The sequence below is a fragment of the Bradyrhizobium semiaridum genome (assembly GCF_020329505.1).
Lineage (GTDB): Bacteria > Pseudomonadota > Alphaproteobacteria > Rhizobiales > Xanthobacteraceae > Bradyrhizobium > Bradyrhizobium semiaridum.
This window is the reverse complement of sequence record NZ_JAGKJJ010000020.1, coordinates 1-111,762: the sequence shown is the minus strand read 5'-3', so window position 1 is coordinate 111,762 and position 111,762 is coordinate 1. Positions and strand designations below refer to the sequence as shown.

Sequence of the window (111,762 nt, the reverse complement as noted above, 5' to 3'; positions counted from 1 at the left end):
ACATGGGATCAGAACCGTAAGATCGTGAAGCTGTTCGCCGAGTATGTCGGCGAGACGGCGCACGTGTCGGTGATCACGCGGAAGGCTGTCAGGAATTGGAAGCACGAACTGTCCCGCTGGCCGATCAAGGCGGCGGATTCTCCGTCCTTCAAGGGCATGTCCTTCCGCAAGGTCATCGAGGCCAACGCGACGATTGGCAAGCCGACGATCGCCGACAAAACAAAGAACAAGTATCTGGCGGCGGTCGGCAGCTTTTCCGCTTGGCTGTTGGCGAACGAATTCATCGAGAGCGACGTCATGGCCGGGCAGTATCTGGTGCTCGACAAGCGTCAGAAAAAGCGCTTCCCGTTCACGGCGGATCAGCTCAAAACGATCTTCACCTCTCCCCTGTTCTCGACGTGCATGGGTGACGATCGCGAGCATGAGCCCGGCAACGTCGCGATCCGTGACTGGCGCTATTGGATTGCGTGGATTGGCCTCTACACGGGCGCGAGGTTGGGCGAGATCGCCCAGATGGCGACGGCCGACCTTCGTCAGGTTCACGGTGTCTGGATTTTCCATATCACCGAGGATGGCGAGGTTGACGAGGATGGTTCGACGATCAAGAGCACCAAGACGCGAGGGTCGCAGCGCGTCGTCCCGGTGCATAGCGAACTGATCAGGCTAGGCTTGCTGGAGTATCACGCGGCCATCGTTGCCAAGGGCGTGACGCAACTGTTTCCGGAGATCGAGCAGGACGCGCGTGGTTTCTTCTCTGGGGTGCCATCCGCGTTCTTCAATGACTACTTCCGGGCGATTGGCGTGAAGGTCGATCGGAAGGTCAACTTCCACAGCTTCCGGCATGGTATCGCCGATGCCTTCCGTGCGGCCGGCTACATGGATGAGCAGTTCAACGTGCTCCTGGGTCACACCAAAGCGACCACGACCGGCAAGTATGGCATCCTACCCCAGGGCATCTTGAGCCAGCGGGTCGAGATGATTGAAGCGGTTTCATTTCGGGAGCTGAGTTAATGAGTGCAGTGATTCATAATTCCGAATTTACCTGAGCGAGAACTTTTATCAAATCCGCCGTAGGAATAACGACCACTCGTTTTTCAACCAAAAAGGCAAGGTGGTGAGATAGAAACATGATCACCTTGGCATTTTCGAATGTTTCGCTTTTGGTTGTTATCTGCATAACATTCTTGCTCACGTCTCGGACGTAGTAGCCATACGTCGCGCCGAAGATACCGAGAGCGAACACCGTTGAAGAAGCGACGTTCAAAATCGAAAGCCAATTGAGTTGCTTCAGTTGCTCCGCCTCTCTGAACAACAAGTAGAGCAACGAGACCACGCCTATTGTGGATAGCATTCTAAACACGTGATAGGCGGCATATCCGTTGCCTGTTTTCACGTCGTTGTGGATCGAATAGACACCGGCGCCGATCACCAAGGCTATGCCGACGAACAATCCCCATTTATAAACCTTCATTTGATGCTTGAGCCACGCCAGCAAATCCCAAGCGTAGTTTAAGGCTGTAGCAATCGCTGACGACAAAAGCGCCGTCCCAATCAAGAAAAGCTTCGCAATGTCTGTGTATTCTACTAGCCATATCAAATTCCAATCGAAGACGGCGAGATAGGCCGCCAGAAATAACATGGCGACCGCGGATGCACCGCCAATCACAAGCGTCGAAAGGACGATAAAGTGCTTAGTGAGAAACTCCAGCATTTCACTCACAAAATGAAAAGTTGCGCTATCACGTGCACGACTTTGACTCGAAAACGGTCCGAACGTCATCTTTGCTTCTAAATTCGGTTTGGTGCATTCCGAAATTGTAGAGCAAGTATCCGGATGAGTTTGTCCGAAGGATTCTCCTGTCGATGCACAAACCATTCGCCAAAATCAGCGACTGCTGATCACGCGGTTCTGAAATCTCACTTGCTGCCCAAAACCTTCCTGAAGAATAAGAGAAATTCGCTGCGGTGATCGTGGTCCAGATGAGCACACTCTTCAAGCGAGTGGACCCCTCCTGAAATGCCGTCCAAAGAGCGAGCAGAAACACCCCTTGGACAATAGCCACCGGTGCCAGTGCCAGCGTAAAACTGTGTTCCTCGAGCATTGCGCCGAATACCACGGTGCCAACAAACGTAACAATGAAAAACAAAATCTGATAGCGAAGCTTCCAATGATCGATCTCATTCCATTTTTCGACAACCCAACGTTTGAGATCACCAGCGGCATCTCCGGGCAAGATTGCCAAGTAGATTGAAAAGATCGAGTAGAAGCCAAAAACGGCAACTAGATACTGCAGAATGGCGATATTTGACCCGATCAGGTCAGTAAATGAAAAGAGTTGTAGAAATTGTCCCTTTAGCCGCGTGAAGTAGCCCGCGTTGAACGAAGCAATGCACAATACATACAACGCGGATAGCGCGCCGACGGCCTCCCCGAATCCGACGTTGAGCGTCGTTGTGTGATCACTATAGCTTTCGTATGCCCTGGGCATGGTGGCTATGAGCGTTGGTGCAATTATTTCAACTACGACGAATCGGATTCAACCTCACCGAGCGTCCGGTTTCAATAAAAAAGGCGCGGTTTCCCGCGCCTCTTTGGTCCAACGGACCGATATCGAGCCTACCCGATCAGCCTCGCTTTTTTGCCGTGCCCAGTTTGATTGCGTTCGCTAGCTCGCCAAGCATCCATTGCGCGGTTCGCTCGGGACCTCCGGGAAGCAAGGTCGCCGGTGCGGTCACATACTGGTCATGCTCAAGATAGACCAAGGTGCCATCGAAATACCAATCAGCTGTCAGCCCATATTTTGGACCAACCGTTCCCTCACGATCGCTCACGCGGCCTCCACAACGATTTCGTCATGCGCCAGAACACCAGCTTCACGGCACCACTCGTTGACCGCTTCAATGTCACCCCATGTCGTAAGGGTGTTATTGTTGCAGATCGCGTAGTGTGCCAGCCCGGCGCCAAGGAACTGGCTCTCGCGTTGGGTTAGCGTGATGATTTTCTCTCCCTCTTTGCGCTCATACCGGCGACGTGCTGCCGAGAACGTGATCGTGCGCGGCAGCCTGGCTTGCCGCGCCATTTCGAGAACGAGAGGGTTGATGGTGGCACGCGGGACCGCAGAAACGGCATCGTTAGACATTGGGCGTCTCCTTATGTGTTGACTGGACCTCCCTGTGAAAAACAGCTGACCGGGAGTGACACCGGCCAGCCAATCAACACAGAGGAGCGCAGCGGCGCGACCCGCTACGGATTGCAAATAGACAGCGAGCAGAAGGTTTGATCGCACAAATATTGGGCAGTGCGTTTTGCCTTATCCTCCAAGCTCGGCGAGCAACACATGCGGCCGGATGGTGCTTGGCCAGACGTTGCCGTGCTCTCCCAGCGCCATCTTGATCTCGTTGTTGGTGATCGCGCCGGCGACCGGGCATGGATCAAGATTGGCGAGCCGTTCGGCCAACCCTGGGCGCCCGGCGAGTAGCGATCCCATGGCGAGGTGGATCAGGTCGACGTCGCCTTGGCCTGCGACAGCGACAAGGCGGTCGACGTGGCAGTCATAGAGAGCGCGCGGAAGAAAGGTCTCAGTAGTCATTCCAGCCCCATTGGTGGTGATGCAATGACTCACGCATGCCACACGTGGAATCTGATCCGCAAGGGCGGCTGCTGCTGTCTAATTTCTAGTGATTTAGAAGTTAGATGTATTTCAAGCCGCGAGAACAATGCGTTGGCTGGCTGAAGATTTATTTTCAGAAAGATCAGTCAAGGTTCGCGCCGCGCGCTATACTAGTCACTTGATGAAGTCCTGCTTCCCCTCCGGGATGCAGCATAGCGGCTCCGAAGCGACGGTAAGGCGGTCTGAACGCCTGCTATGAGCCAGCCGCAGGCGAACGGGTATCGGCCCAAGCGCTCCCCTGCGGAGAACGTAGGACGCCTTGGTAAGGTTGGACCGGACGATCGCAAGATCGTCGAACGCGCCAAAAAGATGAAGGCAATGCCTCGCGGCACCCTTCACCAGCCGCGCTGTTGATGGATATCTGGCAGACGGTTGGGCGTCCGGCTTCGGTCGGATAACCGCATGATTGCTTGCAATCGAGAAACGGAGTTTAGGGCGAGGGTTCGGGATGCCACCTCGCCGCGTTTGTTCATCGCGAACGCTACGCTCCAGATTAACCTTCGGTGGAATGAACCCCTCGAACTTCTCTCCCTTCGGGATAGGCGCTTAGGGCTCTGCTCTAGGTGTCTATCTCTGGAGGGAGAAAGTTTCCCTTGGAATGGTGACTGTGAAGGAAGTTGATTGATTGGTTGATGACTCAGACGATCAAGCACAAGCCGGCGCGGAGCGCTGCCAAGCCGGAGGCGAGGATCACGGTGCCTGCTAGTTACACCAGTGCAAACAGTTTGAAGAAAGAGCGTCAAACCTTCGCGCGGACGCTATATTGGAACCAGACGCTGTCTCAGCCGCATGCGTCTTCATCAGGGAAAGCCTCCGGGACTTTGTCTCCCCCGGGGGCTTTTCTCTACTGGAGTGTCAGGTTTCCAATAGGTTTTCCCAGAACTCCGGCGGCTCCCCACCGTTATGCCAACCGGCATCGCCCAAGCTACGGGCCATCTTCAGAATTCTCAGCAAATGTTCGGCATGCTCATGCTTAGCCTCGACGAACTTCTCAAGTAGCGATTTCAGATCGCTCCAATTGACCACAACTTCATAGTTGCGAGGATTCTGGCCTGCGCCGAACCGATCGAAACGCACGACGACCTGTGAATCGTCATTGCTCCGGCGCATGTTATCCGGATGCGGCCCGAATTTGAATGACTGCTCCGTGTGTGTATTGGGCTCCTTGTCCTCTTGGTCGAATCCCTGTTGGTGAACGTGTGTGAGATACATCCGCCGGCCTCCTTTTGAAGCTTAACAGATAGGCACCTAGCTCGTTACGGGCAACTTCGATCAACGTTTCAGGATGCCTCCCGGCTTGATCTGCTTCATGATCGCTTCGCCAATCATCCGCTGGACTCGGGTTTCGAGCGACTTGGCGATCGTCGCTCCCATGCGTTCATGGTCGGCACTGGATTGGCCGGCCCCGCCTTGCACGGTGACCTCGATCGACGGCGCGACGGTGATCTGGTTGCTGCTGATCATCGGGCCACCCGACGCGCCGCCACCGGTGGCGCCGGAGATGTCGCGTGCCATCTGGGCGCTAACGTGGTTCGGAAACACCTTCGATCCGCGCGGCAGGTTGACCAGTTCCGGACCGCGCTCGCCGACCAGCGCCAAGCCGCCCGGTGCAAAGTCGGTGCCGTCCGCGAAACCGGGGATGATCGAGCCGGAGCCGCCAAGTCCGAACGACCGCAATAGCGGCGCGACGACTGCGGCCTTGATCACGGCTTCCTCGATCGAGCGCGCGATTGACTTTGCCATGCTGGCGAAGCCGTCCGAAACGCTCTTGGTGCCGTCGAGGATGTCAGCGAGCCCGCTGGTCAATGTGCTCGACATGGTGTTGCCGATCGACTTTAAGGCCTCGTTGGTCCGCATAGCTGCGGCCTCGGTGCTCGCCAGCGCCGTGGCCACGTCCGGATACAGTCCCTTCAATTGCTCGGCGATCTGCACGTCCTGGGGGTCGAGTAGCGCCGTCTGCCGCCCGCGCCGGATCGACTGGGCGACCGTGTTGCGCTCCAACGCCTCGGTGGCCTTCTCATAGGCGCTGGTGACTTCCTCGATCCGCTTCCGCTGGGCGTCCGTGACGACGCCTTCCCCAAGGCCAGCGGCCTTGTTCGCCTGCATGGCGACTTCCTGTAGCTGCGCCGCGATCTTGTTGCGCTCGCGTGCTGCGGTCGAGAGATCGAGGCCTTCTGCCTCCGCCTTGAGCGCGGCCGTCCGCTTGTCGATCGCGTCGGCGGCACCGTCAAACCGGTCATGGTCGCTGCCGGTCTGGATTTTCTTCGGCGCAGCACCGGTGCCGCGATCGACAGAGGGCGCCGGCGGGCCGTATTGGTCGCCCTGGGCGAGCGCCGCGATCTCCTTCTGGAGCCGGTCACGGTGAGCTTCAAGGGTCTCCCGGCTGGCGAGAATGCCGTATGTTTCGGTCCATCCCGACGTGCCATTCAGGCGACGGTTTACCGTGTCCAACGCCGACCGCTTGGCGTCGATGTCGGTGTTGCTGGTGAAGCCCGGAATCTTGATCTGGTTCGACAGTTCGACCCCGCGCGCGATCAGGTCGACCACGCTCGCCCAGGTGCTCTTGATCTCGGTGATCACGCTGGCAAGGTCGTCCCACGCTGGTTTCAGGGCGGTCCGGAGCCGCTGGTCGGCGACCTTAAGCTGGTCGTCCACTTCCTTCGCCCGGTTCACCAGCACGTTGCTGAAAATACCGTCGCTGTTGGCGCTGGCATCTTTGATGGTTGCGAGCATGCTCTCGGCGCTGGTCTTACCCTGCCGGATACGATCGACAAAGGCGCTGCCGAACATCTTTTCGCCGAGATCGAGGCTAGCGGCATGCTGCCCGATCTGGTCCAGCTGGATCATGGCCGCGAGCACAGCTTTAATCTTCTGGTCCTGGTCGGTGGCATTCCGGAACTCGACTAGACCTTCGAGGCGCTGCCCAGCCGCTTTCGCCAACGTCTCATTGTAGACGCGCAGGGCCTTCTCAACGTCGGTGATCTTTTCTTCGCCGACCGTCCATTCGTTCACGTCGATCGGTGACTTCTCTTTGGTCGCGTCGAAGGCGTGCGCCAGTGCGCCCTCAAGGTCATCGACGCCGATCTTGAGCTTTTTGGCCTCATTGGTGAAGCCCTGCAGGAATGCCGGGCTTACGCCAAGGTTTTGCGCCTTGTCGGCGATGGCGACCATTTGCTGCATCTGTTCCCGCGCGCCACTGATCGCGGCCGAGATCAGCTTGATCGAGCCGACGATAACAGCGACCTGGGCGGTCCATGGCGCTGCGAATCTCGCCGCCGACATAGCGGTATCCTTAATGATGTCGGCGTTCGCCGTGGCAAACTCTTTGGCGACCTTGCGCGCGGCGGCCCTGCCCAAGGTGCTGGTGTTCTCCATCGCGGCCTTGAACTGGTCGAGGTTCGCGTCAATGGGGATTCGGAGAGAGGGAGCCATTAAGCGCTCACCTCCGCATTGATCGCTGCCTCGGCGTCGCCGACATAGATCAGGGCATTGAGCACGGCATGGGCCAGGATGGCGTTAGAGGCGATCGGTTGGCTGCGCACGTGCTGGTCCAGCAAATCCTCAACGTCCTTTTCGGAGGCGCCGCCGCCGAGCAGACCCAACTCAATCACCCGCTCAATGTCGGTATCGTTGAACTGGGCAGCCTCGAAACGCTGCAAACATGCCGCTGGCGTGTCCATCGGGTTGCGGATACCGCGATAATCGAGGACTCGGCGCACCCAGCGGTCACCGAGATCAAACGTATGGATGCCGCCGGCCCAGGTGATTTCGCGGCTTGTCTTACTGGTCATCGATCACTTCCTGAATTGCCTCTTGGATTGCTTGCTCTATGTCGTCCCGGCGCGCCCGGTAGGTCGGATAGAAGAAAGGCCGCGCTGGCTGATGGCTGTTGCCGAACTCGAAACCGAGCGCGTAGTCGTAGGGCACGCCGGAGCCGCCTCTAACTTCGCCGGTCGTCACGTCGCCACCCGCGACCACCAGCCACTCGGTTGGGCTGCCGTCGCTCTTGATGAGGGTGCATGACTCTTCAAGGTGGCCCGTTTCGTCGGGGGATTGTTCCAGCGATCGCAGCGCGCGCCGCTGGGCCTGCGAAAGCTGTTCCGCTTGTTCACGGATCACTTCCGACAAGTGCGCTTCCAACTTGTCCGGGAGCGACTGCAGCCATGCGTCAAGGTCGTCCTGATCGCTCACGATACAAAGTCCCCAGGCGTGAGGGTCGGATCATCCCAGAGCGACGGGCCGGTATCGCAGGCGATGGCACGTGAGATAACCATCCAGCTAGCCACGGCCCCGTCGATTCTTCCGGTTGACTTGTCCTTCCGGAACGCTCTGTTCGAATTGCCCCAGTGGTGAACCGCGATGTTGGCGAAGCACATGCGCAGGACAGGATGTCCAGCGTGAATAAAGTGACCTTCTAGAATGACTTTCTCCAGCGCGTTGAGCGCTGGTGTTTGCACCTGCCATTTTTGTTCAATCTCGACGACAGGAAGTCCGTCATCCATCAGGGGCCCCATGACCGGCCGAGCCAGCGCTCTGTCAAAGCCGATCTCCCGAACGTCGAAACGCTCGCACAAACCACGGATGCACGCCTCAACAGCGCGGTAGTCAATGACATTTCCCGGAGTCGCGATGAGGTGCCCTTGTTCTGCCCAAGCGACATAGGGCGCGTTGTCCCGATCACCACGGCTTTGCAGATTGTCGGCCGGTAGAAAGAAGTAAGGCAGGATCAAGTAGTCGTCGCCATGGGGGACGCACGCCACAACTGCGGTCAAATCCGTTGTGGCGCTCATATCGACAGCAATGAAGGCCGGAAGGCCGTCGATACCTTCCGGGATCGGTCGATTGCCCTTATCGTAGGTCGCCATGTCGACAAACGGCGATGTCGTCTTGGCCTGCCAGAGGTTCAGATTGAATTGCAGGAAGCTTTGACGCTCCGAAGGGCTATCGATCGCCTTCTTTGCCTTGTCGCGATATCCGGCAAGATTGGGGTAGCCGTAGCGCATGCCCGGGTTGAGGGCCTTCCATACAGCCTCGCTTTTCCAGTCATCGCCTTCCTCCAGCATGAAGATAGCAGGCAGGGTTGCCGGGTCGTCGATCTCGCCCTTCTGAACCTTGATCGCGTGCTGAACGATCTCGAATGCTAGGTTGTCTTCGCCTTTACCAGCGGTAGTCGCGACTACCATCAAGGTCTCGGGAATCTTAACCAGCGCCGAGTCCAGCGCCTCCCATTGGGACCGACCGGCTCGGCCTTCCCAAGCGTGCAATTCGTCGGCGATCACTACCTTGGGTGTCTTGCCATGCTGCACCTTGCCGTCCGACGCAACCGCCTTGTAGCGGATGTTCTGTTTGCCGAACGTCATGGTGTGGTTGTTGCCGCGCAGGATACGGACATGGCTGGAAAGCCGTCGATCGCTCTCAATGATCAGCGCGGACTCTTGGAACAGTTCCAGCGCCTGCTCATGCGCTGCCGCTGCTGACACAATGAGGCTACCGGCTTCCTTCTCGGGGCCGATCAGGTGCAACAGGTTGATGGCCGCTGCGAGGGATGTCTTCCGGCTGCCTCTAGTCAGGACGAGGATGACACGCCGAACAATGCGTGAGCCCTTGCGCGCGACCAGAATGCCGTCATCGTAAACGTCGTCGAGGTGGCGCGGCCCGTATATCTTGAGAATGATCCGCTCTTGCCACGGATCAAGCTGGAACGGATGCCCCGGTGCAAGATTCTTGGGGTGCTTCAGCTTGCGAAGCCACTCCACCGCGCGCTGCCCATATCCGAACGGATCCGGGATTTTTTCGTCGCTATCAATCCACGAGGGAATCAGCATCGTCGTCTTCACGCATGGCGGCGCGCGACCGCGAGATCGGGCTAAGACCGATCTCCGCCGCCAACTGGCGCGCCGTTTTCATCGCCGCGTCTTGGGCGCGCACCAGCTTTAGGTCAAAATCCTTCCGGATGAGGGCTTCAAGGTCGCGAACACGACCGACCACGACACAGTAATTCTCAAACAACGGGATATCCGCTGGCGTGAGAATTTTGCGTTTCGACAGTTCCGGCCAAGCACGACGCCATTCAGCCTTCGAGTGCTTCGACAGCCATGACGGTGGCTTGACCATGCCGGTTACTGCAGCGGGATCGGTAATTGGACTGGGCTTAGGTCCGCGCATTAGGGCCTCGCGAACTCGCCGAAATGCTCGCGCGCGGCCTTGGCGTAGGCGTCGGCTGCAAGCTCTTCCGTGGGGAAGGTGCCAAGGTGAATGGCGCGGTTCTTTGCGAAGATGCGCGCGCGAAAGCCGTGTTTGGTCCGGGAGACGCCCTTGATGCCGAGTTTGCTGCGCGCCTTCCGGCCCATTGCGGTCTGGCTCTGTGACGCAAGTCGCAGGTTCTGCCAACTTACATCCGCCCGGTCACCGTTCCAGAAGCTAACACCGCGCGGGGGCCATTCCCCCTCCATGAAGAGCCACGCCAAGCGGTGCGCAAGGTAGTGCTGGCCGTCGATCATGATCTGGCGATAGCCTTGCGGGTCGATATGGCCCGCGACCTTGCCATCGGCGCCGGTGAAGATGCCGGAGATGGGGTCATAGTCGAGAACTGCCCGCAGGCGCTCAGCGGTAAGTGTCACGGTCCAACCCTCTCGCACCGGATATCCCAGCCGACGCGCCGACTAAGCTCCTTCAGGTTCCGAATGGTGTAGGTCGCGCCCTGATAGGCGACTCGGTGCTCAAGCGTCAGGCCGTCCAGCCAACGGGTGCGGAACACCAGCACGGCGTCGGATGTGTTGCCCCGGCTGGCGTTCTCGGTGTCGCTGACGGAAATCTGCATCAGCTTCGCCCGCATGGTGGCGAATGGTGACCACGTTTCGACGGGTGTCCGGAACTCGTTGACGGTGGTCGTGCACTGCTGAATCTCGATCAGCCTATCAAGGTCGCCCGCGCGCATTATCGAGCCTTCACGATGGCCGCGACGTTGATCACGGCATGAGAGAAAGGACCGTGCGGATCGCGCAGGAACCGGCTATCGGTCACGCGCATGTCGTGCACGGTCACGTTGTCGAGGGCCAAGACGCCGCCCATCTGGGCGTCAACGAGCAGCGCCCCGGCAATCGCACCGGCCGCTGCCTTGGCCTGCTCAAGGCCCTTCTCTTCAAACCAGACGTGCAAGGTGGTGTGCACCGTCGCGTCCCAGCGCCGGTAGATGGTCTGGCCCTCGCCGATGATGACGGCAGGCGCGCGCTCCGGTCGCCCGGTAACGTCCCGGATGCTATCGGCAGGCACCAGCGCGAGCAGGTCCGCGCTCGCCACGAGGCGCGCACCGATGGCCTTCTGGAGGTCCAGAGATGGATCGAAACCAGCCATTCAGAACGCAAAAGCCCGGTAAGGTGACAGCAAATCGAGCAAACCGAACGGCAGCGACTGCGCTGTGACGCCCACAAGGCTGGCTTCCCGGTTCTCATACAAGCTGGCGGTCAACATCAGCACGGCTTCATGCACCGGCGCCGGTGCGGTGTCAGCATCCGGGTCCGACGCCGTATATGAGCCAACCCAAGCCTTCGCCGCGTCGAGTTTCCCTTGGATCAGGGCGTCGTCGTAATCAAGACCGGTCAGATTCAAATGGGCCTTGGCTTGGTCGAGGGTGATCATGGCGGGGACCTTGAAATTCTATACTTCGTCTGAGTTACGCGGAGGGAATGGACCGGTCAGCGGCGCTTTTCGCTGGCCTTCGACCCACCCCCCGGGGTTTTCCGTTGATGATTGCCGGCGTGAACAGCGCTGCCTCGACCGACCAGCCACGACGAATGCGGCCGTAGACGGTTGGCGTGCTCACTGATGCCTCTTTGATCCAATCGACGAGGCACATAGTTCTGCCGTCGATCGTGTATGCCATGTCCTTCAGCTTGGTTCGCTTGGCCTTCTTTGGCTTGTCGGCGTCGAGGGTGAGGCCTTGGTCCGATGCATCAACAAGCTGGCGCGCACGAGCGCGAACGGAGCTTGGCTCCAGATCAGCTAGAACGCAGGCAACATTGAAGTCACCATTGGGACTGAACAGCCACTCACGCGCTTGGTCGTGCTCAAGCTCGGTGCAGCTAATGCCGCAAGCATCGAGGATCATTCGCTCGATCAGCGCGAGCCACAGGGCTTTGCATGCGCTAGTCTCTGCGGGATCGGTCATCGCTTGCGTTCCTGCGATTGCTTGCGGCTGGTATGGCAAGGCGACGACGCCAAGGCCTGCCAGTTCTTCCGGTCCCAAAACAGCTTCATGTCGCCGCGATGGGGAATGATATGGTCCACGCAATCGGCGATGCGACCACAACCACAGGCGCAATAACGGTTCTGAGGCAGGGCCAAGAATTCCTTACTCTCACGCTGCCATTTGGCGCCGTAGCCACGATCGGATGCGGACGGGCGGCGTTTGTCTGCCTCGGCCTTGCGGACAATCTGGCAAGCACACATGACGCCAGAGGCGACCTTTCGGCCGCACGAACAGATGCGAGGTGGACGCATGGGCATCAGAGCGGCACCTCAGCCATGCTGTGGACAGCCTGGTCGCCAAGCGCATTGAGCCGGTCGCGTGCTGAACTGATATCCGTGACGGTGTTGTCGTCGGTCTCTTTGCCGTTGCCGAAGATGGCTGACAGCATTTCCATGCGGCCGTTGTAGGCTTCCGTGATCTCGGCGGGCGTGGCGTTCCATGCCTGATCCGGTGTCCAGCCGAGCCAGCCAGTCGCGAGGCGAAAGAGCTTGCTGAAATACTGATCATAGGACATGGGCGTGCGGGTCGCCTTGGTGCCGGACTGGTTGTCATCCACACCAGCGAGCAGCATGACGAACCGCAACAGCGGCTCGCGTAGTGCCTCGATCGCCTCCAGCGTCTCGTAAGCGATCATCAGTTCGGCCGCCGTCGGATTGACTGCACCCAGGCGGATCACGTCCGTTATGGTGGAAAGTCTCCACGCGGCGATGTTTTCAGACAGCTTCTGGAAGCCGCCGTAATCCCGCTCCAAGCGGAATGCGGCCCGCAAGGTCGGGCGTAGCCTGATCGTGCCGGAGGGAAGCACGACGACTATTTCGTCGTTTGCGAGCCGCATTTTGTTACGCCTTGGTCGACTTGATGACGACCGCAGCTTCGCTCAGCACCGGCGCACCGCCGACGCGACGGCGCCAGCGAAACTTGACGATGCCGTTATCAGCGCCGGTCAAGTCGTCGACGCGAACCGCGATGCCGACGCGGTCCACGATCTGGTAGGCGCTAGCCATATCGCCGAACACCACAGGGTAAGACGTGCCCGTTGCGGTTGGCAGAAGGCTCATGTCGATCGACTCATAGACCGGGCGACCGAGCAGTGTTGCCGGGGTGCCGTTCGCGAGGCTGTCGCTCCAGAGCGTGCCCTTGGTGGCATTGTCGGCAGCGGCGCGGATCACGCCCATTGTCTCGCGGCGCATGATCCACGAGCCGTTCGCGGCATAGGCGCCCGGCAACTTGTAGAACGCCTCGATGACCTTCGCGATGATGTCGGAGGCGTCCGCCGCCGCAGTGATAGAGGCGTAGTCGGTGGGGTCATTGAGCAGGCCGGTCGGCTTGCCATTGCCATCGCCGATCATGAACGCCTTGGCTTCGACCTTGCCGGTGATCTTCGCGATATGGTTCGCGACGAACGAAAGCAGGTCGATATCCGCGTCTTCCAGCAACTGCTGGCTGATCGGGATGTAACGGGCGTTCTCGAAGGTCTTGATATTGAGCTGGCCGAACACGGGCTCCGTTGAGGTGCGGGCGCCGGTCTCGGTGACCCAGCCTTCGCCGTCCGCGTCGGTCTCCAGCGTCGGGATGTAAATCTCAGTGGTGCCGATGGACATGTCGCTGGCGAGGCCACGCAGCGGCGACCACTGGCGCAGCTTCTCGATGACCGTCTTGGCGTATTCCGGGCTGACGACATAACCGCCGGTCGTTCCGGCGCCGAGGTTGAGCGTCTTGCGCTCCAAGTCGTCGAGGGCGTTGACGCCGCCACGCAGGAACTTGTTCAGCGCCTTGGTTTCGAGATCGGCATCGCCGCTGCTATTGCCGGCCGGCAGGCGCGCGGCTTTCGCCTCAAGCTCGTCAATGCGGCGCTTGAGAGCGGCGTGATCGTCAGCCGCTTTCTTTTCGAGCCGAGCCTGCAGGTCGACGAGCTCTTTCTTGACGAGCTCTTCCGGCGACAGTTCTGGCGCGTCCTTAAATTCGACGGTGGAGAGATGCTTCATAGTGGTAGTTCTACCTTCCTTGATGGGGTTCAAATGCTTGCCGTGAAGTCGCGGATGACCGACGCCACGGCGGATGCGCGGTCATATTCCTTCGCCGATGAGATGCGGGCGCGCGGGTGCGCTGGGTTGCGAACCACCGAAACCTCGTAGAGGTCGAGGGCCGCGATCACGCGGTTGCGGCCTCGCTGCGTCCAAGATTTCGTCTTGAAGCCGATCGACAGGCCACTAACGAGGCCACTCTTGATCATGCCCAGGATGGTGCGGGCGCGCGGCTGATCGAGGTGGAGCTTGCCCTTGACGGTGAGGCCGTCAGCCGTTTCGACTGCATCGGTCCAGGTGCCGATCAGGTCGCCCACGTCATGGCCGAACAACATGGGCAATTCATTGGAGACGAAATTGAATGCGCCTTTGGTGATGATGTCGCCGGTCGTGTCGGGGCCGGCATTGAAAGGCCATGCGGTTCCAACGATCTCCCCTTCGTCGGTGACGCTGAGCGTGGCTTTGACTTCGAGCTTATCCATTGGTCGCCTCGTTCGGTGCGCCGAACCAGACACGTTCAAGAATCTTCACGGCGATGGGGTATGTCTCGACCATCGGTCGATCGGCGACATAGGCCGCGACCAGCTCGGCGGCGCGCTTAGGCGCGGTGCCACCGCCAATGAGCGCGAGCCGGATGGTCTCACTGAGATCGGCCTGTGAGAACTGACGATAGTTCACGCGATTGAAGAGCCCGCCGATCGGGCCGCACTTCGCCTCAAGCTCAATCATAAGCGTGGGCGTGAGCTGAAACGCGTGCTCGGCGTCGCCAAAGAACGTTGTGTAGGGGGCGATCATCAGTAGTTACCTGCCGGGAAGAGCAAGCGAACGCCGCTCGCGTAATCGATGCCCTGATAGGCGCCGATGTCCTCGATGTTGGCATCGAAGGAGATGTTCACGGTCTGCACCATCGTGCGGCCGTAGATGAGCTGGATCGGATCGCCTTGGTTACCGACGTTGCTGGCGCCGTTGATGTTGTAGGACTGCTTTTGCTCGGTGCTCTCGGTCGGTCTGGAGAGCAGCGTCGAGACACCAGCGAGCGTCACACCAAGGCCGATCGCTGCGATGTTACCCCAGGTCAAACCGAGGCCGCCGGGAATGGCCGTGCTCAAGTTCGCGAGCGGGGCCGCGAGCGTGCCGCCCGACAGGAAGATCGCGCCGCCGATCAGCGCGGTCCCGATGATGGTCTTGACCGCACCCTTGCCGTTGCCGGCGCCGCGGGCGACCGGGATCAGATGCAGGTCTGCGCTGCCGAGATTGAAGCTGTTGACGAGCTTCACGTCGGTGAAGTGCATGCCGTTGCGTTTGTCACCGCGCACCAGCTTGAATGAGCCGGTTTGAAGCGCTTCAACGAACTTGCCGGGGAAGTTGCAGTTTAGAGCGCGCAGCGCCTCGCCCGCAGTAGACACAGATAACCGATGGCTCTTCCCGAACTGCTTCCCTAGGCTGCCGTGGAGGTGGATCGTGCGGAGCATTAGGCGGCCTCCGCGTCGTTGTTCTGGTTGTCATTTGACCGACCATTGAGTTTGCCACCGCGATACGCGGATGAGGTCCACGGGTTTTCGAGAACGTTGCCGCCCTCGATCGGCCCAACTGACCAGCCGAGATCGCGCGCTTCATTGGACGTCAGGATACGGCCGGAAACTGCAGCGGCGAGTGCCTGACTGCGCTGCAAGAGATCGGCCTTAACGAGGTGCGTTGTGTCGTATTCGATCGTGATTCCGGCCGCGCGCTCGTCTTCCGTCAACAGCTTGAGCGTGAATTCCTGTTGCTGGGCGATCAGGTGCGGCAACAGCGTAAAGCTCAGGAACTCTTGGCCCAATGCTTCGATCGACCGGGCGACGTTTTTCTCCAGCGCCATGAGCAGATGCAGGCTCACCCGGAAGATACGGGCGATCTCGCCGAGCATGTAGTTGCGTAGTTCGATGTATTGGGCGTCCGTCGCGTTCAGCATGAGTTGCTGAAACTTCATGTCGTCGGTGACCCATGCGGTGCCGCCCGCACTGGTCCCGGAATGGGCGGCGCTGAATGCCGCCTTGGCCTTGTCGAGGGTGTCTTTCACCCAGGACTTGGGGACACTCATGATGCCGGACGGGCGGGCGCCGTTCGCGAACAACTGGTTGGCGAAGCGCTCCAGCACGATCGCCAGTGCGATGGTGTCGCGGTTCTCGCCGATCAGGCCGCGCGTAGGATCGTATGCTGGCGTGGCGAAGTGAAGGATTTGCGAGCCGGGAATGGTGCGCTTGGGGCTGGAGCCGTCCGCCTTGATCGCGTATGCGGCTTCAAAGTTGCTGTAGTCGACGACGATCGACGACAGGCGGGGATCGAGCCGGACCAGTTCATAGACGGCGCCGTCGCCGACGCGGACGACCTGACAGAACGCGCCGTAAGGCTGCAGCAGGCAGTCCATCGTCATCAGGCGCTTGAACGTCGCTGCGGGCTGCCAGCTATTTGGCGCCTCGTTGAGCAGCTTGGTGATGGGATGGTCGATCTCTTCGCGGCCGGCAGCGGTCTTTTTGAAAACCTTGACCGGGAGCGACGATACGGCCTCTGAGATCGCGCGGACCGCGCAAGAGACTGGAGCGCACTGCATGGCGCTGTAGGGAGTGACCGAGATGCCCGCGAGCGTCGGCGATGCACCGAACAGGTCAAAGTAGAAGCCGCTCGCATCAGCGAGGCTGGCCTTGGTTTCTACTGCCGGGGTGGCCTTACGGAAGCGATCGAAGATGGACAACAGCACAACACGTTTGGCGCTCGCTGGTTGGGCGAGTGCGAGGGAGAACAGCTTCTCTCTGTGTGTGCTTTCGCGTCGGGATCACGCCCGACTGGGTAATATTATTGCGCAATAAAGTTGCGCGAACAACCCTACTAAAATACCATTTTGTAGTTTTTCAGCTACTCGGATGTGTTACGAGTCGCGACTTCCCAGCGAGGCTTCGACTGGCCTAAGCTACTGATTTTATTGACGTACAGGCGATATGGCTGGGGAACCTGGATTCGAACCAAGACAAACAGAGTCAGAGTCTGTTGTGCTACCGTTACACCATTCCCCAAGAACTATCCGCGATATCAACAGCTTAGCTGGATGTCTGGATAATCTTGATGCGCCGGGACACATCCCAAATCAGCGTCTCGCGCAAGTGCGACCTTCTACCCGCTTGGTCCCGGACTTGGCAAGCGCTGTGGTGGCAAATGCGAGCCAAATTCTGGCGCTCGCATCGTAGCATCGTAGCCCGGATGAGCGGAGCGACATCCGGGGCTTAGGTCCCCGCATATCGCTTCGCTCATGCGGGCTACGGCCGCCCCATCCTCAATACAACCCCCCCGTGCCCGAGCGCATCACCGCGCGATCTGCGTCCGGCGAGATGCCTTGCTGGGTGCCGTCGATCACATCGGTGCCGGCGACGAGGTCATTGACCGGCGGCGCCTGGCCCGGCTTGAAGGCTTCGAGCACGACGCCCCGCTGCCCGGGCGCAGCGCGCATGCCGGTCTTGGCGTCGACCAGCACGAGGCGGATGCCGACCGGCTTGTCGAACGGGGTCGGCGGCTTGTCGGCGAGCGCGAGCTTCATGAAGTCGCGCGCGATCGGCGCCGCGGTATGGCCGGCCTGCGCGTTGCGGCCGAGCGAGCGCGGCTTGTCGTAGCCGACATAGAGGCCGACCACGAGGTCATGCGAGAAGCCGACGAACCAGAGGTCCTTGGCCTCGTTCGAGGTGCCGGTCTTGCCGGCGATCGGCTTGCCGACCTCCTTCAGCGCGGTGCCGGTGCCGGCTTGAACCACACCCTCCATCAGCGAGGTGATCTGATAGGCGCTCATCGCGTCGAGCACCTGCTCGCGATGGTCGACGAGCTGCGGCTCCGCCTGGTTCTTCCAGCCTTCCGGCGCGTCACAGCGCAGGCATTCGCGCTGGTCGTGCTTGAAAATGGTGTGGCCGTAGCGATCCTGGATGCGGTCGATCAGGGTCGGCTTCACGCGGCGGCCGCCATTGGCGATCATCGAATACGCCGTGACCATGCGCATCACCGTGGTCTCGCCGGCGCCGAGCGCGTAGGAGAGATAGTTCGGCAGGTCGTCATAGACGCCGAAGCGCTTGGCATATTCACCGATCAGCGGCATGCCGATCTCCTGCGCCAGCCGCACCGTCACGGTGTTGAGCGACAGCCGCAGCGCGTTGCGCAGCGTCACCTGGCCCTGATAACGGCCGCTGGAGAAGTTCTCCGGGCGCCAGACATTGCCCTGCCCCATGTCGATCTCGATTGGCGCGTCGATCATCATGGTCGAGCCGGTGTAACCGTTGTCGAGCGCCGCCGAATAGACGATCGGCTTGAAGGTCGAGCCGGGCTGCCGGTAGGCCTGCGTGGCGCGGTTGAACTGGCTCTGGTCGAACGAAAAGCCGCCGACCATCGCGAGCACGCGGCCGGTGCGCGGGTCCATTGCCACCATCGCGCCTGATATCTCCGGGATCTGACGCAGCCGGTACTGGCCTTCGACACGCTGGCCGTCCTTGCTGTAGAGCGGGTCGGCGTAGATCACGTCGCCCGGCTGCAGCACCTGCGCCACCGAGGTCGGCGACCTGCCCTTGGTGGAGCCGGACACCGTCCTTGCCCAGCGCACGCCCTCGAGCGTGACGATGCCGGTCTCGCGCTGCTTGCTGATGGCGCCGCCGAGCTCCCTGCCCGGCTGGAAGCCGATCCGCGCCGACTGGTCGTTGCTCTCCAGCACCACCGCCATGCGCCACGGCGAGATGTCGGTCAGCGACTTGATCTCGGCGAGCGGGACGCCCCAGTCGCCGGAGATGTTGAGCTTCTGGATCGCGCCGCGATAGCCCTGCTGCTCGTCATAGTTCACGAGCCCGGTCACCATCGCCTTGCGCGCCATCACCTGGACCTTGGGATCCAGCGTGGTGCGCACCGACAGGCCGCCCTCGTAGAGCTTCTTCTCGCCGTAGCGCTCGAAGATGTCGCGGCGGACTTCTTCCGAGAAATATTCGCCGGCGAAAGTATGCGCGCCGTTCGCGCGGGTGGTGACGGTCAGCGGCTCCTTGCGCGCCTTCTCGGCATCGGCGGTAGTGATCCAGCCGTTCTCCTGCAGACGGTCGATCACGTAATTGCGGCGCTCGATGGCGCGGGCGCGGTTGCGCACCGGATGCAGGCTGGCCGGCATCTTCGGCAGCGCCGCGAGGTAAGCGGCCTCGGCGATCGACAGCTCGTTCACCGACTTGTCGAAATAGACCAGCGAGGCCGCCGCGATGCCGTAGGTGCCGAGCCCGAGATAGATCTCGTTGAGATAGAGCTCGAGGATCTTGTCCTTGGAATACGCGCGCTCGATCCGCATCGCGAGCAAGGCTTCCTTGATCTTGCGCGAGAACGAGACCTCGTTGGTCAACAGGAAGTTCTTGGCGACCTGCTGGGTGATGGTCGAGGCGCCCTGCGGCCTTCGGTTCGAACCGAAGTTCTGGATGTAGGCGACGCAGGCGCGCGCCATGCCGGTATAATCGACACCGCCGTGCTCGTAGAAATTCTTGTCCTCGGCCGCCAGGAAGCTGTTGATCACGAGCTTCGGCACCGCCTGGATCGGCAGATAGAGCCGGCGCTCCTTGGCGTATTCGCCGAGCAGCGCGCCGTCGACCGCGTGCACGCGGGTCATCACCGGCGGCTCGTAGTTCTGCAGCTGCGAATAGTCCGGCAGGTCCTTGGAAAAGTGCCAGAACAATCCTGCGACCGCGGCGAGGCCGGCGAGAAACAGGATCGACCCTGCCGTGAACAGAAACCCGAAGAACCGTAACAGCAATCTCATTGACGACGTCCGGTGGCGATTGCGTGGTTCATTCTGAGCCCGCTGCGCTGCCACATAGGGCGTCGGTATATCGATCGCTCCATGGACCTGCAATTCGACACTGGAGAATTATAGCGGGCGGGACGCCAAACTTATGCCATAGAGGCCGGGCTGGCGCCGTCGCCCAAATCAGCGCGGTTCCGCAAGCGCGCGATGCTCCGGCGGCGCGATCGATCCACCATCGTGGCATGACATGCCCACAACGCCGTGCTGATCCCTGATTCGCATCCGACACGCGGCGGCGGCGCACGGCGAGTCCATGAGACGAGACGTCGCCCGGTGTTTTGCGGCGCGGACAGAAACCGGTGGATAGCGGCAAGGAGATGGCCGCATTAACCATTCGTTAACTATAACTACTGCAAGTTGTCTTTATATAACTGACTCGCGAAGGGCTGGATTGCAATGGCACTGCGCGGTTTCCGAAGGCCCTTTGCGGCCAGCGAAAATGTTCTGGGATTTCCGAGACAGCCTGCCCCAAGCCCGGGTGCTCAGGCTCTCGATCTGGTCTATCAGGCCGCGGATATGTTCCGCAGCATCGAGGACCGGGCCCGCGCCAGCGAAGCCCGCGCCGAGGCCGCCGAGCAGGCTCAGCTGGAAATCATCAATGCCACCGAGCGCAAGCTGCGCGACGCTTCCAGAGCTCTGGAGGAAGCCCGGAGACGGATCGAGGCTCAGCAGGAACAGCTCGAGGCGCTCGAATTCCGCGCCCAGGTCGCCGAAGCCGAGGCGCGTGAAGCCAGGCAGTCGCTTGCACTGGTCGAGGACGCAATCCGCAGGCGGCTGCTGCTCACCGCCGACCAGATCGACAATGGCGGTTCGGCCGTCGCCTGACGGTCAGCTTTCGCTGCTGATCCTTGCGCTGACTTCGACCATCAGGACGGCGCCTTGCACGTCCCGCACGTATACTTTCACGGTCGTATCGCCCTGCTCAAAGCTGTCCTTGGTGACATCGCACGCGGTGCGCCGCGCGTGACGTTCTGCGGAGCGTTCGTCGGCGAGCTCGATGCCGTCCTCGTCCCGAAGAACCCGACCATCCTCGTGAAGGTCAAAAAAGAATTTCGGCACGGGCTGCTTTCTAGGACACTGGAGTTTGATGGAGATAATGCGGGTCGAACTGCCCGAGTTCCTCCAGCTTCGGCTGGTTGAGCAGATGGAAGGCGGATCGCTCGACCTCGATCAATCCCTCGCGCCGGAGTTCCTGCAGCACCCTGTTGACGTGCACCGTCGACATCGCCAGGCAATCGGCCAATTCCGCCTGCGTGATCGGCAACCGGAACGCGCCGTCCGACGCCCGGCCGATCACCTCGAGGCGGCGGCGAAGCTCCGAGAGCAGGTGCGCCATCCGCGCCAGCCCGGTGCGGCGTCCGACGTTGACGATCCACTCCCTGAAGATCGCGGCGTCGATCAGCGTCTCTCGCCACAACGCCGCCGCCACATTGGGACGCGCGCTGTTCAATCGCTTCAGCGCCTCATGCGGAATGAACCCCAGCGTGCAGGAGGTCAGCGTGACGAGATCGTGATCCATGATCCGCAGGTGAAGACTTTGCAGATCGGGAATCTCGCCGGGAACGTGCAGCGACAGGATCTGTCTTTGTCCGTCGAATGTCGTCTTGGCCCGGAACATGAAGCCCTCGACCACGAGGCAGCATTGCGTCGGCCTTTCCCCGTCGTGCACGACGATTTCACGCGGGCCGGTCATGCGGCGCTCGATCGATAGGTTCCGGATCGCTTCGACGTCCTTGCCGTCGAGCTTGTTGGATACCGTTATCTTCCTCAGCAACGCATCCGACAGACTGCCAGCCATCATCCTGTTTCCTGAAATTCGAGCCAGGAAGGGCCGAGATGGGCGGTCCAGCGTTTGCGGGCGGACGATCGACGCCATCTGTCCGGCCATTGCCTAAAGGTCATCGTCGGGCGATGTGAGGCAATCCGCGAATACCGGCGGCGTTCCCGATCGGGTATCGCCCTGCAACGGCAATACCTTGGCGGGCGAGCCCTGCTTCACTGGCGAGTCCATGGGCGAGGAACAATGCGGCCCGATCGATGTTGGCCCGCATGCCCCGCTATTTCTTCAATCTGGCCGGCCAGTTTCCCGCTCGCGACATGGTTGGCCATGCGTGCACCGACGATGAAGAGGCCAAGGCTCACGGCAGTTTCATCGCACACCGGATCGGCACCGAGAAACCGGAGATGGTGCGCGAGGAGAATTTCATTTCGGTCAGGAATGAGGCCGGCAAGGAAATCTTCCAGATCGCCCTCGCATCGACGACGGTCTAAGCCGCGACGCCGAACCGTTCGCGACGATCATGAGGCCAGAACGAGCGGCTGATATCTCGACCGGTAGGCGTCGATCGCAGCGTTCGACAGCAGCAGCCGGCGCCGCTCGCCTTTGGCCATCATCTCGTCGATCGTATGCAGCAGAAAATGCGCCGCGTCCTGTGCGTCTCCGAGATCTCCTGATTGCAGGAGGACGGAAAAGGCGATCTCAAGAGATTGTGCGCGCAGCTCGCTGTCGGTCATGCGCCTTCAACGTATCCGCAAGACCGCCGTTCCTATGTCGGAAGCTGCAGGCGTGCCGAACCGAAACTGCAACGCAGCATCGGGCTCCATCGCATGGCCCCGGCAGCTGTTCCAGCTTCAGGGGGCCGCAATCATGCGGCCTGCCCTGTTCACTGTCCCGGCTCGGGTTCAGCGGTAGTATTGCTGCCGCGCGAAGGCGTATTGCGGGTTGATATCGCAATAGGCATCGGTGCCCGACGCCGTCACCGCGCACTGTTCATAGGTCGCGAACTGGCAATTTCCGGGATAGCCCCAGATGCGCCCCTGCAGGCAGTAGCGATCGTTCGGTGCGTACACGTAGGCGCGCTCATGATGATGGTGCCGAGGGCCGGCGGACGCAGCCGAACCGGCCGCAACCGAGATTGCAGTGGCGGACAACATGATGAGAAGCAGGCGGCTCATGGTCGAATCCTCAAGTTTAGTTCCTGTTCAACGTACTAACAGATACTGTGTTCGATCGAGCCGGGTTCGCGTTCACAACTGCGACACAATATCCGGTGTGCGACCGCAACCTACCGGCAGGCATGCCGCCGACCGTCGCGGGCGAGGTAGGTGCCCGACGCGGGATCGAAGGAGTGGTAGCGGGCACAGCCGGGCGATGCCGCCGGCGGCACGGCGCCATAGGCGTCAGCCGGATTGCCGCGCTGCGCAGCCCGGGCCTCGCCCCAGGGCGTCAGGGCGCCGCCATCGATTGCGCTCCGTCCGGGATTCTGTGCATCAAAAGTCGCCGGCTCCGAAATCTGGGCGACGGCCGGCACAAGCGTCACTCCCACCAGCAGCGCAGCGGCTGCAACAGCCTTGAAGCCGGCCATATGATGTCTCCGGTGCATCAATTGAAAATGATCCGGGAACGGCAGCGCCGGCCCTGCACGCGCTTGATTTAGTGGCGGTTCAGTTCGGCTCACAGGGGCCGCGCAGGTCACGATGCTGCGAGGCGGCATCCCCGCGCAGCACAACAGGTGACGCCAATGACGGCTCTCTGTGCGCCTGTCAGTGGTTATGCACGTCCGGCCGCGGATCGGAGACGAAGCCGTCGCGGTTCGGCATCCTGATCGCCGCGAGCGATTTGGCATCGAGCACCGCATTGTCGGGGACGACGCCGTTGAGACTGAGCACATAGGCCGACACCGCGTAGACGTCGTCATCGCTGAGCGACTGCGGCGCATTCTGCGGCATGGCCCGCCTGATATAGTCGAACAGCGTCGGCGCATAGGGCCAGTAGCTGCCGACGGTGCGGATCGGCTTGGGGCTCGCCAGCGTGCCCTGCCCGCCGACCAGCCGGTCGCCAACCCCGCCCTGCCCCTTGTCGCCGTGACATGCCGCACATTGCTCGGCGAACACGATGCGGCCGCGCACGACACTGCCGCTGCCGGCCGGCAGGTTGGCGCCGTCGCGCCCGATGTCGATATTCCAGCCGGCGATCTCCGCCGGAGTCGCCGGCCGCCCGATGCCGTAGCGCTCCTCGGCCTGCGCCCCGGCGCCGAGCAGCGCGATCGCGCCGGCCAGCAGCGCTGCCTCGAGATCAAGCCTGCGCATTGCTCACCTCGCCATTCGCATCGATCCGCCACGGCCAGATCGCGTTGTTGTGGTAGAAGGAATTGAGACCGCGCACCGCCACCAGTTCGGCGAGCGTCGGCTGCACATAGCCGGTCTCGTCGGTGGCGCGGCTCTGGATCACGGCGGGGCTGCCGTCCCAGCGCCATGGCAAGCGGAAGCGCGTCAATGCCCGCGTCAGCACGGGCTCCTGCAATTCGGCGTCCTGCCAGCTCTTGCCGTCATCGACCGAGACTTCGACACGCTTGATCTTGCCGTGGCCGCTCCAGGCGAGCCCCGTGATCTCGCAAAAGCCCCTCGCGCTCAAGCGCTGGCCGCCCGAGGGGCGCGTGATGATCGACTTGGCTTCCATGTAGAAGGTGAATTCCCGCGCGGTGCCGTCGGGCATCGGGTCGGTGTATTTCGAGGTCTCCTCGCGCGAATAGGCCGGCTCGGCCACCACCTTGAGCCGGCGCAGCCACTTCACGTTCATGTTGCCTTCGAAGCCGGGCAGCAACAGCCGCAGCGGATAGCCTTGCTGCGGCCGCAGCCGCTCGCCGTTCTGGCTGTAGACCAGCATGGCGTCGTCGAGGCATTTCTCGATCGGAATGCTGCGCGTCAGCGCCGCGGCATCGGCGCCCTCGGCGACGATCCATTTGGCGCCCGCCTGCAGGCCGGCTTCATCAAGCACGGTCTTCAGCGGCACGCCGGTCCATTCGGCGCAGCTGACGAGACCGACAAGGTCCGAGGCGGTCTTGCCATAGGGTTTGGTATAGACCGGATTGCCGGAGCATTCGATGAAATGGATCCGCGACTGCGACGGGAAACGACGGATATCCTCCATCGTGAACAGCAGCGGACGGTCGACCATGCCGTGCAGCATCAGCCGGTGCTCGGCCGGATCGATGGTCGGCACGCCGCCATGATGGCGCTCGTAGAACAGGCCGTTCGGCGTGATAATGCCGTCGAGATCCTGCAGCGGCGTGCGGCCCGAGGCCGAGATGTACTGTTGCAGCGTCTTGGAGATGTTCTTGACGACGCCCTTCTCATGCACCGAGGGCGTACCGTAGGGCTGGCTGCCCATGGGATCGCCAGGTGCTTTCATCCATTCCGGCACATTGGGTGGAAGATTATTCCCGGATTCGGCAAGCGCGCGCGAACTTCCGAGCCCCGCCACCGCAGAGCCGCCGGCCAGCGCCGCACCCGCCTGAAGGAAATGCCTGCGAGACGCCTCCCGCACGCGCCTGTCCGTCTGTTCGCTCATCGACGTTTTCCTCTGGCATTCGTGTCGACGCAGCCTAGAGCATGATCCGGAAAACTGAAGCGGTTTTCGCTCGCGGCAAACGCGGAGCGCGTTGCGCGGAGATCATGCTGAGAAGCTGAGCCTGCCGACGATTGAGGCCGAGCAACGATCGCGTGCGCTGTGCCCGATCAACTGCCCGCGACGATAGGAGCACGCATGCAAGGCCAGTCGCCTTCACCGCAATCAACGCCGGATAGTCGTCGCCGCTGTGACCGCTCATATGCGCTCGCCGGGCAATTGGCTGGCCTGCTTCACCCAGGCGGCGAACTGCGCTTCATCGAATTCGTCGTGCTCATGAATATCGAGATAACGCGTATACTGATGTTTGGACTCGCCCGGCGGCACGGGTTGCAGCGACGTGCCGCGAAAGAACGCCACTTTGACGTAGCGCGCGAAGACGTGGAAGCTGAGAAACCAGCCCTGGCCTTCGAGGCCGTAGAATGGCGAGTTCCACTTCACCGCCTTGTGCACGTGGGGCACGGTGCGCACGATGAGCGCATCGAGGCTGCGCCCGACCTCGCGCTTCCAGCCCGGCATCGCAGCGATGTAGGCTTGCACGGGAGCGTCGCCATACCCCTTGGCAATCTGTGGATTGCCGCCGGAGAGAAGGCTCGGCTTTGAAGTGCTGCGCTTTACAGCGCTCTTGCTTGCGGTCTTCTTCGTACGCTTCGCCGGCGTCTTGGACGTCTTTCCTGCCATGGTGGCTATTCCCGTCGGTTCGCGCATCAGCGCTGCGCCGTGTCAGCCGCTCGAACCGGATCATATCCGTGATTGCCGTCATCGAGCGCGCGTGATCGCGGCGGCGTATCGACGTGATGTCGTGCTCTGCGGAATCGCAGCCGCTCTAGTTGTGGCCCGTCACCGGCGGCGTGCCGTGGGTGTGGAACGACTCTATGGTCTTCAGACCCCAGGCCTGGCCCTTCTTGCGCTCCTCCTCGGTCCAGACGATCGGCTTCCAGTCCGGCGCGAGGATCAGGCGCGCGCCGGCATTGGCGACCTCGACGCGGTTGCCGCCGGGCTCGTAGACGTAGAGGAAGAAAGTCTGCTGGATTGCGTGCTTGTGCGGCCCGGTCTCGATATGCACGCCATGCTCGAGGAAGATGTCGGCCGCGCGCAGGATCTCCTCGCGGCTGTCGAGCGCGTAGGTGACGTGATGGAAGCGGCCGGCCTTGCCGTAATGGTCGCGCGTATAGGCGAAATCGTAGCTCTTGTTCGACATCGTCATCCACATCGCAGCTTCGGTGCCGTCGTTCAGCACGATCTGCTCGGTGGTCCGGCAGCCCAGATAGTTTTCGAAGAACAGGCGGTTGGCCCTGATGTTGACCGCGAGGCAGTTGAGGTGGTCGAGCCGCCGGACATTGACGCCGCGCGCCGGAAAGCGCTGCGCCTGGTTCTTCAGCGCCGGTTTCAGCTCGCTCGGCGCCTCGTACCACTCGGTCTCGTAATAGAGCTCGATGACGTGACCGTCGGGATCGCGGCAGCGGAAGGCCGGCCCCTGCCCCATGTCGCCATCGACCCAGCCGATGTCGAAGCCGGAGCCTTTGAGCGCCGCGACACGGCGTTCGAGCGCCTGCGGACTGCGCGCCCGCAGCGCCATGTGCTCCATGCCCGATGTCTTCGACGCCGTCAGCTTCAGCGAATAGCGCTCGTAATCGTCCCAGCCGCGCAGATAGACCGACTCGCCGTTGCGGCCGCTGACCGTCATGCCCATGACGTCGACGAAGAAGGCCAGGCTCTCGTCCGGTTTCGGCGTCAACAGCTCCATGTGACCGAGATGGGCGAGATCGAAGATCGGTTCGGGCTGCATGAGGCGGTCTCCTGGCGCGGCAACGCCGCATCGGCGAGCTTCCCGGGCCGGCCAGCGGCGTCGCGCACATTTGTACTAGTGTACAAATGATTAGGTCTCGTCAACAAATTATTGGGTCGCGGCCCTGCGGGACAACGACGGCGGAGATCGTCAGGCGACCGAGGCCGCCCGCTCCCGCTCCGACGCCAGCAGCTTGCGGATCTCGGTGGCCGCCACCGGCCGGCTGAACAGATAGCCCTGCATCTCGGTACAGCCGAGAATGTGGAGCATGTTGCGCTGCTGCTCAGTCTCGACGCCCTCGGCCGTGGTCGTCATGTCGCTGGCGGCCGCGATGTTCACCACGGCCTGGACGATGGTCGACGAGGCCCCGGCGCCGCTGAGGTCCTCGATGAAGGCTCGATCGATCTTGATCTTGTCGAACGGGAAGCGCTGCAGATAGCTCAGCGAGGAATAGCCGGTGCCGAAATCGTCGAGCGCGATCCTCACCCCGAGCTCGCGCAACTGATGCAGCATGTCGAGCGCGGCATCGTCGTCGCGGATCAGCACGGCCTCGGTGATCTCGAGCTCGAGCCGCGAGGCCGCGAGCCCCGAAGCCGCGAGCGCCGCGGCGACGTTGAGCGCCAGAGTCTGGCTCTTGAACTGGATCGGGGACACGTTGACCGCGACATGAACGTGATCCGGCCAGTTCACCGCTTCACGGCAGGCTGTGTTGAGCACCCAGTGGCCGAGTTCGTTGATCAGGCCGGTTTCTTCGGCAACCGGGATGAAATCCGCGGGCGAGATGGTGCCGCGTTCGGGATGCCGCCATCTGAGCAGCGCCTCGCAGCAGCTGATCCGGTCGTGCTCGAGATGAAGCAGCGGCTGATAATGCAGCTCGAAGCCGCCATCGGCGATCGCCTGGCGCAGCTCCAGCTCGAGGCTGCGCCGCGCCTTGGCGCGTGCATCCATGCCGGGCTCGAAGAAGCGGTAGGTGCGGCGGCCGTCGCTCTTCGCCCCGTACAGCGCGAGGTCGGCGTTGCGCAGCAATTGATCGAGGTCGAGGCCGTCGCTGGGCGCCATTGCGATGCCGATGCTGGCATCCGTCGTGATCAGATGCCCGGTGCAGTCGACCGGCTGACGGATCTCCCGATAGATCGCGGCCAACAGCTGCATGGTCTCGGTCTGGCTCCGGATGCCGGTCTGGATCACGGCAAACTCGTCGCCGCCGAGCCGCGCCGCGACGTCGCTGCTCCCGACGCAGGAGCGCAGGCGATCGGCGATCACCCTCAGCAGCTCGTCGCCGATCTGGTGGCCGAGCGCGTCGTTGACGCTCTTGAATTCGTCGATGTCGATATACATCACGGCGACCTGCTCGCCGGGCCGGACCGCTTGCAGCGCCTGCTCCAGCCGGTCGCGGAACAGCACGCGATTGGGCAGCTCGGTCAGCGCATCGTAATGCGCCATGTGGGCGATCTTCTTCTCGGTGCGCGTGCGCTCGGTGATGTCCTCGATGGTCGCGACCCAGCCGCCTTCCTGCAGCGGCTTGTTGACGATCTCGATCGCGCGCCCGCCCGGCGCCTCCGTCAGCTGACGGGTGCCCCTGCCGAGACGGACGCTGCTGATGATGGCGTTGCAGAACGCGTCGACGTCGCCATCGAACGAGCCGGTCTCCTGACGGTGCGCGATCAGGCGCTGCATGGTGCAGCCCGGCTTGGCCACGTCGGACGAGAGCCCGAACATCTCGATATAGGTACGATTGCAGATGATGATCCGCGCCGACGCGTCGTAGAGCACGAGCCCCTGCGGAATATTGTTCACCGCCGTCGAGAGGTTGCGGCGTTCGACGGCCAGCCGCTCGTCCGAGACCTGATGGCGCTTCAGCAACAGCAGGATCATGACGGCGAGAACGACCACGGCCGCCATCAGCAGGCCTTCGCGCATGCTCAAGTTTGCCGTTGCGCTGCCGAGCAGGCTGCCCACCAACAGGCCCGCACAGAAGGCAAGCGCTTTGGTCGAGCCGATCTCGGCGCTCGCAGATGAGGCATTGCGGTGTTCGATGCTCACGCTGATCTCCCCGGGGGCGCGGCATCGTTACGCGGCACAAGTGGAAAGGGCGTTACGACTTGCAGTTAGCGATCGGTTACAAGATACCATGGTACAAGGTGCCACGATCGCGCTCAGCTCCGCGGACTTGGGACTGCCGACGGCTCTCCGCGGAGATGGTGAATCCGGCGTTAACGGAAACATCCGGAAACAACCGGCGCCTGTGCCGGAAAGCGACGAATTGGCCACCGAAGCACGCGAAGACGCAACGGTTCGCCGCATGATAGAAACAAATCGTCACTTGAAAGGTGTAGATTTAGCCGATCCGGAACTGCGCCGATTTAACGGTTTTTCCAACCCCGACCGGGCATATTGGTCCGGACATTTTCCAGTAGCGAGCCAGGCATCGACGTGACTTCCTTTGGACGTGTGATCTCCGTGCGCGGCTCGCAGGCCCGGGTGGGACTCCTGGCCGGCGGCCAGATGCCGCTTTCCGAAATGCGTGCCACCGTCGGCCGGTTCGTCAGCATCCGCTGCGCGAGCTCGGTCATCGTCGCCATGATCACCGAAGTATCGTGCGAGAACCTGCTGCCGTCGGACGAATACATCGCGACCGCCTCCGTCGACCTGCTCGGTGAAATCCTCGGCGGCGATCGCCCGAAATTCCAGCGCGGCGTCACCCACTATCCCACCATCGGCGACGCCACCGAGCTGATCACCAACCAGGAGCTGCGCACGGTCTATGCGCCGAGCGGTTCGGACCAGATCAATGTCGGCACGCTGCAACAGGATCGCTCGGTGATCGCCTATGTCGACATCGAGGAAATGCTCTCCAAGCATTTCGCGGTGCTCGGCTCGACCGGCGTCGGCAAATCCACCGGCGTGTCACTGCTGCTCAACGAGATCCTGAAGTCGCGGCCGAACCTGCGCATCTTCCTGCTCGACGTGCACAACGAATATGGCCGCTGCTTCGGCGAGCGCGCCCAGGTACTCAATCCGCGAAACCTGAAGCTGCCGTTCTGGCTGTTCAACTTCGAAGAGATCGTCGACGTGCTGTTCGGCGGCCGGCCGGGCGTGCCGGAAGAGCTCGACATCCTCGCCGAGGTGATCCCGATCGCCAAGGGCATCTACACCCAGTACCAGAACTCCGACCGCGTCGGCCTCGGGTTGAAGCGCGTCGATCCCAAGCAGATCGGCTACACCGTCGACACGCCGGTGCCCTATCGCCTGGTCGACCTGCTGTCGCTGATCGACGAGCGGATGGGCAAGCTGGAGAACCGCTCCTCGCGCATCATCTATCACAAGCTGATCTCGCGTATCGACGCGGTGCGCAACGACCCGCGCTATGCCTTCATGTTCGACAACGCCAATGTCGGCGGCGACACCATGGCCGAGGTGATCAGCCATCTGTTCCGCCTGCCCGCCAACGGCAAGCCGATGACCATCATGCAGCTCGCCGGCTTCCCGGCCGAAGTCGTCGATTCGGTGGTGTCGGTGTTGTGCCGGATGGCATTCGATTTCGGGCTGTGGAGCGACGGCGTCTCGCCGATGCTGTTCGTCTGCGAGGAAGCGCACCGCTACGCCTCGGCCGACCGCAACATCGGCTTCGGCCCGACCCGCAAGGCGGTGTCGCGCATCGCCAAGGAAGGCCGCAAATACGGCGTTTATCTCGGTCTCATCACCCAGCGTCCGGCCGAGCTCGACGCCACCATCATCTCCCAGTGCAACACGCTGTTCACGATGCGTCTTGCCAACGACCGCGACCAGGCGCTGCTGCGTTCCGCGGTCTCGGACGCCGCCGCCAATTTGCTGTCGTTCGTCCCCTCGCTCGGCACCCGCGAGGTGCTGGCGTTCGGCGAAGGCGTCGCGCTGCCGACGCGGCTGCGCTTCAAGGAAGTGCCGCCGCATCAACTGCCGCGCGGCGAGGCCACCATCGCGACGGTGCCCTCGGTCACCGCCGGCCATGACCTGCATTTCGTCAGCGCCGTGCTGGAACGCTGGCGCGGCGCCACCTCGCATCGCGACGTGCCCAACGATCCCGGCCTGAACGACCGCGGCTTCAACCCGCCACCGCCGCCGCGCACCATGGCACCGGCGGAAGCCCCGATGTTGCAGCCCTCGCTGGGGCTCGATCCGGATCGCTTCTCGCTGCTGAAGAAGCCGCTGCGCTGACATCCAATACGCCAGGGCGCTGCTGCGCCTTGCGCCCGATCCGTCATCCACTATGGTTCGTGCGACGCCGCATTTCTGCGGCATGCCGGAACCAGCTCATGACGCAGACTGCCGCAACCCGCTTCCCGACGCCCGCCCTCGACAAATTGCCCGAGGATATCCGCACCCGCATCCTGGAGGTGCAGGAGAAGTCCGGCTTCGTGCCGAACGTGTTCCTGACGCTGGCCTATCGTCCCGACGAGTTTCGCGCCTTCTTCGCCTATCACGACGCGCTGATGGAGAAGGAAAGCGGCCTTTCCAAAGCCGAGCGCGAGATGATCGTGGTGGCGACCAGCGCCGCCAACCAGTGCCAGTATTGCGTGATCGCCCACGGCGCGATTCTGCGGATCCGCGCCAAGAACCCGCTGATCGCCGACCAGATCGCGGTGAACTACCGCAAGGCCGACATCACGCCGCGGCAGCGCGCGATGCTCGACTTCGCGATGAAGGTGAGCCGCGCCGCCGAGGAGGTTTCGGAGGCCGATTTCGCTGTTGTCGCCGCCCACGGCTTCAGCAACGACGACGTCTGGGACATCGCCGCGGTCGCGGCCTTCTTCGCACTCTCGAACCGGCTGGCCAATGTCACCGGCATGCGGCCGAACGACGAGTTCTACATGCTCGGACGGCAGCCGAAATAGCGCGCTGCGCGCAAACCGGACAACCGCTCCGGATCAGTCGTCCGACGCGGGGCCGCACCAGCCGGGCAGGTAGACCGCCTCCTTGCTGCGCCCGACCGCAAGCCCTTTCTCCAGCGCCTTGGCGAAGTTGTTCTCCACCATCTTGCGCGGGATGTGGCGGCGCAGGAAGTCCGCCCAGAGAAACTCGCTGAACGGGGTCGTGTCCTTGGCGAAGCCGCCGGCCCGGCGCATCTCGCCGGCCAGGCTGCGGAACGGGTCGTCCTTGAGATCCTTGATCGATTTCGGAATGTCCCTGAAATGGCGGCGCTCGCCCTTGGCGTCGTAGGGGTAGACCCAGCGCTTGTTGTCCATGACGCCCCAGAACACGTCGCGCTCGACCATCGTGAGATCGCCGATCACGGTGACCAGGATGTCCTTGACGCCTTCCTCGTGCAGCGCACGCGCCATGTGATGGTGGTCGACCACGTAGTAGCGATCGTCCGGTCCGTGGACCACCGGGATCATGTGCTTGCCTAGCAGTTCGGCCCGCTTCTTGTCCGACTTGTGCTCGCGCCAGCGCTTCCGTTTCTCCTTCACCTCCTGCATGCCGACGGTCATCTGCGTCGGCCGGAGCGACAGGATCGGGACCGGTTTGACGTAGGGCTCGCGCGTATGGGCCATGATCTCAGCTCCTTTTGACCGGCACTCCGCAGTGAGTTCCACTATGACATGGCGTCTCGGACCGGTGAAAGAGCCCGATCCTGGCCTCCGCGAGTCGTGTTCGCGCAGATGCCGAGACATCTGCCGACGGTCGACATCACTGTTGCTGATCGAAGGCGAAGCATCGCGCATCACGTTTGCAGCGCAAACTGTGCAAGCGCGAAGTCATGTTGCGCCACCGGTGGAGCGCTCGGATATCATGACCACCAGTTCCGCCGGACACGCGAGAGACATGAATACCACCTCTGCGCGCACCAAGATTTTAGATGTGAAGCGCGGCGAACATGCTAAACATGATGTCGAGGCGACCGGACTGACAGCAGTGAAAACCCAGCGGCCAATTTCCACGGATGGCGAGCACGTGGTGCTCAAATTCCGGCCGCGTACCTCGGCGCAGCCGCCCGGCAAGCGCGAGGAACTGGCCCGACCGGTCCCGCCGGCCTCCGTCGCCAACGACCTGTCGCGCTACGAGAAGCCGCGCGAGGAGCCGGACGATTTCCGCCAGCGCATGCTGGCCAACATCGCCGCCTTCGCCTTCACCGTGGCGCTGACCGCGATCGGCATCTGGCTTGCCATGAGCATCGCCGACCTGCGCAAGACCCAGGACTGCGTGCTGATGGGGCGCCGGGATTGCGCGAAGATTACGGTGATGCCGCGCAGCTAGGCTGGCCGGAACCCGTCCCCAAAGACCGCCCAAGCCTTCCCCAACGACTGTCCCGGGACCGCCCCGCCGGACCGGCCAAGCTCCATTGAACTAACGGCCCCGCTCCGATATACGGGCACACGACTCCGGCACCAGAACTAGGGCATTCCGGGGCGAAGCGCCCGCCTCCTCCTGAGCCTACCCGGAATAACCTTCAGTATATCAAAGGCTTAATGATGTCTTCCACATTCGAGCAGATCGCCAACATTATCGCTGAGACGTGCGATATCCCGCGCGACACGATCAAGCCGGAGAGCCACGCTATCGACGATCTGGGGATCGACAGCCTCGACTTTCTCGACATAGCGTTCGCCATCGACAAGGCTTTTGGAATCAAGATGCCGCTCGAGAAGTGGACCCAGGAGGTCAACGACGGCAAGGCGACGACGGAGCAGTACTTCGTGCTGAAGAACCTCGCCGACCGGATTGACGAACTCGTCGCGGCCAAGAACGCGGGCGCGGGCACGGGCTCGTAATCGCCCGCCATGAAGCTCGAAACTTTTCAGCTGATCGATCGGATCGTCGACCTCAATCTCGACGCAAGGACGATTGTGGTCGAGGCGGACGTTCCGCCCGAGTGCCATTCAGTGTTCGCGGGGCATTTTCCGGGCTATCCGATCATGCCCGGCGTGCTGCTCACCGAAGCGATGGCGCAAAGTTCGGGCTGGCTCATCCTCGGCCTCACCAAGTTCGAGCGCATGCCCTTCCTGGCCATGGTCAGGGAAGCCAAGATGCGTGGCTTCGTCCCTCCCGGCTCGCTGCTGACGATCGAGGCGAAGATCGAGCACGAGGGATCGGGCTTCGCGGTGACCTCCGCGAAGGTCCGCGTCGGCAAGGAGCTGAAATGCAATGCCGAGCTGACCTTCCGCCACATCCCTTTCCCCAGCCCGGACTTGCGCGTGCACATGGATGCGATGGCCCACAAGATCGGCTTTCCGCAGCAGGCGCTTTCCGCAGCAGGCAATGAGTAATGGCTGAAAAGGAAGTCTGGATCACCGGCATCGGCCTGCTCTCCTCGCTCGGCGAGGGGCTGGATGCGCATTGGGAGGCGCTGGCCGACAAGCGCGTCAATGCCGACGACAAGCGTCTCGCACCCTACGTGATCCATCCGATCGGCCCGGTCAGCTTCGACGCCCAGATCCCGAAAAAGGGCGACCAGCGCCAGATGGAAACCTGGCAGCGCATCGGCACTTATGCCGCGGGCCTCGCGCTGGATTCCGCCGGGGTCAAAGGCAATCAGGAAATCCTGTCCCGGATGGACATGATCATCGCCGCCGGCGGCGGCGAGCGTGACCTCACCGTCGACATGGCGATCATGAACGCCGATGCGCAGGGCAAGCTGCCGCCTGCCCTGCTCAACGAGAAGCTGATGAACGAGCTGCGTCCGACGCTGTTCCTGGCGCAGCTCTCGAACCTGCTCGCCGGCAACATCGCGATCGTTCACGGCGTGTGCGGGACCTCGCGCACCTTCATGGGCGAGGAAGCCGCGGGCATCGACGCAGCGCGGATCGCGGTCGCGCGCATCGGAGCCGGCCAGAGCGACATCGCCTTGGTCGGCGCCGCCCATAATGGCGATCGCGGCGATCTCCTGATGCTCTACGCGTTCGGCGACTTCGCCCTCAAGAATCAACACAGCTCGATCTGGTCGCGCCGCAACAATCCGGGCTTTGCGATCGGCTCGGCCGGCGCCTTCCTGGTGATGGAGTCGCGCGAGCATGCCGAGGCGCGCGGCGCCAAGCCGTTCGCCAAGCTGACCAAGGTGGTTGCCGATCTTGCGCGGCGCAAGGAGCCGGGCGCGGTGACGAAATCGCTGCAGGCGATGTGGCCCAAGCTCGGCGTCGGTGACGATGCGATCCTGATCACGGGCGCGACCGGCGCCGAACCGGCGACCTCGGAGGAACGCGCGTTCCTGGAGCAACGTCCCGGCCTTGTCGTGCGCGCGCCCGGAACGACCTTCGGCCACACGATGGAGGCGCAGTTTCCGCTCGGGCTGGCGCTCGCGGCGCTGTCGATCTCGCGCGGCAAGCTTTACCCCGGCAACGATCCGGCCGGGTTCGAGGTTGAAAAGCCGGGCGCACCCACCCAGATTGTCGTGATGGGCGTCGGACACTGGCAGGGCGAAGGCATGGCGCTGGTCGAGGCTGCCAAGTAGATCCGACTACGTATCGACGGGGACAGCATGGCAGCAGCACGCGATAAATTCGGCAGGCCGATCGTTGTCGTGACCGGCATGGGCATCGTGACGTCGCTCGGCGCGGGCAAGGCCGATAACTGGAAACGACTGACCGCGGGCGAGTCCGGCATCAAGACCGTAACCCGTTTCCCGATCGATAGCCTGAAGACGACGATGGCCGGCGCGGTGGATTTCGTCACCGTCGATCCCTTCTCCTCGACGAGCCTGTCGCAGCGCCTGGCGGAGATCGCCACCGAGGAAGCGCTCGCCCAGGCCGGCATCGGCAGCAAGGGCGACTTCCCCGGTCCGATGTTCCTGGCGGTCGCTCCGATCGAAACCGAATGGCCGCAGCGCCTCGAAGTCGCGCGTGCCGTGCCGAAGACCGATTTCAACATCATCGACTATCTCGCCACCTGCAGCGAAGGCGGCAGGTTCACTCACTTTCACCGCCGCTTCACCTTCGGCTCCGTCGCGCTGAACCTCGCCGAGACCTTCGGCACCAAGGGCTCGCCGATCTCGCTGTCGACAGCCTGCGCATCCGGCGCGACCGCGATCCAGCTCGGCGTCGAGGCGATCCGCCGTGGCGAGACCGATGCCGCGCTGTGCGTCGCGACCGACGGCTCGGTCAATCCCGAAGCCATGGTGCGCTTCTCGCTGCTGTCGGCGCTCTCCACCCAGAACGATCCGCCCCAGGCCGCCTCAAAACCGTTCTCGAAGAACCGCGACGGTTTCGTGATGGCCGAAGGCGCCGGCGCGCTGGTGCTGGAAAGCTATGATGCCGCGATCGCACGCGGGGCGCGCATCCTCGGCGTCGTCGCCGGCTGCGGCGAGTTGACCGACTCGTTCCACCGCACCCGCTCGGCCCCCGACGGCAAGCCGGCGATCGGCTGCGTGCGCAAGACGCTGGCGGACGCCGGCATGGAGCCGCACCAGATCGACCACATCAACGCCCACGGCACCTCGACGCCGGAAAACGACAAGATGGAGTATCTGGCGACGTCGGCGGTGTTCGGCGAGCACACCGCGAAAATCCCGGTGTCGTCGAACAAGTCGATGGTCGGCCACACCATCTCGGCGGCCGGCGCGGTCGAGGCGATTTTCTCGCTGCTCACGCTCGAGCATCAGCGGATTCCACCGACCATCAACTACGAGGTGCCGGATCCCGCGATCCCGTTCGACGTGGTCGGCAACAAGGCGCGCGATGCCAAGGTGACCGCCGTGATGTCGAACTCGTTCGGTTTTGGCGGGCAGAACGCTTCGCTGATCCTGACGCGCGAACCCGCTTAAGCCGGCGCTTGCGCTCCGCACGATGAAACGCCTGCTCCTTCGCACCAGGGCGCATCTGCGCGACGCCACGAAGCCCGTCGCAGACGCTGCGATCGGCGGGCTGACGATCGGCCTGCTGCGAACGGCGCGCTATTTCGATCCGGACAAGAGCGCGAGGTTCTTCGGGCGCGCCGCGCATTTCGTCGGCCGCAGGCTCCGCGAAGATCGCATCGGGCGCGAGAACCTCAAGGCCGCATTCCCCGAAAAGTCGCCGGAGGAGATCGAGACCATCCTCACCGGGGTCTGGCACAATCTCGGGCGCCTCGGCGCCGAGTTCGCGCATCTCGACCACATCTGGGACCACGATCCCGCGCATCCCGACAGGCCGGGCCGCGTCGAGTTCTCCGGACGCAGCAAGGAGCTGTTCGACCAGTTGCGCGACGACGGCAAGCCGGCGCTGTTCTTTGCCGCGCATCTCGGCAATTGGGAGCTGCCCGCCCTCGCCGCGGTCGCGCATGGCCTCGAGGCCACGATCCTGTTCCGCCGCCCCAACATCGAAGCCGCCGACCGCGCCATCGAACGCATCCGCGCGGTCAAGATGGGCACCCTGGTGCCGGCCGGCCGCGACGCGCCGCTGAAGCTCGCGCAGGCGCTGCAGAACGGCCAGCACGTCGCGATGCTGGTCGATCAGTATTTGACCAACGGCGTTCCCGTCACCTTCTTCGGCCGCAAGACCACGGCCAACCCGTTGCTGGCGCGGCTGCGCCGCCAGGTCGATTGCCCGATCCACGGCACCCGGATCATCCGCCTGCCCGATGGCCGCTTCCGCGGCGAGGTCTCCGAGGAGGTGAAGCCGGTGTTCGACGCATCTGGCGAGATCGACATCCAGGGCACCATGCAGGCGGTCACCGACGTCGTCGAAGGCTGGGTCCGAGAATATCCGGATCAATGGCTCTGGCTGCACCGACGGTGGCGCTGAGCTGAACCGGCACTCTCCACGTCTTGCGAGGAGCGAAGCGACGAAGCAATCGGTTGCTCCGCATATGCGGCCCGGTGGATTGCTTCGCTTCGCGCGCAATGCGGTTGATGCGGCTGGAACGTCGCCCTATTTCCCTGTCTTTACCCGCGTCCACAGCCGGTTGATGATGCGTTGCGTCGCAGGATCGCGTGCCGTGATCACAAACAGCTTCTTCTGCATCGCCTCGTCGGGATAGATGTTCTTGTCGTCGAGGATCTTCGGGTCAATCAGCTTCTGGCTCGCCAGATTGCCGTTGGCGTAGGACAGGAAGTTCGAGTTCTTCGCCGCGACCTCCGGACGATAGAGGTAGTTGATCAGCTCATAGGCCTCCGCGACGTTCTTCGCATCCGCCGGGATCGCGAGATTGTCGAAGAACATCTGCGCGCCCTCCTTCGGGATCGTGTAGCCGATCTCGACGCCGGTCTTGGCCTCGGCCGCCCGGCTGCGCGCCTGCATGATGTCGCCCGACCATCCGACCACGAAGCAGATCTCGCCCGAGGCGAGCGCGCCGAGATATTCGGACGAGTGGAACTTGCGCACATAGGGCCGGATCTTGGCGACGAGATCGGCGGCCTTTTCGAGGTCGGCCTGCTTGGTGGAATTCGGATCGAGGCCGAGATAGCTCAGCGCCGCCGGCAGGATGTCGTCGGCGGAATCCAGCATGTGGATGCCGCAATCCCTGAACTTGGCGAGGTTCTCCGGCTTGAACACCATGTCCCAGCTGTCGATCTTCGCATCCGGCCCGAGAACCTGCTCGGCCTTCTTGACGTTGTAGCCGATCCCGGTGGTGCCCCACATGTAGTTGACGCCGTAGGTGTTGCCGGGGTCGTAGGTGGCGAGCTGGTTCATCACCACCGGCCAGGCATTGGCGAGGTTCGGCAGCCTCGCCTTGTCGAGCTTCAGGAACACCTTCGCGGTGATCTGGCGCTGCAGGAAATAGCCGGTGGGCACCACGACATCGTAGCCCGACTTGCCCGCGAGCAACCGCGTCTCCAGCGTCTCGTTGGCATCGAAGGTGTCGTAGACGACCTTGATGCCGGTCTCCTTGGTGAAGTCCTCGAGGACTCCCGGCGCCACATAGTTCGACCAGTTGTAGAAGTTGACCGTGCGCTCCTCGGCAGACGCGGAAGCCGAGACCAGCAGAACCGCGGCGACCGCACCGATGACGCTGACGAGACGGCGGTTCTGCTTGCCCATTCTGGCTTACCTCCTGCGACGGTGAACGGCGTCCGACAGCCGCTCCAGCGCGGTGTCCAGGGTCGAGTCTTTCTTGGCGAAACAGAAGCGCACCACCGATGTCACCGCATCCTGCTCGTAGAACGCCGACACGGGAATCGCCGCGACCTTGTAGTCCTGCACGATGCGCCAGCAGAATTCCGCATCGGTCTCGTTGAGGCCGAGCGGCGACAGGTCCACCGTGAGAAAGTAGGTGCCCTGCGACTTCAGCACGGGAAAGCCGATGCTCTCCAGCCCTTTGGTCAGGCGGTCGCGGCTGCGCGCCATCTCCATGCGCATGTTGATGAAGTAGTCGTCGGGCTTGTTGAGGCCGTAGGCGACGGCGGCCTGCAAATTGGGCGCGGTCGTGAAGGTGAGGAACTGGTGCACCTTGGCGGCAACGCGCAGCAGCGGCGGCGCGGCGCAGACGAAGCCGATCTTCCAGCCTGTCAGCGAGAAGATCTTGCCGGCGCTGCCGACCTTGATGGTACGATCGCGCATGCCGGGGATGGTGATCAGCGGGATGTGCTCGCGGCCGTCGAAGGTCACGTGCTCCCAGACCTCGTCGCAGATCGCGATGCTGTCGAATTCCTGGCAGAACCGCGCCAGCAACTCGAGGTCCTCGCGCGGATAGACGACTGCCGCCGGGTTGAGCGGGTTGTTGAACAGCACCGCCTTGGTCTTGTGATTGAACGCGCTGCGCAGCATCTCCTCGTTGAGCCGCCAGTGCGGCGGCTCGAGCCGCAACAGGCGCGGGATGCCGCCGGCTTGGCGGATGATCGGCAGATAGGAATCATAGACCGGCTGGAACACGATCACTTCGTCGCCGGGCTCGACCACCGCGAGAATCGCCGAGGTCAGCGCCTCGGTGCCGCCGGAGGTCACCATCACCTCGGTCATCGGATCCAGATCGAGACCGTGCCAGCGGCCGTAATGCGATGCGATCGCCTGACGGAGCTCCGGAATGCCCATCATCGACGGATACTGGTTGTAGCCGTTCACCGAAGCGTCCGCGGCGGCGCGGCGGATGTCCTCCGGGCCAGGATCATCGGGAAAGCCCTGGCCGAGATTGATGGCGTTGTTGTCGCGTGCAGCCTGCGACATCGCCTCGAAGATGGTGACCGGAAGGTCCGCGAAGACCTTGTTCATGGAAGTCATGTCAGGGGTCAGCCGCCGGTCCTGGTGGGCAATCCCGCCTGCTTCCAGCCGATGATGCCGCCGGCCAGATGCTTGTCGTAGGGCAGGCCCGCGGCCTGGGCGGCCAGCGAGGCCGTCACCGAGCGCTTGCCGGAGCGGCAGGCGAACACCACCTGCTTTCCTTTCGGATCGGGAATCGCTGACGGGTCGAAGGTCGACAGCGGCACCACGACGCCATCGGGATAGGCCTCGACGGCGACCTCATTGGGCTCGCGGACGTCGACCAGGAGATAGCGGCCTTCCGCTATGCCCTTCGACACCTCGTCCGGAAACAAATCTTGCACCTTGTGGTCCGCCACGGAAAAATCCTCCCGATATCGATCGGCCAGCATCACGCCCCGCCAGTCCGGCGCGCAAACTCGCCCCTCGCGCGGAGAAAATCAAGCGTCCGAAACGGCTTACCGCCCTGCGCGCAGCAGGACTTTGAGCCTAGATCGTGACCTGCGTGCCGACCTCGACCACCCGCCCCGTCGGGATCTGGAAATAGTCGGTGGCGTCGTTGGAGGAACGGCTCAGCGCGATGAACAGATGGTCCTGCCAGCGCGGCATGCCGGAATGCGCCGCCGGCTTCAGCGCGCGGCGGGACAGGAAGAACGAGGTCGACATGATGTCGAACTGCCAGCCGAGCTTGCGGGCGATCGCGAGCGTCTTCGGCACGTTCGGCTGCTCGACGAAGCCGAACTTCAGCGTCACCTTGGAGAAGGTCTCGCTGAGCTGCTCCATCCGCACCCGCTCGGACGGATCGATCCGCGGCGTCGGCGCGGTCTCGATGGTCAGGATGACGTTCTTCTCGTGCAGCACCTTGTAGTGCTTGAGGCTGTGCATCAGCGCGGTCGGCGCGCTGACGGGATCGCTGGTCAGGAACACGGCGGTGCCGGAGACCCGCTGCGGCGGCCGCTTCTCCAGCATCGCGACGAGATCGGCGAGCGGGAATTCCAGCTTGCGCGACTTCTCGAACAGGAGCCGACTGCCGCGCCGCCAGGTGTACATCACGGCGATCATCGCCCCGCCCATCGCAAGCGGCACCCATCCGCCCTCGAACACCTTGAGCAGGTTCGCGGTCAGGAAGGTGAGATCGAGAAACAGGAACGGCGCGATCAGCGCCGCGGCCGCGAGCGGCGACCACTTCCAGACCCGCCAGATCACCACGAAGCCCATCATCGCGGTTACCACCATGGTGCCGGTCACCGAGATGCCGTAGGCCGAGGCCAGCGCGCTCGACGAGCGGAACATCAGCACCAGAACGATGACAGCGATGAACAGGAAGCGGTTGATGCGCGGCATGTAGATCTGGCCGGAATGCGCTTCCGAGGTGTGGCGGATCTCGAACCGCGGCAACAGGCCGAGCTGAATCGCCTGCCGCGTCAGCGAATAGGCGCCGGTGATGACGGCCTGGCTCGCGATCACGGTCGCGACGGTGGCCAGCGCGACCATCGGAATCAGCGCCCAATCCGGGAACATCAGGAAGAACGGGTTCTCAATCCCCTTCGGATTGCCGATCAGCAGCGCGCCCTGCCCGAGATAGTTCAGCGCCAGCGACGGCAGCACGACGAACAGCCAGGCGGTCTGGATCGGGCGCTTGCCGAAGTGACCGAGATCGGCATAGAGCGCCTCCGCGCCGGTCACCGCAAGGAACACCGCACCGAGCGTGATGAAGCCGATCACGCCGTGATGCAGCATGAACGACACCGCATGGATCGGATTGAGCGCATACAGCACCTCGGGATGCCGCATGATCTGCGGCAGCGCCGCGAGCGCGATCACGGCGAACCACGCACACATCACCGGTCCGAAGAATGCCGCGACATGTGCGGTGCCGCGCGACTGTACCGAGAACAGGATGAGCAGGATCACCACCGTGAGCGGGACGACGTAGGGATCGAAGGTCGCGGTGACCAACTTGATGCCTTCGATCGCCGACAGCACCGAGAGCGCCGGGGTGATGACGGCGTCGCCGTAGAACAGCGCGCCGCTGATGATGCCGAGCAGCACGATCGCGCCGGCCCCCTTGGTGGTCGCGCGCTGCGCCAGTGCCATCAGGGCCAGCGTGCCGCCCTCGCCGTTGTTGTCGGCGCGCAGCAGGATCACGACGTATTTGAGCGTGACCACCACGATCAGCGCCCACAGGATCAGGCTGAGCACGCCCAGCACCGCATGCGTCGTCACCCCGCCTTCCGAGCCGCTGGCCGCGACGATCGCTTCGCGCAGCGCATAGAGCGGGCTGGTGCCGATATCGCCATAGACGACACCGATGCTGCCGAGCATCAGGGCCTTGAAGGTGGCGGTGGAATGCGCTTCGCCATGGCCGTTGGCCGCGGGCGTTTCCGCCGCGGTGATCACGCTCTCTGATGACATGGGAAGCTGCGCCTCTGTCGTCTACCGCACTGCACAATGCCGGGTCGCAGCGCTATACTCCCGGCAGGAATGCATAGGTTAGGCTGGATTCAGGCGCCCGCCATGCATGTCACGCATGGATCACGGTCTCGCCGCTACGGAATCCGGCTGGCCGATCAAATAGTTACCTGGGTACCCACCTCCACGACCCGGCCCGTCGGGATCTGGAAATAGTCGGTGGCGTCGTTGGCGGAGCGGCTCATCGCGATGAACAAATGGTCCTGCCACAGCGGCATGCCAGATTGCGCCGACGGCTTCAGCGAGCGGCGCGACACGAAGAACGAGGTCGCCATGATGTCGAACTGCCAGCCGAGCTTGCGCGCGATCGCCAGCGCCTTCGGCACGTTCGGCGATTCCATATAGCCGAAGCGCAGCCGCACCGCGGTGAACTTGTCGCTGATCTTCTCCATGAACACGCGCTCGGACAGATCGACGCGCGGCGTCGGCGCGGTCTCGATGGTCAGGATCACATTGTGCTCGTGCAGCACCTTGTTGTGCTTGAGATTGTGCAGCAGCGCGGTCGGCACGAAGCTCGGGTCGCTGGTCAGGAACACCGCGGTGCCCTTGACGATATGCGGCGGCCGCTTCTCCAGGCTCTGGATCAAGTCGCGCAGCGGCACCTCGATGCGGCGGGTCTTCGCCACCAGGATCGCGGCACCGCGCCGCCAGGTCCAGATCATCGTCGCGACGACGATGCCGAACAACAGCGGCACCCACGCGCCCTCGAACAGTTTCAGCAGATTGGCGCTGAGGAAGGTCATGTCGATGACCACGAACGGCAGGATCAACGCCGCCGCCGACGCCACGCGCCAGTTCCACAGCTTCCAGATCACGATGAAGCCCATGATGCCGTCGGCAACCATGGTCGTCGACACGGCGATGCCGTAGGCCGAGGCGAGCCCGCTCGAGGTCCGGAACAGCAGCACCAGCAGCAGCACGCCGATCAGCAGCAGCCGGTTGACCCGCGGCAGATAGATCTGGCCGGCGTGGGTCTCCGAGGTGTAGCGGACCTCGAAGCGCGGCAAGAGGCCGAGCTGCACCGCCTGGCTGATCAGCGAATAGGCGCCGGTGATGACAGCTTGGCTCGCGATCACGGTCGCAGCGGTGGCGAGCACGACGAGCGGCAGCAGCAGCACGTCCGGCACCATGCGGTAGAACGAATTCTCGATCGCGCTCGGATCGGACAGCACCAGCGCGCCCTGCCCGAAATAATTCAAGAGCAGTGCCGGCAGGACGAAGAACAGCCAGCCGGACTGGATCGGCTTGCGGCCAAAATGGCCGAGATCGGCGTACAGCGCCTCGCCGCCGGTCACCGCAAGGAACACCGCGCCCAGCGTCACCAGGCCGATGGTGCCGTGCGTCAGCATGAACTGGATCGCGTAATACGGATTGATCGCCGCCAGCACCGACGGATCGTCCATGATGTGCGCGAGGCCCATCACCGCCAGCACCGTGAACCAGACCACCATCACCGGCCCGAAGGCGGAGGCGACGCGGGCGGTGCCGCTGCTCTGCACCGAGAACAGCACGACCAGGATCAGGATCGTCAGCGGCACCACGTAATGCTCGAGATGCGGCGTGGCGAGCTTGAGGCCTTCGACCGCCGACAACACCGAGATCGCCGGCGTGATCATGGAATCGCCGATGAACATCGAAGCGCCGATCACGCCGAGCACCAGGAGCGGCCAGCTGCGCCGGCCAAGCGCGCGCTGGCCGAGGGCCATCAGCGACAGCGTGCCGCCCTCGCCATTATTGTCGGCGCGGAGCAGCAGCAGCACATATTTCGCGGTGACGACGGTGAACAGCGCCCACAGGATCAGGCTGAGCACGCCCAGCACCATGATCCGGGTGACCGGCTGGCCGTGGGCGGCGCCGCCGACCGCCTCGCGGAAGGCGTAAAGCGGCGAGGTCCCGATATCGCCGAACACCACGCCGATGCTGCCGAGAGTCAAGGCCCAGAAGCCGGAGGTGGGTTGTCCTTCCTGAGCTTCGGTGGATGAGACGCTGACAGCCATGGCGAGGTTGGAACGCCCGATCGGTTGATTTGATCCGCGCGGCTATCGACGCTTCCGCCCTGCGTGTCAACTGAGCAACACGGCTAGCTTGACGGTACCATGATAACTCAGACTCAGGGCTTCAGGTCCGGCGGCAGCGGCGGATTTTCCCGCATCAACGTGATGGTCACGCGACGATTGGCCGGCAGCGTCGGATCGTCGGGAAACAGCGGCTGGCCGTCGGCCTTGCCGGAAACCGCGAAAATATGCGAGGCCGGCAACCCTTCCCGCTCCAGGATCTGCCGCACCGCGTTGGCGCGGTCCGCCGACAGGTCGAAGGCGTCGTAATCGCTCCGCGCCGGCACGAAACCTGCGGCAGTATGCCCCACGATCGAGACCCGCAGCGGCGTCGCCTTCAGCGGCGCGGCGAGCTTCTGAATCAGCCGCCGCGTCCGGTCATAGGGCTCCCTGGAGCCGTCGGCGAACATCGAGCGGCCGTCCTGGTCGACGATTTCGAGGTTGAGCCCCTCCTTGGTCTCCTCGAACATGATGTTCTTGGAGATCTCGGTCAGTTCGGGCATGTCCTGCAGCGCCTGGCGCAACGAGGCCGAAGCCAGCGCGAACTCCCGGTCGATCTTCAGCCGCGCGCCGTTGATCTGGCTGCGCTCCTTCTCGTCCGGCGTCGGATTGGCCGAGGAGTCCTCCGGCGAGATGTGCTCGACATTCTTCAGCTTCGGCCGGGTCGGCAGGCCGTCGGATTCGACGATGCCGGAATAGCGCACATTGGTCTGCACGCCGAAGGCATCGCGCATCGAGCCGGCGACGATCTTCAGCTTGTTGTTGTCCATGGTGGAGAACGCGACGAGCATCACGAAGAAGCTCATCATCAGTCCCATCAAATCGGCGAAGGTCACGAACCAGCCGTGACCTCCGGTATGGGCGTCGCCGCGCTTTTTCTTGGCCATTGTCGGGTCTTCTGGCTACGATTCCTGGGAGCGCCGCGCCCGTGCCGTCAGGCCGGCACCGGCTCGCCGTCCTCCTGGCGATGCTTCTCCGGCAGATAGGCCAGCAGCATCTCGCGCACCAGCGCCGGGCTCTTGGAGTCGCGGATCATCAGGATGCCGTCGATGATCAGCGTGCGGTTGGTCTCCTCGTCGAGCAGCTTGCCGTGCAGCTTGTCGGCGATCGGCAGGCAGAACAGGTTGGCGACCAGCGCGCCGTACAGCGTCGCGAGCAGCGCGGTCGCCATAAACGGGCCGAGTTTCGACGGGTCGGTCATGTTGGCGAACATCTGCACCATGCCGATCAGCGTGCCGATCATGCCGAACGCCGGGGCGCAGTCGCCGATCGCGCGGTAGATCTTGCTGCCCTCGTCGAGATGCATCAGGAAATTGTCGCGGTCGCGCTCCATGTTGTCGCGGATAAATTCGAGGTCGTAACCGTCGGCGACATAGCGGATGCCCTTGGCGAGGAACGGCTCGTCGGTCTCGACCTTTTCGAGGCCGACCGGGCCCTGCTTGCGGGCGATCTCGGCGATGCGGGCGAGCTCGTCGACGAGGTCACGGGCCGACAGCCGGCTCATGGTGAAGGCGAATTTGGCGCCGAGCGGCAGGCCATGCAGCATCACGCCGAGCGGAAAGCGGATCATCGTCGCCGCGATCGAGCCGCCGAAGATGATGATCATGGCGTGCTCGGAGATGAACATGTGCAGGTCGCCGCCCATGAACATCATCACCGCGATGACGATGATGCCGAACAGCAGCCCGGCGCCTGTCATGATATCCATGGAAAACTCCAACGCGAACGCAACACCTGCCCGTCCTGGACGGCGCACGGCCCAAGGCGGGCCGCGTTGGAAAACCCTAACGTTAATGCCATTAAGGACGCGTTACCGAATTTGGTAGGGATAACAACGGGTAAACGCGCCCCTTTTCGCGATGTTGTTGAAGATGCTGGCTTTCCGCAGCGGCGGCAGTCACGGAATGCGCAAAACCCCTCCCCGTAGAACAACGGACGTGAGATAGCTTTTGGTTGGGGAAGCGAATGAGCGAGAAGAGCAGGATGAAGGCCGTCGTCGTCGAGCAATATGCGCCCATCGATCAGATCGGACTGAGGGACATCGCAATGCCCGAACCCGTGCCGGGCCAGATCCGGGTCCGGGTGCAGGCCGCGAGCATCGGCTTCGTCGATGGGCTGAAGGTCGAGGGCCGCTACCAGACCAAGGACGAGCTGCCGTTCACGCCCGGCGCGGAGTTCGCCGGCGTGGTCGACGCGGTGGCGGGCGACATCTCCGGCATCGCGCCGGGCATGCGGGTGATGGGCGCCGCGCGCTCCGGCGCGCTTGCCGAATACATCGCCGTGCCTGCGGAGGCCGTCGAGGTCATGCCCGAAGGCCTGTCGATGGAGGCTGCGGCCGCCTTCCGCACCAACTATCTCACCGCGCTCTACGCGCTGGGCGAACGCGGCTCGCTCCGCGCCGGCGAGCAGCTGCTCGTGCTCGGCGGGGCCGGCGGTACCGGCATCGCCGCGATCCAGGTCGGCAAGCTGCTCGGCGCGCGCGTCATCGCCGCGGCTTCGACCGCGGAGAAGCGCGAATTTGCGACAAGCTTCGGCGCCGATGCAGTCGTCGACTACACGAAGTCCGATTGGCGCGACGCGCTGAAGGAAGCGACCGGCGGTCACGGCCCCGACGTGATCTTCGATCCGGTCGGCGGCGAGGTCTCCGTGCAGGCGTTCCGCTCGATCGCCTGGAACGGCCGCCATGTCGTGGTCGGCTTTGCCGCAGGGACCATCCCCGCACTGCCGTTCAACCTGCCGCTACTCAAGGGCGGCCTCCTGACCGGCGTCGACGCCGCCCAGATCGCCCGCCGCGAGCCCGACGCGCAGGCGCGCGTGATGACGCAATTGTCGGCCTGGCTGAACGACGGCCGCCTGGTGCCGGTCGTCGGCAAGGTGTTCGGCTTCGAGGATTTCCGCGCGGCGTTCAAGACCATGCAGACACGTGCGGCGCTGGGCAAGATGGTGGTGCGAATCGGGTAAGGGGCACCGCGCTTGGCTCCCGCCGTCGTCCCGGCGAAGGCGGGGATTGGGGATCGCGCCGCCTGCCAAGCAACGCGGTGTCATCACCCGCGAAAGCGGGTGATCCAATATTCCAGAGACGACAGTGCTTGAGCCGACGGACCGCGCGTGCTGGATCGCCCGGTTAAAACCGGGCGACGACAGTTGTGGGTGGGATACAGCTTCGCGTTCTCGCGATATGCACCGGGCCTCAGCTCTTGCCGCTCGCCGTCTTGTCGAGCGCCGCCCGCAAACCCTTGGCGAGCTTGATCGCGTCATCGTTGGCCCAGAAATGCATGAAGAACAGGCGCGGCTGCTCGTCCAGCATGTGGCTGTGCAGCGCCGTCACCTCGATGCCATGCGTGCGCAAAGCCGTGATCACGGGATTGACCTCGTCGCTGGTCATGACGAAGTCGCCGGTGATGGCGGCCTTGCCCGCGCCGGTTGGCTGGAAATTGATGCCGGTGGCGACGCCCATCGGTCCGACCGGGCTGAGCTGCATCCCGCCCTCCGTGACCGGATCGCGGCGCGGCACGTTGAACTGGTAGACGCCGCCATTGGACTGGCCCTTGGCGCCGATGATCTGGTCGAGCTGCGCGGTGTCGAGATCGACGGCGGGCGGCGCGCCGGCCGGCGCCGCGGCGGTCAGCGGCGTCTTGCTCTCGGCCAGCGCATCGCGGATCGCCGCGGCCAGCTTGAGGGGATCGCCGTGGCCGGCGACGTGCATGTAGAACGTGGCGGGGCTGGCGCGCAGCAGATGGTTGTGCACGGCGGTGATCTCGAGCCCGTTTGCGATCATCTTGGCCATCACCGGGTTGATCTCGGTCTCGAGCAGCACGAGGTCTCCCATCACCATGACGCCGCCATGCGCGGGCTTGAACGCGACCCAGCCGCCGAGCGCCAGTGCCGGCTTGATCGTCACCCCATCCAGCGTCACCGAGAGGTCGGTCCGCGGGAAGCCGTAGCGATGGACGTCGCCGCTGACGGCAGGCTTGCGGCCCAACGTCTCGTCGATCTTTTGCCACGCGATATCCTGCGCGTGGGCGGTCGCGACGAAGGGTTCGGTGAAAACGCGCCAATCGATGTTCTGGGTGTTTGCAGCAGTGGCAAACAGACATGCGCCGATGCCGGCGATCGTTGAGAGTGTACGTCGCATTGAATTGCTCCTTGTTCCCGTATCCGCCGCTATCGCTCGGAGAGTGCGACGATGGTTCTAAAGCCATCGATGTCTTGCACGGAGACCTGAACCTCGTCGCCGAAGCGAACTGCATTGAAGAGCAGAGCGTCTTGAACCTTGAATTGCTGCGTGGCCTTCGACGGCAGCCGGATGGTGATCGAGTCGGTGCCCTGATCGATCGCCTCGACGGTGCCGCGAAGCATCTCGGCGGCCGGTGGACGAGCGGCCACGCCGTCCTGGATCGGGCTCTGCTCTACCGATCTGCGCCCGCCATCGACCGGCGCCGAGACGCCGGTTCCCGGCAGAAACACGACTGCCGAGGCGATCATGACCAGCCTCCACATGCATTTGACTCCATCGTGTTCGTATCGTGTAGACATTTACTTGCTCTCCTTGATCTGACCGTTGCTGTCCATGACGAGCCGCACTTGCCTGCCGTTCTTCGTGGCTTTGGCGATGATCCCCTCAGCCGTCGACTTGATGTCACTGACTTGCGAGTAGCCGGCCGCCTCGATCCTGGCGACGAGTTCCTCCTGGGTCAGGGCAACGGCGGGTGACAGCCAGCCCAGGACGGTCAACGAGGCCGTCAGCAAGACGGCCGTGCACGAGATTGTTGTTCGCATGTTCGCTCTCCTGGTCTTGTCCCCTGCCCCAGGTGAAGCCGTTTCGTGAGGTGATCCGCTAGATGACTCCTGCAAGGTGCATCACGATGCCGGCGATGCAGGACGCGGCGAGGACAACGAGCATCCCGGCATTGAAGCGAAAGATCGCGGTCGCCGCCGCGACCGACAGCATGACGGCCGGCACGTCGATGCTGCCAGGCACCGGCGCGTCGAACGACAGGCCGAAACCGCGCACCGCATAGGTCTGCCGAAACAGCGTATGCAGCGCGAACCAGATCGAGAGATTGAGGATCACGCCGACGACCGCGGCGGTGATGGCTGAGAGCGCACCGGCGAGCGCCTTGTTGCCGCGCAGCGCCTCGATGTAAGGCGCACCGACGAAGATCCACAGGAAGCACGGAGCGAAGGTGACCCAGGTCGCCAGCAGGCCGCCGAGCGTCCCGGCCAGCATCGGCGACAGGCCGCTCGCCTCGCGGAACGCAGCCATGAAGCCCACGAACTGGACCACCATGATCAGCGGACCCGGCGTGGTTTCGGCCATGCCGAGGCCGTCCAGCATCTCGCGCGGGGTCACCCAGTGATAGTAGTCGGCGGCCTGCTGGGCGACATAGGCCAGCACGGCATAGGCGCCGCCGAACGTAACCATCGCCATCTTGCTGAAGAAGATCGCGATCTGGCTGAATACGTCGTTCGAACCCAGCGCGACCAGAACCGCGAACACTGGAATGAGCCAGATCGCAAGCCAGACGGCGGCGACCCGTAGCGCACGCGACGCATTGGGTCGAACATGCTCCGGCACGGACTCGCCGAGCATGCTGTCGATCGCAGCCGAATTCTTTCCGTCGTGCTCGAGCGCTGCGAACTCCGGCCGGCCCATCCGGGCGCCGGCGAAGCCGATCACGGCGGCAGCAATGATGATCAGCGGAAACGGCGCGGCGAAGAAGAAGATCGCGATGAAGGCCATCGCCGCCAATGCGATCATGACCGGGTTGCGCAGCGCGCGCCTGCCGACGCGGACCACCGCCTGGATCACGATGGCCAGCACCGCCGCCTTGAGGCCGAAAAACACCGCCTCGACGAAGCCGACATTGCCGTAGGCGGCGTAGATATAGCTGAGCCCCATGATGGCGAAGATGCCGGGCAGGACGAACAGACCGCCGGCCACGATGCCGCCGGCAGTCCGGTGCAGCAGCCAGCCGATATAGGTCGCAAGCTGCTGCGCCTCGGGTCCGGGCAGCAGCATGCAGTAGTTGAGCGCGTGCAGGAAACGGCCCTCCGAGATCCAGTTCTTCTCCTCGACCAGGATGCGATGCATCACCGCGATCTGACCCGCGGGACCGCCGAAGCTCAGGATCGCCACGCGGATCCAGACCAGCAGCGCCTCGCTGAAGGAGATGCCATGCGCGTTGTCCGGCGCGCCGGCCTTGCGGGTTGCGGCGAGCTCCGTCATGGCTTCACCTTGCTGGTCGGCCAGTTGTGCGTCTGCTTGGTCGCGTCGCGGCACCAGCGGTAGAACGCGTCGTAGAGCAAAAGGCCGGCATTCAGTTGCTCGAGATCGTCGTCGAACATCCGCGACAGGCCGAGCGAGGCGGCAAGCAATCCGGGCGCTTCCGGCGACAGTTCGAGCCGCGCCGTATCGGCGGCGCGCACCATCGTCGCGAGCCGCTCCAGCGCGGGCGTCGACAGCCCGAACTCCTTGACCATCACGTCGAAGGTGCAGAGTTCGCCCCGGTGGCTCCAGAACACGTTCTCGATGTCGAAGGGCACGGCTGCGAAGCGCTCGGCCACCGCCTCGACTTCCGATGGTGCCACGAACAGGAAGACCGCGGCCGGATCGACAAAGCGGCGGATCAGCCACGGACAGGCGATGCGGTCGATCTTCGGGCGTGACCGCGTCACCCAGACCGTACGGCCGTGCCGATCGCGCTCTGGAATCCTGGCCGCGGGGACGGTCGGCAGCTCCGCCTGCGTCCAGCCGAGATGGCCGCCTTCGAGCACCTCCGCCGCGACGTTGGCGCAGCGCAGCCAGGCCGCGGTGCCCTCGCTGAGTTTCTGCCCCTTCTGGCAGATCACGACAACGGATTTGCCGGACATCTGTGAGGCCCAGTCCTGGACCTCGCGGTGCGAGCGCCGCGCGGCGCCCGGGATCAGCCGCGGATCTGCGGCGAAATCCTCATCGAGGCGGACGTCGACCAGCGCAGGCGCGCTGGCGGTGCCGATGAGTCGAAGCAATTTGTCTGATGAGATCGAAGTGTATGACATGCTGCGCCCTTGGTGAGTAAGGACGCGATTCTTGGGCATGTCGCCTCGCGGGGAGATCGCATATCCCCGTAGTCCGAAGTAAAGGCCCGCTCGGCGCGGCTGTCAACCTGCGATCATGAGCTTCGCTCGATCCTGTGCCCTCCCTCCTGATGTTATCACAGGTTATTGTCGGCGGGTTCCGCGCCGCCTACCGTCGTCACTGGCCTTTTGGGGACGCAAAATGCAGGACATGCTGACGCACCTCGAAAAGCTTCGTCGGGACGCGGCGGAATGCGCATTGATCCGTGACCTGACGACAGACATCCGCAAGCGCGAACTGTTCACCAAGCTTGCCGACCATCTGACGACTCTGGCGGCGGAGGTTGAGAAGGCCATTGCGGCGGCACGCAAGGAGAGCGAGCCACCCGGCTCGACGGCCTGACCGCGAGACGGCCTGACCGCGATAAGTCTCAATTGATGCGGCGTCGCGGTTTCCAGTTCCCGCTTTGCAGATCGCTCCTAGGTGACCCGTTCAAACGTATCGGTGCTTGTCGTCACGGCCCGCCACCAGTTCACGGGCTGCAGGGCCGCCGGCTCGCCCTCGCCCGGCGCGACGAGCGCCTTGTCCGCCACGACGAACCATGCGGTCTCCATCTTGCCGTCGCGGAGCAAGCCGGTATAGGACACGACCCGGTCGCCGCTCGCGGAAGCCCCGACCGACGAAAAGCCGATGCAATTGCCCCGATGGACACCGACGATCGCAACCGTCTGGTTGTAGAAGCCGCTGTCCGGCAGCGCCGTGCGAAACGTCCCGGCGATGCGCCCGTCGGCCTCGCTGGTGATCTCGACGATCGAGCCGTACTGGTTCTTCCACTTGCCAACCCACGTCATTGCGCCTCCTGGTGCCGGTCGCGGTCGCCAACCTCGAGCAGGACAACCGCGGCGGGGAATCGGCGTTCCGAACGCCCGCGGGTCGCTGAAGGTGCTCGGTGAGGCTCGTTGGAACCGAACAGGTTCCCGTACGTTATCGGGAGTTCGGCAATTGAGAATCGACGAGCCGCCAGTTCCGGTGGGTGGCGGCGCGTCACGCGCAAACTGTCTTAACGAGACGTGTTGTATTTAGGGGCTCTTTATCTTGGCACAGATCGCAGATCTGCACTTCGGCAATCCAGATCAGGCCGGCCGGACGCCTCCGCCAGAGGCAGCACGATGAAGAACGCCTCCGCCATCTGGTACGTCTCGTTCGCCCTGAGAAATCCCGACGCCGGACACCACCGGTTCGCCCGCCAGACCCGCACGTTCACGAACGAACAGGATGCCAAGGCGTTTGCACGCACCCTGCTGATTGAAACCCAGGATATCAGCGCCGGGACGATCAATCCGCACGCGCCGCGGCGCGTGATCGCGCCGGCCGCGATCACCGCGTGGGCCGGCGAGGGCTGAGGGTGGGTTACAGGAATCGCGACGGCGCGAAGGGCCCGAGCGGAATCTCCGGCGGCTTGCCGCTCAACAACTGTGCGACCAGGCGGCCGGTGCGGGCCGAGCCGACCAGGCCGACATGGCCATGGCCAAACGCATAGACGACGTCGCGCGTGGCACTGCTATGGCCGATGCAGGGCCGGCCGTCCGGCATGCTCGGCCGATGGCCAAACCAAGTCTTGATGCGCGACGCCGGAATGTCCCGCGGCAGTTTTGGAAACATACCGAGCAGATGATCGCGCAGGATCTCTGCGCGCTTCCAGTTCGGTTCGGCGTCGAGGCCGGCGATCTCGACCGTGCCGGCGGCGCGCAGGCCCTTGTCGGTCCAGTTCACCACCATCTTGGCATCGGACGCCATCATCGAATTGCGCGGCCCGGATTCCGGATCCTCGATCATGACGTGGTAGCCGCGCTCGGTCTCCAGCGGGAGGGAATCGCCGATCGACGCAGTCAGCTGTTTCGAGCGCGCGCCGGCGGCGACGACCGCAGCGTCGCAGGCGATCTCGCCGGTCTCGGTGACGACGGCAACGAGCCGGTCACCCCTCAGCTTGAGGCCGGTCGCCTTCGCCGCGACGCGGACCGCGCCGTTCGCCACTGCGTGGGCGGCGAGCGCCGCGATATAGGCGCCGGGATCGCGGCAGCGTCCCGCCTCTTCGACGACGACGCCGAACTTGTAGCGCGGGTGCAGATCCGGCTCGCGCTGTCGCACCTCATCTTCATTCAGCTCAAGCCATTCGATGCCGACGCGCTTCCTGATGCGCCAGCCGAGATCGCCGTCAAAGGGCGCCCGGGAGGGAAACACGTGCATCACGCCGCGCCGCTCGATCAGTTCGCCGACGCCGGCCTCTTCGGCGAGCTGCCGGTGCAGCAGCGGCGCATCCTTCAACAGATCGCGCATCGCCCGCGCGGTAGCCTCGACCTGCGCCTCGGTCCGGCTCGACAAGAGATACTTGATGAGCCAGGGCAGCGCCTTCGGCAGATAGGACCAGCGGATCGCGAGCGGCCCGAGCGGGTCCATCAGATAGCCCGGAACCTTCTTCCAGGTGCCGGGCTCGGCCGGCGGAATCACCGAATGGGATGACAGCCAGCCGGCATTGCCGTAGCTTGCGGCCTGCTCGCCGCCCGGCTCGCCCGGATCGATCAGCGTAACGCGATGGCCAGCGCGGAGTGCCTCGATGGCGCTGATCACGCCGACGGCCCCAGCGCCGATGATCGCGACGTGGCGGCCTGCGGACGCAGGCATCAGTTGGCCGCCGCTTGGGGCGTAAAATCCTTGCCGACCGACAGCGCGCGCTGATCGACCAGGCAGTGCAAGATCGCCGGCTTGCCGGAGGCCAGCGCGCGCTCGAACGCCGGTGCGAAGTCTTCCGTGCGCTCGACCCGCTCGCCATGACCGCCGAAGGCCTTGGCGTAGAGCGCGAAGTCCGGGTTCTTGAGCTGGGTGCCGACGACGCGGCCGGGATAGTCGCGCTCCTGGTGCATGCGGATGGTGCCGTATTGCGCGTTGTCGATGATCACGACGATCAGCGGCGCGTCATACTGCACGGCGGTCGCGAATTCCTGCCCGTTCATCAGGAAGCAGCCGTCGCCGGCAAACGCCACGACGACGCGATCGGGATGGTGCCGTTTTGCCATCACCGCCGCCGGCACGCCGTAGCCCATCGAGCCCGAGGTCGGCGCGAGTTGCGCGGCGAATGTGTGGAAGCGGTGGTGGCGGTGCAGCCAGCCGGCATAGTTGCCTGCGCCGTTGCAGACGATGGCGTCCTTCGGCAGGCGGTCGCGCAGCCAGGTGACGACCTGGCCGTACTGGAAGCTGCCGGGAAGCTCGCGCGGCTTCTCGGTCCAGGCGAGATAATCGGCGTGCGCCTGCGCCGCTTCGCCCTTCCAGGCCGGCGTGGCCGCGGGCTTCATGTTTTCCACCGCGGCGGCGAAGGCGGCGGGGGTCGCCTGGATCGCGAGCGCCGGCTGATAGACGCGGCCAAGCTCCTCGGAGCCCGGGTGGACATGGATCAGCTTTTGCCGTGGGGTGGGAATGTCGAGCAGCGTATAGGACGACGACGGCATTTCCGACATGCGGCCGCCGATCAAGAGAATGACATCGGCATCGGTGATGCGCGCCTTGAGCTGCGGGCTCGGGCCAATCCCGAGATCGCCGGCATAAAGCGAATGGTCGGCGTCGAACAGCGAGGCGCGGCGGAACGAGGTCGCAACCGGCAGGTCGAAGCGCTCGGCGAAGCGCGCGATGCCTTGTGCGGCCTCGGCGGTCCAGGCCGAGCCGCCGAGCACGACGATCGGCGCCTTGGCGCCGGCCAGCATTGCGCCGAGCCGATCGAGGTCCGCCGGCGCGGGCCAAGTGGCCGCCGGCTCGACCTTGGGCGCGTCGGCCACCGCGGCGGTTTCGGTCAGCATGTTTTCCGGCAGCGAGATCACGACCGGTCCCGGGCGGCCCTGCAGCGCAACGCGGAAGGCGCGCGCGACCAGCTCCGGAATACGGTCGGGCCGGTCGATCTCGACCGCCCATTTCGCCATGGTGCCGAACACTGCCTTGTAGTCGAGCTCCTGGAACGCCTCGCGCTCGCGCATGCCGGTGTCGACCTGGCCGACGAACAGGATCATCGGCGTGGAATCCTGCATCGCGATATGCACGCCGTGCGCGGCATTGGTCGAGCCGGGGCCGCGGGTGACGAAGCAGATGCCGGGCTTGCCGGTCAGCTTGCCATAGGCCTCCGCCATCATCGCGGCGCCACCCTCGGCCCGGCAAATCACCACGTCGATCGGACTGTCATGCAACGCGTCGAGGGCCGCCAGATAGCTCTCGCCCGGCACGCAGGTGACGCGCTCCACGCCCTGCGCGACCAACTGGTCGATCAGGATTTGGCCTCCGGTGCGGGCATTGCTCTTGGTCATGACGGCTCCCTGCGAACGTTGCGCGGGCACGGCGCCGCGCGCGGATCATGGTCCACGGGGGTATGATACACGGCAATATGGCGCAAGGCCGAAGTGGCCGCGGGTTGCGGCGGGCGCATCGGGCCATGCGGCGGGGAATGGGCGGCGCGGGAATGCCGCCGACCCGCGTAGGAATAGCGGGTCATTCCGGTCCTCCATCCCCGTCATGACGGAACGACAGACACCCGCCCCTTACAGCGAGCGGGCGATCAGCAGCTTCATGATCTCATTGGTGCCGCCGTAGATCTTCTGGATGCGGGAATCGATGAACATCCGCGAGATCGGGTATTCCTGCATGTAGCCGTAGCCGCCGTGCAGTTGCAGGCATTCGTCGGCGGTCTCAACCTGCTTCTGCGAGCACCACCATTTCGCCATCGACGCCGTCACGGTGTCAAGGTCGCCGGCGACCAGCCGTTCGACACACCAGTCGACGAAGACGCGGGCGATCATCGCCTCGGTCTTGCGCTCGGCGAGCTTGAAGGCGGTGTTCTGGAATTCGAGCAGCGGTTTTCCGAACGCGGTGCGCTCCTTGGTGTATTCGGCGGTGATCTTCACCGCGCGCTCCATCGAAGCGACGGCGCCGACCGCGAGCGCGAGACGCTCCTGCGGCAATTGCTGCATCAGCTGCACGAAGCCGTTGCCCTCCTCGGCCCCGAGCAGGTTTTCCGGCGGCACCGTCACATTGTCGAAGAACAGCTCCGACGTATCTGATGCGTGCAGGCCGATCTTGTCGAGGTTGCGGCCGCGCCGGTAGCCCTCGGCGCCGGCAGTTTCCACCACGATCAGCGAGATGCCCTTGGCGCCGGCTGCGCCGGTGCGCGCCACCACGATGACGAGGTCGGCGGCCTGGCCATTGGTAATGAAAGTCTTCTGGCCGTTGATGACGTAGCTATTGCCCTGCTTCCTGGCCGTGGTCTTGACGCTCTGCAGATCCGAACCGGTGCCGGGCTCGGTCATCGCGATGGCACCGACCATCTCGCCCGAGGCCATCTTTGGCAGCCAGCGCTTCTTCTGCTCCTCCGAGCCGTAGTTGAGGATGTAATGCGCGACGATCGCGCTGTGCACGGAGACGCCGGTCGTCACCTCCGGCACCGTGCTCTCGATGTCCTCGAGCACCGCGGCGTCATAGGCGAAGGTGGCGCCCAGGCCGCCATAGGCCTCGGGCACGCTGGGCAGCAGCGCGCCCATCTCGCCGAGCGCGCGCCAGGCTGACCGGTCGACCAGCTTCTGCGCGCGCCACTTCTCGGCGTGCGGCGCTAGGTCCTTGGCGAGGAATTTGCGGAACTGGTCACGAAAGGTGTCCAGCTCCTCGGTCATCCAGGACGATCGGTATTGCATGCTACCTCGCTCGAAATCGCTTAGATCAGAAGACCGCCGCCGGCGACGATCACCTGACCGCTGATGTAGTTCGATTCCGGCGCGCAGAACAGATAGACCGCGTCCGCCGCCTCCTCCGGCGTGCCGCCGCGGCCGAGCGGGATCATCCGGCCCATCGCCTCCAGCATCTGCGGCTGCACGCCGACCTTGATGTCGCGGCCGGCGACGTCGATGGTCTTCTGCTGGGTCTCGATCGGCTGGGTCAGGCGGGTGTTGATCAGGCCGAACGCAACGCAATTGACATTGACCTTGTAGCGGCCCCACTCCTTGCACATCGTCCGCGTCAGCCCGATCAGCGAGGCCTTTGCCGACGAATAGCTTGCCTGTCCGGCATTGCCGTAGAGCCCCGCGATCGAGGAGATGTTGACCACCTTGCGGAACACCTCGCGGCCGGTCTCGGCCTCCTTCTTAGCCATCAGGCGGATCGGCTCGGCCGCCGCGCGCATGATGCGGAACGGGGCGACCAGATGGACGTCGAGCATCGCCTGGAACTGCTCGTCGGTCATCTTCTGGATCGTCGAGTCCCAGGTGTAGCCGGCATTGTTGACGATGATGTCGAGACCGCCGAACTGTTCGATGGCCGCCCCTATGAAGCGATCGGCAAAGCCCGCCTCGGTCACGCTGCCGTTGACCGCAACGGCGTCGCCGCCGGCGGCCTTGATCTCGGCGACGACCGCATTGCCCGGCTCGGCATCGAGGTCGTTGACGACGACCCGCGCGCCCTCACCCGCGAGCTTCAGCGCAATCGCCCGCCCGATGCCGCGGCCCGAACCGGAGACGAGCGCGACTTTGCCTTGCAGTTTGGACATTCAAATTCTCCCTAGACGACATTATTCGCTGTGAGCGCGCCTCGCCTCTCCCCGCCTGAGGCCGGAACGCATCGAAGATGCGTTCCGGGTGAGGGGGAGTCTCCGCGAGTCCGTCTATCACCGTTGACGTAGAGACGGCCCCTCACCCCAACCCTCCCCCCGTAAGAACGGGGCGAGGGAGCGCAGTCTTGCTGCGGTTACAGTTTCTCCCTACACCGCGATGCTCGCCGCCCTGCTCAATCAGCTCCGTCACGGTGCCCTCGCAGGTCAGCTTGGCGCCGAGCTGGGTGATCGCGGCAAAGCGCGTCGAGAACGAGCGGATGCGCGACGGCGCGACCGCGTCGGTCAGCGCCTGGCCGAGATAGCCCATGACGAGCATGCCGTGGCTGAACACGTCCGGGAAACCGGCGGCCTTCGCGAAGTCGATATCGACATGGATCGGATTGTGGTCGCCCGAGGCGCCGCAATACAGCGCAAGGCGGTGGCGGGTGATCGGCGGGAACTCCTTGTGCACGAGGCGGTCGCCGACGGTTGGAGACGTTGCACTCATGACGGCCTCGCATTGCGCACCACGACGGTGCGCGAGAGGTCGGCGACGTGAACGCCGGCCTGGTTGGTGACCTCGGTCTCGACCACGATCAGGGTCATCGCCCCGCCCTTCTTGTCGGTCACGCTGGTGACGCGCGGCTTGAACGTGAGCACATCGCCGACCACGACCGGTGCGTGATAGTCGAAGCGCTGCTCGCCATGCAGCACGCGGGCGAGATCGATGCCGAGTGCGGTCAGGAATTCGAACGGCATGGTGGCGTCCATCATCTCCAGGCAGAACAGATAGGTCGGCGGCACCGGGGCCGCCGTGAAGCCGGCCGCCTGCGCGGCCGTCTCATCGCGGTAGACCGGATTGGTTTCCCCGAGCGTATCGAGGAAGAAGCGCAGGCGCCCCGGCTCGACGCGCGCGGTCACGGACGTGAACTCGCGTCCGACAGCGGATTGATCGACCACGGCGCGGCCTCAGGCGCGTTCGTACAGCGTGACGACGCAGGCGCCGCCGAGGCCGAGATTGTGCTGCAGGCCGATCCGCGCGCCCTCGACTTGCGTGGCGGCCGCCGTGCCGCGCAGCTGCCGGGTCAACTCGTAGCACTGCGCAAGGCCGGTGGCGCCGAGCGGGTGGCCCTTCGACAGCAAGCCGCCGGACGGATTGGTGACGATCTTGCCGCCATACGTGTTGTCGCCGTCGTCGATGAAGCGCGCCGCCTCGCCCTGCTTGCAGAGGCCGAGCCCCTCATAGGTGATCAGCTCGTTATGGGCGAAGCAGTCGTGCAGCTCGACGACGTCGAGATCATCGGGGCCGATGCCGGCAGTCTCGTAGACCTTGTTCGCGGCATCGCGCGCCATGTCGTAGCCGACCACCTGCATCATATCGTTGGCCCCGAAGGTGGACGGCGTGTCCGTCGTCATCGCCTGCGCGGCGATGCGGACCTGCTTGTTGAGGCCGTGCTGCTCGGCGAACTTCTCCGACACCAGGATCGCCGCGGCGCCGCCGCAAGTCGGCGGACACGCCATCAGCCGCGTCATCACGCCGGGCCAGATCACCTGGTCGTTCATCACGTCCTCGGCGGTGACCTCCTTGCGGAACAGCGCCAGCGGATTGTTCTTGGCGTGACGGCTCGCCTTCGCGCGCACCTTGGCAAATGCACTCAGCGGCGTGCCGTATTTCTGCATGTGGCTGAGACCGGCACCGCCGAAATAGCGCAGCGCCAGCGGCACGCCGGGCGCGTCGACGAGCTTGTCGGCGGCGGCATCGAAATCGTCGAAGGCGCTGGGGCGGTCGGTGAACACGGCGCCGAGCGCGCCGGGCTTCATCTGCTCGAAGCCGAGCGCCATCACGCAATCGGCCGCGCCCGATTCGATCGCCTGCCGCGCCAGAAATAGCGCGGTCGAGCCGGTCGAGCAGTTGTTGTTGACGTTGACGATCGGGATGCCGGTCATGCCGACCGGATAGAGCGCGCGCTGCCCGCAGGTGGAGTCGCCATAGACGTAGCCGACATAGGCCTGCTGCACCTTGCCGTAGTCGAGGCCGACGTCGGCGAGCGCGAGCTTGGCGGCCTCGGCGCCCATCACGTGATACGGCGCATTGGCGCCGGGCTTGACGAACGGGATCATGCCGACCCCGGCAACATAGGTGCGTGACGTCATCCTTGCTCCTCCCGAAAATTACCCGCTGGACTATTTATTACCCATGGGTAATATACGGAGCGTTTCACGGAGTCAATGCGACAGCAGCCGCGACATGGATGCCAGCTCCCCCTTCTCCAATCAGGACTCGCCCTGGCTGCCGTTCGAGAGCCGGCGCCGCGCGCGCGACGAGAAGCGCGAAGCGGTCCTGCGCACGGCCGTCGCGCTGTTCCTGGAGCAAGGCTATCACCGCGCCACGCTGAACGAGGTCGCCAAGCGGCTGAACATAACCAAGCCGGCGCTCTACAATTATTTCCGCGGCAAGGACGAGATCCTGTTCGAGTGCTGGGCGATCGGCAACGAGCTGGTCGACGAATGCATCGCCGAGACCTCGGCGGGCGGCGGCACCGGTCTCGACAAGCTGCGCAAGCTCACCGTCCGCTACGCCGAGCTGATGACCGCCGACTACGGCAAGAGCCTCGTGCGGTTCGACCTGCGCGATCTCAGCGACGACAACCGCAAGATCGTGCGGAACGCGAAGCGGCGGATCGACCGCGCCTTCCGCGACTATATCGCGCAGGGCATCGCGGACGGCTCGATCAAGCCGTGCGATCCAAAGCTGTCGGCGTTCGCGATCGCGGGCTCGCTGAACTGGATCGGCCACTGGTTCCAGCCCGGCGGTGCCATGAGCGGACGGGCCGTTGCCGAAGAATTCGCGATCCGCCTCACCGAGGGCATCGCCACCACATCGAAGAAGAAGGCGGACAAACCGCCACGCACGGGAAACGCATCAAGGGAGGAGACGCGTGAACATCACACACGGACTGCGGCGCGCGCTGCAGGTCAATCCAAACGGGCTCGCGGTCGCCTGCGGTGAACGGCGGCGCAACTGGCGCGAGGTCGGCGACCGTGTCGCCCGCCTCGCCGGCGCCATCCGCTCGCTCGGCGCACGGGATGGCGACCGCGTCGCGATCCTGTCGCTGAACTCCGACCGCTATCTCGAGCTCTATCTCGCAGTCGGCTGGGCCGGCGCCGTGATCGTGCCACTCAACATCCGCTGGTCTCCGATCGAGAACGAAGACGCGCTGCGCGACTGCCGCGCCGATATCCTGTTTGTCGACAAGGCGTTTGCGCCGGTCGGCACTGCGCTCGCAAAGGCCATTCCCGCATTGAAGCTGGTCTACGCCGATGACGGCGAAACGCCGGCCGGCATGGAGAATTACGAGACGCTGATCGACCGCACGGCGCCCATTCCGGATGCGATGCGCGGCCGCGACGATCTCGCCGGTATCTTCTACACCGGCGGTACCACCGGCCGCTCCAAGGGCGTGATGCTGAGCCACGGCAATCTGATGGCCAACGCGCTCAATGCGCTCAGCGAAGGGCTATGGCCGGGCACCTCGGTCTACCTGCACGCGGCACCGATGTTCCACCTCGCCAATGGCGCGGCGATGTATTCGGTGCTGCTATCCGGCGGCTCCAACGTCGTGATCCAGGGTTTTACGCCCGACGGCGTCGCGGCCGCGATCCAGAAGGAACGCGTCACCGACGTGCTGCTGGTGCCGACCATGATCCAGATGTTCGTCGATCACCCGACCCTCGCCAACTACGATCTGACGTCACTGAAGCGGATCGCTTACGGCGCCTCGGTGATCTCGGATGCCGTGCTGATGCGCGGCATGAAGGCGCTGCCGCATGTCGAGTTCACGCAAGCCTATGGCATGACCGAGCTGTCGCCGATCGCCACGATCCTGCACTGGAAGGAGCATATCGGCGATGGCCGCGCCAAGGGCCGGCATCGCGGCGCCGGCCGCGCCACGTTCGGCGCCGAGGTCAAGATCGTCGACGCCAAGGACAAGGTCGTTCCAACCGGCACCGTGGGCGAAATCGCGGTACGCGGCGACATGGTGATGATGGGCTATTGGGAACGGCCGGAGGAAACCGCGCGCGCCCTGATCGACGGCTGGATGCACACCGGCGACGGCGGCTACATGGACGAGGACGGCTTCATCTATGTCGTCGACCGCGTCAAGGACATGATCATCTCCGGCGGCGAGAACGTGTATTCGGCCGAGGTCGAGAACGCCCTCGCCCAGCATCCCGCGGTAGCGCAATGCGCCGTGATCGGCATCCCGAGCGAGCGTTGGGGCGAGCAGGTCCACGCCATCGTCGTGATGAAGAGCGGTGCCAACGCCACGCCGGAGGAGCTGATGGAGCACTGCAAGACGCTGATCGCCGGCTACAAATGCCCGCGCAGCGTCGATATATCAGCGACACCACTACCGCTCTCGGGCGCCGGCAAGATCCTGAAGCGCGAGCTGCGTCGGCCGTATTGGGAGAACCGGGAGCGGAGCGTGAGCTGACGCCAAGAACCGTAGAGACTGCCGCGCGGCACCAGCCAGCCCACCCTGCGCATCGCATGACGCCGTGCGAGGGCAGCCGTTGACATCGGAGCACGCGACCGATTGGATCGATCGAGAGTCAATCCAGCGAGTTCCGATGTCGACATCCGATACCAATGCCAACGGCATGCCGCGCCGCCTGATGCACCGCCGCTCGGTCGACTGCACGGGCTACCTCCGCGATGACGGCCTGTGGGAGGTCGAGGCGCGGCTGGTCGACACCAAGCCGTATGCCCGGCAGGACCGCCATCGCGGCGCGCAGCAGCCGGACGATCCCGTGCATGACATCCGCCTGCGGCTTGCGGTCGACGACAGCTTCACGATCCGCGAGACCGGCACCACGATGGCCTCGACGCCCTACCCATCCTGCCTCGATGTCGAGGGCATCCTGCAACGCCTGGTCGGCGAGCGCATCGGCAAGGGTTGGCGCGAGATCATCAGACGCAAGATCGGCAAGCTCGAGACCTGCACGCATCTGCAGGAGCTGCTCGGTCCCGCGGTGACGACGCTGTTCCAGACCGTGTCATCAGGCAAGGACCCGCAGGGCCGCGGCGCGCTGGATCACCAGCGCGACGCCAAGGAGCCGCCATTCTTCGTCGGCGGCTGCTATTCGTGGCGGCTGGATGGGCCTGTGGTCGCCGAGATCTTTCCGCAGTTCGCGACCAAGCCCGTCGAAGCGAAGCAGGAAACGTAGTCGCTTCCTGTGGCCCGGCATCGTGTTCATCCCGCTGGTTCTGCGCGCCGGACGATCTCGCACAACGTCAGCGTTAGAGCGTGATCCGGAAAAGTGCGCTGCGGCCGAATGGGGCCAGCCATGCGCCGCGTCAGGAGGCCCGCAGCCCGGAGAGCGCCAGGCTGAGCGCACGCAGCCGCTTGCGCGCGTCCGGATCATAGGCCTGCGGATGGGCGCGCGCCTCGCGCATGCCGTCGAAGAACAGCCCGCTGCGATCGGCGACGTCCTCGCTTTGCACCAGGCGCAGGATGGCGTCGCCGCCCTGCTCCACGGTCGACATCGGCGTCGCGCCGCTGGCACGCACCATCGTCGTGTTCATGTAGGTCGCCGGATGCAGCGCGTTGACGGTGACGCCCGAGCCCGCCAGCGTCTCGGCGAGATCGATGGTGAACATGATCTGTGACAGCTTGCTCTGCCCGTAGGCGCGCCCGCCGCTGTAGTTCTTCGTGATCATGACGTCGTCGAAATCGATCGGATGCTGGCCGATCGAGGCGACGTTGACGATGCGCGCCGGCCGGCTTTCCTTCAGCCGCGGCAGCAAGAGATGCGCCAGCAGGAAGCCAGCGAGATAGTTGACCGCAAAGCGCAGCTCGTGGCCATCCTTGCTGGTCTGCCGCGCCGGACCCTCGTTCTGCGAGCCGATTCCGGCATTGCTGACGAAGACGTCGAGCCGCTCCTGATCGTCGAGCACGAGCTGGGCGAACTCGCGCACCTCGGCGAGCGAGGACAGGTCGGCCTGATAGAACATCGGCTCGCGGCCGCTGACCCGCTTGATCTCGTCGGCCAGCGTCTGCGCCCGCTTAGTGTCGCGGCCATGGATCAGGACCCGGGCGCCGCTCGACGCGAGCTTCAGCGCGACATAGCGGCCGACGCCGTCGGTGGAACCGGTGATCAGGACCGTCTTGCCTTCCATCGTCATTGCATCGTCCTTCGGGCTGTTCTCCCTGCGCCACTGCCAAGATAGCGCCGCGGCGCCGGCTTTGCCATGGCATACCAGTGCCAACTCCGCCGGGATGCAGGATGGGCAGAGCGCATGAACGGTTTGTCGCGCGGCTAGCGGTCGCGCGTCGCCGCGCCGCGCGTCAGCATGGGCGCGTTCTGATATCGTCGGGCTGAACGACGGAACCAGGACCGAAATGTCTTCAACCATTTCAGACAGGATCATGCGGAGAGCTCCCTCGCTGGAGCCCCTCGGCATGCTGCTGTTGTTCGGCGTGCTGACCGCGCTGCCGATCATCCTGACCGCGCGTTGGGTTGAGCCCGCACTCGTCCTGCCCGCGCTCAGCCTGCTTCTGTTCGTGCAGGCAGCCCTCGCCGCAATCGTTGCGCACGTGATTCACGTGCGCACCAGCGCGGCAGGGTTAAATCTGTGGGATTTTGCCGGCGCCTTCACTTTCATGGGATGCGCGGCAGCGATCCTCGGCGAGCCAGATCAGGCCGCGCTGTTCTTCGAGGAACAGGCCGCGCTGCGTCCGGTGTCGCGACCGTAAAACCCCAGGCCGGGCCCCTCTGGCAGCCACAAGCTGCGATGTCGGACTGGAACGCAAGTTGGAGTGGCCCTGCTCGACCCGCGACGCATGATCTGCGCCGTGGCGGATTTGCCGTCGTGTGACGGCAACAACCCATCTCGTCGCAGTGGATCCACTCCCCCGACAACCAGGGGAGCCGACCCATGTCCGAACTATTCTCGCCCGACCTATTCTCGCTCGATAGTCTCAGCGCGTTGGTGCAGGTCGTCATCATCGACCTCGTGCTGGCCGGCGACAATGCCGTCGTGATCGGCCTCGCCGCCGCGGGATTGCCCGAGAAGCAGCGCACCAAGGCGATCCTGATCGGGATCGGCGCCGCGACGCTGCTGCGCATCGGCTTCGCCATCGCGACGACGCAGCTGATGCAGGTCGTCGGCCTGTTGCTCGCCGGCGGCATCCTGCTGCTCTGGGTGTGCTGGAAGATGTGGCGTGAGCTGCGCGCGTCGACCCATGAGGCGTCCGCCGAGCTCGGTGCCGACGGTGCGCCGGTGCCCCGGAAGACGCTGATGCAGGCCGCGACGCAGATCATCGTAGCGGACGTCTCGATGTCGCTCGACAACGTGCTGGCGGTCGCGGGCGCGGCGCGCGAGCAGCCGATCGTGCTGGTATTCGGCCTCGTGCTCTCGATCGCGATGATGGGCGCGGCGGCCTCGTTCATCGCCAACCTGCTGCAGAAGCACCGCTGGATCGCCTATGTCGGCTTGGCCGTGATCCTCTATGTCGCCATCGACATGACGCTGCGCGGCTTCTCGGAAGTCGCCAAGGTCGCGCCGACATAGCGCTCGGTTCACCTCTCCCGCTTGAGGGCAGAGCGATCGCATGTGAGGCGCGTAAGCTTATCAGCTGGTTCACTTCGCCTCTCCCGCTTGCGGGGGAGGCCGACGCGCGTCGTGAGATGTGTGGCGCGTGGGGGTGTATCCACGGTGAGATTCTCTATGCGGAGACACCCCCACCCCGCCCTCCCCCGCAAGCGGGAGGGAGCGCAGTTCCGTCGCGGCGCTAGTGAATCTCCGCCGAGCGCTTCAGCGCGTCCTTCAGCTTCTCGAGCGAGAAGTCCTTGGATCGCGCGATCTCGAGGATCGGCGTCTCGCGCCGGCCGCAGAGCTCGGCGGCCTCAGGCAGCTTGGCTGCAAGCTCATAGGGGATCACGATGGCGCCGTGGCTGTCAGCGTGGATCAGATCGTCGGAGCGCACCGTCATGCCGGCGACGCGGACCTCGCCGCCGAAGCTTTCGGCATGCACCCAGGCATGCGACGGCCCGATCGAGCCGGCCAGCGCCTGAAAACCCGGAGCCCATTGCGGGATGTCGCGGATCGACCCGTCGGTAATGACGCCGAGGCAGCCGAGCGCCTTGTGCACGGCGCTCTGCACCTCGCCCCAGAACGCGCCGTAGCCGACGTCGGGACCGTCGATGTCCTGGATCACGGAGATACGCGGGCCGAAGCCGGTGCCGACATATTCGTAGTACTCGATGCGGCGCTTCGATTGCTCCTCGGCCGAGAGGCCGGACTTCAGCACCGAGCGGATCGCGACCGTGCGGGCGTAGCCGACGATCGGCGGCAGGTTCGGAAACGGGCAGACCAGCGGCTTCACCGTGTAGCCGATCAGGCGGCGCTCCGGCGCCACGATCTCCATCGCGTTGCAGATCGTCGGCGTGTCGTAGCGCCCGAGCGCCTCGAGGACGGAGGCAGGAAGCGGGGCGGAAGCGGATGTCGTCACGGCGTTTCTCTCCTGATTTTTGGCGTTCGCTAGCCGGTCAGAGCCTCTTAGCCGAGATCGGACGCGAACCCAACCGAGGCAGGCGAATGGCTGATATTTGGAGGAGCGAGCTCAACACTGTCTGAAGGGTGACGGATTGTTTGCTCAACTTGCTCGGTGTCATCGTCCGGCTTGACGAGCGATCCAGTATTCCCAGAGACAGCCGTTATTGAGCCGATAAGCCGCGGCGTACTGGATCGCCCGGTCGATGTTGGCAGTTGCGCACAGACCGAACGATGACAGCGGTGGGTGAGGACAAAGCTTCACACCCTCTCAGGATCACCGGTTTAAGAGATGTTTCAGTTCAGCCTTGCCGGACGATTGTCCTGATCCGTCGTCGTGGCCGCTGGCGGATAAGCCGGCGCGGCGTCCGGGGCAGGCGCACTCGCGGTGGCCGTCTGCGCGGCGAGTGCGCGCTCGTGATCGCGGTAGGTCTTCCAGCCCCACGGCAGGCTGATCAGATAGGCCACCGTGCCGGCCGACAGGATATGCCAGGGATAGCCGATCAAGAGCGCAACGAAGACCACGACCGCGACGAACACCGGCAGCACCATTTCCGGCGGCACCCGCATCTTCACGGTCTTGCCGGAGAACACCGGCAGCCGCGACACCATCAGGAAGGCGATCAAGAGCGTATAGAACGCAGTCAGCGTCGCCGGGGGCATCGGCACGCCGAGGAAGGCGAGATAGACCGGCAGCAGCACGGTGATCGCGCCGGCCGGCGCCGGCACGCCGGTGAAGTAATTGGCGGCAAACGGCGGCTTGTTCGGATCGTCGATCGAGGCGTTGAAGCGGGCGAGGCGCAGGCCGCCGGAGATCGCGAACACCATCGCGGCGATCCAGCCGCCATTGTTCAGTTCATGCAGCTGCCAGAAATACAGGATCAGACCCGGCGCGACGCCGAAATTGACGAAGTCGGCAAGACTGTCGAGCTCGGCGCCGAATTTCGACTGGCCCTTGATCATGCGCGCGACGCGGCCGTCGATGCCGTCGAGGATCGCGGCGAACACGATCGCGGCGACCGCGAGCTCCATCCGCCCCTCTGTCGAGAGCCTGATCGCAGTGAGGCCGGCGCAGATCGCCAGCAGTGTGATCATGTTGGGCACGAGCATCCGCACCGGGATCGGGCGGAACCGGCGGCGGCGATACTCGGGCGAATTGGGATCCGATGGCATCATGGTGATATAATATAGCAAGCGCGGCCGCGCTCCGCCATTGCGGGCGGAACCGGCTGATCGGGCTGCCGAAACAGAGTTAATCGGCGCGGAACGTGCGGCCGGGATCGGTCTCGCGGAAATCCGCCAAAATCGTCTCGCCGGCGATCGCGGTCTGGCCTTCGGAGACCAGCGCCTTGGTGCCCTCGGGCAGATAGACGTCGAGCCGCGAGCCGAAGCGGATCAGGCCGAAGCGCTCGCCGGCACCGATCGACTGCCCCTCCTTGACGAAGCAGACGATGCGCCGCGCCACCAAGCCTGCGATCTGGACCACGCCGATGCGGCCGTTCGCGGTCGAGATCACCAGCGAGTTGCGCTCATTGTCCTCGCTCGCCTTGTCGAGCTCGGCGTTGATGAAGGCGCCCGGCCGGTAGGCGATGCGGTCGATGCGGCCGGCAACCGGGGCGCGGTTCACGTGGCAGTTGAACACGCTCATGAAGATCGAGACCCGCGGCAGCGGCCGGTCGCCGAGGCCGAGCTCGGCCGGCGGCAGCGCCTGCACCACCATGGAAACGCGGCCATCGGCCGGCGACACCACGATGCCGTCGCGCACCGGCGTCACCCGCACGGGATCGCGGAAGAACAGCGCGCACCAGATGGTGAGCACGGTGCCGAACCAGCCCAGCGGGGTCCAGATCCAGAACAGGATCAGGCTCGCCAGCGCGAAGCCGCCGATGAAGGGATAGCCCTCCGGGTGGATCGGCGGGATCTGCGCCCGGATGGAATTGGCGATCGACATCTGGTCTCGCTGTGCTGTCCCGCCCCGCGGGCGGAGGATCGGCGCCCTAAATCGACTATTCCGCGGCGGTCGGCAAGGGTCTGTCGCCCGTAACCGGAGCGGATTCCTCCGGCGGTTCGGCGACTGCCGGCGGCAGGCGGTTCGGCGTCTGGCCCTTGTCGTCGACCTGGGCGAGCTTTTCGCGGGCGGCCTCGGCTTCGCGCTGCCGGTTCCACATGCTGGCATAGAGGCCATCGGCGGCCAAAAGCCGCGCATGGGTGCCGCGCTCGGCGATCCGGCCCTGATCCAGCACGATGATCTCGTCGGCGCCGACGATGGTCGAGAGCCGGTGCGCGATCACCAGCGAGGTGCGGTTGCGCGAGACCCGCTCCAGCGCGCCCTGGATCTCGTGCTCGGTGTGGCTGTCGAGCGCCGAGGTCGCCTCGTCGAGCACCAGGATCGGCGGCGCTTTCAGCACCGTGCGCGCAATCGCGACGCGCTGCTTCTCGCCGCCCGAGAGTTTCAGGCCGCGCTCGCCGACCGGGGTCTCGTAACCCTGCGGCGACATCCGGATAAAGCCGTCGATCTGCGCCAGCCGTGCCGCCTCCTCCACCTCCTCGTCGCTGGCGCCCCAGCGGCCGTAGCGGATGTTGTAGCGGATGGTGTCGTTGAACAGCACGGTGTCCTGCGGCACCATGCCGATCGCCGCGCGCAGCGAGGTCTGCGTCACACTCCTGATGTCCTGCCCGTCGATCAGGATGCGGCCGCCGGAGACGTCATAGAGGCGGAACAGCAGCCGCGAGATGGTCGACTTGCCAGCGCCGGACGGGCCGACGATCGCAACCGTCTTGCCGGCCGGCACCTCGAAGCTGAGGCCCTTGAGGATCGGCCTGTCAGCCTCATAGGCAAAGCGGACATCCTCGAAGCGGATGGTGCCTGACGACACCTCAAGCGGCTTGGCGCCCGGAATGTCCTTCACTTCGGGATCGCGCGCCAGCACCTCGAACATCTTTTCGATGTCGATGATCGCCTGCTTGATCTCACGATAGACCATGCCCATGAAATTCAGCGGCTGGTACAGCTGGATCATCATCGAGTTGATCAGCACGAAATCGCCGACCGTGTGGGTGCCGTTGCGGATGCCGAATGCACACATCACCATGGTTGCGGTGAGGCCTGCGGTGAAGATCACCGCCTGCCCGGTGTTGAGCACGGCGAGCGAGGTATAGGTCTTCACGCTGGCCTGCTCGTAGCGCTCCATCGAGCGGTCGTAGCGCCTGGCCTCGCGTTCCTCGGCGCCGAAATATTTCACCGTCTCGTAGTTGAGCAGCGAGTCGATCGCCTTGGTGTTCGCCTCGGTGTCGGAATCGTTCATCCTGCGGCGGATCTCGATCCGCCACTCGGTCGCGATGTAGGTGAAGTACATGAACACGACGACCGTGAGCAGCACCGCCAGCACGTAGCGCCAGTCGAACTGCCACAGCAGCACGGCCGAGAGCAGTGCGACCTCGACGATGGTCGGGATCAGTTGCAGGATCACCATCCGCACGATGGTCTCGATGCCGGTGCGGCCGCGCTCCAGCACGCGGGTCAGGCCGCCGGTCTTGCGCTCGAGATGGAAGCGCAGCGACAATTCATGCATGTGCACGAAGGTGATGTAGGCGAGCCGCCGCACCGCGTGCATCGCGACACGGGCGAAGATGCCGTCGCGCCACTGCGTCAGCACCGCCATGATGATGCGCACCGCGCCGTAGCTGATCGTCATCAGCACCGGCGAGGCGATCAGCCAGACCATCCAGTTCGACGGCGCGACCGGCGCCGAGCCGACGCCGTTCAGCGCGTCGATCGCCCATTTGAAGGTGAACGGCACCGACAGCGTCGCGAGCTTGGCGAACAGCAGCAGCACCACCGACCAGACCACCCGCATCTTCAGATCGGCGCGATCGCCCGGCCAGATGTACGGCCAGAGGTGAACCAGCGTGCCGATCAGCGTCGCCTTCTCGGCGGCAGACGGCACGGCAGCGGGCGGCTCGACCGCGGGCACCCGGGGCTGGGGCGGCGCCATCAGCAGCCCGCCCGCACCGTGACGGCACACGGGCCGGCCGTCACATCTTTTCCATCATTTGCCATTGTGCCGGTCATATAGATCGTTTGAATGCGACGTACAGGTTTGTGATGAAATTTGTTCGCGATTCGCGGGAATTTGCGGGATTTTTTGCCCCTCAATCCCCATATGCAAGGCTTGACCCTATTTACGCTGCAGTGCCACAAGGATCATATGAACCAAATCAAGACTGTCTGTGTCTATTGCGGCTCCGGCCCCGGGAACAATCCACGCTTTGTTGAGGCTGCCATCGCGCTCGGCAAGAGCTTTGCGGAGAACAACGTCCGCCTGGTCTATGGCGGCGGCTCGATCGGCCTGATGGGCGCCGTCGCGAAATCCACACTGGAGCACGGCGGCTCCGTCACCGGCATCATCCCGGAATTCCTGCGGGCGCGCGAGAACGCGCTGACCTCGATCCAGGAGATGATCATCACGCCCGACATGCACGAGCGCAAGCGGCTGATGTTCGAGCGCTCCGATGCGTTCGTGGCGCTGCCCGGCGGCGTCGGCACGCTGGAGGAACTGGTCGAGCAATTGACCTGGCAGCAGCTCGGTCGTCACCACAAGCCGATCCTGCTCGCCAACATCGACAATTTCTGGGAGCCGCTGCTGGCGCTGCTGAACCATATGCGCGCCACCGCCTTCATCCGCGCGACCCTCGACGTCAACGTGCTGATGGCGGACCGCGTCGATGACATCCTGCCGCGGCTGCGCTCGGCAGTCGCGCGGACGCCCGAAGCTGCCAAGGAGCTCGCGCCGGAAGTGGCGCGGCGGCTGTGAAGGATTAGGCGACCAACCTATCCCCGTCATCCTGAGGTGCGAGCGCTTGCGAGCCTCGAAGGATGCTCGGCCCGGCTGGTGGCCGTCGATCGTTCGAGGCTCGCCGAAGAGGCTCGCACCTCAGGATGACGGATCACTGGGGGACTGTGTAAGAAACTCACTCGCTCGGAAACGTCACGGCCTCGATGCGGTTGCCGTCGGGGTCCAGCACGAAGGCCGCGTAGTAGCGCACGCGGTCGTGCGGGCGGAGGCCGGGAGCGCCGTCGGAGCTGCCGCCGGAGGCGAGCGCTGCGGCATGGAAGGCATCGACCTCGGCGGTGGTTTTCGCACGCAGGCAGATGTGCGTGCCGCTTGCATGCGGCACCGCTGCCATCGCGGCGCGCAGATTGATCCAGAATTCCGGATAGGCCTTGCCGAAGCCGATTGTCGCCGGCCGGGTGACGAGGCGAGCAAGGCCGAGCGCTGCCAGCGTGGGCTCATAGAACCGCGCCGCGCGGTCGAGATCGCGGACGCCGACGGAAACATGGTCGATCATGAGCTCCCTCCTCCTGCCAAAACCGTAGCCCGGATGAGCGCAGCGACATCCGGGAAAGCGGTCAAGGCAGCCCCGGATATCGCTTCGCTCATCCGGGCTACGTCTTCACACCGGCGCGCCCGATTTCACGAGCTTGTAGACCAAAGAATCCATCAGCGCCTGGAACGAGGCGTCGATGATATTCGGCGAGACGCCGACCGTGATCCAGCTCTCTTCGGTCTCGTCCTCGCTCTCGATCAGGACGCGGGTGACCGCCTCCGAACCGCCGTTGAGGATACGCACGCGGTAATCGATCAGCTTCAGCCCGTCGATGTACTTCTGGTACTTGCCGAGGTCCTTGCGCAGCGCGACGTCGAGCGCGTTGACCGGCCCGTTGCCCTCGGCGGCCGAGATCAGCCGCTCGCCGGCGACGTCGACCTTGACCACGGCAAGCGCGACGGTGACGCGCTGGCCGTTGGCGTTGTAGCGCTGCTCGACATTGACGTCGAACTGCTCGACCTTGAAATATTCCGGCACCTTGCCGAGCGTGCGCCGCGCCAGCAGCTCGAACGAGGCGTTGGCCGACTCATAGGCAAAGCCGGCCGCCTCGCGCTCCTTCAGTTCCTCGACCAGGCGGGTCAGCCGCGGATCGTTCTTGTCGTAGGCGATGCCGGCACGGTCGAGCTCGGCCATCACATTGGAGCGGCCGGCCTGGTCGGAGACCAGCACCTTGCGGTGATTGCCGACGGCATCGGGCGAGACATGCTCATAGGTCTGCGGATCCTTCAGCACCGCGGAGGCATGGATGCCGGTCTTGGTGACGAAGGCGCTCTCGCCGACATACGCCGCATGGCGGTTGGGCGCGCGGTTCAGCATGTCGTCGAGCGTGCGCGACACCTGCATCAGCGTCGCCATCTTCTCCGCGGTGACGCCGATCTCGAACTTCTCGGAAAACTCGGTCTTCAGCCGCAACGTCGGGATCAGCGAGCACAGATTGGCATTGCCGCAGCGCTCGCCGAGGCCATTCAACGTGCCCTGGATCTGCCGCGCGCCGGCACGCACCGCGGCGAGCGAATTGGCCACCGCCTGCTCGGTATCGTTATGGGCGTGGATGCCGAGATTGGCACCCGGCACATGCTTGATGACGTCGGCGACGATGGTCTCGACCTCATGCGGCATGGTGCCGCCATTGGTGTCGCACAGCACCACCCAGCGCGCGCCGGACTCGTACGCCGCTGTGGCGCAGGCCAGCGCAAAGTCGCGATTCTCCTTGTAACCGTCGAAGAAATGCTCGCAATCGACCATCACCTCGCGGCCGAGCGCCTTTGCCGCCGCGACGCTGTCGCGGATCGAGGCGAGATTTTCCTCGTTGGTGGTCTCCAGCGCGACGCGGACCTGGTAGGCCGAGGATTTTGCCACGAAGCAGATCGCATCCGCCTTGGCCTCCAGGATGCCGGCGAGACCGGGATCGTTCGCGGCCGAGCGGCCCGGCCGCCGCGTCATGCCGAACGCGGTGAAGCGCGCGTGATTGAAATCGGGCTTCCTGCTGAAGAACTCGCTGTCGGTCGGGTTGGCGCCGGGATAGCCGCCCTCGACATAGTCGATGCCGAGTTCGTCGAGCATCTTCGCGATCACCTGCTTGTCCTGCAGCGTGAAGTCGACGCCGTTGGTCTGCGCGCCGTCGCGCAGCGTGGTATCGAACAGATAGAGGCGTTCGCGGCTCATGCGTGGCCTCCCGGAGGTGAAGGCGCCGCGCCGTCGAGCGTCTTCTGCATCGTCGTGTTGGCGAGCCATTCGCCGTTGATGGTGACCGAATTGCGCTGCTGCGCGACGTAGCCGCGCTTGCGGAAGAAATCCAGCGCGGTGTCGCTGGCATCGACCTTGAGCAGCTTGGCGCCGCGGCTGCCCGCAATCTTCTCCAGCGCCTCGCACAGCGCGGCGCCGACGCCCTGCCCCACCACGCTCGGATGCACGTAGAGCATGTCTATGTAGTCAGTGCCTTTCAGCGAGGCGAAACCGACCGGCGCGCCCTGCAGCGAGGCGATCAGCGTGAGCTGGCCGGCGAGCTTCTTGCCGAAGGCGGCCTCGTCCTCGGCGGCCATCGCCCAGGCTTCCTGCTGCGCCTCGCTGTAGTCATCGCCGGTCAGGTCCGTGATCGACGCCGCAAAGATCGCCGCCAGCAGCGGCGCATCGTCTGGCAGATATGGACGCAATGCGGGAGCGGAACGGCTCATCGCGCAACCTCCCAGGTGGTGCCTTCCTTGGAGTCCTTGATCACCACGCCCATCGCGGCGAGCTGATCGCGGATGCGATCGGACTCCTTGAAGTCCTTGCGCGCCCGCGCCGCGGTGCGCTCGGCGATCAAGGCTTCGACGGCAGCGGCATCGATACCGCTCGCCTGCTGCTTGCGGCTCTTCCACGCATCGGCGCTCTCCGACAGGAAGCCGAGCAGCCGGAGCGAGCCGGCCAGTTCCTTGCGACTCTGCTCGCTGCTCGCGGCGGCAGATCGCAGCCCGTGCAGCACGGCCATCGCCTGCGCGGTGTTGAGGTCGTCATACAGCGCCTCGACCATCGCCGGCGACGGCAGACCAGGTTCGGCGTCGCCTGCGACCTCATACCAGTCGTCGAGCGTCCGGGCGGCCTCTTCCGCCGCCTTGCGCGTCCAGTCGAGCGGCGAGCGATAATGCGTCTTCAGCATCGCGAGCCGCAGCACCTCACCCGGCCACTCGGCCAAGAGATCGCGGATCGTGAAGAAGTTGCCGAGACTCTTCGACATCTTCTCGCTCTCGAGCTGAAGAAAGCCGTTGTGCATCCAGACATTGGCCATGCGGTCGGAATGGAACGCGCAGCAGCTCTGTGCGAGTTCGTTCTCATGATGCGGGAACACGAGGTCGATGCCGCCGCCATGGATGTCGAACTTTTCGCCGAGATGCTTCCAGGCCATCGCCGAGCACTCGATGTGCCAGCCCGGCCGACCCTCCACCGTGATGCCGGCAGGCGACGGCCATGACGGCTCGCCCGGCTTGGCCGGCTTCCACAGCACGAAGTCGGTATTGTCGCGCTTGTAGGGCGCGACGTCGACGCGGGCGCCGGCGATCATCTCGTCGAGCGAGCGCTTCGACAGCGCGCCGTAACGCGGCAGCACTGAGTTGGCGGCGTTCATCGCCTGCGGCGAGAACAGCACGTGGTCTTCGGCGACATAGGCGAAGCCGCCGGCGATCAGCTTCTCGATGATCGCGCGCATCTCCGGGATGTGCTCGGTGGCGCGCGGCTGTACCGTGGGCGGCAAGCAGCCCAGCGCGGTGACGTCGTCCTGGTACTGCTGGTAGGTCAGCTCCGTGACCTTGCGGATCGCCTCGTTGAGCGGCACGCCGGGATAGTCCCGCGCGGCGCGCTCGTTGATCTTGTCGTCGACGTCGGTGATGTTGCGGACGTAGGTGACGTGCTCTGCGCCGTAGCGATGACGCAGCACGCGGAACAGCACGTCGAACACGATGGCGGCGCGGCCGTTGCCGATATGGGCGAAGTCATAGACCGTCGGTCCGCAGGCATACATGCGGACGTTGTTGGCATCGAGCGGCATGAATGGCCGCTTCTCCCGGGTCAACGTATCGTAAAGACGCAATTCCATGGATCACCGTCCCTTGCGGCCGGGCGTCCAGTGATTCTCAGGGCGATTGAGAAAAGACGGCCTCAGCCAGCGAATCGCTAGCTCATAATCTCGCGGCAAATGCTGCAGATGGCGAGGTGGCCGTTCATGGTTCCACCATGTCTCATGGCCCCTTAATGCCGTCAAGGGGCTGCTTTCAGGCCTGTTGCAACCGCAAGCCAGCGAAAAGCGTTCCAAGGCCTTCATGGTTAATCATTATTAAGCATTTGGGCGTATCGGGGGTGGCGGCGGTCTCCTCGCCTTTTTCACCGGTGCACCCATGCGGTCCATTTCAGCATTGATTGCCTGCGCATTCCTCCTCGCCCCGGCCGCCGCCCTCGCCGACAGCCGAGTCTTCATCGTCGCCAACCAGGCCGACGGCTACGGCATCGACCAGTGCCTGGCGCGCGGCGAGCGATGCGGCGCCTCGGCCGCCCGCGCCTACTGCCAGTCGCGCGATTTTGCGCAGGCCACGAAGTACGGCCGTGTTGATCCCGACGAGATCACCGGAGCGGTTCCGCAGGGTGGAAGCAACAAATGCGGCGGCCACGGCTGCGGTGAGTACGTCGCGATCACCTGCCAGCGCTGAAACCACGCCAAGCGACTGTCGGACCGGGCCTTTTGCCACATCGGCGCCCCGGAAACGACGTGACGCTGCCCCGAGAAAAGGCTATTGCAGGCGGCCTCGGCTGCGCACTTCGGCGTTGATCGCCGCGCGGCGTCGTTTGAATGGCTGGATATGCCCGAAACTCCCTATCTTCGTCGCCACCACTGGCTTTTGACCTGCGCCCTGCTCGTCGGCATCGCACTGCCCGGCTCGAGCGCGCTCGCGCAGCAGCAGATGAACCCGCCGGGCCCGCCCGACCAGCCGCCGCAGCAGGTGCAGCCCAATCCGATGTGCAGCCGGCTCGAGGGACAATTGGCGATGATCGACCGCGGCGGCGGCAGCGGCGATCCGGCCCGGGACGAGCAAATTCGCCGCTACCAGGACGCGGCCTCCAGGCAGCAGGCCGAACTCGACCGGGTGACCGCGCAGGCGCGCCGGATGGGCTGCGACAGTTCCGGCTTCTTCTCGCTGTTCAACAACAATTCGGCGCAGTGCGGTCCGGTCAACAACCAGATCCAGCAAATGCGCGCCAATCTTGACCAGATGACCCAGAACCTGGAGCGGCTGCGTTCCGGCGGGCTCGGCGGCGCCGACCGCGAGAGCCAGCGCCGCTCGGTGCTATCTGCGCTGGCGCAGAACAATTGCGGCCCGCAATACGCAGCGGCTGCCGGACGGGGCTCGGGCAATTTCCTGGAAAACCTGTTCGGCGGCGGTGGCGGTGCTAGTCCCGATCAGCAGCTGCCCCCGCCGAGCGCCGAATATGGCGCGCCGTCGGGCACCTTCCGCACGGTCTGCGTCCGCACCTGCGACGGTGCCTACTTCCCGATCTCGTTCGCGACGTCGCAGGCACGTTTCGCCGCCGACGAGCAGGTCTGCAAGGCGCAATGCCCGGCCGCCGAGGCCAGCCTGTTCACCTACCGCAACCCCGGCGAAGACATCAACCAGGCGGTGTCGATCGGCGGCCAGAGCTACACCTCGCTGCCGAACGCATTCAAATACCGCACCGAGTTCAATCCCTCGTGCTCCTGCAAGCCGGCCGGCCAGAGCTGGGCCGAGGCGCTGAAGGCGGTGGACGACAAGGCCTCGGTCGAGCAGCAGGGCGACATCATCGTCACCGAGGAAAGCGCGCGGAAGATGCAGCAGCGGGCGCAGCAGCAACAGTCAGCCAAGCCGGTCGCCGGCAAGAAAGGCGCGGCCGCCGCAACGCAACAGCCACCAGCCGCGGCCGATGCGACACCGCCGGCAGCGGCGGCGGCCCCCCGCGGCGACGGGATCCGCACCGTCGGCCCGACCTTCATTCCGCCGAAGAACTGAGCCGTCCGGCAACGGGACTCCGCTTCAACCCTCGAACGCTTCCACCGACGCGCGGCTGCCGCGCGTCACCAATTGCTCGTCCGGCGCCGGCAGGGCCTTGCCGAAATCGCGGAAGCGGTTGGTGATGGGATAGCGGCGATCGCGGCCAAAGTTCTTGCGCGTGACCTTGACGCCCGGCGCGGCCTGCCGGCGCTTGTATTCGGCGATATTGAGCAGGCGGTCGATGCGGGTCACGACGTCGCGGTCGAAGCCGGCCGCGATGATGTCGGCGAGCGGCTCCTCGCGCTCGACCAGACGCTCGAGGATCCCGTCCAATATATCGTAGGGCGGCAGCGAATCCTGGTCGGTCTGGTTCTCGCGCAACTCGGCGGTCGGCGGCCGCGTGATGATGTTGACCGGGATCACCTCGCCCGAAGGACCGAGCGCGCCGTCCGGCTTCCAGGAATTGCGCAGGCTCGACAGGCGGAACACCTCGGTCTTGTAGATGTCCTTGATCGGGTTGAAGCCGCCGTTCATATCGCCGTAGAGCGTGGCGTAGCCGACCGACATTTCCGACTTGTTGCCGGTGGTCACCACCATCGCGCCGGTCTTGTTGGAGATCGCCATCAGCAGGGTGCCGCGGGCGCGTGCCTGCAAATTCTCCTCGGTGATGTCGCGCTCGAGACCCGCGAACACCGGCGCGAGGATCGTCTCGAACCCGTTCACGGCGTCGGCGATCGGCAGCACCTCGTAGCGGATGCCGAGCGCGGCCGCGAGTCTTGCCGCATCGTCGAGCGAGACCTGCGCCGTGTAGCGGAACGGCAGCATGACGCCGCGCACCCTGTCGGCGCCGAGCGCATCGACCGCGATCGCCGCGCACAGCGCCGAGTCGATGCCGCCGGAGATGCCGAGCAGCACGCCGGGAAAGCCGTTCTTGCGGACATAGTCGCGCAGGCCGAGCACGCAGGCTGCGTAGTCGGCCTTGTCGCCCTCGAGCTGCGGCGTGACCGGTCCGTTGCAGCGCCAGCCGTCTGCCGTCTTGCGCCAGACCAGCGTCGTGATGTTCTCCTCGAACGCCGGCAGCTGTGCCGCGACGGAGAGATCGGCATTGAGCACGAACGAGGCACCGTCGAAGATCAATTCGTCCTGGCCGCCGACCTCATTGAGATAGGCGAGCGGCAGCCCGCTCTCGGTGACGCGCGCCACCACGATCGACAGCCGCAGATCGGCCTTGTCGCGCGCATAGGGGGAGCCGTTCGGCACCACCAGGATCTCAGCGCCGGTCTCCGCGAGACATTCGACGACGTTCTCGTATTCCTCGGACTCTTCCAGCCAGATGTCCTCGCAGATCGGCACGCCGATGCGCACGCCGCGCACCGTCACCGGCCCGGGCGCTGGCCCGCGCGCGAACAGGCGCTTCTCGTCGAACACGCCGTAATTCGGCAGATTGGCCTTGAAGCGCAGGGCGGCGATGCGGCCGCCGTCGAGCAGCGCGCAGGCATTGTAGAGCTTGTCGTCCTCGACCCAGGGCGTGCCGATCAGCATCGCCGGGCCGCCATCGGCGGTCTCCCGCGCCAGCTGCTCGATCTCGGCGCGGCAGGCCGACTGGAACGCCGGCTTCAGCACCAGGTCCTCCGGCGGATAGCCGGCGATGAACAGTTCCGGGAGCACCACGAGATCGGCGCCGTCGCCCTTGGCCTTGTCGCGCGCGGCGCGCGCCATCGCGGCGTTGCCGGTGACGTCGCCGACGGTCGGATTGAGTTGCGCCAGGGTGATCTTGATCTGTTGTTCGCTCATACTGTTATGTTGTCCCTCGCAAGAGCAAACTTCAATCCGCTTCCGGTCATGGTGTGATTGCAGAAATCGCACTGTGATCGTCGCTGGCGGGCCCGCTCAGGGGGCGAGCTCCGCCCTCACCTCACCGAGCAACGCCATGCCGCCGAGCCGGCCCAATTCGTCCGAACATTTTGCGCTCTTGCCGTAGCAGCCGGTTGCAACCGCGACGCGCTCCGACAGCGGTCCGATGCTGGGCAGGCCGGTGTCGCCGAACGTCGTCATGCAGGGCACGATTCGGCGCTCTTCGAATTTGAGGTCACGGATGCGCTCGAGGATCTGCGTCTGGAGCCGGTCGGCAACCTCAGTCGATCCGCCCGATTTGAACCAGTCCTTGATATCCGCATCGCCGTCGAGCGCAATGTCGACCGGATCACCGCCGAGCTTTAGCCAGGTGTGGCCGTCCGGATAGACGATCGGCGGCAGGATATAGGGATTCTGCCCTTTGGGTCCGATGCAGCGCATCGACGGCATTCCGGCCAGGCGTTGAACCTCCGCCGCACCGAGCCGGAACAGCGCCACGGTGCGCGCATAGACCGTGTGCCCCAGGGAGCGGCCGAGCAGTGATTGGGTATGTCCGCCGGCCGCGACGAGCACCCGTTCGGCCTCGACCGTGCCCGATCTGGTCCGGACCGTCACGCCGGAGCGGCTTTCCGCGATCCCAAGCGCAGGTTCATCGATCATCTTTGCCCCGGCGCGCTCCGCGGCGATGGTCTGTGCCCGGACCAGGCGGCGCGGTGAAATATATCCGGCATTGCGCGGCTCGAAATAGCCGAGGTTTCCCACTGCCGATCCGAGATATGGAAACCGCTCCGCGAGCGCCGCATCTTGATAGGCTTCGGCATGGATGTCTTCTTCGGCGCAGATCTTGCCGACCGACGTGACGTCGCGGCTTTCGCCGGAGCCGACGTGCAGTGTCCCGGCTTCCCGGTAGAATTCCACGCCGCTCTCCGAAGTGATGTCGCCGTAGCGCGAAATCGCGGCGCGGTTCGCCTGCCGCCAGAACGGCCCCGGATCGAAGGTCCGCGTGATGCGGCCCTCATCGTAGTGGCTGCCGAACACGCCGTTGTGCCGCGAGAAGTCTGCCGGCTCATTGGGGCCGATCAGCGCGACGTCATGGCCCATCTTGCTCAGGTGCCGCGCGGCTGCCGAGCCGATCAGACCACGTCCGATCACCGCAAGCCTGGTCGCTCTATTGGCGCTCATGGTCGCTCCTGCGCTTGGCTTGTCCGGGGGTCAGAACAAACCCATGCGTTCGGCGAGCGCGAACAGCCAGAACAGCCCGGCCATCAGCAGCGCAACGCCGACTGCCGCCGAGCCCATGTCCTTGACCCGGCCGATCTGCGGGTCGTGATCCATCGTGAGGCGATCGGCGAGCTTCTCGATCGCGGTGTTGAGCAGCTCGACCACCAGCACCAGCACAACGGTCGCGAACAGTTCGACGCGGCGCATCACGGTGGCGCCGACCAGCCAGGCCAGCGGCACGGCGAGCACCAGCGCCACGATCTCCTCGCGGATTGCCTGCTCCGAGCGGAAAGCGAACGCCAGCCCGTTGCGCGAGTTGATCGTCGCCCGCCACAGTCTCAGCAAGGCACGGCCCCCAAATCAGAACCCCGCAACGGCCGGCATCGGTTTGGCCTTGCCCGCGCGCTCCTGCTTGAGCAGCTCGGCGATCAGGAAGGCCATGTCGATCGACTGTTCGGCGTTGAGGCGCGGGTCGCAGACCGTGTGATAGCGGTCGTTGAGGTCTTCGTCGGTGATGGCGCGGGCACCGCCGATGCATTCGGTGACGTCCTGCCCGGTCATCTCCAGATGTACGCCGCCGGCATGGGTGCCCTCGGCGGCATGGACCGCGAAGAACGACTTCACCTCCGAGAGCACGCGGTCGAATGGCCGCGTCTTGTAGCCCGAGGTCGAGGTGATGGTGTTGCCGTGCATCGGATCGCACGACCACACCACACTGCGGCCTTCCCGCTGCACGGCGCGGATCATGCCAGGCAGATGGTCGCCGACCTTGTCGGCGCCGAAGCGGGTGATCAGCGTCAGCCGGCCCGGCTCGTTGTCGGGGCTCAGCACGTCGATCAGCTTCAATAGCTCGTCCGGCTTCAGCGACGGGCCGCATTTCAGGCCGATCGGATTCTTGATGCCGCGGAAATATTCGACATGGCCGTGGTCGAGCTGACGTGTGCGGTCACCGATCCAGATCATGTGGCCTGATGTCGCGTACCAGTCGCCGGTGGTGGAATCGACCCGCGTCATCGCCTGCTCGTAGCCGAGCAGGAGCGCCTCATGGCTGGTGTAGAAATCGGTGGCGCGCAGCTCGGGATGGCTTTCGAGGTCGAGGCCACAGGCGCGCATGAAGTTCAGCGCATCGGAGATGCGGTCGGCCAGTTCCTTGTAGCGGCGGGACTGCGGCGAGTCCTTGAGGAAGCCGAGCATCCACTGATGCACGCTGCCGAGATTGGCGAAGCCGCCGGTGGCGAAGGCGCGCAGCAGGTTCAGCGTCGCCGCGGACTGGCGATAGGCCATCAGCTGGCGCTGCGGATCGGGGATGCGCGCTTCCGGCGTGAAGGCGATGTCGTTGACGATGTCGCCGCGATAGCTCGGCAGCTCGACGCTGCCCTGCTTCTCGGTCGGCGACGAGCGCGGTTTTGCGAATTGTCCTGCGATGCGGCCAACCTTCACCACCGGCAGCGCGCCGGCATAGGTCAGGACAACCGCCATCTGCAGCAGCACGCGGAAGAAATCGCGGATGTTGTTGGCGCCGTGCTCGGCAAAGCTCTCGGCGCAGTCGCCGCCTTGCAGCAAGAAGGCCTCGCCCGCGGCGACCCGCGCCAGCGCCTTCTTCAGGTTGCGTGCCTCGCCGGCGAACACCAGCGGCGGAAAGGTCGCGAGCTGGGCCTCGACATCGGCCAATGCCTTGGGATCGGAATAGTCGGGGACCTGCAGCACCTTCTTGGCGCGCCAGCTATCGGGTGTCCACCGCTCGGACATGAGGTCAACTCCTGAGCAACAACCGCAACTTAATCGGGGGCAAGGAAAGGCCCGCGTTATACACAGCCTCCCTCTCTCCGGCTAGAAGGATTCCTGCAATTGCGTCAATCTCTTGCAGGAAAATGCGAATTCGCATTTGGTAGAGCATAGCATGATTGAAGGGGGAAATGCCGTGGCCGGGGCCGCGCTGGACGACGTTTTTAGCGACGATATCGTGGTGCCCGCGGTCGACGGCTACAAGCTCGGCGCGACCCTGTTCCTGCCCCGCGGCGCCAAGCGCCGCGCCGTCCTGATCAACTCGGCCACCGCCGTTCCGCGCAAGGTCTATCGCGGCTTTGCCGGCTATCTCGCCCGCCGCGGCGCGGCGGTGCTGACCTACGACTACCGCGGCACCGGTGATTCCAGGCCGAAGGCAAGATCGTTGGCTGGCTTCAAGGCCGATATGGCCGACTGGGCCGCGCTCGACGTCACCGCCGCGGTACGCTGGATGCGCGAGCGCTACCGCGACCTGCCGTTCACCTATGTCGGCCATTCCTTCGGCGGCCAGGCGCTCGGCCTGATCGCCAACAATGCGGAAATCCCCCGCGCCCTGCTGGTCGCCTCGCAGGCCGCCCATTGGAAGCTGATGGCCTCGCCGGAGCGCTACCGCGTCGTAGCCTTCATGAACGGCGTCGGCCTGCCGCTGACCCGCCTGCTCGGCTACATGCCCGCCTGGGCCGGCCTCGGCGTGGATCTGCCGAAGGGCGTGTTCGAGCAATGGACGCGCTGGGTGTTGCGCGAGCGTTATCTGCTGGATGATCCAGCATTGGCCGCGCGCGAAAACTTTCCGAAATTTCGCGGCAAGCTTCGCGCGCTGGTGATGACCGACGACACCTGGGCAACTCGCCCGGCGGTCGAACTGCTGTGCTCGGCGTTCACGTCCGTGACACCTGAAATCCTCTCGATCCGCCCCGCAGATGCCGGCGCAAAAACGATCGGTCATATGGGCTTCTTCCGCAGCGAGCACCGCGACACGCTATGGCGCGGTGCTGCGGAATGGATCGAGATGGAGGGGTGACGGCACGCTCTCGACGACCGTCATTCCCGCGAAAACCGAGATTGGTTCACTGCGCCTGCCGCCAACACGGAGTCATCACCCGCGAAAGCGGGTGATCCAGTATCCCAGAGGCAGTCGTGATTGAGCCGATGGGCCGCGGCGTACTGGACCGTCCGATCCATGTGCGCAATTGCGCACAGGCCGGGCGATGACAGTTGTGGGTGGGGACGTGGCTGCGCAATTGCGCGACGGTGCGGGGCGACCAGTGATCGGAGAATGTCGACAGTTCTTGTGAATGATCGATCGCGTCGCTTATGGTGCCTCAGAAACCAGGCCAACCCGCCAGGCTCGTCAGCTCACCGGCGCGACACAATGCGCGGCCCTTATTGATAGGTGGGCGGCTTGCGATGCCCGTTGACGTCGCAGGGCGCCTCGCCGTTGCCGTTGCTGGCCTTCCGCGCCAGCAGCTCCTTTTCGGCCTGATACCAGAGCTGATCCATTGCGCCCGGCGGTTCGCCGGCGTCCTTCCACAACTCGTAAGCGCGGGTGCGGATTTCCTGCTCGGTAGGTCCTGGCATGGGCAGCTCCCTCAATCCGAGAATATCAAAGTATTTTGTCAGATCGAACTTCCGGGCAAGCCCAAGGTTCCAAAAGCAACAGGCGCTTGCAACGACTGGGGTTTCCGGAGCGGCGCGCCGGTAACGCGATGTGGGCGCCGGCGGCGAATGCAAGGCATCACGGATCGTCACGGGTTGCGGCTCCGTGCGCAATCGCGCCGGGACAATGCGGGGATCGCGCGGCGGTGAACCCTACTCCGCCGCCTGCCGCACGTGGCGCGCGGTCGGCATGCGCATCGTCACCAGTTCTTCGGACGCGGTCGGATGCAGCGCGATGGTGGCGTCGAAATCGGCCTTGGTCGCCTTCATCTTGACCGCGATCGCCACCGCCTGGGTGATCTCGGCGGCGCAGTCGCCGACGACGTGGCAGCCGAGCACGCGGTCGCTCAGTCCGTCGACCACGAGCTTCATCAAGACGCGGGTGTCGCGGCCGGACATCGTCGCCTTGATCGGGCGGAAATCGGTCTTGTAGATGTCGACGTGAGAGAACTGCGCCCGCGCCTCTTCTTCGGTCAGGCCGACGGTACCGACCTCCGGCTGCGAGAACACCGCGGTCGGGATCGTGGCGTGATCGACCTGCACGGGACGTTTGCCGAACACGGTGTCGGCGAAGGCGTGGCCCTCGCGGATCGCGACCGGCGTCAGATTGGTGCGATGGGTGACGTCGCCGACCGCATAGATGTTGTCGACCGAGGTCTTCGACCAGCCGTCGACCTGGATGCCGCCATTGGCTGGATTGATCGCAACGTCTGCGGTCTCGAGGCCGAGATTGGCGACGTTGGGATGGCGGCCGATCGCGAACATCACCTGATCGGAGGCGATGCTGGAGCCGCTCGACAGATGCGTGGTGAATTCCTTGCCGTGCTTGTCGACCTTCGCGACCGTGCAGCCGGTGATGATGGTGATGCCGTGCTTCTCCATTTCGGCGCGCACATGCTTGCGCACGTCCTCATCGAAGCCGCGCAGGATGTTGTCGCCGCGATAGATCACAGTGACGTCGGAGCCGTAGCCGGCGAAGATGCCGGCGAATTCCAGCGCGATGTAGCCGCCGCCCTGGATCACGATACGCCGCGGCAGTTCCTTCAGGTGAAACGCCTCGTTGGAGGAGATGACGTGCTCGATGCCGGGAATGGCCGGGCCATGATTGGGCGCGCCGCCGGTCGCGATCAGGATGTATTTCGCCGTGACCTTCTCGCCGGTGGCGAGCCGGAGAGTATGGGCATCCTCCAGCACCGCGCGGGTCTTGACGATCGTGGCGCCGGACTTCTCGACATTGGTGGTGTAGGCGCGCTCGAGCCGCGCGATCTCCTTGTCCTTGTTGGCAACCAGCGTCGCCCAGTCGAACGAGACATCGCCGATGGTCCAGCCGAAGCCCGCCGCATCCTCGATCTCCTGATGGACGTGGCTGCCGATCACGAATAGCTTCTTCGGGACGCAGCCGCGGATCACGCAGGTGCCGCCCATCCGGTACTCTTCGGCGACCATGACCCTGGCGCCATAGCCGGCCGCGATGCGCGCGGCACGAACCCCGCCCGAACCGCCGCCGATGACAAACAAGTCGAAATCATACTCGGCCATGGTAACCTCTTTTCTCGCTTCCCCCTCGCCCCGTTCTTACGGGGAGAGGGTCGGGGTGAGGGGCTCTATCCGCGAGCGCACCGGGCGTTGAGACCTGTACCCCCTCACCCGGATCGCATCCATGATGCGATCCGACCTCTCTCCCCGCAATCGGGGAGAGAGGTGGCTAGGCGGGCTCAGATGTCCTTGCCGCGCTTCTTCATCTCGGCCTTGAACTGGTCGTTGACGATCACGCCGAACTGCTGCGCCCACTGCTGCATATACTGCAGCGAGCCATTGATGGCCGCAGGTTCGGCCTTCAGGAGCTTGTCACCGAGCGGCGTCTTGTAGAACGCCACCAAATCCTGCAGCTCCTTCTCGGTGAACTCGGAAGCGTAGATCTGCGCCATGCCCTCGCCGATCTCCTTCTCGCTGCCGCCAAACTGCTTGGCAACGATGATCGCGACCTCGTTGAGGTCCTTCTGGTAGTTCAGGTTCTGCTGCAGCAGGCCGGTCTTGGTCTTCTCGATGATGCCCGGTACGGCGCCGGCATACATCACCGCCACGTTCTTCATCGCGAGGATTTCCTTGGCGGCCGCAATCGCCGCGGGGGTCGACTGCTTGACCTTGGGCATGGGGGGCAGTTGCGGCTGCTGCGCCATCGCCGGTGCGGCCGCGAGCGCCAGTCCAGCCGCCACGGCCACAACCGACAAAAGTCCCGAGAAACGCTTCATTCCAAGTCTCCTTGCTTGCGGCGTCATCGCCGTTCAACAACCCGAATTCCCTGCGCGCCGGCCAGAACGGCACGGCTCGCCAGCCCGATGAACAGGCCGTGTTCGACCACGCCCGGAATCACGCTGAGCAACCCGGCCAGACGCGGCGGATCGCCGATCCGGCCCAGATGGGCATCGACGATCCAGTGGCCGCCATCGGTGACAAAAGCGTGACCGTCCCTGCCCTTGCGGATGACCATCTGGCCGGAGACGCCGGCCTGCGCGAACGCCTTCGCAATCGCGGCCTGCGTTGCGCCGAGGCCGAACGGAATCACTTCGACCGGCAGCGGGAAGCGGCCGAGCGTATCGACCCATTTGCTGTCGTCGGCGATCACGATCATGCGATCACTTGCGGCGGCGACGATCTTCTCGCGCAGCAGCGCGCCGCCGCCGCCCTTGATCAGATTGAGCGCCGGATCGATCTCGTCGGCGCCGTCGATCGTGAGATCGAGCCGGTCGACCTCGTCGAGCGTGGTCAGCGGAACGCCGCAGCGGATCGCATCCGCCTTGGTGGCTTCCGAGGTCGGCACGCCGATCACCTGCATGCCCGACCTGACCTTCTCGCCGAGCAACTCGACGAAATGCTTGGCGGTGGAGCCGGTGCCGAGCCCGAGCTTCATGCCGTCACGCACCTCTTCGAGCGCGCGCTCCGCCGCCTTCCGTTTCAATGCGTCCATGTTCACGTGCCGACCAAGCCCCGGTTTTGCGCCGCTCCGGACCGGCGATCGGCCGCCCGGCGGGCGCATATCTAGCGTCGTTTTGCGGGCAGGAATAGCACCATGAACGGCGTCCACGACCGATTTAATGCGCGATTTCGGGGCGAATTTTCTCCGAAACGATACTGGACTCCGTCGACCCGCCGAGGAACGGCATCTCCGCTTGCATCGCGGCCTGACACCCGATAGCGAGGGACATCATGTCCGCCTCCTCTCCCCCCATCGTCGTATTCGATCTCGACGGCACGCTGGTCGACACTGCGCCCGATCTGATCGGCGCGCTGAATTATGTGCTCGATCGCGAGGGCCTGCGGCCGGTGCCGCTGGCAGCGGCGCGCAACATGATCGGTGCCGGCGCGCGCAAGCTGCTCGAGCGCGGGCTCGAGGTGGAAGGACGCGTCGTCAGCGTCGCCGACCTCGACCGCCTGACGAAGGACTTCGTCGACTACTATGCCGAGCATATCGCCGACGGGTCGCGCCCGTTCGACGGGCTGGAAGCCGCGCTCGACACCCTCGCCGCGCGCGGCCATCGCTTCGCGGTCTGCACCAACAAGCTGGAATGGCTGTCGAAGCTGCTGCTCGACCGGCTCGGCCTGACCCCGCGCTTTGCTGCGATCTGCGGCGCCGATACATTTGGGGTCGCCAAGCCCGATCCGGCGTTCCTGCGCGAGACCGCGGTGCGCGCCGGCGGACGCCTGCCCGGCGTGATCATGGTCGGCGATGCCGGAACCGATGTCGGGGTGGCGCGGCGGGCCCAGGTGCCGGTCATCGGCGTCGATTTCGGTTACACCGATGTGCCCATGGCGGAGCTGAACCCGGACCGCCTAATCAGCCATATGCGCGACCTGCCGGACGCCGTCGCGAGCCTTGCTTCGGCCCAAGGCTTATCTTCAAGCACTTGATATTGCTTGGAAATATTTATCCATGCGAATATTCTGTTAACCATCCTTTAACGAACAGGGCTCCCCCTGTTGCACCCCTATTCCGAGGCCCCTATGGTCGCGCCGGGGATTGTGGCTGATAGCCGCAGGTGAGTGTGGATCATGCGTCGTGTCATCGCGATTGCAGCCGCCGGACTGAGTCTGGCCGGCTGCTCCTCCTTTTCATTGGATTCGTTCAAGTCGGCGCCGCCGCCGATGCAGGTCCAGCTCGATTCGGTGCCGCCCGGCGCCGATGCCGTGACCTCCCTCGGACCGGGCTGCAAGACGCCCTGCACCGTGTCGATCCCGACGCCGGAGACCAACTTCTCCGTCACCTTCAATCTGCCGAAGTACCAGCCGGCGACGGTGCCAGTGACGGTGACGCGCGTGCCGGGCGACTTCACCACTCCGGCCACGACCACGCTGGATCCGAGCCCAGTGGTCGCGGAACTGCAGCCGGCCGCCGCGCCGCCGCGCGCGGCACGCAAGCCGATGCGGCCGAAAAAGAAGAAGCCGAGGCCGGTCGCTGCCGCCCCTGCCGCGGCTCCCGCTTCAGCGTTCCCCGATCCGAACGCGCCTGCGGCCGCACCCGCAGTTGCGCCGTCGCGCTGACAATTATTCGATTGCACTGCACAAGAGCCCGGCGTGACGCCGGGCTCTTGCGTTCCTGTTGAAGCACTTCGCCGATCGCGTTCCCGCATCACGTGATGTAACTCGCCTATCGTGTGAGCCGGGCTTTGCATGTTGCGGATCATGCTTTGGGACGCATTGTGACAACCCGCCAACGTGCTTAGATTGTCGGTGTCGACGCCAGCACTGGCACTGGCGCAGGCGCCCGGGGAACAATCGCAAGAACAGTTGCGAGCACAGTCGAAGGCCCGAGTTGATGACCGGATCCACGCAGACGCATTCCGACTCGCTGTTTCGTCCGATGACCGATCCGTTCGGCCGCACGATCCGCTATCTGCGCGTCTCGGTCACCGACCGCTGCGACCTGCGATGCTTCTACTGCATGTCGGAAGACATGACCTTCCTGCCCAAGGCCGACCTGCTGACGCTGGAAGAGCTCGACCGCCTCTGCTCGGCGTTCATCGCCAAGGGCGTGCGCAAGATCCGCCTCACCGGCGGCGAGCCGCTGGTCCGCCGCAACGTCATGGGCCTGGTGCGCTCGCTGTCGCGGCATCTGTCGACCAGCGCGCTGGATGAACTGACGCTGACCACCAACGGCTCGCAGCTCGCCCGCTTCGCCCAGGAGCTGGCCGATTGCGGCGTGCGCCGGGTCAACGTGTCGCTCGACACGCTGGACGCGGCCAAATTCCGCGCTATCACCCGCTGGGGCGACATCGACAAGGTGCTGGCGGGCATCGAGGCGGCGCGTTCGGCCGGGCTTTCGGTCAAGATCAACGCGGTCGCGCTGAAGAACCTGAACGAGGACGAGATCCCTTCGCTGATGCAATGGGCGCACGGCAAGGGCATGGGACTGACCCTGATCGAGGTGATGCCGATGGGCGACATCGGCGAAGGCCGGATCGATCAGTACGTCCCGCTGTCGCTTGTGCGCGCGCGGCTGCAGAAGCACTACACGCTGACCGATCTCGACGACGACACCGGCGGCCCGGCCCGCTATGTCCGCGTCAGTGAGACCGGCGGCAAGCTCGGCTTCATCACGCCGATGACCCACAATTTCTGCGAATCCTGCAACCGGGTGCGGATCACCTGCACCGGCACGCTGCACACCTGCCTCGGCCACGAGGACGCCTCCGACCTGCGCCGGCCGCTGCGCGCCTCTGAAGACAACGGCCTGCTGTCGGCCGCGATCGACCGCGCCATCGGGCTGAAGCCCAAGGGCCACGATTTCATCATCGACCGCCGCCACAACCGTCCGAGCGTCAGCCGCCACATGAGCGTGACCGGCGGCTAATCTCCGTAACTCTCCGGACGCCTTTGCCGCTCCCGTTTTACCAAGGCGGGACAACGGTTTGCTTGCGCGTCAATTTGTCCATTTTCCGATTGACGGCGTTTCACGGCGCTGATTTGGTGCGGCTGCTTCCTATGCCAGCCCGGCCGGATAGGCCGCTGCCCTCTCGGCGACTGCCGACGATCCGGCAGCCAAGAATGGTGGAAGCGGTTTTCGGGGGAGGACGATCGTTGCAACTGCTCCTGAAAGTGAGCCGTGGCTCCGTGCGCATGCGCGCGGCGGCCAGATGATGCTTGAAGAGATATTCGGCGCGCCGGCGGCGCAGCCGCGGAGATCATGATGCGCCCCCTGTTGGCACTCAGTACGGCGATCGACCGACTCAACGAGAAGATCGGCTACGTCTGCAACCTGCTCGTCCTGCTCTCCTGTCTGGTCAGCGCCGGCAATGCGATGATCCGCTACGCGTTCAGCTACTCCTCGAACGGCTGGCTTGAGGCGCAGTGGTACATGTTCGCGATCCTGGTGATGTTCGGCGCCTCCTACACCTTCAAGCGCAACGAGCATGTCCGCGTCGAAATCCTCTACCTGATGCTGTCCGAGCGCGGCCAACTCTGGCTCGACATGATCGGCACGCTGTTCTTCCTGATCCCGGCCTGCCTGCTGCTCGCCTATCTGTCCTGGCCGTTCTTCTACCAGGCCTATGCGGTCGGCGAGATGAGCGGCAATGCCGGCGGCCTGCTGCGCTGGCCGATCAAGTTCGTGATCCCGTCCGGCTTCGTGCTGCTGGCCCTGCAAGGCGTCTCCGAGGTGATCAAGCGGATCGCCGCGCTGCAGGGCTACGTCACGATCGACGCCAAGTATGAGAGGCCGACGCAATGATCACGCTGGAGATGATGCCGCCCCTGATGTTCGGCGGCCTGATCGTCGCGATGCTGATCGGCTATCCGGTGGCGTTCACGCTCGCCGCGGTCGGCCTGTCGTTCGGGTTCCTCTCGATCTATCTCGGCTTCTTCGACCTCAACTTCCTGCAGGCGATCCCGGGCCGCATCTTCGGCAGCGTGCTGTCCAACGAGCTGCTGCTCGCGATCCCGTTCTTCACCTTCATGGGCGCGATATTGGAGCGCTGCGGCCTTGCCGAGGACATGCTGGACTCGATGGGCCAGCTGTTCGGCCCGATCAGGGGCGGCCTCGGTTACTCAGTGATCATCGTCGGCTTCATCCTCGGCGCGATCACCGGCACGGTGGCGGCGCAGGTCATCGCGATGGCGCTGATCTCGATGCCGGTGATGATCCGCTACGGCTACAACATCCGCTACATCACCGGCGTGCTGGCGGCCTCCGGCACCATCACGCAGCTTGTCCCTCCCTCTCTCGTCCTGATCGTGCTCGCCGACCAGCTCGGCAAGTCGGTCGGCGACATGTATCTCGGCGCCTGGGGCCCGTCGGTGTTCCAGATCGTGCTGTTTGCCGGCTACACCTTCCTGCTCGGCATCTTCAAGCCGAGCCACGTGCCCGCGGTGCCGTTGGAAGCGCGCACGCTGACCGGCTGGGCCCTGTGGAAGAAGTGCCTGCTCGGCATCATCCCCTCCGCGGTGCTGATCTTCGTCGTGCTCGGAACCATGATGATGGGCCTTGCGACCCCGACCGAGGCCGGCGCCATGGGTGCGGTCGGCGCCATTGTGCTCGCCGCCATCCACCACAAGGATTTCAGCGCGACCGGCAACAAGGTGCTGATCGCCGGCGTGATCGCGGCCGGCATCGGTACCATCGTCGCGATGCTCTATAGCGAGAACCTGATCTTCAAGCTCGCCTTCGCGGTCACCTATCTCGCGGTGGTCTGGATCTGCCTCGAGGCCGTCAAGATCTCGGACCTGCGCGAACTGATCAAGCAGGGCTACGAGACCACCATGCGCATCACCTGTATGGTCACCTTCATCCTGATCGGCTCGACCTGCTTCTCGGTGGTGTTCCTCGGCGTGTCAGGCGGCACCTGGCTCGAGCATCATCTGACCTCGCTGCCCGGCGGCGTCTGGGGCTTCCTGATCTTCATCAACCTGTTCATCTTCTTCCTGGCATTCTTCCTGGACTTCTTCGAAATCGCGTTCATCATCCTGCCGATGATCGCGCCGATCGCGCAGAAGATCCTGGCGCCGGTGGTCGGCGCCGATGCGGCGCTGATCTGGTTCGGCGTCATGCTGTGCGTCAACATGCAGACCTCGTTCCTGCATCCGCCGTTCGGATTTGCGTTGTTCTATCTGCGCGGCGTGGCGCCGCGCGAGGTGAAGAGCTCCGACATCTACTGGGGCGCCATGCCCTGGATCGGGCTGCAGGCGATCATGGTGGCGCTGGTGATCGCCTTCCCGGTCGTCGTCACCGGCCTGCTCGACAAGCCGCTCGACGTCGACCTCAACAAGGTCAAGATCGAGGTGCCGCAGATCGAGCTGCCGCCGCTCGATTTCGGCCAGCCGAAGCAATAGCGGGCGCCTGCCGCAGCACGTCGCGGAACAGCGCCGCTGCCGGGGCGAGGCGTGGCGCCGCCAGCGGGCCGCGTCCGGCCGCGCGCGATCGCGCGCATCTCAAGCAGGCTGACGAGGCGCGGCATCCGCAAGGCGGAAGCCCAGCGTGAACTGGGCGCCGCCGGACGGCAGGTTCTCCACCTCGACCGTTGCCGCGTGATCGCTCGCCACGCCGCGCACGATCGCGAGCCCGAGGCCGGCGCCGTCGGTGCGCCGCCGATCGCCGCGCCAGAAGCGCTGGAAGATCAGGCCCTGCTCGCCCTGCGGAATGCCTGGCCCGCAGTCTCGCACCCGGACCGAACCGTCCTCGCGCACCTCGACGTCGACGCAGGTCGCCTCGGCCGTGTACTTGATGGCGTTCTCCGCGAGATTGAAGACCGCGCGCTGCAGCATCGCAGCGTTGCCGTGAACCGGCACCGCATCGTCGGTGCCGCGCAGCGCGATGTCCTTGCCCTGCGCCAGCGCATAGGGCGCGATCGAGCCGACCACCTCGGCGCAGACCGCGCGCAAATCCGCGGTCTCGCGGGGATCGAGCTCGAGCATGTCGAGCTCGGCGATCTCGAGCAGCTGGCTGACGATGCGGCTCATGCTCTCGATATCGGCATGCAACTCCCTGATCTCCTCGCCGGCTTGCAGCGTCTCGATCCGGGTCTTGAGGATCGCCAGCGGCGTGCGCAGCTGATGCGCCGCATCGGCTGTGAACTGCCGCTGCACCCGAAAACCGTCTTCGAGCCGGTCGAAGGCCTGGTTGACAGCCGTCACCAGCGGCAGGATCTCGCTCGGAATCCGTTCCGTCGGCAGCCTGATATCGGTGCGCGCCGGCCCGATATTCCGCGCCTCCTCGGATGCCTGCAGCAACGGGACCACGGCGCGGCGGAAGATCACGATGTCGATCGCGAGCAGCACCAGCAGCGTCGGGATCGTGATCCATCCGACCCGCCGGAAGAAATTGCTGACGATGTCGTCGATGATGACGTCGCGATGCGACAGGTCCTCAGCGACGTGGATGCGTATGGTCTGGCCGCCGATCTCCCTGGTCACGCTCGCGCCGGAGATGGTGCTGATGGTGGAGGTTCGCTGCCGCGATCCCCCGTGGTGCGACGAGTACAGCAGTTCGCCCTTGCCGTCGTAGATGTCGTAGCGGTAGCGGCCATAGGCATCGGAATAGAGGCCCTTGAGGCTCTCGGGCAGATCGAGGACTACCTTGCCGTCGGAATTGACTGCAAGCCGCTCGCCGAGCACGTCGGCCTGGTCGCGCATCGCCTCGCGATGCAGCGCCGATATCTCGGAGTTGAGCAGCCACAGCAGGAGCAATGGCAGAAAGATCGCGGCGAGCGCGACCGCGAGGATGTGCAGGAACACGATCCGCGAGGTCAGCGACTTGAAGCGGAGCATGCTACTTCGCCTCGGCCATCAGATAGCCGACGCCGCGGATGGTGTGGATCATGATCCTGGCATTGTGCTCGGCGAGCAGCTTGCGCAGCCGCGAGACATAGACCTCGACCGCGTTCGAGGCGACTTCGCCTGACAGCCCGAAGATGTGGTCCTCGACGTTCTTCTTCGGTACCACCCGCCCCTGCCGCCGCAGCAGGATCTCCAGCACCGAGGTCTCGCGCGACGAGAACACGTGCGGCGCGCCGTCGATGAAGATCTGGCGGCTCTCGGTGTCGTAGACGAGATTGGCGAGGTTGAGCGAGGAGCCGAGCAACTGGCCGGGCCGGCGCAGGATCGCCTCGAGCCGCGCCACCAGCTCTTCCAGCGCGAACGGCTTTGCCAGATAATCGTCGGCGCCGCTGCGCAGGCCGCTGACCCGGTCCTGCAGGCCGCCCCGCGCGGTCAGCACCAGCACCGGCAGCGGATCCATCTTGCGGCGCAGCTCCGACAGCACCGACAGGCCGTCGCCGTCGGGCAGACCGAGATCGAGGATCATCGCCGCATAGGTGACGCTGCGCAGTGCGTCGCGCGCCTCGGCGACGTTGCTGACGATATCGGCCGCATATCCCGCCGCCAGCAGCCCGGCAGCGATAAGGCGCGACAGTTCTGCATTGTCCTCAACGATCAGAAGTCGCATCACGAGATTCCGTCCTTCTTCGATCGGTCAACTGTCCGCGCAGTAGCCGCGATGCACCGGCCGCAACGCAACGCTATCACGCGGCGTCAGCGATCGCGTTCGATTGCGCGGCGGATAGACGGCAGATGCTATGTTTTTTTGATGGCCAACGTCACCCGGCGCCTACACGGCCAGCCGGAGCGCGACGCGGCGTAAGGTTGGTGTAAGCTTCCCTCTCCCCGGCGTGGGGAGAGGGTCTTGGCGATGCCAGATCCGCCGGAGCTCAGCCTTGCGGATGGCGCGCCATGAAGTTGTCGTAGCCGACCTCGGCGACCTGGAACCATTGGTAGCCGTTGCTGGAATAGGACGTCAGCGACTCCAGCAGCTTCTTGAAGTTGGCGTTGCCGGCTGCGACCTCGGCATGCAGCTCCTTCGCCGCCTTGAAGCTCGCTTCCATGATCGGCGGCGAGAAGGCGTGCAGCTTGGCGCCGCCGGCGATCAGCTTCTTCAAGCCCATCGGATTGACCGTGTCGTATTTCGCCATCATCCAGTTGTTGGCGAGATGACCGGCCTGCTCGAGGATGTTCTGGTAGTGCTTGGGCAGCGAATTCCACTTCTCGAGATTGATCATCGCCAGCAGCATCGGGCCGCCTTCCCACCAGCCGGGATAGTAGTAGTGCGGCGCGACCTTGTGGAGGCCGAGCTTCTCGTCGTCATAGGGGCCGACCCACTCCGCCGCATCGATGGTGCCCTTCTCGAGCGCCGGATAGATGTCGCCGCCGGCGAGCTGCTGCGGCACGCAGCCGAGCTTCTGCATCACGCGCCCCGCAAAGCCGCCGATGCGGAATTTCAGGCCCTTGAGATCGTCGACGGTGTTGATCTCCTTGCGGAACCAGCCGCCCATCTGGCAGGTCGTGTTGCCGGCGAGCAGCGAGGTGACGTTGTAGCTCTTGTAGAAATCGTTGAGCAGCTCCTTGCCGCCGCCCAGCATGTACCAGGCCTGGTTGAGGCGCGCGTTTGGACCGAACGGGATCGCGGAGCCGAAGGTGAAGGTCGGATCCTTGCCGAAATAATAGTAGGACGCGGTGTGGCCCATTTCGACGGTGCCGTTCTGCACGGCGTCGAGCACCTGCAGGCCGGGCACGATCTCGCCGGCGGCAAAGGTCTGTATCTGGAATTTGCCGTCGGTCGCCTCGCCGACCGCCTTGGCCATCATCTCGGCGCCGCCGTGGATGGTGTCGAGCGTTTTCGGCCAGCTCGTCGTCAGGCGCCATTTCAGCTCAGGCATTGACTGCGCGATCGCGGGCGCCGCCACCGTTGCCGCACCCGCGACACCGAGACCGGTGACCTTGATGAAGTCTCTACGTTTCATTTTCTGATTTCCTGCCCTTTTGTTGGTTGTGTTGTTGAAGCGGCGACCGTTGTTCGTTGCCGCCGCGCTCGCTTTTCTTGGCCGGCACGATCCGATCGATCGCGCATGTGCCCCTGTGCCGGGGCTTGGGCGCGAGCATGGAACATCCCCTTGCCGAACTCCAGACGCAAAAAACCCGGCCTTCTCGCGAAGGCCGGGCTACTTAAGTCGAAGACCCTGCTTGGCTCCGATCAATTCAGAACGAAAGCCCTGGATCGTCGTGATGCGTTCTCCTTAGGCGAACGCTGCTGCGCTTCGCTGTGCGGATCAGCCGCGGGTGCGGGAGCGGATCATGAAGCTATCGAAGGTGTATTCGGCGACCTGCCACCACAGATACTGGTCGGAGCGGTAAGCCTGCATCGCCTCGATCGACTTCTTGAAGTCGGCGTTTTTGCCGGAGATTTCGGCCCACAGCTCGTTGGTCGCCTTGAGGCAGGCCTCGAGCACCTCGTTGGTGAACGGACGCAGCTGCGTGCCGCCGGCCACCAGCCGCTTCAGCGCCGCCGGGTTCTGCATGTCGTAGCGCGCGGCCATCCAGCTGTTGGCGTTGGCGGCGGCATTGGTCAGGATCGCCTGGTAGTTCTTCGGCAGCGCGTTCCACTTCTCCAGGTTGACGAAGGAATGGACCGTCGGGCCGCCTTCCCAGAAGCCCGGATAGTAGTAGTACTTGGCGACCTTCTGGAAGCCGAGCTTCTCGTCGTCATACGGACCGACCCACTCGGCCGCGTCGATGGTGCCCTTCTCGAGCGCCGGATAGATGTCGCCGCCGGCGAGCTGCTGCGGCACGACGCCGACCTTCTGCAGCACCTGGCCGGCGATGCCGCCGATGCGCATCTTGAGGCCGGACATGTCGGCGACGGTCTTGATCTCCTTGCGGAACCAGCCGCCCATCTGGGTGCCGGTGTTGCCGCAGGGGAAGCCGATCACGCCGAACTTCTTGAAGAACTCGTTGCCGAGCTCCTGGCCGCCGCCCTGGTACCACCAGGAGTTCTGCATGCGAGCATTGAGGCCGAACGGCACCGACGCGTAGATCGCGAAGGTCGGGTCCTTGCCGACATAGTAGTAGGACACGGTGTGGCACATTTCGACGGTGCCGTTGGAGGTCGCATCCAGCGCCTGCAGGCCGGGCACGATTTCGCCGGCCGCGAACACCTGGATCTGGAACTTGTTGTCCGTCATCTCGGCGACGTACTTCGCCAGTTGGTCGGCACCGCCATAGATGGTGTCAAGCGACTTCGGGAAGCTCGAGGTCAGGCGCCATTTGATTTCGGGGGAGGACTGCGCGATCGCCGGCGAGGCAACCGCCGTCGCGGCAGCACCGGCCGCAGACACTTTCAAAAAATCACGACGCTTCATCGTAAGGCTTCTCCTTGAGGGGCGTTTCCCACTGACCGCAAGCATCTCCTCCGGCGGCGATTTCAGACGCTGTCGGGGCGCTCTCGGTCGGCCCTTTAACACGGAAGTCGGCAGACGGAAACGCGACAATGGCATGACCCCGCCAATTAAACGAAAGTCTGAGAGTGCAGGAAATCCCCGGCAAAACGCCGGTTCTGGCTGCGGCAATTGCACCTTGAAGTTGCTCGCTGACGAGAGCCCGATCGCGCGATAAATCGCCGCGTGCGTGCGGGCCGGCGCTTGCTGCACCACCGGATTACCGGAAGCGGAGGTCGTGTGGACCGCCGTACATGGTGAGATTCTCGAATGGGCCGAAGCGTTCGGCCTCGAGGCCGGCGCGCCCGGCGGACCCGATCAGCGGCGGGCCGCTTCCCGGGACTTCTTGGCCTTCTCGACCAGATGCCGCCCGCGCCGGATCCAGCTTTGCGCGGTGGTATAGCTGACGCCATAGGTCTTTGCGATCGCCTTCGCAACCTCGCCGATCGAGTCGGCTTTCTTCGCCATGTTGAACGCCAGCCGGGAGGCCTCTTCGCGCTTCTCCCGCGTCAGATGCTTGCGGCCGTCTTTCTTTGCTTCGCGTGACGCTGCCATGTTGATCGTCGCCTCACAGCCCTTCCCGCAGTGCCGGCTTCACCGCCGCACTCCGTCAAGCCGACGTGGCCGGGTGATACGACTCGGCTATATCGGTAAACATACAGGCCGAACGCGATCCGGCAATCAGCCGGGGCGACAGTCCTGTGAACAAAGAGCATCCGCCGACCAGCCGGCGGCGACCGCAGGCTCAGGCCGCGGCGATCGCCGCCTTGAGCTGCTCGCGGACCTTGGCGCCGATGGCGCGATAGATCGCCGCGTGCGGTCCGTCCGGCTCGCTCTCGACCACCGGATGTCCGGAATCGGACGTGGTACGGATCGCCATGTGCAGGGGAATCTCGCCCAGGAACGGCACGCCGAGCCGCTCGGCCTCATGGCGGGCACCGCCATGGCCGAAGATGTCCGAGCGCGTGCCGCAATGCGGGCACTGGAAGTAGCTCATGTTCTCGACGATGCCGAGCACCGGCACATTGACCTTCTTGAACATCGCAAGGCCCCGCCGCGCGTCGATCAGCGAAAGGTCTTGCGGCGTCGAGATGATGACCGCGCCCTTCAGCGGAACGTTCTGCGCCAGCGTCAGCTGGGCGTCGCCGGTGCCAGGCGGCATGTCGACGACCAGCACGTCGAGCGTGCCCCAGGCGACGTCGCGCAGCATCTGGGTGATCGCCGACATCACCATCGGCCCGCGCCAGATCATCGCGGTCTCCTCCTCGACCAGGAAGCCGATCGACATGATCGACAGACCGAAGCGCTGAATCGGGATCATCTTCTTGTCGTCGTTGAGCTGCGGCTTGTTGCGGATGCCGGTCAGCCGCGGCACCGACGGGCCGTAGATGTCGGCATCGAGCAGCCCGACACGCAGGCCGAGGTCGCGCAGGCCGAGCGCGAGATTGAGCGCGGTGGTCGACTTGCCGACCCCGCCCTTGCCCGAGGCGACCGCGATGACCGCGGAGATGCCGGGAATCTCGGCCTGCCGCGCCATCGGCGAGGCCGCACCGGGCGGGTGTGGATGGCGGTGCGCGGCCGCGGGCAGGACACCGCCGGCCGGTCGCGGCGGCGGAGCAGCGGGCGCGGCGCCCGCCTTGCGCTCGGCAGTGAGCGCGATCATCGCGGCGCTGACGCCGGGAATGGCGCGCACGGCGTTCTCGGCCTCGGCCCGCACGCTCTCCCAGGCACGGGCTTCCGCGGCATCGACATTGATCGAGAAGAACACCTTGCCGTCGGTGACCGTGATCGCCGACAGCACATTGGCGTTGGTCAGGGCAACGCCGCGCGGCGACATCACCCTGGCAAGGCACTCGAGAACCTGTTGCTGCGTCACGCTCACGGCATTCTCCTGAAAACTCCAAGAGACCCATTAGAGCGTTGCGGCGCAAAAGGCTACCTCGCTCCGACGTCGTCCCGCCGCTCGACCGGTGCGGCCGAGCCGCCTTCCTTGGCGGCCTCGTAGTTCAGCTCGATCATGACCCCGTTGGGGTCGTTGACGAAGATCTGCCAGAGGTCGCCGCCCGGAACCTGGCGCGAGTCGTAGGGCATGCCCTTGGACTCCAGGCGCTGCTTCATCCCGGCAAAGCCCTGACTGGCAAAGGCGACATGATGGACGACGCCGGAGTCGGGCTTTTGTGCCTCGTCGGTGTTCGAAATATCGACCAGATGCACGACCGCCTTGCCCTCGCTGTACATCCACGCGCCGGGGAACGCGAAGTTCGGCCGCGCGCCCTTCTCCAGACCCAGAACGTCCTCGTAGAACCGCACTGTATCGGCGAGCTTCCGGGTCCGGATGTTGAAATGATCGAGCACACCCACGCTCATGCCCATGCGAGATACTCCCTTTTTGTGAGGCTCTTTGCAGCTCTTCGATGCTTCGATCCTAGCACAAAACCGACACCTGGCATCCCACGAAGCCGTTGCCCTCCGCTGCACAGGGGGTATGGTGCGGCTCCCTCCGTGGACGAACTGCCCCGCTTTGCCCCAGGTCTGGCGGCAGGGCGTCAGGGGCGATCACCAAGGCAAATCACAAGGTAGCAGACATGGCTAAAGTCGCTTTTCTCGGTCTCGGCGTGATGGGTTTCCCGATGGCGGGGCACCTCGTGAAAAAGGGCGGCCATGAGGTCACCGTGTACAACCGGACCGCGGCGAAGGCGAAGGAATGGGCCGACAAGTTCGGCGGCAAGACCGCGGCCACCCCGAAGGCCGCCGCCGAGGGCCAGGACTTCGTGATGTGCTGCGTCGGCAACGACAACGACCTGCGCGCGGTGACGATCGGCCCCGACGGCGCCTTCGCCGGTATGAAGAAGGGCGCGACCTTCGTCGACCACACCACCGCCTCCGCCGAGGTGGCCCGCGAGCTCGATGCCGCCGCGACCAAGGCCGGCTTCAAATTCGTCGACGCGCCGGTGTCCGGCGGCCAGGCCGGTGCCGAGAACGGCGTGCTGACCGTGATGTGCGGCGGCACCGAAGACGCCTATGCCGGCGCCGAGCCGATCATCAACAGCGCCTATGCGCGCATGTGCAAGCGGCTCGGGCCCGCCGGTGCCGGCCAGCTGACCAAGATGGTCAACCAGATCTGCATCGCCGGGCTGGTGCAGGGTCTGTCGGAGGGCATCCACTTCGCCAAGAAGAGCGGCCTCGACGTCACTGCGGTGATCGAAACCATCTCCAAGGGCGCCGCGCAGTCCTGGCAGATGGAGAACCGCTACAAGACCATGAACGAGGGCAAGTACGATTTCGGCTTCGCGGTCGAATGGATGCGCAAGGACCTCTCGATCTCGCTGGCCGAAGCCCGCCGCAACGGCGCGACGCTGCCGGTCACCGCGCTGGTCGACCAGTTCTATGCCGAGGTCGAGAAGATGGGCGGCAAGCGCTGGGATACGTCGAGCCTCTTGGCCCGGCTGCAGCGGTAACGCTTTTCCCTCGCCCCGCTCCGGCGGGGCGAGGTCCGCGAAACCGTTAATTTAACCCCCCGTTAACGGCTTTCTTTAGCTCTTTAAGTCATCGCTTAAGGATTTGAGAGCACAGATAGACAATGCAAAAAGCCCGCGCGGTTCGCGGGCAGGATTTGTGTTGTTTATGAGTGATCCCGCAGAAAAGCCTGAAGTTGTCGCGCTTCCGGCAGGACCTCAGGTGGCTTCGCCGGTGAGCAGCCGGCGCGCCGCCGCTCAGCGGGTGCGCGAGGCGCGCGATCGGTTAACGTCGTCGAGTGGAACCCGTCCGGCCTTCGACGTGGAGCTGCTCCGGCAATATGCCCAGACCAGGACGTCAGCGTCCTACGTCGTCATGCTGCTGGTGGTCGCAACCGGCATCCTGTTCGGCCTCTGGATGACGCCGGTCATTGCCGGCGCCTGGACCGTCGGCATGCTCTGCGTCCATGCCGCGATCATCCGCAGCTGCTCGCGCTTCCTCGCCGAGCAGCCCTCGGTCGCGCTGACCAAGAAATGGCGCACGCGCTTCGTGCTGCTGGATTTGCTCTACGGCCTGTGCTGGACCGCGATCCTGATCCACCCCGCCGGGCGCGATCTCGCCTCCAACACGCTGATGATGTTCCTGATGCTGCTGGTGATCGCGGTCTCCAGCATGCTGGCGGCGAGCCTGCCGATCGCCGCGCTCGCGGCCACCGTGCCGGTGACGGTGGCGATCGCGCTCGATCTGGTGCTGAACGGGACGTTCGACAACTACGTGCTGGCGCTGCTCGCGCTCGCCGCCGAAGGCTATTTCGCGCTGCTCGCTCACCGGCTGCATTCGACCACGCTGGCGACGCTGGAAGCGCGCGCCGAAAAGGACGCGCTGATCGGCGAGCTCGAGCAGGCCAAGGCGATCTCCGACGAGGCGCGGCACCGCGCCGAATCCGCCAACGTCGCCAAGTCGCGCTTCCTCGCCCAGATGAGCCATGAGCTGCGCACGCCGCTGAATGCGATCCTCGGCTTTTCCGAAGTGATGAAGAGCGAGATTTTCGGCGCGCATACGGTGGCCGTGTACAAGGAATACTCCGCCGACATCCATAATTCCGGCGTGCACCTGCTCAATCTGATCAACGAGATCCTCGATCTGTCGCGCATCGAGGCCGGCCGCTACGAGCTGAACGAGGAGGCCGTGGCGCTGGTCCATGTCGTCGCCGACTGCCACCATCTGCTCAAGCTGCGCGCCTCCAGCCGCGGCATCACCATCCACGAGGTGTTCGAGCACGGCATGCCCCGGATCTGGGGCGACGAGCGCGCGGTGCGCCAGGTCGTGCTCAACCTGCTGTCGAACGCGATCAAGTTCACCCCGCAGGGCGGCGAGATCTGGCTCAAGGTCGGCTGGACCGCGTCGGGCGGACAATATCTCAGCGTCAAGGACACCGGCAGCGGCATCGCCGAGGACGAGATCCCGGTGGTGCTGGCCTCGTTCGGCCAAGGCTCCAACTCGATCAAGTCGGCGGAACAGGGCGCGGGTCTGGGCTTGCCGATCGCGAAAAGCCTGATCGACATGCATGGCGGCACCTTCACGCTGAAATCGAAGCTACGCATCGGCACCGAGGTGATCGTCACCTTCCCGCCGGAGCGCGTGATGAGCGCGCTGGCGCCGATGGCGGAAGAGGCGCCGCCGATGCAGCCGGAGCCGGTCGAGACGGCGGCGGCCGCCGACCGCAAGCGGGTGCGCCGCAAGTCGATCATGAGTGCCGGCACCGGGCTGTAGCTGACGGTGCGGACGCTTCGGCCGGCTTGCATGAGCCGCTGAAACCGTTCAACAGTTGAAGAATGAGACCAGAGACGCCGTGTATCGCAGTCTGCATGATGGACCCCAGGACCAAGCTGTGCTTCGGATGCGGCCGCACGCTTCCGGAGATCGCGCGCTGGCACAAGATGGACAGCGCGGAACGGCAGGACGTGATGGCCTCCCTGCCCGTGCGGATGGCGGAGGCCGGGCTCGAGCCGCTGGCGCCGCGACCGAAGCGCGCCTGACCGGCGCTCCGGCGGGAGCCGCGCCGTGAGCCGCATCCTCCTCATCGTCGTGATGCTGATGGCGACCGCCGGCGCCGTCGTCGCCTATGGCGATCCCGAGCAGATCGCGCGCGCCCGGGAGAACATCGCGCAGATCTTCGGCGGCATCAGCGGAGCCCCTGCCCCCGCAGTGCAGATCGCGCGCAGCCAGGGCGGCGAGTTTGCCTTCCGCGCCAAGATCAACGGCGTCAGCGCGCCGATGGTGATCGACACCGGCGCCACCTCGGTGGTGCTGACCTGGGAAACCGCGAAGGCCATCGGGCTGCCGATCGAGATGCTCGAATACAATGTCGATCTCGAGACCGCCGGCGGCCACACCAAGGCGGCGCGGCTGACGCTCGACCGCCTCGCGGTCGGCAAGCTGGTCGAGAAATCGGTGCCGGCGCTGGTGGTGCAGCGTGGCCAGATGAAGACCAACCTGCTCGGCATGAGCTTCCTCGACCGGCTCGAAAGCTGGGGCGTGCGCGCGGACACGCTGTCGCTGACCGGCTATCCCGACGTCACCGGCAGCATCAGCGCCTCAGGCCGCCGCAAGCGTCCGCGCACGGCGGTCGACTAACCAAGAGAACATGAAATTGGATATGCGATAGCCTGCCGTCGCGGGCGCGCACTGCCAAATATGGAAAAACAACCCCATGCAAAGGAGCCGGCGGCTGCCGGTATTCGACACGGCAGCTTGACATGGCGGGCAACTCAGGGGCAATCTTCCAATATTCCGAAATCGTGCGAGCCTCGCAGCCCGCCGGCCGCAATCGAACGTCAGGCTGCGACCGCCGCCGGCGCGTGATCGTCGACCAGCGCGATCGCATCGCGCAGCACGTCCGCGCCGGCGCCCGGACGGACGCCGTTTTCCGCCAGATGCCGGCGGAACGCGCGCGCGCCGGGCACGCCGTGGAAGGCGCCGACGAAATGGCGCGTCATCGCATGCAGCCGCGTGCCGCGGGCTAGCTGCCGCTCGATATAGGGCAGCATCGCCGCGAACACGGCCTTCATCGTCGCGTGCGGAGCCGCCTCGCCGAACAATTCCGAATCCACCGCGAGCAGCCGCCACGGCTCCTGATAGGCGGCCCGCCCCAGCATCACGCCGTCGACATGCGCCAGATGCCGCTTCGCCTCGACAATGCTGCCGATGCCGCCATTGATGATGATCGGCACGCCAGGCAGCGCCGCCTTCAGGCGATAGACCCGGTCGTAATCGAGCGGCGGGATGTCGCGGTTCTCCTTCGGCGACAACCCGTTGAGCCAGGCCTTGCGGGCGTGGACGATCAGCACATCGGCGCCCGCGGCGATCACGCCCCGCGCCAGCACGTCGAGCGCGATCTCCGGATCCTGGTCGTCGATGCCGATCCGGCATTTCACCGTAACCGGAATCTTGACCGCCCGCTTCATCGCCGCGATGCCCTCGGCGACCAGCGCGGGCTCCGCCATCAGGCAGGCGCCGAAGCGGCCGTCCTTCACGCGGTCCGAGGGGCAGCCGACATTGAGGTTGATCTCGTCGTAACCGAAATCCTCGCCGATCCTCGCGGCGGTGGCGAGATCACGCGGATCGGAACCGCCAAGCTGCAGCGCCACCGGATGCTCGCTCGCGTCGAAGCCGAGCAGCCGCGCCCGATCGCCGTGGATCACCGCGCCGGTCGTCAGCATCTCCGTGTAGAGCCGCGCCCGCCGCGACATCAGCCGATGGAAGAACCGGCAATGGCGGTCGGTCCAATCCATCATGGGCGCCACGGAAAAGCGATAATCTTGATATTCCAAATACTTACCCTATCATTTCAACGGACTAGAACAGGAACAAGTGCACACGTGTGCACTCCAAACTAGCCAAAATTGCACACGTTTGTACCGCATTTGATCTCCCGGTGCACACGTAGCGCACACGAAATCGGGGTGGAGTGCACACGCAATGCCGACGTTTACAAAACTCAAATCGGGAAGCTGGCGCGTTCAGGTCAGGAGGAAAAACGAGTACATCGCAAACACGTTCGTGCGACGACGCGATGCTGAAGAATGGGCGCTTGATGTGGAGCGCTCTATCGATCGCGGCACCCCCATTCGGCGTTCCCGCCCTTTTGAGCAGCCTCGCATTTTTGCCGATTTGATCGCCCTGCATCTCGACGATCTTGCCCAGGTCGGCAAACCCGTGCGACGATCCAAGTCCATGGTGCTCAAGGCCCTGAAGATCTCGCTTGGACGAACAAACCTAAAAGAGTTGACTAGAGAGAGATTGATTGAGTTCGGGCGAAAGCGAGCTGCTCAAGGCGCTGGACCGGCCACCCTTGCGATCGATTTCGCATTCATCCGGACGATCCTACTCCACGCTGCCGCCGTGCATGGCATCAACGTTTCAGTCGAGAACGTCCAATTGGCCAGAGCTGCGCTCAAGCACCTGGATCTCGTCGGAAAGTCGAACGAACGAGATCGTCGCCCCACCCAGGATGAACTCGATCGCTTGATCGCATACGCTGAGTCGAACCCGCAACAATTTCTACCTCTAGCTAGAATTGTTCGCTTTGCTGTGGCCACCGCCATGCGCCAAGCAGAGATTTGCCGCATCGAATGGTCTGATGTCGACATGTTGAAGCGAACAGTCACTATTCGCGATCGGAAAGACCCGCGACGCAAAGATGGCAATCATCAAGTAGTCCCTCTCCTCAACTCCACTGGCTTTGACGCTTGGCAACTCATGCTAGAACAACGGATTCTCACGCGCGGCCTCGGACGCGTGTTTCCTTACCATTCGAAATCGGTTGGAGCAGCTTTTCGTAGGTCTTGCCACGCCATCGATATCGATGATCTTTGCTTTCACGATCTGCGCCACGAAGGGACAAGCAGACTTTTCGAAGCGGGCTTCTCGATACAGCAAGTTGCTATGGTGACTGGCCATAAAGATTGGCGAATGTTGCGACGCTACACAAATCTCAAGCCCGAGGATCTTCACAAGATGCAAAGAGCCGCACAACCGTCGATGGAGCAATTCCTAGCCACCCTGGTCGCCAGCTAGAGCACCATTTTTCTCAAACTTAAACGCTCGCTGAGTAAATAACCACGAGGGATCGTCTGGGCTGCTTTGCCCTTGAGAGCGGACGTCGGCAAGTAGCTGAATCACGTCGGCTTTGGGTCATGAGCTGTCGTGAGCAACTGCGGCATAGCCGCCGCAAGTCTTTCTCACTTGACGCCAATCACCATCGAGTCTGGGCCGACCAGCGGTTCGATGCGCATCTCTGCAAAGCCTGCCTCCTTGAGCCAATTCATGCACTCTGCGCCCGTGAAGTCGAAGCCCTCGCGGGTCTCAATCAGCATGTTCAGGCTCATCAGCAATCCAAAGGCATTGCGCCGACGGTCATCGTCGATAATCGGATCATAGATGATCAGCGCGCCGCCGAACGGTAACGCTTCGTAAGCCTTGCGTATCAGCGTCCGCTTTTTATCAAGGCTCCAATCGTGCAGGATGTGACCCATGATTAGAACATCCGCAGGTGGCATCGCCTGCGCGAAGAAGTCACCGGCTTGGAATGAGAGCCGCGCGGAGAGACCGTGCCGCGCTGCGTAGGCGTCGAAATGCGGCCTCACCACCGGCAGATCGTATCCGATGCCAGAAAGATGCGGATGCGCGCGAACAAGCTCGACCGCGAGGCCGCCCTCTGCGGTGCCGATGTCGGCGAAGCTCTTGTAGTCAGCCCAAGGGAATTTCTCTGCAATGGCGTGCGCAGCGCCAAGGCTCAATCCAGTCATCGCCTTGAGGAACTCTGAGAGGATCGCTGCGTTGCGGTAAATCTCGTCGAACAGGTCGCGACCTTGCTTCGCTTCGTTCTGCGGCTCGCCGGTACGCAAGGCTTCGGTCAGCGCACCCCAGAATGGATAAAGCCGTGCGTTCGCCATTTCGAGTATTCCGCCGACGTAGGTTGGTTTGCGCCGGTCGAGAAATTGGGCGCCGGCCGGCGTGTTGGAGTACAAGCCATCACTACGTTCGAGCTGTCCGAGCGAGACCAGCGCATCGAGGAAGTCTCGGACGCTGCGCGGATGAAGCTTCAGCCGAGTCGTCAACACGTCTGCGCTGAGCGGCCCGTCCGCCAGCAAAGTGAACAGCCCGAGTTCGACTGCGCTCAGCAGCGTCTTTGAGCCCCAAAAGGCGAAGCCGAGCCGCATGATATCGTCCGGCGTTACCGATGCCCTCGGGTTGAGTTCTTTCAATTCGATTTGCTGGTTCATGGCGGAGTCTCCCAATGCGGGTACGGAACGCAGTCAGATTAGTTTCCGAGCGCGAGGTTGGCCTTGAAGCCGTATTGATTTTTCATGCTTTTTCCATTGACATGCCGACTGCGGCGCGGAGCCGCCCGCTGGAGACGATAGGGTGCGCCTCTATTTCGAGAAGTGTGTGTTGGATACCGACCGGCGTGAGCTGCGGCGTGGCGAAAGCCCCGTGCCGGTTCAACCCCAGGTGTTCGATCTCCTGGTCCATCTGATCGAGAACCGCGATCGAGTGGTCACCAAAGACGATCTACTGGAGGCTGTCTGGAACGGCCGCATCGTGTCTGAATCGACGTTGATCAGTCGTATCAATGCAGCGCGCCGTGCAAATCGGCGATGACGGCGACCAGCAACGCCTCATTCGCACAATCGCGCGAAAGGGCGTTCGGTTCGTTGGCGAGGTGGAGAGGCGCCCTACAGTCACCAGTTCCTTGCCTGTTGAGAGGTCGTCCGACCCTTCAGCCACAACAATTGCGCTCCCGGATCGGCCGTCGATCGCGGTCCTACCGTTCACCAACATGTCGGACGACTCCGAACAGGGCTTCTTTATCGACGGGATCACGGAGGACCTCATCACGGCGCTCAGCCGCATTCGGCAATTTTTCGTGATCGCGCGCAATGCGACGTTCCGTTATAAGCGCGAGCTCCCCGATATACGCGAGATCGCGGCGACGCTCGGCGTCCGCTATGTAGTCGAAGGCAGTGTCCGCAGGGATGCCGGACGCGTCCGGATTTCTGCCCAACTCCTCGACGGTAGTACCGGCAATCACGTCTGGGCGGAGCGGTTCGACCGCAATCTCGATGATATCTTTGCCATCCAAGACGAGATAGCTCGGGAAATCGCTGGACAGATCGAGCCGGAACTGGGCCGTGCCGAATACGACCGGACCAAAGCCACGCCCCCGGAAAACCTCGGCGCTTGGGAGCTGTTCCATCGCGGTATGGCGTTGATCGCGCAACGCACGCGGGACAGCAATGCCGAGGCGCGCCGGCTGCTCGAACGTTCGCTCGCGCTACACCCCAGCTTCGCGCCCGCACACGCGGCGATTGCGTGGAGTCAGGCGGAGGACCTTTTCTTCTGCTATGCGACACATGACCCGAAAGACATTCTCGACCGCGCCCGCCGCGCCGTCGTGCTCGACGACCGGGACGCTTTACCGCATCTGGCGTTGGCCTGGGGCCTGACTTTTAGTCGTCAACCAGAGTCCGCGATCGATGCGGCGAAGAGAGCGATCGCACTCAATCCAAGCTTCGCGCACGCCTATGCGATCCTTGGCCGGCTTCTGATCCAATCTGGCCGCTGCGACGAAGGTATTCGACAGGCCGAATGGGCGCTCCGTTTGAGTCCATTCGCGCCGAGCGCACGTCAGTACCTCAACGTCCTCGCCGTCGGCTATCTCTATCTAGGCAATGATGCTAAAGCGGTTGAACTCGCCCGTGAATCCATCCACTCATTCGACACCTGGGTGCCGCACATGATTATCACGTCGGCCCTTGGCCATCTTGGCGATCACGAAGGCGCAAGGCACGAAATTCGCGAGACGCGAAGACATCGACCAGATTTTTCAGTTGCCCAGGTACTGCGGGACTACCTCGTCTTTGACCCGACTTGTCTCGATCGACTGCTGGCGGGGCTTCGCAAAGCGGGCGTTGCAGAGACGTCGTTAGGGGCTTTACGTCCAGCCAAAGCTAGCTAGACAACCTGATTTACTCGCAGGTCCGCAAAGGGTCAAGGTGAGACCTCGAACCGGCGGCTGGCTACGTCTGGTTCACTGCCAACGCCGGACATCCAACCGGCAACCCTGCATGGCAGCAACGGCTCCGCCGCTGCGGACGTGCTGTAGCGCTATTGCGGAACTCGTGACGTGGTGTGCAACACCATGAACCAACGGCCCTCCCGCTTTTCGTACATGTTGGTTGTGAAGGCTGTAAAGCTCACGGCATCCCCGTTCTTGAACTTCCCTTCAGCACTCTCAATTCCGACAACCCATGCCACGTTCTGGGCGACATGAATTTGCGGCTCTTTCATCGATACTGAAATCTCGGCGAAGCGAGCAAAAGTGCCCTCCCAGCTCCTGCGAACCGCATCCCATCCGACGATCAACACTTTGCTGGATGGATGCACGGCGATAACGTAGGGCTCAGCCGCCCAAACCCTCTCCATCGCATTGATGTCGCGAGCTGAAAGGGCCGTATCGAAGGCAAGGTTGGCCGCAGTGACAGCTTCGATGTCGGAGTTCTGCTCAGCATAGAGATTGACCGTTCCGAAGATGAAAATGAGACCGGTGGCGATCACCAATTGCCGTAAGGAAAAGCTCACGATCATCGCTTTCTCCCGAAAAAAACAGCAGTTATGGCTGGGTTTCTGCGATCTAGCATGCCTGCCCCCGTTGTGCCGCGACAGGTCAAGCTGATACCAATCGATGGTCAAAAATGGACAGGCGTGTGCGCCGTGAAAGGTTTGTCGGAAGGGTCGATATTCGGAGTCGATTACAACAATCCCAAGTTTCCGAAGCTTGGCATTGAATCATTACGCTTGTCCGAGCTTTTAGGACGCGTACCGCCCGGCCACTTTGCCTCGCCACAGCGGCCCAGTTTCCATCTGTTGATGCTATTTACCGCCGGCAGAGGAGATCACTTCCTCGATTTTCGTCGTGTGAGGTGCAAGGCAGGCACCCTTGTCCACGCTAGCCCGGGTCAAGTTCAGCAGTTCGTCCTTGGACAAAAACTGGAGGCGGATATCCTGCTGTTCACCTCAGAATTCATCTTTCCCGCGTTTTCGGCAGCGGACGGAGCGGCTTTTGGAGCGTTGATCGATGATGTCGTTCCCGAAGACGTCACGGACCTAGGGCCTGATGCGTTGGAGAGCGTCGTCAGCGTCATGACCGCCATAAAGCGGGCATATCATCAAGCAGATGGCTCGAAGCTATCGGCCGTTATCCTCCAGCACCTCCTCTACGCAATGCTCCTGACCATCGCGGGCTGTTGCGTCAAGAGCGACGCGCCCTCCATGATGGATAGTCATCGCTCGACGTTTCGAAGATTCCGCCGAGCTGTCGACGCGCAGTTCGCGCAAACGCGGACCGTTGAATACTACGCGCAAGCTGTTGGATGCTCAACGAAGTCACTCCGCCGGGTTTGCATGATGGCGTGTGGTTCCTCACCCAAAGCTCTGATAGAGCAACGCCTGATCCTTGAAGCGAAACGATTGCTTGCACACACCGGCCTCACGGTTGAAGCAATTGCCGCAGAGCTGGGGTTCAGCGAGCCAACAAACTTCGTGAAGTTTTTCAGACGGCACGGAGGGATGCGACCGCTTGACTTTCGAGCAAAGTTCCCGGGCGTCCGTTTAGGCTGACGCCGTCTTTACGGCTCAGCGCCTTTGAGATCGTTCTGAACCAAAACCCGCCCTCAGCGCGCTCTGCGGCTTCGTGCCGAACTGACAATTTCCGCTGCGGCGTCCTGAAGGTCTTCGAGATCCCGGGCGGCGAAGGCCTCCACTGAAAAGGCGGTCCTGAGCCAGACAATGTTGATCGAGCCCAGAACGCGCGCGCCATCGCGCAGGGGAACGGCAATTGCGATCAAGCCGTCCGCGTGCGGCGGCTTACCATACCAGCCGCCGACATGGGTGGGGTCGCGCGTTGCGTAGCCGCGTGCTCGCACTTCCGCGAGTATCGCATTCAGACGCGCGGGCTCTCGCGCGAGACGATCTTCGGCCTTGTTCGAAGTCCGCAGCATCTCGATGATCTCCTGCCGCTCCTTGGCCGGACAGTAGGCCAGATAGGCTCGTCCAACGCCGGTCAGCAACCAGTTCACCTGCAGACCAACCCTCTCCTCTTGCAACAAGATCGGGCTGCGCGCACGGGTGGTCTCACGGATTTCCATGTGGTCTCCTGCCGGCACCATGAGATCCGAAGGCCACGAAACCCGCCGACACAGCCGCTCGAGGACCGGAGCGGCGGCTTCCGCGATCCGATCGCGACGCTCCCGGCGAGACGGCGCACGCGAAAGCGTCGCCCCAATGCGGTAACGCCCGTCCGCGAGCCGCCGAGTGACCACGCCGGACCGTGCCAGCGTGTTAAGGATGCGGAGCAGACTTGGCTTGGAGATACCAGTGAAGACGTAAAGCTGATGCAGCGAGGAATCGGGCTGCATCTGCAGAGCCTGCAGGACACGAAGGCCCCGCTCCAGGCTCTTGATGATTTTCGGACCCGCCACCGCCATCCTCCGTTCCACAACGTGGAGCGCAGCATTCCACAATGTGAAACATACGTCGATTTTTCTGGCAAATCCAGCCAGCGCGTCCGAAGGTGGCGTGCCTGCAGGTTGCAACTTTGAAATTGCCATTGAAAAACCCAGCGTTTGATGGAGCTTTCCATGAGACCCCACCTGTTTTTCCGCAGCGCCTCATTGTCCGTTGCGACCGTGGCCCTGCTCGCAGCCTCAGCACCACAAGTATCAGCGCAGACCTCGTTCCCAACGGGGACGATTCGTTTCGTGGCGCCGTTCTCGGCC

At 64.0% G+C, this 111,762-nt stretch carries 118 protein-coding genes, 1 tRNA gene and 1 pseudogene (1 of these 120 only partly in view); 37 read left to right on the top strand and 83 right to left on the bottom strand.

The annotated features are described in order from the left end of the window. On the top strand, positions 1-1,011 hold the 3' portion of the coding sequence (locus J6500_RS22280; RefSeq protein WP_225714839.1) for a site-specific integrase. 813 nt of this gene lie to the left of the window's left edge; only the last 1,011 of its 1,824 coding nucleotides appear in the window; its start codon lies off the left edge, out of view; it ends in the stop codon at positions 1,009-1,011. A 13-nt stretch (positions 1,012-1,024) separates the two neighbouring features. On the opposite strand, the gene J6500_RS22275 is transcribed toward J6500_RS22280, so the two are convergent. The 24 genes from J6500_RS22275 to J6500_RS22155 form a co-directional block, all read right to left on the bottom strand. Continuing rightward, positions 1,025-1,780: a hypothetical protein gene (locus J6500_RS22275; protein ID WP_225714838.1), complete on the bottom strand. Its 756-nt coding sequence runs from the start codon at positions 1,778-1,780 to the stop codon at positions 1,025-1,027. Further along, a complete protein-coding gene (locus tag J6500_RS22270; protein WP_225714837.1) occupies positions 1,740-2,489 on the bottom strand; it encodes a hypothetical protein in 750 nt (249 codons plus the stop codon). Before J6500_RS22270 ends, J6500_RS22275 begins: the two co-directional genes overlap by 41 nt. A gap of 136 nt (positions 2,490-2,625) precedes the next feature. Beyond that, on the bottom strand, positions 2,626-2,832 hold the full coding sequence (locus J6500_RS22265) for a hypothetical protein (protein WP_225714836.1): 207 nt from the start codon (positions 2,830-2,832) through the stop codon (positions 2,626-2,628). Further along, positions 2,829-3,140 carry a hypothetical protein gene (locus J6500_RS22260; RefSeq protein ID WP_225714835.1) on the bottom strand — a complete coding sequence of 104 codons (312 nt, stop codon included), beginning with the start codon at positions 3,138-3,140 and terminating at the stop codon, positions 2,829-2,831. The genes J6500_RS22265 and J6500_RS22260 overlap by 4 nt, the downstream gene beginning before the upstream one ends. A 171-nt stretch (positions 3,141-3,311) precedes the next feature. After that, positions 3,312-3,590, bottom strand: coding sequence for a hypothetical protein (locus J6500_RS22255; protein ID WP_225714834.1), 279 nt, complete (start codon positions 3,588-3,590; stop codon positions 3,312-3,314). 936 nt (positions 3,591-4,526) lie between these two features. Next, on the bottom strand, positions 4,527-4,883 hold the full coding sequence (locus J6500_RS22250; protein WP_225714833.1) for a hypothetical protein: 357 nt from the start codon (positions 4,881-4,883) through the stop codon (positions 4,527-4,529). 60 nt (positions 4,884-4,943) lie between these two features. Then, positions 4,944-7,103 carry a hypothetical protein gene (locus tag J6500_RS22245; protein WP_225714832.1) on the bottom strand — a complete coding sequence of 720 codons (2,160 nt, stop codon included), beginning with the start codon at positions 7,101-7,103 and terminating at the stop codon, positions 4,944-4,946. Next, complete coding sequence (locus J6500_RS22240; protein WP_225714831.1) at positions 7,103-7,462, bottom strand: GTA-gp10 family protein; 360 nt, start codon at positions 7,460-7,462, stop codon at positions 7,103-7,105. Before J6500_RS22240 ends, J6500_RS22245 begins: the two co-directional genes overlap by 1 nt. Continuing rightward, complete coding sequence (locus J6500_RS22235; RefSeq protein ID WP_225714830.1) at positions 7,452-7,862, bottom strand: HK97-gp10 family putative phage morphogenesis protein; 411 nt, start codon at positions 7,860-7,862, stop codon at positions 7,452-7,454. Before J6500_RS22235 ends, J6500_RS22240 begins: the two co-directional genes overlap by 11 nt. Continuing rightward, complete coding sequence (locus J6500_RS22230; protein WP_225714829.1) at positions 7,859-9,496, bottom strand: terminase large subunit; 1,638 nt, start codon at positions 9,494-9,496, stop codon at positions 7,859-7,861. Before J6500_RS22230 ends, J6500_RS22235 begins: the two co-directional genes overlap by 4 nt. Next, entirely contained in the window at positions 9,474-9,785 is a 312-nt protein-coding gene (locus J6500_RS22225; RefSeq protein WP_225714828.1) for a P27 family phage terminase small subunit, read from the bottom strand. The genes J6500_RS22230 and J6500_RS22225 overlap by 23 nt, the downstream gene beginning before the upstream one ends. A gap of 50 nt (positions 9,786-9,835) precedes the next feature. Next, complete coding sequence (locus J6500_RS31835) at positions 9,836-10,291, bottom strand: HNH endonuclease signature motif containing protein (RefSeq protein WP_225714827.1); 456 nt, start codon at positions 10,289-10,291, stop codon at positions 9,836-9,838. Further along, positions 10,288-10,608, bottom strand: a complete 321-nt coding sequence (locus tag J6500_RS22215) for a phage head closure protein (RefSeq protein ID WP_225714826.1) — start codon at positions 10,606-10,608, stop codon at positions 10,288-10,290. Before J6500_RS22215 ends, J6500_RS31835 begins: the two co-directional genes overlap by 4 nt. Beyond that, on the bottom strand, positions 10,608-11,024 hold the full coding sequence (locus J6500_RS22210; RefSeq protein ID WP_225714825.1) for a DUF3168 domain-containing protein: 417 nt from the start codon (positions 11,022-11,024) through the stop codon (positions 10,608-10,610). The genes J6500_RS22215 and J6500_RS22210 overlap by 1 nt, the downstream gene beginning before the upstream one ends. Further along, a complete protein-coding gene (locus J6500_RS22205; protein ID WP_225714824.1) occupies positions 11,025-11,309 on the bottom strand; it encodes a head-tail connector protein in 285 nt (94 codons plus the stop codon). Between the two features lie 34 nt (positions 11,310-11,343). Then, positions 11,344-11,838 carry a hypothetical protein gene (locus J6500_RS22200; RefSeq protein WP_225714823.1) on the bottom strand — a complete coding sequence of 165 codons (495 nt, stop codon included), beginning with the start codon at positions 11,836-11,838 and terminating at the stop codon, positions 11,344-11,346. Between the two features lie 337 nt (positions 11,839-12,175). Continuing rightward, on the bottom strand, positions 12,176-12,754 hold the full coding sequence (locus tag J6500_RS22190; protein WP_225714821.1) for a phage tail assembly chaperone: 579 nt from the start codon (positions 12,752-12,754) through the stop codon (positions 12,176-12,178). Between the two features lie 4 nt (positions 12,755-12,758). Continuing rightward, the gene (locus J6500_RS22185; protein WP_225714820.1) at positions 12,759-13,937 is read right to left on the bottom strand and encodes a phage major capsid protein; all 1,179 of its coding nucleotides are present in this window, start codon (positions 13,935-13,937) and stop codon (positions 12,759-12,761) included. Beyond that, the gene (locus tag J6500_RS22180; RefSeq protein WP_225714819.1) at positions 13,934-14,425 is read right to left on the bottom strand and encodes an HK97 family phage prohead protease; all 492 of its coding nucleotides are present in this window, start codon (positions 14,423-14,425) and stop codon (positions 13,934-13,936) included. The genes J6500_RS22185 and J6500_RS22180 overlap by 4 nt, the downstream gene beginning before the upstream one ends. Further along, positions 14,418-14,738 (bottom strand): gene transfer agent family protein, encoded by a 321-nt coding sequence (locus J6500_RS22175; protein WP_225714818.1) that lies wholly within the window; start codon positions 14,736-14,738, stop codon positions 14,418-14,420. Before J6500_RS22175 ends, J6500_RS22180 begins: the two co-directional genes overlap by 8 nt. Then, positions 14,738-15,415, bottom strand: a complete 678-nt coding sequence (locus tag J6500_RS22170) for a tail assembly protein (protein ID WP_225714817.1) — start codon at positions 15,413-15,415, stop codon at positions 14,738-14,740. Before J6500_RS22170 ends, J6500_RS22175 begins: the two co-directional genes overlap by 1 nt. Then, complete coding sequence (locus J6500_RS22165) at positions 15,415-16,674, bottom strand: phage portal protein (protein WP_225714816.1); 1,260 nt, start codon at positions 16,672-16,674, stop codon at positions 15,415-15,417. The genes J6500_RS22170 and J6500_RS22165 overlap by 1 nt, the downstream gene beginning before the upstream one ends. 245 nt (positions 16,675-16,919) lie before the next feature. Further along, positions 16,920-16,993 (bottom strand) — tRNA-Gln (locus J6500_RS22160). 257 nt (positions 16,994-17,250) lie between these two features. Then, positions 17,251-19,737: a penicillin-binding protein 1A gene (locus J6500_RS22155; RefSeq protein ID WP_225714815.1), complete on the bottom strand. Its 2,487-nt coding sequence runs from the start codon at positions 19,735-19,737 to the stop codon at positions 17,251-17,253. A gap of 441 nt (positions 19,738-20,178) precedes the next feature. Between J6500_RS22155 and J6500_RS22150 the strand changes: the two genes are divergently transcribed. Further along, complete coding sequence (locus J6500_RS22150) at positions 20,179-20,607, top strand: hypothetical protein (protein ID WP_225714814.1); 429 nt, start codon at positions 20,179-20,181, stop codon at positions 20,605-20,607. A gap of 3 nt (positions 20,608-20,610) precedes the next feature. On the opposite strand, the gene J6500_RS22145 is transcribed toward J6500_RS22150, so the two are convergent. Then, the gene (locus tag J6500_RS22145; protein WP_225714813.1) at positions 20,611-20,841 is read right to left on the bottom strand and encodes a DUF6894 family protein; all 231 of its coding nucleotides are present in this window, start codon (positions 20,839-20,841) and stop codon (positions 20,611-20,613) included. 10 nt (positions 20,842-20,851) lie between these two features. After that, positions 20,852-21,670, bottom strand: a complete 819-nt coding sequence (locus J6500_RS22140) for a Crp/Fnr family transcriptional regulator (protein ID WP_225714812.1) — start codon at positions 21,668-21,670, stop codon at positions 20,852-20,854. Between the two features lie 161 nt (positions 21,671-21,831). Between J6500_RS22140 and J6500_RS22135 the strand changes: the two genes are divergently transcribed. Then, positions 21,832-22,053, top strand: a complete 222-nt coding sequence (locus J6500_RS22135) for a DUF6894 family protein (RefSeq protein ID WP_225714811.1) — start codon at positions 21,832-21,834, stop codon at positions 22,051-22,053. Between the two features lie 27 nt (positions 22,054-22,080). Here J6500_RS22135 and J6500_RS22130 read toward each other — a convergent pair whose 3' ends face one another. The 8 genes and pseudogenes from J6500_RS22130 to J6500_RS22095 form a co-directional block, all read right to left on the bottom strand. Then, a complete protein-coding gene (locus J6500_RS22130) occupies positions 22,081-22,296 on the bottom strand; it encodes a hypothetical protein (RefSeq protein WP_225714810.1) in 216 nt (71 codons plus the stop codon). 168 nt (positions 22,297-22,464) lie between these two features. Further along, entirely contained in the window at positions 22,465-22,737 is a 273-nt protein-coding gene (locus J6500_RS22125) for a DUF3551 domain-containing protein (protein ID WP_225714809.1), read from the bottom strand. Between the two features lie 110 nt (positions 22,738-22,847). Beyond that, the gene (locus J6500_RS22120) at positions 22,848-23,147 is read right to left on the bottom strand and encodes a BA14K family protein (RefSeq protein WP_225714808.1); all 300 of its coding nucleotides are present in this window, start codon (positions 23,145-23,147) and stop codon (positions 22,848-22,850) included. A gap of 178 nt (positions 23,148-23,325) precedes the next feature. Continuing rightward, complete coding sequence (locus J6500_RS22115) at positions 23,326-23,871, bottom strand: c-type cytochrome (RefSeq protein ID WP_225714807.1); 546 nt, start codon at positions 23,869-23,871, stop codon at positions 23,326-23,328. Beyond that, entirely contained in the window at positions 23,858-25,132 is a 1,275-nt protein-coding gene (soxC, locus tag J6500_RS22110; RefSeq protein WP_225714806.1) for a sulfite dehydrogenase, read from the bottom strand. Before soxC ends, J6500_RS22115 begins: the two co-directional genes overlap by 14 nt. A 255-nt stretch (positions 25,133-25,387) precedes the next feature. Next, complete coding sequence (locus J6500_RS22105) at positions 25,388-25,870, bottom strand: DUF1801 domain-containing protein (protein ID WP_225714805.1); 483 nt, start codon at positions 25,868-25,870, stop codon at positions 25,388-25,390. A gap of 145 nt (positions 25,871-26,015) precedes the next feature. Next, the gene (locus J6500_RS22100; protein WP_225714804.1) at positions 26,016-26,978 is read right to left on the bottom strand and encodes a catechol 2,3-dioxygenase; all 963 of its coding nucleotides are present in this window, start codon (positions 26,976-26,978) and stop codon (positions 26,016-26,018) included. Between the two features lie 150 nt (positions 26,979-27,128). Next, a pseudogene (locus tag J6500_RS22095) lies at positions 27,129-28,904 on the bottom strand (putative bifunctional diguanylate cyclase/phosphodiesterase); the annotation flags it as partial. A gap of 109 nt (positions 28,905-29,013) precedes the next feature. Here J6500_RS22095 and J6500_RS22090 point away from each other — a divergent pair. The 3 genes from J6500_RS22090 (at position 29,014) to J6500_RS22080 (ending at position 31,849) form a co-directional block, all read left to right on the top strand. Further along, the gene (locus J6500_RS22090; protein WP_225714803.1) at positions 29,014-29,415 is read left to right on the top strand and encodes a hypothetical protein; all 402 of its coding nucleotides are present in this window, start codon (positions 29,014-29,016) and stop codon (positions 29,413-29,415) included. After that, complete coding sequence (locus J6500_RS22085; protein ID WP_225714802.1) at positions 29,412-31,172, top strand: ATP-binding protein; 1,761 nt, start codon at positions 29,412-29,414, stop codon at positions 31,170-31,172. Before J6500_RS22090 ends, J6500_RS22085 begins: the two co-directional genes overlap by 4 nt. A 98-nt stretch (positions 31,173-31,270) precedes the next feature. Next, on the top strand, positions 31,271-31,849 hold the full coding sequence (locus J6500_RS22080; RefSeq protein ID WP_225714801.1) for a peroxidase-related enzyme: 579 nt from the start codon (positions 31,271-31,273) through the stop codon (positions 31,847-31,849). A gap of 33 nt (positions 31,850-31,882) precedes the next feature. Here the strand turns inward: J6500_RS22080 and J6500_RS22075 are convergent, their stop codons facing one another. Beyond that, positions 31,883-32,509, bottom strand: coding sequence for a ParB-like protein (locus tag J6500_RS22075; RefSeq protein WP_225714800.1), 627 nt, complete (start codon positions 32,507-32,509; stop codon positions 31,883-31,885). A gap of 361 nt (positions 32,510-32,870) precedes the next feature. On the opposite strand from J6500_RS22075, the gene J6500_RS22070 reads away from it, so the two are divergent. The 6 genes from J6500_RS22070 to J6500_RS22045 all read left to right on the top strand — a co-directional run bounded on the left by J6500_RS22070 (position 32,871) and on the right by J6500_RS22045 (position 37,669). After that, entirely contained in the window at positions 32,871-33,212 is a 342-nt protein-coding gene (locus J6500_RS22070) for a hypothetical protein (RefSeq protein ID WP_225714851.1), read from the top strand. Positions 33,213-33,427: 215 nt separating this feature from the next. Beyond that, the gene (locus tag J6500_RS22065) at positions 33,428-33,727 is read left to right on the top strand and encodes an acyl carrier protein (RefSeq protein ID WP_195789506.1); all 300 of its coding nucleotides are present in this window, start codon (positions 33,428-33,430) and stop codon (positions 33,725-33,727) included. 9 nt (positions 33,728-33,736) lie between these two features. After that, a complete protein-coding gene (locus tag J6500_RS22060; protein ID WP_225714799.1) occupies positions 33,737-34,222 on the top strand; it encodes a 3-hydroxyacyl-ACP dehydratase FabZ family protein in 486 nt (161 codons plus the stop codon). Next, a complete protein-coding gene (locus J6500_RS22055) occupies positions 34,222-35,403 on the top strand; it encodes a beta-ketoacyl-ACP synthase (RefSeq protein ID WP_225714798.1) in 1,182 nt (393 codons plus the stop codon). The genes J6500_RS22060 and J6500_RS22055 overlap by 1 nt, the downstream gene beginning before the upstream one ends. A gap of 27 nt (positions 35,404-35,430) precedes the next feature. Further along, positions 35,431-36,711, top strand: coding sequence for a beta-ketoacyl-ACP synthase (locus J6500_RS22050; protein ID WP_225714797.1), 1,281 nt, complete (start codon positions 35,431-35,433; stop codon positions 36,709-36,711). Positions 36,712-36,733: 22 nt separating this feature from the next. Beyond that, positions 36,734-37,669: a lipid A biosynthesis lauroyl acyltransferase gene (locus J6500_RS22045; protein ID WP_225714796.1), complete on the top strand. Its 936-nt coding sequence runs from the start codon at positions 36,734-36,736 to the stop codon at positions 37,667-37,669. Positions 37,670-37,795: 126 nt separating this feature from the next. Here J6500_RS22045 and J6500_RS22040 read toward each other — a convergent pair whose 3' ends face one another. The 7 genes from J6500_RS22040 to J6500_RS22010 form a co-directional block, all read right to left on the bottom strand. Further along, positions 37,796-38,905 (bottom strand): polyamine ABC transporter substrate-binding protein, encoded by a 1,110-nt coding sequence (locus tag J6500_RS22040; RefSeq protein ID WP_225714795.1) that lies wholly within the window; start codon positions 38,903-38,905, stop codon positions 37,796-37,798. 6 nt (positions 38,906-38,911) lie between these two features. Continuing rightward, positions 38,912-40,081 (bottom strand): aminotransferase, encoded by a 1,170-nt coding sequence (locus tag J6500_RS22035; protein WP_225714794.1) that lies wholly within the window; start codon positions 40,079-40,081, stop codon positions 38,912-38,914. Between the two features lie 8 nt (positions 40,082-40,089). After that, the gene (locus J6500_RS22030) at positions 40,090-40,452 is read right to left on the bottom strand and encodes a rhodanese-like domain-containing protein (RefSeq protein WP_225714793.1); all 363 of its coding nucleotides are present in this window, start codon (positions 40,450-40,452) and stop codon (positions 40,090-40,092) included. A 97-nt stretch (positions 40,453-40,549) separates the two neighbouring features. Beyond that, positions 40,550-42,475 (bottom strand): potassium transporter Kup, encoded by a 1,926-nt coding sequence (locus tag J6500_RS22025; protein WP_225714792.1) that lies wholly within the window; start codon positions 42,473-42,475, stop codon positions 40,550-40,552. Positions 42,476-42,630: 155 nt separating this feature from the next. Beyond that, a complete protein-coding gene (locus J6500_RS22020) occupies positions 42,631-44,529 on the bottom strand; it encodes a potassium transporter Kup (protein ID WP_225714791.1) in 1,899 nt (632 codons plus the stop codon). 113 nt (positions 44,530-44,642) lie between these two features. After that, the gene (locus J6500_RS22015; protein WP_225714790.1) at positions 44,643-45,473 is read right to left on the bottom strand and encodes an OmpA/MotB family protein; all 831 of its coding nucleotides are present in this window, start codon (positions 45,471-45,473) and stop codon (positions 44,643-44,645) included. 47 nt (positions 45,474-45,520) lie between these two features. Further along, positions 45,521-46,294, bottom strand: coding sequence for a motility protein A (locus J6500_RS22010; RefSeq protein WP_225714789.1), 774 nt, complete (start codon positions 46,292-46,294; stop codon positions 45,521-45,523). Between the two features lie 275 nt (positions 46,295-46,569). Between J6500_RS22010 and J6500_RS22005 the strand changes: the two genes are divergently transcribed. Next, entirely contained in the window at positions 46,570-47,547 is a 978-nt protein-coding gene (locus tag J6500_RS22005) for an NADPH:quinone oxidoreductase family protein (protein ID WP_225714850.1), read from the top strand. Positions 47,548-47,776: 229 nt separating this feature from the next. On the opposite strand, the gene J6500_RS22000 is transcribed toward J6500_RS22005, so the two are convergent. Genes J6500_RS22000 through J6500_RS21980 form a run of 5 tightly spaced genes read right to left on the bottom strand, consistent with a single transcriptional unit; the run spans position 47,777 to position 51,627 of the window. Further along, positions 47,777-48,721 (bottom strand): DUF1259 domain-containing protein, encoded by a 945-nt coding sequence (locus J6500_RS22000; RefSeq protein WP_225714788.1) that lies wholly within the window; start codon positions 48,719-48,721, stop codon positions 47,777-47,779. A gap of 29 nt (positions 48,722-48,750) precedes the next feature. Then, positions 48,751-49,071 carry an ASCH domain-containing protein gene (locus tag J6500_RS21995; protein WP_225714787.1) on the bottom strand — a complete coding sequence of 107 codons (321 nt, stop codon included), beginning with the start codon at positions 49,069-49,071 and terminating at the stop codon, positions 48,751-48,753. A gap of 51 nt (positions 49,072-49,122) precedes the next feature. Continuing rightward, the gene (locus J6500_RS21990) at positions 49,123-49,365 is read right to left on the bottom strand and encodes a hypothetical protein (protein ID WP_225714786.1); all 243 of its coding nucleotides are present in this window, start codon (positions 49,363-49,365) and stop codon (positions 49,123-49,125) included. Between the two features lie 58 nt (positions 49,366-49,423). Next, positions 49,424-50,815, bottom strand: a complete 1,392-nt coding sequence (gene chrA / locus J6500_RS21985) for a chromate efflux transporter (RefSeq protein ID WP_225714785.1) — start codon at positions 50,813-50,815, stop codon at positions 49,424-49,426. Further along, entirely contained in the window at positions 50,812-51,627 is an 816-nt protein-coding gene (locus tag J6500_RS21980) for a chromate resistance protein ChrB domain-containing protein (protein WP_225714784.1), read from the bottom strand. Before J6500_RS21980 ends, chrA begins: the two co-directional genes overlap by 4 nt. Positions 51,628-51,847: 220 nt before the next feature. On the opposite strand from J6500_RS21980, the gene J6500_RS21975 reads away from it, so the two are divergent. Next, the gene (locus J6500_RS21975) at positions 51,848-52,048 is read left to right on the top strand and encodes a hypothetical protein (protein WP_225714783.1); all 201 of its coding nucleotides are present in this window, start codon (positions 51,848-51,850) and stop codon (positions 52,046-52,048) included. Positions 52,049-52,125: 77 nt separating this feature from the next. On the opposite strand, the gene J6500_RS21970 is transcribed toward J6500_RS21975, so the two are convergent. Further along, positions 52,126-52,497: an avidin/streptavidin family protein gene (locus J6500_RS21970; protein ID WP_225714782.1), complete on the bottom strand. Its 372-nt coding sequence runs from the start codon at positions 52,495-52,497 to the stop codon at positions 52,126-52,128. Between the two features lie 318 nt (positions 52,498-52,815). On the opposite strand from J6500_RS21970, the gene J6500_RS21965 reads away from it, so the two are divergent. Further along, positions 52,816-53,049, top strand: coding sequence for a hypothetical protein (locus tag J6500_RS21965; protein ID WP_225714781.1), 234 nt, complete (start codon positions 52,816-52,818; stop codon positions 53,047-53,049). A 7-nt stretch (positions 53,050-53,056) separates the two neighbouring features. Here J6500_RS21965 and J6500_RS21960 read toward each other — a convergent pair whose 3' ends face one another. The 7 genes from J6500_RS21960 to J6500_RS21930 form a co-directional block, all read right to left on the bottom strand. Beyond that, the gene (locus tag J6500_RS21960; protein ID WP_225714780.1) at positions 53,057-54,328 is read right to left on the bottom strand and encodes an NAD(P)/FAD-dependent oxidoreductase; all 1,272 of its coding nucleotides are present in this window, start codon (positions 54,326-54,328) and stop codon (positions 53,057-53,059) included. Beyond that, entirely contained in the window at positions 54,328-55,992 is a 1,665-nt protein-coding gene (locus tag J6500_RS21955; RefSeq protein ID WP_225714779.1) for a thiamine pyrophosphate-binding protein, read from the bottom strand. Before J6500_RS21955 ends, J6500_RS21960 begins: the two co-directional genes overlap by 1 nt. A gap of 231 nt (positions 55,993-56,223) precedes the next feature. After that, on the bottom strand, positions 56,224-57,369 hold the full coding sequence (locus tag J6500_RS21950) for an acyl-CoA dehydrogenase family protein (protein WP_225714778.1): 1,146 nt from the start codon (positions 57,367-57,369) through the stop codon (positions 56,224-56,226). A 20-nt stretch (positions 57,370-57,389) separates the two neighbouring features. Further along, entirely contained in the window at positions 57,390-58,217 is an 828-nt protein-coding gene (locus tag J6500_RS21945) for an SDR family NAD(P)-dependent oxidoreductase (RefSeq protein WP_225714777.1), read from the bottom strand. Between the two features lie 142 nt (positions 58,218-58,359). Next, complete coding sequence (locus tag J6500_RS21940) at positions 58,360-58,767, bottom strand: MaoC/PaaZ C-terminal domain-containing protein (RefSeq protein WP_225714776.1); 408 nt, start codon at positions 58,765-58,767, stop codon at positions 58,360-58,362. Beyond that, positions 58,764-59,219: a MaoC family dehydratase N-terminal domain-containing protein gene (locus J6500_RS21935; protein WP_225714775.1), complete on the bottom strand. Its 456-nt coding sequence runs from the start codon at positions 59,217-59,219 to the stop codon at positions 58,764-58,766. The genes J6500_RS21940 and J6500_RS21935 overlap by 4 nt, the downstream gene beginning before the upstream one ends. Before the next feature lie 9 nt (positions 59,220-59,228). Next, positions 59,229-60,413 (bottom strand): lipid-transfer protein, encoded by a 1,185-nt coding sequence (locus J6500_RS21930; RefSeq protein WP_225714774.1) that lies wholly within the window; start codon positions 60,411-60,413, stop codon positions 59,229-59,231. Positions 60,414-60,507: 94 nt separating this feature from the next. On the opposite strand from J6500_RS21930, the gene J6500_RS21925 reads away from it, so the two are divergent. The 3 genes from J6500_RS21925 to J6500_RS21915 all read left to right on the top strand — a co-directional run bounded on the left by J6500_RS21925 (position 60,508) and on the right by J6500_RS21915 (position 63,488). Continuing rightward, on the top strand, positions 60,508-61,269 hold the full coding sequence (locus J6500_RS21925) for a TetR/AcrR family transcriptional regulator (protein ID WP_225714773.1): 762 nt from the start codon (positions 60,508-60,510) through the stop codon (positions 61,267-61,269). Then, positions 61,199-62,755, top strand: coding sequence for an acyl-CoA synthetase (locus tag J6500_RS21920; protein ID WP_225714772.1), 1,557 nt, complete (start codon positions 61,199-61,201; stop codon positions 62,753-62,755). Before J6500_RS21925 ends, J6500_RS21920 begins: the two co-directional genes overlap by 71 nt. A gap of 136 nt (positions 62,756-62,891) precedes the next feature. Beyond that, a complete protein-coding gene (locus J6500_RS21915; protein ID WP_225714771.1) occupies positions 62,892-63,488 on the top strand; it encodes a DUF2889 domain-containing protein in 597 nt (198 codons plus the stop codon). Between the two features lie 130 nt (positions 63,489-63,618). On the opposite strand, the gene J6500_RS21910 is transcribed toward J6500_RS21915, so the two are convergent. Beyond that, on the bottom strand, positions 63,619-64,446 hold the full coding sequence (locus J6500_RS21910; RefSeq protein ID WP_225714770.1) for an SDR family NAD(P)-dependent oxidoreductase: 828 nt from the start codon (positions 64,444-64,446) through the stop codon (positions 63,619-63,621). 277 nt (positions 64,447-64,723) lie between these two features. Between J6500_RS21910 and J6500_RS21905 the strand changes: the two genes are divergently transcribed. Both J6500_RS21905 and J6500_RS21900 read left to right on the top strand, forming a co-directional pair. Next, positions 64,724-65,017, top strand: a complete 294-nt coding sequence (locus J6500_RS21905) for a hypothetical protein (RefSeq protein ID WP_225714769.1) — start codon at positions 64,724-64,726, stop codon at positions 65,015-65,017. A gap of 182 nt (positions 65,018-65,199) precedes the next feature. Next, positions 65,200-65,835, top strand: coding sequence for a TerC family protein (locus J6500_RS21900; RefSeq protein ID WP_225714768.1), 636 nt, complete (start codon positions 65,200-65,202; stop codon positions 65,833-65,835). Positions 65,836-66,055: 220 nt separating this feature from the next. On the opposite strand, the gene J6500_RS21895 is transcribed toward J6500_RS21900, so the two are convergent. From J6500_RS21895 to J6500_RS21880, 4 genes are all read right to left on the bottom strand, one after another. Next, positions 66,056-66,775 carry an RraA family protein gene (locus J6500_RS21895; protein WP_225714767.1) on the bottom strand — a complete coding sequence of 240 codons (720 nt, stop codon included), beginning with the start codon at positions 66,773-66,775 and terminating at the stop codon, positions 66,056-66,058. Between the two features lie 338 nt (positions 66,776-67,113). Continuing rightward, positions 67,114-67,989 carry a CDP-diacylglycerol--serine O-phosphatidyltransferase gene (pssA, locus tag J6500_RS21890; RefSeq protein ID WP_225714849.1) on the bottom strand — a complete coding sequence of 292 codons (876 nt, stop codon included), beginning with the start codon at positions 67,987-67,989 and terminating at the stop codon, positions 67,114-67,116. A 79-nt stretch (positions 67,990-68,068) separates the two neighbouring features. Beyond that, positions 68,069-68,806: a phosphatidylserine decarboxylase gene (locus tag J6500_RS21885; RefSeq protein WP_312018233.1), complete on the bottom strand. Its 738-nt coding sequence runs from the start codon at positions 68,804-68,806 to the stop codon at positions 68,069-68,071. 16 nt (positions 68,807-68,822) lie between these two features. Further along, positions 68,823-70,811, bottom strand: coding sequence for an ABCB family ABC transporter ATP-binding protein/permease (locus tag J6500_RS21880; protein ID WP_225714765.1), 1,989 nt, complete (start codon positions 70,809-70,811; stop codon positions 68,823-68,825). Between the two features lie 213 nt (positions 70,812-71,024). On the opposite strand from J6500_RS21880, the gene J6500_RS21875 reads away from it, so the two are divergent. Then, complete coding sequence (locus tag J6500_RS21875; protein WP_225714764.1) at positions 71,025-71,630, top strand: LOG family protein; 606 nt, start codon at positions 71,025-71,027, stop codon at positions 71,628-71,630. Between the two features lie 157 nt (positions 71,631-71,787). Here the strand turns inward: J6500_RS21875 and J6500_RS21870 are convergent, their stop codons facing one another. From J6500_RS21870 to cysS, 4 genes are all read right to left on the bottom strand, one after another. Beyond that, positions 71,788-72,165 carry a VOC family protein gene (locus J6500_RS21870; protein ID WP_225714763.1) on the bottom strand — a complete coding sequence of 126 codons (378 nt, stop codon included), beginning with the start codon at positions 72,163-72,165 and terminating at the stop codon, positions 71,788-71,790. Between the two features lie 105 nt (positions 72,166-72,270). Then, positions 72,271-73,869, bottom strand: coding sequence for a citramalate synthase (cimA, locus tag J6500_RS21865; protein WP_225714762.1), 1,599 nt, complete (start codon positions 73,867-73,869; stop codon positions 72,271-72,273). After that, on the bottom strand, positions 73,866-74,378 hold the full coding sequence (locus J6500_RS21860) for a GNAT family N-acetyltransferase (protein WP_225714761.1): 513 nt from the start codon (positions 74,376-74,378) through the stop codon (positions 73,866-73,868). Before J6500_RS21860 ends, cimA begins: the two co-directional genes overlap by 4 nt. Continuing rightward, the gene (cysS, locus tag J6500_RS21855) at positions 74,375-75,775 is read right to left on the bottom strand and encodes a cysteine--tRNA ligase (RefSeq protein ID WP_225714760.1); all 1,401 of its coding nucleotides are present in this window, start codon (positions 75,773-75,775) and stop codon (positions 74,375-74,377) included. The genes J6500_RS21860 and cysS overlap by 4 nt, the downstream gene beginning before the upstream one ends. 298 nt (positions 75,776-76,073) lie before the next feature. On the opposite strand from cysS, the gene J6500_RS21850 reads away from it, so the two are divergent. Together J6500_RS21850 and J6500_RS21845 are read left to right on the top strand one after the other, a co-directional pair. Further along, entirely contained in the window at positions 76,074-76,382 is a 309-nt protein-coding gene (locus J6500_RS21850; RefSeq protein ID WP_225714759.1) for a hypothetical protein, read from the top strand. 150 nt (positions 76,383-76,532) lie between these two features. Continuing rightward, entirely contained in the window at positions 76,533-77,714 is a 1,182-nt protein-coding gene (locus tag J6500_RS21845) for a DUF2865 domain-containing protein (RefSeq protein WP_225714758.1), read from the top strand. Between the two features lie 24 nt (positions 77,715-77,738). On the opposite strand, the gene J6500_RS21840 is transcribed toward J6500_RS21845, so the two are convergent. The 4 genes from J6500_RS21840 to J6500_RS21825 form a co-directional block, all read right to left on the bottom strand. Next, complete coding sequence (locus J6500_RS21840) at positions 77,739-79,490, bottom strand: NAD+ synthase (protein WP_225714757.1); 1,752 nt, start codon at positions 79,488-79,490, stop codon at positions 77,739-77,741. 96 nt (positions 79,491-79,586) lie between these two features. After that, a complete protein-coding gene (locus J6500_RS21835; RefSeq protein ID WP_225714756.1) occupies positions 79,587-80,732 on the bottom strand; it encodes an NAD(P)/FAD-dependent oxidoreductase in 1,146 nt (381 codons plus the stop codon). Between the two features lie 30 nt (positions 80,733-80,762). After that, on the bottom strand, positions 80,763-81,116 hold the full coding sequence (locus J6500_RS21830; protein WP_225714755.1) for a diacylglycerol kinase: 354 nt from the start codon (positions 81,114-81,116) through the stop codon (positions 80,763-80,765). Between the two features lie 15 nt (positions 81,117-81,131). Beyond that, positions 81,132-82,520, bottom strand: coding sequence for a class II 3-deoxy-7-phosphoheptulonate synthase (locus J6500_RS21825; protein WP_225714754.1), 1,389 nt, complete (start codon positions 82,518-82,520; stop codon positions 81,132-81,134). Between the two features lie 151 nt (positions 82,521-82,671). Between J6500_RS21825 and J6500_RS21820 the strand changes: the two genes are divergently transcribed. Further along, the gene (locus J6500_RS21820; RefSeq protein ID WP_225714753.1) at positions 82,672-83,577 is read left to right on the top strand and encodes an alpha/beta hydrolase family protein; all 906 of its coding nucleotides are present in this window, start codon (positions 82,672-82,674) and stop codon (positions 83,575-83,577) included. Positions 83,578-83,939: 362 nt separating this feature from the next. Here the strand turns inward: J6500_RS21820 and J6500_RS21815 are convergent, their stop codons facing one another. The 4 genes from J6500_RS21815 to rpiA all read right to left on the bottom strand — a co-directional run bounded on the left by J6500_RS21815 (position 83,940) and on the right by rpiA (position 87,186). Further along, positions 83,940-84,134 carry a DUF2934 domain-containing protein gene (locus J6500_RS21815; protein WP_225714752.1) on the bottom strand — a complete coding sequence of 65 codons (195 nt, stop codon included), beginning with the start codon at positions 84,132-84,134 and terminating at the stop codon, positions 83,940-83,942. A 231-nt stretch (positions 84,135-84,365) separates the two neighbouring features. Then, positions 84,366-85,751, bottom strand: a complete 1,386-nt coding sequence (gene gor, locus J6500_RS21810; protein ID WP_225714751.1) for a glutathione-disulfide reductase — start codon at positions 85,749-85,751, stop codon at positions 84,366-84,368. Positions 85,752-85,927: 176 nt separating this feature from the next. Next, positions 85,928-86,464 (bottom strand): DUF2059 domain-containing protein, encoded by a 537-nt coding sequence (locus J6500_RS21805; protein WP_225714750.1) that lies wholly within the window; start codon positions 86,462-86,464, stop codon positions 85,928-85,930. Between the two features lie 23 nt (positions 86,465-86,487). Then, positions 86,488-87,186: a ribose-5-phosphate isomerase RpiA gene (gene rpiA, locus J6500_RS21800; RefSeq protein WP_225714749.1), complete on the bottom strand. Its 699-nt coding sequence runs from the start codon at positions 87,184-87,186 to the stop codon at positions 86,488-86,490. Positions 87,187-87,419: 233 nt separating this feature from the next. On the opposite strand from rpiA, the gene J6500_RS21795 reads away from it, so the two are divergent. The 5 genes from J6500_RS21795 (at position 87,420) to J6500_RS21775 (ending at position 92,534) form a co-directional block, all read left to right on the top strand. Further along, entirely contained in the window at positions 87,420-88,121 is a 702-nt protein-coding gene (locus J6500_RS21795; RefSeq protein WP_225714748.1) for an HAD-IA family hydrolase, read from the top strand. Positions 88,122-88,262: 141 nt separating this feature from the next. After that, entirely contained in the window at positions 88,263-88,751 is a 489-nt protein-coding gene (locus J6500_RS21790) for a PEGA domain-containing protein (RefSeq protein ID WP_225714747.1), read from the top strand. A gap of 274 nt (positions 88,752-89,025) precedes the next feature. Then, on the top strand, positions 89,026-90,060 hold the full coding sequence (moaA, locus tag J6500_RS21785) for a GTP 3',8-cyclase MoaA (protein WP_225714746.1): 1,035 nt from the start codon (positions 89,026-89,028) through the stop codon (positions 90,058-90,060). 336 nt (positions 90,061-90,396) lie between these two features. After that, entirely contained in the window at positions 90,397-90,936 is a 540-nt protein-coding gene (locus tag J6500_RS21780; RefSeq protein ID WP_225714745.1) for a TRAP transporter small permease subunit, read from the top strand. After that, positions 90,933-92,534 (top strand): TRAP transporter large permease, encoded by a 1,602-nt coding sequence (locus tag J6500_RS21775; RefSeq protein ID WP_225714744.1) that lies wholly within the window; start codon positions 90,933-90,935, stop codon positions 92,532-92,534. The genes J6500_RS21780 and J6500_RS21775 overlap by 4 nt, the downstream gene beginning before the upstream one ends. A 99-nt stretch (positions 92,535-92,633) precedes the next feature. On the opposite strand, the gene J6500_RS21770 is transcribed toward J6500_RS21775, so the two are convergent. From J6500_RS21770 to J6500_RS21740, 7 genes are all read right to left on the bottom strand, one after another. Continuing rightward, positions 92,634-93,968, bottom strand: a complete 1,335-nt coding sequence (locus tag J6500_RS21770; RefSeq protein ID WP_225714743.1) for an ATP-binding protein — start codon at positions 93,966-93,968, stop codon at positions 92,634-92,636. Position 93,969: 1 nt separating this feature from the next. Beyond that, the gene (locus J6500_RS21765; RefSeq protein ID WP_225714742.1) at positions 93,970-94,644 is read right to left on the bottom strand and encodes a response regulator; all 675 of its coding nucleotides are present in this window, start codon (positions 94,642-94,644) and stop codon (positions 93,970-93,972) included. A gap of 262 nt (positions 94,645-94,906) precedes the next feature. Further along, the gene (locus J6500_RS21760) at positions 94,907-95,995 is read right to left on the bottom strand and encodes a TRAP transporter substrate-binding protein (RefSeq protein ID WP_225714741.1); all 1,089 of its coding nucleotides are present in this window, start codon (positions 95,993-95,995) and stop codon (positions 94,907-94,909) included. 306 nt (positions 95,996-96,301) lie between these two features. Then, positions 96,302-97,390 carry a TRAP transporter substrate-binding protein gene (locus tag J6500_RS21755; protein ID WP_225714740.1) on the bottom strand — a complete coding sequence of 363 codons (1,089 nt, stop codon included), beginning with the start codon at positions 97,388-97,390 and terminating at the stop codon, positions 96,302-96,304. A gap of 393 nt (positions 97,391-97,783) precedes the next feature. After that, positions 97,784-98,020 carry a hypothetical protein gene (locus J6500_RS21750; RefSeq protein ID WP_225714739.1) on the bottom strand — a complete coding sequence of 79 codons (237 nt, stop codon included), beginning with the start codon at positions 98,018-98,020 and terminating at the stop codon, positions 97,784-97,786. Between the two features lie 190 nt (positions 98,021-98,210). Next, on the bottom strand, positions 98,211-99,347 hold the full coding sequence (locus J6500_RS21745; protein WP_225714738.1) for an Mrp/NBP35 family ATP-binding protein: 1,137 nt from the start codon (positions 99,345-99,347) through the stop codon (positions 98,211-98,213). 53 nt (positions 99,348-99,400) lie between these two features. Beyond that, positions 99,401-99,838, bottom strand: coding sequence for a VOC family protein (locus J6500_RS21740; protein WP_225714737.1), 438 nt, complete (start codon positions 99,836-99,838; stop codon positions 99,401-99,403). Positions 99,839-100,050: 212 nt separating this feature from the next. Between J6500_RS21740 and J6500_RS21735 the strand changes: the two genes are divergently transcribed. The 4 genes from J6500_RS21735 (at position 100,051) to J6500_RS21720 (ending at position 103,558) form a co-directional block, all read left to right on the top strand. Then, positions 100,051-100,923, top strand: coding sequence for an NAD(P)-dependent oxidoreductase (locus J6500_RS21735; RefSeq protein ID WP_225714736.1), 873 nt, complete (start codon positions 100,051-100,053; stop codon positions 100,921-100,923). A gap of 166 nt (positions 100,924-101,089) precedes the next feature. Beyond that, entirely contained in the window at positions 101,090-102,694 is a 1,605-nt protein-coding gene (locus tag J6500_RS21730; RefSeq protein WP_225714735.1) for a sensor histidine kinase, read from the top strand. Between the two features lie 62 nt (positions 102,695-102,756). Further along, the gene (locus tag J6500_RS21725; protein ID WP_225714734.1) at positions 102,757-102,960 is read left to right on the top strand and encodes a DUF1289 domain-containing protein; all 204 of its coding nucleotides are present in this window, start codon (positions 102,757-102,759) and stop codon (positions 102,958-102,960) included. Positions 102,961-102,985: 25 nt separating this feature from the next. After that, complete coding sequence (locus J6500_RS21720; protein WP_225714733.1) at positions 102,986-103,558, top strand: TIGR02281 family clan AA aspartic protease; 573 nt, start codon at positions 102,986-102,988, stop codon at positions 103,556-103,558. Between the two features lie 200 nt (positions 103,559-103,758). On the opposite strand, the gene dusA is transcribed toward J6500_RS21720, so the two are convergent. After that, positions 103,759-104,754 (bottom strand): tRNA dihydrouridine(20/20a) synthase DusA, encoded by a 996-nt coding sequence (gene dusA / locus J6500_RS21715; RefSeq protein WP_225714732.1) that lies wholly within the window; start codon positions 104,752-104,754, stop codon positions 103,759-103,761. A 148-nt stretch (positions 104,755-104,902) separates the two neighbouring features. On the opposite strand from dusA, the gene J6500_RS21710 reads away from it, so the two are divergent. Next, positions 104,903-106,000 carry an integrase gene (locus J6500_RS21710; RefSeq protein WP_225714731.1) on the top strand — a complete coding sequence of 366 codons (1,098 nt, stop codon included), beginning with the start codon at positions 104,903-104,905 and terminating at the stop codon, positions 105,998-106,000. A 164-nt stretch (positions 106,001-106,164) separates the two neighbouring features. Here the strand turns inward: J6500_RS21710 and J6500_RS21705 are convergent, their stop codons facing one another. Next, positions 106,165-107,208 carry a methyltransferase gene (locus tag J6500_RS21705; protein WP_225714730.1) on the bottom strand — a complete coding sequence of 348 codons (1,044 nt, stop codon included), beginning with the start codon at positions 107,206-107,208 and terminating at the stop codon, positions 106,165-106,167. 142 nt (positions 107,209-107,350) lie between these two features. Between J6500_RS21705 and J6500_RS21700 the strand changes: the two genes are divergently transcribed. Further along, positions 107,351-107,587: a winged helix-turn-helix domain-containing protein gene (locus J6500_RS21700; RefSeq protein WP_225714729.1), complete on the top strand. Its 237-nt coding sequence runs from the start codon at positions 107,351-107,353 to the stop codon at positions 107,585-107,587. Further along, positions 107,559-108,944: a tetratricopeptide repeat protein gene (locus J6500_RS21695; protein WP_512699713.1), complete on the top strand. Its 1,386-nt coding sequence runs from the start codon at positions 107,559-107,561 to the stop codon at positions 108,942-108,944. The genes J6500_RS21700 and J6500_RS21695 overlap by 29 nt, the downstream gene beginning before the upstream one ends. A gap of 149 nt (positions 108,945-109,093) precedes the next feature. On the opposite strand, the gene J6500_RS21690 is transcribed toward J6500_RS21695, so the two are convergent. Next, complete coding sequence (locus J6500_RS21690) at positions 109,094-109,573, bottom strand: YybH family protein (protein ID WP_225714727.1); 480 nt, start codon at positions 109,571-109,573, stop codon at positions 109,094-109,096. A 51-nt stretch (positions 109,574-109,624) separates the two neighbouring features. Here J6500_RS21690 and J6500_RS21685 point away from each other — a divergent pair, with 51 nt between their 5' ends. After that, positions 109,625-110,605: a helix-turn-helix domain-containing protein gene (locus J6500_RS21685; protein ID WP_225714726.1), complete on the top strand. Its 981-nt coding sequence runs from the start codon at positions 109,625-109,627 to the stop codon at positions 110,603-110,605. Between the two features lie 53 nt (positions 110,606-110,658). Here J6500_RS21685 and J6500_RS21680 read toward each other — a convergent pair whose 3' ends face one another. Beyond that, positions 110,659-111,471, bottom strand: coding sequence for an IclR family transcriptional regulator domain-containing protein (locus J6500_RS21680; protein WP_225714725.1), 813 nt, complete (start codon positions 111,469-111,471; stop codon positions 110,659-110,661). Between the last annotated feature and the right edge of the window lie 291 nt (positions 111,472-111,762).

Coding starts and splice junctions, on each gene's coding strand:
- J6500_RS22275 (WP_225714838.1), bottom strand. CDS start 1,780: ATGACGTTCGGACCGTTTTCGAGTCAAAGTCGTGCACGTGATAGCGCA.
- J6500_RS22270 (WP_225714837.1), bottom strand. CDS start 2,489: ATGCCCAGGGCATACGAAAGCTATAGTGATCACACAACGACGCTCAAC.
- J6500_RS22260 (WP_225714835.1), bottom strand. CDS start 3,140: ATGTCTAACGATGCCGTTTCTGCGGTCCCGCGTGCCACCATCAACCCT.
- J6500_RS22255 (WP_225714834.1), bottom strand. CDS start 3,590: ATGACTACTGAGACCTTTCTTCCGCGCGCTCTCTATGACTGCCACGTC.
- J6500_RS22250 (WP_225714833.1), bottom strand. CDS start 4,883: ATGTATCTCACACACGTTCACCAACAGGGATTCGACCAAGAGGACAAG.
- J6500_RS22245 (WP_225714832.1), bottom strand. CDS start 7,103: ATGGCTCCCTCTCTCCGAATCCCCATTGACGCGAACCTCGACCAGTTC.
- J6500_RS22240 (WP_225714831.1), bottom strand. CDS start 7,462: ATGACCAGTAAGACAAGCCGCGAAATCACCTGGGCCGGCGGCATCCAT.
- J6500_RS22230 (WP_225714829.1), bottom strand. CDS start 9,496: ATGCTGATTCCCTCGTGGATTGATAGCGACGAAAAAATCCCGGATCCG.
- J6500_RS22225 (WP_225714828.1), bottom strand. CDS start 9,785: ATGGTCAAGCCACCGTCATGGCTGTCGAAGCACTCGAAGGCTGAATGG.
- J6500_RS22215 (WP_225714826.1), bottom strand. CDS start 10,608: ATGCGCGCGGGCGACCTTGATAGGCTGATCGAGATTCAGCAGTGCACG.
- J6500_RS22210 (WP_225714825.1), bottom strand. CDS start 11,024: ATGGCTGGTTTCGATCCATCTCTGGACCTCCAGAAGGCCATCGGTGCG.
- J6500_RS22205 (WP_225714824.1), bottom strand. CDS start 11,309: ATGATCACCCTCGACCAAGCCAAGGCCCATTTGAATCTGACCGGTCTT.
- J6500_RS22200 (WP_225714823.1), bottom strand. CDS start 11,838: ATGACCGATCCCGCAGAGACTAGCGCATGCAAAGCCCTGTGGCTCGCG.
- J6500_RS22190 (WP_225714821.1), bottom strand. CDS start 12,754: ATGCGGCTCGCAAACGACGAAATAGTCGTCGTGCTTCCCTCCGGCACG.
- J6500_RS22180 (WP_225714819.1), bottom strand. CDS start 14,425: ATGGATAAGCTCGAAGTCAAAGCCACGCTCAGCGTCACCGACGAAGGG.
- J6500_RS22175 (WP_225714818.1), bottom strand. CDS start 14,738: ATGATCGCCCCCTACACAACGTTCTTTGGCGACGCCGAGCACGCGTTT.
- J6500_RS22170 (WP_225714817.1), bottom strand. CDS start 15,415: ATGCTCCGCACGATCCACCTCCACGGCAGCCTAGGGAAGCAGTTCGGG.
- J6500_RS22155 (WP_225714815.1), bottom strand. CDS start 19,737: ATGAGATTGCTGTTACGGTTCTTCGGGTTTCTGTTCACGGCAGGGTCG.
- J6500_RS22150 (WP_225714814.1), top strand. CDS start 20,179: ATGGCACTGCGCGGTTTCCGAAGGCCCTTTGCGGCCAGCGAAAATGTT.
- J6500_RS22140 (WP_225714812.1), bottom strand. CDS start 21,670: ATGGCCGGACAGATGGCGTCGATCGTCCGCCCGCAAACGCTGGACCGC.
- J6500_RS22135 (WP_225714811.1), top strand. CDS start 21,832: ATGCCCCGCTATTTCTTCAATCTGGCCGGCCAGTTTCCCGCTCGCGAC.
- J6500_RS22130 (WP_225714810.1), bottom strand. CDS start 22,296: ATGACCGACAGCGAGCTGCGCGCACAATCTCTTGAGATCGCCTTTTCC.
- J6500_RS22125 (WP_225714809.1), bottom strand. CDS start 22,737: ATGAGCCGCCTGCTTCTCATCATGTTGTCCGCCACTGCAATCTCGGTT.
- J6500_RS22120 (WP_225714808.1), bottom strand. CDS start 23,147: ATGGCCGGCTTCAAGGCTGTTGCAGCCGCTGCGCTGCTGGTGGGAGTG.
- J6500_RS22115 (WP_225714807.1), bottom strand. CDS start 23,871: ATGCGCAGGCTTGATCTCGAGGCAGCGCTGCTGGCCGGCGCGATCGCG.
- soxC (WP_225714806.1), bottom strand. CDS start 25,132: ATGAGCGAACAGACGGACAGGCGCGTGCGGGAGGCGTCTCGCAGGCAT.
- J6500_RS22105 (WP_225714805.1), bottom strand. CDS start 25,870: ATGGCAGGAAAGACGTCCAAGACGCCGGCGAAGCGTACGAAGAAGACC.
- J6500_RS22100 (WP_225714804.1), bottom strand. CDS start 26,978: ATGCAGCCCGAACCGATCTTCGATCTCGCCCATCTCGGTCACATGGAG.
- J6500_RS22090 (WP_225714803.1), top strand. CDS start 29,014: ATGCTCACGCTGATCTCCCCGGGGGCGCGGCATCGTTACGCGGCACAA.
- J6500_RS22080 (WP_225714801.1), top strand. CDS start 31,271: ATGACGCAGACTGCCGCAACCCGCTTCCCGACGCCCGCCCTCGACAAA.
- J6500_RS22075 (WP_225714800.1), bottom strand. CDS start 32,509: ATGGCCCATACGCGCGAGCCCTACGTCAAACCGGTCCCGATCCTGTCG.
- J6500_RS22065 (WP_195789506.1), top strand. CDS start 33,428: ATGTCTTCCACATTCGAGCAGATCGCCAACATTATCGCTGAGACGTGC.
- J6500_RS22060 (WP_225714799.1), top strand. CDS start 33,737: ATGAAGCTCGAAACTTTTCAGCTGATCGATCGGATCGTCGACCTCAAT.
- J6500_RS22055 (WP_225714798.1), top strand. CDS start 34,222: ATGGCTGAAAAGGAAGTCTGGATCACCGGCATCGGCCTGCTCTCCTCG.
- J6500_RS22050 (WP_225714797.1), top strand. CDS start 35,431: ATGGCAGCAGCACGCGATAAATTCGGCAGGCCGATCGTTGTCGTGACC.
- J6500_RS22045 (WP_225714796.1), top strand. CDS start 36,734: ATGAAACGCCTGCTCCTTCGCACCAGGGCGCATCTGCGCGACGCCACG.
- J6500_RS22040 (WP_225714795.1), bottom strand. CDS start 38,905: ATGGGCAAGCAGAACCGCCGTCTCGTCAGCGTCATCGGTGCGGTCGCC.
- J6500_RS22035 (WP_225714794.1), bottom strand. CDS start 40,081: ATGACTTCCATGAACAAGGTCTTCGCGGACCTTCCGGTCACCATCTTC.
- J6500_RS22030 (WP_225714793.1), bottom strand. CDS start 40,452: ATGCTGGCCGATCGATATCGGGAGGATTTTTCCGTGGCGGACCACAAG.
- J6500_RS22025 (WP_225714792.1), bottom strand. CDS start 42,475: ATGTCATCAGAGAGCGTGATCACCGCGGCGGAAACGCCCGCGGCCAAC.
- J6500_RS22020 (WP_225714791.1), bottom strand. CDS start 44,529: ATGGCTGTCAGCGTCTCATCCACCGAAGCTCAGGAAGGACAACCCACC.
- J6500_RS22015 (WP_225714790.1), bottom strand. CDS start 45,473: ATGGCCAAGAAAAAGCGCGGCGACGCCCATACCGGAGGTCACGGCTGG.
- J6500_RS22010 (WP_225714789.1), bottom strand. CDS start 46,294: ATGGATATCATGACAGGCGCCGGGCTGCTGTTCGGCATCATCGTCATC.
- J6500_RS22005 (WP_225714850.1), top strand. CDS start 46,570: ATGAAGGCCGTCGTCGTCGAGCAATATGCGCCCATCGATCAGATCGGA.
- J6500_RS22000 (WP_225714788.1), bottom strand. CDS start 48,721: ATGCGACGTACACTCTCAACGATCGCCGGCATCGGCGCATGTCTGTTT.
- J6500_RS21995 (WP_225714787.1), bottom strand. CDS start 49,071: ATGATCGCCTCGGCAGTCGTGTTTCTGCCGGGAACCGGCGTCTCGGCG.
- J6500_RS21990 (WP_225714786.1), bottom strand. CDS start 49,365: ATGCGAACAACAATCTCGTGCACGGCCGTCTTGCTGACGGCCTCGTTG.
- chrA (WP_225714785.1), bottom strand. CDS start 50,815: ATGACGGAGCTCGCCGCAACCCGCAAGGCCGGCGCGCCGGACAACGCG.
- J6500_RS21980 (WP_225714784.1), bottom strand. CDS start 51,627: ATGTCATACACTTCGATCTCATCAGACAAATTGCTTCGACTCATCGGC.
- J6500_RS21975 (WP_225714783.1), top strand. CDS start 51,848: ATGCAGGACATGCTGACGCACCTCGAAAAGCTTCGTCGGGACGCGGCG.
- J6500_RS21970 (WP_225714782.1), bottom strand. CDS start 52,497: ATGACGTGGGTTGGCAAGTGGAAGAACCAGTACGGCTCGATCGTCGAG.
- J6500_RS21965 (WP_225714781.1), top strand. CDS start 52,816: ATGAAGAACGCCTCCGCCATCTGGTACGTCTCGTTCGCCCTGAGAAAT.
- J6500_RS21960 (WP_225714780.1), bottom strand. CDS start 54,328: ATGCCTGCGTCCGCAGGCCGCCACGTCGCGATCATCGGCGCTGGGGCC.
- J6500_RS21955 (WP_225714779.1), bottom strand. CDS start 55,992: ATGACCAAGAGCAATGCCCGCACCGGAGGCCAAATCCTGATCGACCAG.
- J6500_RS21950 (WP_225714778.1), bottom strand. CDS start 57,369: ATGCAATACCGATCGTCCTGGATGACCGAGGAGCTGGACACCTTTCGT.
- J6500_RS21945 (WP_225714777.1), bottom strand. CDS start 58,217: ATGTCCAAACTGCAAGGCAAAGTCGCGCTCGTCTCCGGTTCGGGCCGC.
- J6500_RS21940 (WP_225714776.1), bottom strand. CDS start 58,767: ATGAGTGCAACGTCTCCAACCGTCGGCGACCGCCTCGTGCACAAGGAG.
- J6500_RS21930 (WP_225714774.1), bottom strand. CDS start 60,413: ATGACGTCACGCACCTATGTTGCCGGGGTCGGCATGATCCCGTTCGTC.
- J6500_RS21925 (WP_225714773.1), top strand. CDS start 60,508: ATGGATGCCAGCTCCCCCTTCTCCAATCAGGACTCGCCCTGGCTGCCG.
- J6500_RS21915 (WP_225714771.1), top strand. CDS start 62,892: ATGTCGACATCCGATACCAATGCCAACGGCATGCCGCGCCGCCTGATG.
- J6500_RS21910 (WP_225714770.1), bottom strand. CDS start 64,446: ATGACGATGGAAGGCAAGACGGTCCTGATCACCGGTTCCACCGACGGC.
- J6500_RS21905 (WP_225714769.1), top strand. CDS start 64,724: ATGCTGCTGTTGTTCGGCGTGCTGACCGCGCTGCCGATCATCCTGACC.
- J6500_RS21900 (WP_225714768.1), top strand. CDS start 65,200: ATGTCCGAACTATTCTCGCCCGACCTATTCTCGCTCGATAGTCTCAGC.
- pssA (WP_225714849.1), bottom strand. CDS start 67,989: ATGCCATCGGATCCCAATTCGCCCGAGTATCGCCGCCGCCGGTTCCGC.
- J6500_RS21880 (WP_225714765.1), bottom strand. CDS start 70,811: ATGGCGCCGCCCCAGCCCCGGGTGCCCGCGGTCGAGCCGCCCGCTGCC.
- J6500_RS21875 (WP_225714764.1), top strand. CDS start 71,025: ATGAACCAAATCAAGACTGTCTGTGTCTATTGCGGCTCCGGCCCCGGG.
- J6500_RS21870 (WP_225714763.1), bottom strand. CDS start 72,165: ATGATCGACCATGTTTCCGTCGGCGTCCGCGATCTCGACCGCGCGGCG.
- cimA (WP_225714762.1), bottom strand. CDS start 73,869: ATGAGCCGCGAACGCCTCTATCTGTTCGATACCACGCTGCGCGACGGC.
- J6500_RS21860 (WP_225714761.1), bottom strand. CDS start 74,378: ATGAGCCGTTCCGCTCCCGCATTGCGTCCATATCTGCCAGACGATGCG.
- cysS (WP_225714760.1), bottom strand. CDS start 75,775: ATGGAATTGCGTCTTTACGATACGTTGACCCGGGAGAAGCGGCCATTC.
- J6500_RS21850 (WP_225714759.1), top strand. CDS start 76,074: ATGCGGTCCATTTCAGCATTGATTGCCTGCGCATTCCTCCTCGCCCCG.
- J6500_RS21845 (WP_225714758.1), top strand. CDS start 76,533: ATGCCCGAAACTCCCTATCTTCGTCGCCACCACTGGCTTTTGACCTGC.
- J6500_RS21840 (WP_225714757.1), bottom strand. CDS start 79,490: ATGAGCGAACAACAGATCAAGATCACCCTGGCGCAACTCAATCCGACC.
- J6500_RS21835 (WP_225714756.1), bottom strand. CDS start 80,732: ATGAGCGCCAATAGAGCGACCAGGCTTGCGGTGATCGGACGTGGTCTG.
- J6500_RS21825 (WP_225714754.1), bottom strand. CDS start 82,520: ATGTCCGAGCGGTGGACACCCGATAGCTGGCGCGCCAAGAAGGTGCTG.
- J6500_RS21820 (WP_225714753.1), top strand. CDS start 82,672: ATGATTGAAGGGGGAAATGCCGTGGCCGGGGCCGCGCTGGACGACGTT.
- J6500_RS21815 (WP_225714752.1), bottom strand. CDS start 84,134: ATGCCAGGACCTACCGAGCAGGAAATCCGCACCCGCGCTTACGAGTTG.
- gor (WP_225714751.1), bottom strand. CDS start 85,751: ATGGCCGAGTATGATTTCGACTTGTTTGTCATCGGCGGCGGTTCGGGC.
- J6500_RS21805 (WP_225714750.1), bottom strand. CDS start 86,464: ATGAAGCGTTTCTCGGGACTTTTGTCGGTTGTGGCCGTGGCGGCTGGA.
- J6500_RS21795 (WP_225714748.1), top strand. CDS start 87,420: ATGTCCGCCTCCTCTCCCCCCATCGTCGTATTCGATCTCGACGGCACG.
- J6500_RS21790 (WP_225714747.1), top strand. CDS start 88,263: ATGCGTCGTGTCATCGCGATTGCAGCCGCCGGACTGAGTCTGGCCGGC.
- moaA (WP_225714746.1), top strand. CDS start 89,026: ATGACCGGATCCACGCAGACGCATTCCGACTCGCTGTTTCGTCCGATG.
- J6500_RS21780 (WP_225714745.1), top strand. CDS start 90,397: ATGCGCCCCCTGTTGGCACTCAGTACGGCGATCGACCGACTCAACGAG.
- J6500_RS21775 (WP_225714744.1), top strand. CDS start 90,933: ATGATCACGCTGGAGATGATGCCGCCCCTGATGTTCGGCGGCCTGATC.
- J6500_RS21770 (WP_225714743.1), bottom strand. CDS start 93,968: ATGCTCCGCTTCAAGTCGCTGACCTCGCGGATCGTGTTCCTGCACATC.
- J6500_RS21765 (WP_225714742.1), bottom strand. CDS start 94,644: ATGCGACTTCTGATCGTTGAGGACAATGCAGAACTGTCGCGCCTTATC.
- J6500_RS21760 (WP_225714741.1), bottom strand. CDS start 95,995: ATGAAACGTAGAGACTTCATCAAGGTCACCGGTCTCGGTGTCGCGGGT.
- J6500_RS21755 (WP_225714740.1), bottom strand. CDS start 97,390: ATGAAGCGTCGTGATTTTTTGAAAGTGTCTGCGGCCGGTGCTGCCGCG.
- J6500_RS21750 (WP_225714739.1), bottom strand. CDS start 98,020: ATGGCAGCGTCACGCGAAGCAAAGAAAGACGGCCGCAAGCATCTGACG.
- J6500_RS21740 (WP_225714737.1), bottom strand. CDS start 99,838: ATGGGCATGAGCGTGGGTGTGCTCGATCATTTCAACATCCGGACCCGG.
- J6500_RS21735 (WP_225714736.1), top strand. CDS start 100,051: ATGGCTAAAGTCGCTTTTCTCGGTCTCGGCGTGATGGGTTTCCCGATG.
- J6500_RS21730 (WP_225714735.1), top strand. CDS start 101,090: ATGAGTGATCCCGCAGAAAAGCCTGAAGTTGTCGCGCTTCCGGCAGGA.
- J6500_RS21725 (WP_225714734.1), top strand. CDS start 102,757: ATGAGACCAGAGACGCCGTGTATCGCAGTCTGCATGATGGACCCCAGG.
- J6500_RS21710 (WP_225714731.1), top strand. CDS start 104,903: ATGCCGACGTTTACAAAACTCAAATCGGGAAGCTGGCGCGTTCAGGTC.
- J6500_RS21705 (WP_225714730.1), bottom strand. CDS start 107,208: ATGAACCAGCAAATCGAATTGAAAGAACTCAACCCGAGGGCATCGGTA.
- J6500_RS21695 (WP_512699713.1), top strand. CDS start 107,559: ATGCAGCGCGCCGTGCAAATCGGCGATGACGGCGACCAGCAACGCCTC.
- J6500_RS21690 (WP_225714727.1), bottom strand. CDS start 109,573: ATGATCGTGAGCTTTTCCTTACGGCAATTGGTGATCGCCACCGGTCTC.
- J6500_RS21685 (WP_225714726.1), top strand. CDS start 109,625: ATGCCTGCCCCCGTTGTGCCGCGACAGGTCAAGCTGATACCAATCGAT.
- J6500_RS21680 (WP_225714725.1), bottom strand. CDS start 111,471: ATGGCGGTGGCGGGTCCGAAAATCATCAAGAGCCTGGAGCGGGGCCTT.